The following is a 115,343-nucleotide window of genomic DNA, read 5'->3' on the forward strand; positions in this document are numbered from 1 at the left end:
GCTTCGGGCTGTTTCTGACTTTGAATATGAAATGCAGATTACCTCGATGAACCGTGTTCTCAGTGATGAACTGGAAACCTTCTTTATGATGACGAACAGCCAGTATTCCTTTCTCAGCTCCAGTATTGTGAAGGAAGTGGCGAAGTACGGAGCGGATATTTCGGAGCTGGTTCCGAAAGAAGTAGAGGCAGCGTTGACCGAAAAGCGTCTCGCCGATTTATCTTAATAAAGCCGGGGAAAAGGATTACACTTTTTTTCCCCGGCTTTTTGATTGGCGGAAAGCGAGCAGGGCGGATGCTGCGGCGAGGAAAAAAAGCGTCACCATCATGCCGTGCTCCGGGACAAGCGATAAAGAATAAGCAGGAACTCTTACAGGGACGGACAGAAGCAAAAGCATTAAAACGACCGAATAAAAGCTATGCAAAAACCGGGCGGCTAAAAACGGCCCGTAGCGTATATCTGTGCTGCTAATAATGGCCGCTACTTGAGCATGTACACTCCACCCGCTGAATCCGAGAATCGCACTGATCAGAATCAAGCTGACGGGCAAGGAAAGGGTGGAAGCAGCAGCCTGCTTGACACCGGAGGTCAGTTCAAAAAAACCGCTGAACATCGCCTGGAAAACAGGCAGACTCGTTTCCTGCACAGGGAGCATTGAAAAAATCAAGCCTGCTGCGCCATAGCTGGTCAACAAAGCGGTTAAAACAGAAAAAAAGAGAATAAAACCACCGATCAGCATCAGGGTTTGCACGGAGGATAAAACGGCATCGGCAAACATGGACCCGAAAGCCCGTCCATCTTTTTTTCTTGCTGCTTGAAAGGCATGCAGAGCACCTGCTGAGGTTTCTTTCGTTTTTCCTTTTTGTCTGCCGTAAAAGCGAAAGGAAAAGCCGACCAGTAAAGCACCCCCGTAATGAGCAGCGGCGATAAAGGAACCTGTTTCCGGACTATTTAAAAATCCGCTCGCCACCGCACTTAAAATAAACAGCGGGTTAGAGGAATGAGCCATCGCAACGAGACGTTCTGCTTCAATGCGCGTAATGGTCCCCTCGGTGCGCAGTCTGGCCGCCATGCGTGCACCGGATGGGAAGCCGGAAGCAAGAGATAAAATCCAGCTGACGCCGGCCGGACCGGGAAGCCGAAAGAAAACCTGCATCATCCGGCTGGACAGTGAGCCGAAAAAAGCGATGACGCCAAGACCCGCCATTAATTCTGTTAAAATAAAAAAAGGCAGAAGGGAAGGGAAAACGGTCTTCCACCAGATGTCCATCCCGTACCGTGCTGACTGCAAGCCGATTTCAGGCGATAAAAGCAAGGCGGCAGCAAAAAGTGAAACGATGAAGGCGGCTCCATAGTTTTTCCACATAACATGCCTCCCGGGTTCAAAATAAAGCGTCTTATTCAAAAGTTTTGTACAATAAAAGAGCCTGTACGAAAAGGATATGTCCGGTCATCTGGAATAGACTATGGAGACAGATAAAAAAACAGAGTCCGCATTCTGCATGGAAGGAAGAATAAATGTGAAGAATAAACAAACCGTGCTTACGTATGGGCTGCTGGTGCTCATTATTGCGGCGGCCTTTATCCCGCTCCCTTATTATGTAACAAAGCCGGGTGGCGCTCATGAGCTTGACCCGATTGTTCATGTGGAGGAAGGAGATGAGAATGATACGGGAACCCTTATGCTGACCACGATTCGGATGGGTCCGGCAACCATTTACTCGTATGCATGGGCGTATTTACGCGAATACGAAGAAATTTTGCCAAAGGAGCAGGTGCGGTATCCGCATGAATCGGATGATGAATATAATGTCCGTCAGTTTCATTTAATGGATACGTCACAGCAAAATGCGATTACGGTTGCGTTTGATGAGGCAGGGAAATCGTACGATTGGACATACAACGGCATTTACGTGCTCGGCATTTTCCCGGGAATGCCTGCCGAAGATGTTTTGGAGGCGGGAGACCGCATTACCGCCATTGACGGCCGCAAAATAAAAGCGTCAGCAGAATTAACAGACTATATCCAGTCAAAAAAAGCCGGGGAAAAGGTGACGATTGCTTATTCTCGCAATAAAAAACAGTTCGAGGAAAGCATTCAAGTTCAATCGTTTGCTGAATTAGATGGAAAAACTGGGCTTGGAATCAGCCTGGCGGATGACCGGACGCTGAAAAGCGACCCAAAGGTGACATTAGAAGCAGAAGAAATTGGCGGGCCGTCAGCCGGTCTTATGTTTACACTTGAAATTTATGATCAGCTGATGGAAGAGGATGTTGCCGCCGGCCTTAAGGTGGCAGGTACAGGCACGATGGCAGCGGATGGAACGGTTGGTCGAATTGGCGGCATTGCCCAAAAGGTGGTCGCAGCAGACCGGGCAGGAGCCGACTATTTCTTCGCACCGGATGACCAGGTGCAAAAGGGTGCTGTGTCCAATTATGAGGAAGCAAAGCAAGCAGCTGACGACATTGGAACAGACATGGTGATCATCCCTGTTAAAACGTTCTCGGACGCTGTCGCTTATTTACAAAACGCCGCCGCTTCAAAGTAAAAGCGGCGGACGAGAAAATTCTTGCTCGAGTAAAGAAGCAGTGTCGTGCTCTGGTATTCCAGAGGCTGCCGCATACACACGCGACGCTTTCACATCCAGCTCCAGCAAGTGGCGGCCGGAAGCAGTGCGGGAAATGAGCGGCACAGCCAGTTCCTTTTTAATGGACCGGATATAAGCACGGCCTGTTTCCGTCATACCGAGCAGCCGGATATAGGACACTTGTTCATGGCTTTGCATCGTCGCTTTATCCGTGTCGGTTAAAATGTGCGTCATCATTCGCTGCAGGCGGGTCCATGTATAGCGCTTTGTTTTCACTTGCTCCATAAAGGAGTGAAAGGAGTCATTTTGCAGGGCAGCCTGTATAAGCCTTCCTTCAATGCCTTCCTCTACTTCATAAATCGCAGCGAGCCGCTCAGTGGGCATACTGATCAGCCGGTAACGGAGCAGCGGCCAGTAATGTTCCCAGGAGTGAAGAGGACGCGATGATAAAAGGGAAGCGGCTTGATCCGGCATCAAACCGTCAATCGGGCGATTTGAAAATAAATGTGACCGAATCGCCGTGGCACTCGCGATCGAACCGGCAGCCTGCATATCATGGAAGCCCGCACCTTTGCGCAAAACAGATAAAGGCATAAGCGGCGATCCGAGAGCGGTATTTTCTTGAACGTAATGAAACCCCAGTATATTATTCGGCTTGGACAAATCAAGCGGCAGCCCGTGCTCGCCGAAAAGCTCGTGCCGTGCTTTCGTCTGTGCAGCGGGGTAGCTAATGCCTTCTTTCATGAAAGCACGTATAAGGGCACCCAGCTGTTTTTTATGGTCATGCAGCTTTTGTTCCGTTTCAAGAAACGGCTCAATACGCCCGTCTTCGCTCCCGAAGCAAAACGACTGGCAGTGCAAGTGATGGAGAATCTGGATGGCTCCTTTGGCGAACGTTTCTGCTTTTTGAGTTGAAAACACGTATGGAAGCTCAACGACCACATCCACGCCGTGATGGAGAGCCATGGCTGTTCGTGTCCATTTGTCAACGAGAGCAGGCTCGCCTCTTTGCAAAAAAGAACCGCTCATTACAGCGATCAAGGTGTCTGCATTTGACAAACGCCTTGTTTCATTTATATGGTAGAGATGCCCGTTATGAAATGGGTTGTATTCAACGACGATGCCAGCTGCGTTCATTGGAAAAAGTCCTTTCCTGATGGGATGATTCTTTTATTTTCAAAGATGGTGAAAGAAATGTCAAACAAGCATTTCACTGTAAAGAAAATATATTGACATTCATTCCGGACAGGGCTATAATTACTTTTGTTGCCTTGAGGTGATTAAATGAAATGGTCCATAATTCAACTGCAAAAGCACCGCGACCGCGGTCTTGAAATCAACGAAACAGTTGACCTATCTGAACTCACAGCACTCGATAATGACATACGCCGTATCTCGCCTGTCCGTGTAACGGGACGTGCAGATATTCGTCATGATCAAATTGTTTTCCATGTGAAAGCAGCGGGTGAGATGATTGTTCCTTGTTCACGAACACTTGTTGATGTGCCATATGCTTTTGAGATTCCGCTGACAGAACGCTTTTTATTAAAGCCGGAAGAGGGCGAGTCGTATGAAGCGGAAGATGTTCACCTTCCGGATGGGAATGTCCTTAATTTACGTCCTATTTTGGAAGAAGCGATTATCTTGGAAGTGCCGATGCAAATTTTTAGTGAAGAAGCCGATCAGCATGTTGTGCAGTCAGGAAAAGATTGGGCGTTTTTTGAAGAAGAAGAACAGCTTCCTGAAAAAGAGAAGCCGGCTGTTGATCCGAGATTGGCAGGTCTTCAAAACTTCTTTACGTCTGATGATGAGTAATTGAGAAGTACAGCTATTCTGGCTTCATATAGTTTTTAATCCGTTAAGGAGGTGTATATCACATGGCAGTACCTTTTAGAAGAACGTCTACTACTCGCAAAAACAAACGCCGTACGCACTTTAAGCTTCAAGTGCCAGGCATGGTTTCATGCCCGAGCTGCGGTGAAATGAAACTTGCGCACCGCGTATGCAAAGAGTGCGGAACATATAAAGGCAAAGAAGTCGTTAGCAAATAAGACTGATTGTATCTTTCAAAAAAAGCGGAGAGGCCATGGCTCTCCGCTTTTTTTGTCCTATTTTTCAGGAGGCGAACGAGATGAATATTCATATTATTGGCGGCGGTGCGCTCGGGCTTTTTTTTGCCGCAGAGTGGAGCGGGTTTCATCAGGTAACGCTTCAGACGAGGACAAGCGAGCAGCGTGACCGGCTTCAAGCAGAAGGAATCCGGGTGATAGAGGACGGCTGTGAATCGATTCATTTTGTGCAAACGGCGGACTCAGCCCCTACTGAAACGGCGTTAACGGTTGTAGCCGTAAAGCAGTATCAGCTCGATGCAGTGCTGCCTGTGCTCCCGGCTCACTCATCTGTTCTGTTTATTCAAAATGGACTGAGCCACTTACGTAAAGTACAAGAGATTCCCCACCCGGCGGTTTATGCCGCTTCGGTTATGCACGGCATCGCCCGGCAGGACGGACGAACGATCCAGGTAAACGGCCGTAACACCACGAAAATTGCTGGTGTGAAAGGTGGAAGCCCGGCGGTCTGGGAATCCTTATGTACACCTCAGCTCGCGTTTGAGTGGCAGGAAGGAGCGAAGGAAATGCTGCTCGAGAAAATGGCGGTGAATGCTGTCATTAATCCGCTAACCGCGCTCCTGTCTGTTCAAAACGGTGTTCTTGCCGACAACCCCCACTTCCGAAGCACGGCCATGCAGTTATGTGAAGAATTCGCCTTGACATTTCCCGGTCGGACGGCGGAGGATGTGTTTCAGTCTGTAATGGACGTTTGCCGAAAAACCGCTCAAAATGAATCCTCCATGCTCTCAGATATGAAAAAGGGACATGAAACGGAGCTGGACGCCATCGTCGGTGCGTTGATTGCGGAAGCCGCTGAAAAAGGGATACAAGTACCCGCCTTCACATTGATCTATCATTTAATCAAAGGAAAAACGCCAGCGCTTATGAAAGAATAAGTGCTGGCGTTCCTGTTTTAATGATGGAGCCTTTTTCCATCACAATCACCCGGTCGGCAATTGCGCGGGCATCTGCCTGATCATGTGTGACAAAAATCGAGGTGATGCCGGTTTTTTTTAAAATGGTGCGGAGCTCGTCCCGGATCTTCACCTGCAGATCCGCATCCAGGTTGCTGAATGGTTCATCAAACAACAGAATCGATGGATTTGGGGCCATCGCCCGTGCTAAAGCGACCCGCTGCTGCTGGCCGCCGCTCAGCTCATGGGGATAGCGCTTTTCGAATCCGGTCAGGCCGACTAGCTCAATAACGGAAGCAAGCCGTTCGTCACGCTCGGTCCGTTTCATCTTTTTTAAACCGAATTTAATATTGCCAGCGACAGTCATATGAGGGAAGAGAGCATAATCCTGAAAGACCATTCCCACTCCTCTTTTTTCGGGCTGAATAAACGTTTTTGCATCGAATATGGTCCGTTCCTCAATCACCATTTCGCCCTGCTCAGGTACTTCAAGTCCGGCAATTAACCGGAGCACAGTGCTTTTTCCGCTGCCGCTCTGGCCGAGAATTGTCACAATTTCACCTTTCTCCAGTGCCATCGAAACGCGGCGGATTGTTTGTTCTTTCGCATTTCGGTATGTAAATGTCACATCGTGAAGCTGCATCACCATTTATCGTTTCTCCTTTTCTAATACGGCATGAAACATGAAAATCGATAAGCCGCTAATAAAAATAATCAATATAGAGGCAAGCGCTGCTTCATGCACCGCTTCGTCGTTCGCATATTGAAAAGCTTTCGTCGACAGCGTGTAAAAGTTAAACGGCTGCAGAAGAAGCGTAAGGGGAAGCTCCTTCATCACCTCGATAAAAACAAGCGTGTAGCCGCCCAGAACCGCGCTGCGGATCATCGGCAAATCCACTTGAATGAACGTTCGCCATAACGGCTTTCCAAGCAGCCTGGAAGCTTCTGTAAAGCTGCGGCCGATCTTATCAAAGCCTGCATCAACCGGGTTAAAGCCAATCGCCAGGAACCGGCTTACATAGGCGAATATGAGCATAATCAAGCTTAAGCTTAAAATAATCGGTGCGTCGATATTCAGCCACTCGTATAAGACGTTTAAACGACGGTCCAGCCATAAGAAAAAGGTTAAAACGCCAATCGCAATCACAGCACCGGGAATCGAGTAGCCGAGCACAGTCACCCGTGAAATGGCTTTGCTCAAAATCCCATCCGAAAGCCGCGTGAAGTTTCCGATTACAAGCGCGACAGCCATAATGATAAACGCAGATACCATGGAAACATACACAGAATTCGCGATCAGCTGGGTGAATTCCGGGCTCATCACTTTTTCATAGGTGAGCAGCATCCATTGGAAAAGCTGCACAAACGGAATGGCAAAACCAAGCATAAAAATGACCGTTACATAAGCGAAAAGCACCGTGGTTTTTTTCCTTGAAAGGCTCACTGGCTCAAGCGGCCTGACCTTTGCATTGGAGTAACTGTACTGTTTTCTGCCGCGAAGCGCTTTTTCAAAAAACAAGATAAGAAACACAAGGGACATGAGAATACCAGCCAGTTTAATAGCCGTTCCGACATCGCCCATGCCAAACCATGCTTGAAAAATTGCTGTGGTGAATACTTGGATGCCGAAGTAAGACACGACGCCATAGTCATTCAGCACCTCGAGAATCACAAGACTGGCTCCGCCAATAATCGCGGTGCGGGAGATCGGAATAATCACGCGGAAAAACAGCTCGAGCGGACCGCTTCCAAGCAAACGGGCATTTTCGATTAATGAAGCCGACTGCTGCTCAAGGTAAGCTCGCGTAATGATGTACACGTAAGGATATAAAAAGATAGTGAAAACAAAAATCGCGCCAGGAATGTTCAATATGTCAAAAAAGACCGGATTGGCGTGAATGCCGAATTCGTTCCGGAGTGTAGATTGCACAATACCTGTGTAGTTTACTATTCCGTGGTATGTATAACCGCCTATATAAGGAGGAATCGCCAGGGGCAGAATCAATCCCCATTTGAAAAAACGGCGTAAAGGAAATGTATAAGCTGTGACCAGCCAGGCAAGGCTGACTCCGATCAAAATGGAGAAGATGCCGGTAAACAAAACAATAGTGAGCGTATTTTGAATATAGTTTTTCAATAAGAATTCCTGAATATGCGCCCAATTTTCATTTGGCTTTTCAAAAATTTGAACAAAGATGGACAGCGCAGGAGATAAAATGAGCAGCGTAAATAGGATGCTCAGAATGGACCAGCTGTTAGTACGGCGACGGATTGAACGAAAAACTGTCATAGGGATACCTCTCTTGGGCAGATTGCGGATGTCTTACTTTTAGAAGAAGCCCACTTAACCATACTATGAAAATCATTCTCAAAAAACAAGAGCTGGCTGCATATTCGGCTAGAAAACCAGACATTTCAGTACATTTTTTGAAATAATTGATTGGAACAAAAGGGTCTGGAAAGAAGAAAAAGCCGAACGATCGCATCGTTCGGCTATCTTTTATGACTTATTTCCAGCCGGCTTCGTTCATCAGCTTGACGGCATCCGCATTGTATTTGCCAAGCTCAGACAGGTTCAGGTCCTGCTCTTTGAATTCACCCCATGAAGCAAGCAGTTCAGCAGGCTCTACATTTTCATTAACCGGGTATTCAAAGTTGGCTTCTGAAAATTGACCCTGTGCGTCTTCGCTCGACAAGAATTCCAGAAGGGCAATGGCGTTTTCTTTGTTTTTCGCATGTTTTGTTACACCGGCGCCGCTTACGTTTACATGTGTTCCATTCGTTTCCTGGTTAGGGAAGAACACACCTAATTGCTCAACCACTTTCACTTCTTCCGGATCTTCCGAGTTCAGCAGCTGCCCGAAATAGTACGTGTTCATGACTGCCACATCGCCAATTCCGGCCACAACGGCTTTTGCCTGGTCACGGTCGCCTCCTTCAGGATCGCGCGCCATATTGCCTGCGATGCCCTGTGCCCATTCTTTTGCCGCATCCGCGCCGTTTAAGGAAATAAACGAGGCCACGAGGGACTGGTTGTAGACGTTATCGGAAGAACGGATCAAGACCTTTTTGTTCCATTGGTCTTCTGCCAGTGCTTCGTATGTAGACAAATCCTCCGGCTGCACACGGTCCTTTGCATACACAATGACACGCGCACGCTTCGTTAAGCCAAACCACTCATTTTCGGTATCCCGGTAATTCTCGGCGATATTTTCATTCAGCACGTCGCTTTCAACCGGCTGAAGAAGACCTTTTTCTTTTGCCCAGTGAAGCCGCCCGGCATCTGCTGTGTAATACAGGTCTGCTTCTGTCGCTTCTCCTTCACGTGACAAGCGCTCACCAAGCTCGTCTGCTTCGCCCTTTACTACGTTTACGTCAATGCCTGTTTCTTCTGTAAATTGATCGAACAAAACATCATCTGTTTCATAGTGGCGGCTCGTATATAAGTTTACGACACCGGCTTCTTTTGTTTCCTCGTCTGTTGTAGCGGGTGTTGTCGTTGCCGCATCTTCATTGCCTCCGCATGCAGCAAGCAGAAGAGACATACCGATAAGGCCGGATAATAAGCCCGTTTTCTTTTTTACCATGATAAAACGCTCCTTTAAATTGTGTAAGATCAGCGATGCTGTCTTCTAAAGTATAATGATAATCATTATCAAATCAACAATTTTTTAAAATAATGTTGGCTGAACAGGCACATTGTTTCCCCTTTCAATCCCGAGGGTGGTATACTCGAACAAGAAAATTTGTCCGACAGAAAGGAAGTACACGTATGGAACAAGAACGCATTTCTGTTCCCGCTTTAAACCCTTTTGCGAAAGAATATATAAGCGGCTCTAAACAGACAGGCGGCTTTTTTGACTATGAGCCTTTTTCTCAGCAATCATTCCAGCAGCGTGCGGAGGAAGTAAAGAAACGAGTGTTTAAGCGGGATGAGCTGGCACAAGTCATTCGTCAGTATATGGAGCCCTATTCTATTACGCCTGAAACCGAACACTCTCTGGAAAAATTAAAGGACCCTTCATCCGTTGTGGTCATCGGCGGCCAGCAGGCAGGGCTTTTAACAGGACCTTTATATTCTATACATAAAATCATCTCGATCCTGCACGTAGCAAAGGAGCAGGAGGAAAAACTGGGCATTCCGGTTGTACCGGTTTTTTGGATTGCCGGTGAGGACCATGATCTGCTCGAGATTAACCATGTTTTCGTTGAACAAAAAGGCAACGTGCAAAAAATAGGGTACCCTGAACGCTTTGTAAAAAAACAAGCGGCTTCTGAAACGATTTACAAGAAGGAGACGATGGAGAGCTGGGTTCAGTCAGTTTTTTCTGCCTTGCGTGAAACGCAGCACACAAATCAGCTGTTGAGCGACCTTCAGCAAGCCATCAGGAAAAGCGAAACGTTTACTGAGTTTTTTGCTTTTTTAACGAGTGCTTTTTTTGCGAAATATGGATTATTATTAATCGATGCAGCCGATCCTGCTCTTCGCCAGCTGGAGGTGCCGTTTTTCAAGCAGCTCATAACGGAAAACGAAGCACTGACGGAACGGCTGAAGCAATCCCAGAAAAAAATCGAGGAACAGGGATTTAAGCCAGCGATTGAAACAGGTGAACATCCGGCTCATTTGTTTATTATTGAAGATGGGGAACGCCATTTACTTGAAAAAGAAAGCGGCCTGTATGTAAGTAAAAGCGGGCGCACGTATACAGAAGCAGAATTACTGCAGCTTCTTGAATCTTCCCCGGAGTCGTTTAGCAACAATGTCGTCACACGCCCGCTCATGCAGGAGTGGCTGTTTCCGACCGTGGCTTTTATCGCGGGTCCGGGTGAAATTGCGTATTGGGCCGAATTAAAAGAAGCTTTTGCTCATTTCAACATGAAAATGCCGATTGTGGTGCCGCGGGTGAATATAACCATTATCGACCGGGATGTAGCAGGCATCCTTCAAGAGGTAAACATTTCGGCCAGCCGGGCGGTGCAGTACGGTGTTCAAGACGAGAGAAATGCTTATCTCGATTCTATTCGAGATCATCACCTGCATGACCTCGTCGCGGAAATAAAGCGGTCGCTTTTCGATGGCTATGACAGGATTGAAAAGCAGGCGTCCAGTATCCATAACGGGCTGCTGCCGCTTGTGGAAAAAAACAAGAAATTTCATACGAGGCAGCTCGATGTGTTAATTCAAAAAAGCGATGCGGTACTGGCTCAAACGCATGAAGCGGCTATCGCTCGGTTTGACCGTGTTCAATCGGCGCTGCGGCCAGACGGATTGCAGGAAAGAGTATGGAACATTTATCCTTTCCTGAACGAGTACGGTCCTGATTTGATTGACGAGCTGATGGGTCAGTCCTATGTCCATGATGGAAGCCATTATCTTTTATATATGTAAATGAAAAGTCTGCCTTTTGGGCAGGCTTTTTGTACGTAAAAAAGGGAAAAATGACGCATAATGAAATTGGTGGTGCAAAGTGGGGGGATGTGGTAAAGTTAGTGTAGAAAGTGGGGTCGGCACAATGTTCATGGGTGAATACCGTCATTCAATCGATGAAAAAGGAAGATTGATTATTCCTGCGAAGTTTCGCGGAGAATCAAATAAGACATTCATCGTGACGCGCGGTCTTGACCAATGCTTGTTTGTGTACGGCCAGGAAGAATGGGAAAAGCTTGAGGAAAAGCTTGCTGCTTTGCCGCTGACGAAAAAGGATGCGCGTGCCTTTACCCGCTTTTTTTTCTCAGGTGCTAATGACTGCAGGCTGGACCGGCAGGGGCGAATCAACATCCCTGAACCGCTCATCCGCTATGCGTCTCTTCAAAAAGAATGTGTGGTTGTAGGGGTGTCGAACCGAATGGAGATTTGGGATGCAGAAGTTTGGGACGATTATTTAGACACCTCGTCCGATTCATTCGGGGACATTGCAGAAAGCTTAACCGATTTTGATTTATAAAGCTGATTGGACTGATAAGATAATGGAATTTAATCATACGACTGTTTTACTGCGTGAAACGGTCGACGGGCTGAACATCCGCCCTGATGGCATTTATGTAGATTGTACGCTCGGTGGAGCAGGGCATAGCGAATATTTGCTTTCCCAGCTTGGCCCGGAAGGGAAATTGTATGCGTTTGATCAGGATGAAACAGCGATCGAACATGCCAAAAAACGGCTGGCTCCGTTTGCCGATCGCGTTGAATTTATAAAAAGCAACTTTGAACATGTAAAAGAAAAACTCCATGAAAAAGGCATAACGGGTGTTGATGGCATTTTGTATGATCTGGGTGTTTCATCGCCGCAGCTTGATACGCCGGAAAGAGGGTTCAGCTACCATCATGATGCACCGCTTGACATGCGTATGGACAAAAGCGCTGCTCTTTCTGCTTATGAAGTAGTGAATGAATGGCCGTTCGAACAGCTTGTCCGCATTTTTTTCAGGTACGGAGAAGAGAAATTTTCAAAGCAAATTGCCCGGAAAATCGAAGCAGCACGCGACATTCAGCCAATTGAAACAACCGCTCAATTAACAGAGTTAATTAAAGAAGGCATACCAGCGCCTGCCAGAAGAAAAGGCGGCCATCCGGCAAAACGGGTATTCCAAGCCATTCGGATTGCTGTCAATGATGAACTGGGTGTTTTCGAGCGGTCCCTTCATGATGCCATCGACTTATTAAACATCAATGGCCGAATCAGTGTCATCACCTTTCACTCGCTGGAGGACCGGATTTGTAAAAGCGTTTTTAAGGAAGCGTCCACAGGTCCAGAGCTGCCGCCGGGACTGCCCATCATACCGGAGGAATTTGAGCCGGTACTGAAGCTCATTACCCGCAAGCCGATCCTGCCGTCAGAGCAGGAGCTAGAGGAAAACAATCGCGCTCGCTCAGCAAAGCTTCGAATTGCTGAAAAAAGAAAAGAAACCGTTTAGGGGGGAATAATAATGAACAATACAGCGAAACAGCCAATTGTTGAGCAGCCGAAAAAGGCCTCCATTAAACAGAAAAAAGTAAGCAGGTCCTTTTTTACGCCCGGTGAAAAAATCCTGTTTCTCGTTTTTGTGTTGACCGTTTGCTTTATGTGCGCCAAGCTCATTTCTACACAAGCGGCTATTTACGAAACAAATAAAGAGATTCAAATCGTTGAACGCCAAATTCAAGATCAGGAACGGGTTAATAAAGATCTGGATATTCAAATCAGCGAAGAAAGCACGTACGAAAAAATTCAGGAGCGCGCCAAAGCGATGGGGCTGGATTTAACAGATAAAAATATTAAGGTTGTTGAGCCGAAATGATAGAGAATAGAAACAATCGAAAAATAGGAGCTGCGATCCTGTACACCGGGTTCGCCCTCCTCTTTTTTATCTTATTTTTCCGTGTTGTGTATATTCAGGCGACGGGTACGGCGGACGGACACGAATTAAAAAATGAAGCGCTGGCAAAATATATGCGGACGGGTGTGCTGGAAGCGAGCAGAGGTACGATTTACGATACGAACGGCGAGGTAATTGCCGAGGATACGACATCGTTTACGATCGCAGCGATTTTAGATGATTCGGTTACCACAAACCCGGAAGAGCCGAAGCATGTGGTGGATTATGAAAAAACCGCAAGCGTGCTCGCGAAATATATCGAAATGGATGAAGCAGAGATTTTAGAGCGTCTGAAAAAGGACGGCGACCCGTTTCAGGTGGAATTCGGAAGTGCAGGCCGCGGGTTATCGAACAGCGTGAAAAGCAAGCTCGAAGAAGAAAATCTGCCGGGTATCACCTTTATCAGGCAAGCAAAGCGTTTTTATCCAAATGGGACGTTTGCTTCTCATTTAATCGGCTTTGCGCAGCGGATTGAAAAAGAAGATGAAGAAGGAAATATAACGTATGAAATGCAAGGGCAGATGGGCATTGAAAAGTCGTATGAAAAGTACTTAAAAGGTGTCGATGGGAAAATCAAATACACGAGTGACCTGTGGGGCTATCTTCTTCCTGAAAAAGAAGAAATGGTGTTAGAGCCTGAAGACGGGGATCATATGTATTTAACGATTGATTCGAAAATCCAGACATTTGTTGAAGATGCGCTAAGTGAGGTTGAAGCACAGTATGAGCCTGAAAAAGCATTCGCCATTGTAGCAGAAGCGAAAACCGGCAAAATCCTGGCGATGAGCCAGCGGCCGACCTTCCATCCGGGCACGAGAGAAGGCTTGGATACAAACTGGATGAATGACCTTGTCGAATACTCGTATGAGCCAGGCTCGACAATGAAAATTTTCACACTGGCAGCCGCGATTGAAGAAGGAACGTTTAACGCGGATGCAACTTATCAGTCAGGACGATACAAAATCGGTTCTGCAAGCGTTGGCGATCATAACAGCGGTGCAGGCTGGGGAGAAATTACGTACGCGGAAGGCATTCAGCGTTCATCGAATGTCGCAATTGCGAATATGCTCCAGCAAATGACACCGGGTGTATTTCGCCAGTATCTCGAAGATTTTCATTTTGGTGAAAAAACGGGGATTGAGCTGCCGAGTGAAGCATCAGGCAGCATTGTATACAATTATCCGATTGAACAAATTACAACAGCTTTTGGACAGGGAACGACGGTGAATGCACTGCAAATTCTCCAGGCATCCACAGCCATTGCCAACGGCGGTAAAATGATGAAGCCATATATCATCGACAAAATTGTGGATGACACGACTGGTGAAACGATTGTGAATACAGAACCGGATGTGGTCGGAGAGCCGATTTCAGAAGAAACAGCAAAGGAAACACTTGACGTTCTCGAAAGTGTTGTAACAGCTGAACACGGAACAGGAAAGCCCTATCATATTGAAGGGTATGATGTGGCCGGAAAAACAGGTACTGCGCAAATTATCGGCGAGGACGGCAGCTATTTAACCGGAGCAAATAATTACTTGTTTTCGTTCATCGGCATGGCACCAAAGGACGATCCGGAGCTGATTGTGTATGTTGGTGTGTCACAGCCGAATTTAGAGAATGAATCCGGGTCGGCACCGGTGTCGAAAATTTTCAATCCAGTCATGCGGAACAGCCTGCAATATTTAAATGTCCGTCCGGATGAAAACATTACATCGGATACAGTAAAGCTGGCAGATTTTGAAGGTGAAAAAACTTACAAAGCACGTGAAGCGTATGAAAAAGCCGGTCTGGATCCGGTCATTATCGGAACAGGGAATGAAATTATAAAGCAGGTTCCGGAAGCAGATGGCAGATTGCTGCAAGGCGAAAAAGCGGTGTTGCTGACGTCGGAAAACTGGACGATGCCTGACGTAACCGGCTGGGCGATGCGTGATGTCATGAAGGTTGCCCAGGCAGCCGGATTAAAAATCAGCTACTCCGGAACTGGCTACGTCACAACACAAAACATAAAACCCGATCAGCCGATCGAAGAAGGACAAAAGCTGATCATTGAGCTTGAACAGCCCGGCAGTGCCGAAGAAGCAAACAAAAATGCTGACGCTGAGTCCGACCAGCTGAAAAGTGATGAAGAGTAGAGCTGGAAAGAGCCTGGCACAAAAGGTTCTGCATAGAAGAAAAAGCCGAATGATCACTGTATCGTTCGGCTTTCTTACGAGCATTTCATGATCAAAAATTGTTTAGTGACTGCGCTTGCGCCAGCATAGAGAGGGTGGCTTCTGCAGGACTCCGCGTTCGGAGGGGCGGGCGGTGAGCTAATTTTTGTCGCTAAGCTCCAAAAGTGGATCTCACCTGCCCCGCTGATCCCTCCCGAGTCTCCGCCCTGGGCGCAGGGAGGCCGGCGGAGACTTCCATGTGACGAGCGGACAGGCTGAAACAGCCATGCACTTTAGGCTGGTTCAGCGTTCGCCACATAGAAAAGCGGAGCCGGCAGCCCGGAGCCCCTGTGTGTGCTTTTCCAAGAAAAAAGAAGAATAAAAGCTTTAAACTGCTAGAACATTCGGATTTAGGGGGCCAATCACATTGTTATCTCCCAGCCTATTCCATGCTGTTAAAAAAAGAATGTGTCAATGAAAAGCAGGTGACATTTTCTTTTTTTCAAAGCTGTGCTTGCGCGAACATAGTTTGGGCGGCTTTTTGTCAATTTCATCCGTTATTCCGCATATGCTCAAAAGGAGAAGGGGTGTGAGCCATGCGGGTTCGGATGTTTTGGGTTCTTGTTTTTTCTTTTGTTGCTTTCTCCATTTTGACGATACGAACGGGGTATATTCAGCTGTGGAACGGTGCGGAGCTGACGAAAAAGGCGGAGGAGCTCTGGGGCCGCAGTATTCCAGCCGAGCCTGAGCGCGGGTTGATTGTAGACAGAAACGGCGAGGTGCTGGCTGGAAACAAACATGCACCAACTGTGTATGTCATTCCATCCCAGATTGACGATCCGGAGCAAACAGCCAAAACGCTTGCAGCCGTTCTGGGTGAAAAAGAATCGCTCCTGTACGAGCGGATGACGAAGCGTTCATCGATTGAAAGACTGTCCTCAAAAGGCAGGCATTTATCGACGGACAAAGCCCGTGAAGTCGCGGAGCTTCAATTAAAAGGCATCTGGCTGGGGGAGGATTCGGTTCGTAACTACGTATGGAAGGAGCGCCTCGCTCATATCATCGGATTTACGGGAGCGGACAACCAGGGCCTTGCTGGCATTGAAGCGTATTACGATCAGAAGCTGTCCGGCAAAGCAGGGTCAATCCAGATGTTTACCGATGCGAAGGGCAATGAAATGCCCGGGCTGGTGAATGATTACAATGAGCCTGTGAATGGAATGGACTTGCAGCTGACGATTGATGCCGATATTCAGGCTGTGATGGAGAGGGAGCTGGATCTGGCGCAAAAAACGTACAAGCCGGATGCTGCCATGAGCATTGCCATGGATCCGAACACGGGTGAAATTTTGGCCATGTCATCCCGTCCATCCTATGACCCATCGCGTTTTCAAGAATATGATCCGGATATTTACAATCGGAATTTACCTGTTTGGAACACGTTTGAACCGGGCTCCACCTTTAAAATTATTACACTGGCTGCGGCACTCGAAGAAAACAAAGTGGACCTGGACAAGGATCATTTTTTTGATCCGGGCTATGTAGAAGTCAATGGGACAAGGCTCCGGTGCTGGAAACGAGAAGGGCACGGCCACCAGTCCTTTTTAGAGGTTGTGCAAAATTCATGCAACCCGGGCTTTGTAGAGCTTGGGACGAGACTTGGTGAAAAAACACTGTTCAGCTACATTCGGAAATTCGGATTCGGTGAAAAAACAGGGATTGATTTGTATGGAGAAGGAACGGGTATTTTGTTTACTGAGCAATCAGCAGGACCTGTCGAGGCGGCAACTGCTGCTTTTGGCCAGGGGGTGGCGGTAACACCTATTCAGCAGGTTGCGGCGGTTTCAGCGGCTGTCAATGGCGGCATTCTCTATAAGCCGTACGTAGCGAAAAGCTGGACCAATCCCGTCTCAGGAATAAAAGAAACGATTCATAAGCCCGACCAAGTGCGGCGTGTGATTTCAGAAGAAACATCTGCACAAATAAGACGTGCCCTAGAAAGCGTCGTGGCGAAAGGAACAGGCCGAAATGCTTTTGTGGACGGATACCGGATTGGAGGAAAAACAGGAACCGCGCAGAAAGCAAAAGACGGAGGCTATTTGGAAAACAATCATATTGTGTCTTTTATCGGCATGGCGCCCGCCAATGATCCGAAGGTGGTCATATATACAGCGATCGACAACCCGAAAGGAACCGTTCAATTTGGCGGTACGGTTGCAGCGCCGATTGTCGGAAAAATGATGGAAGACATCCTGCCGCTTTTAAACGTTTCCAAGCAGTCGAATCAAATTGAAAAAGAAAAAACGTGGAGTGATCCGGAGCTTATTGTTGTCCCGGATTTGGTTGGCTTAACAAAGGATCAATTGAAAGAACAGCTGGTCAACGTGAATATTGTCGTTGAAGGAAACGGGTCTACCGTTGTTTCACAATCGCCGAAATCGGGCGTTAAGATAGAGGCAGGAAGCAAACTCCGTGTGTTATTAAAGTGAAAAAGAAGAAATGCCGCCAAATTTAGCCGAAACAGGCTGAAAAGCATTCGCATCGGCGGCTTTTTTTCGTTACAATAGAAAACGCGGGAATTGTACATACGTGCTTTACAAACAGAAAGGATTGAAAAACGTGGATTTATCAACAGTGCTCACGGCGCTTCCTTTTCACCGGAAAGACAAGGAAGGAAACCCGGCGATTACATCAATTGAAAACGATCACCGTCTCGTTCAAGACGGATCGATTTTTATTTGTATAAAAGGATTTACATTTGACGGCCATCAGGCGGCGGAGGAAGCCGTAAAAAAAGGAGCAGCTGCGATTGTAGCGGAACGTCCCGTTGACGTTTCGGTTCCGGTTATTTATGTCCCTGACACAAAACGGGCGATGGCTCAGCTGGCAGCGCATTACTATCAGTACCCGACAGAATCGTTTCATTTGATCGGCGTCACCGGTACAAACGGAAAAACGACGACGAGTCACTTAATTGAGCAAATTTTGCAGGCTGCCGGGGAAACAACAGGCATGATCGGGACCATGTATATGAAAATCGGTGAACAGACGATTGAAACAAAAAACACGACACCGGAAAGCTTAACACTGCAGAAGACGTTTGCCCGAATGAAGCAGGAGGGTGTGACGAGTGCGGTCATGGAAGTGTCCTCCCATGCGCTGCAGGAGGGGCGGACGAATGGGACAGCGTTTAATGTAGCTGTTTTTACAAATTTAACGCAGGACCATCTTGATTTTCATAAAACGATGGATGATTACCGGACCGCAAAAGGGCTTCTTTTTGCCCGGTTGGGAAATGTGGTTCACCCGGATCAGCCTGCTTTTGCTGTGTTAAATGCAGATGACGAGGCATCTGACGTCTACAAATCAATGACAGCGGCTCATGTCGTCACATACGGCATTGACCGCAAGGCGGATATTTGGGCAGAAGACATTCGGCTGACGGCAGAAGGAACAGCTTTTACCATTCACTATCCGAACGGAACAGCGACGATTCAATCGAAGCTTGCTGGAAAGTTTAACGTGTATAATATGCTTGCCGCTTTTGCTGCGGCGTTTGTTTCAGGAATTGAACCGGAGCTGATTAAACAGACGCTTCAAAAAGTAGCAGGAGTCGCCGGGCGGTTTGAGCTGGTGCCAAACAGCCGTGACATTTCCGTCATCGTCGATTATGCGCACACGCCAGACAGCTTGATTAATGTCTTGAAAACGGTTCGCCCCTTAACAAAAGGCCGTGTATGGGTCATTGCCGGCTGCGGCGGTGACCGTGATAAAACGAAGCGGCCGCTTATGGCACAGGCTGCATGCCAGTTTTCAGATGAAGCGGTTTTCACATCGGACAATCCGCGCAGCGAAGATCCGCAGCGCATCCTGGCTGATATGGAAGCAGGCGTGGAAAATCAAGACTACACCGTCATGGAAGACAGAAAAGAAGCTATTTTTCATGCCATCTCGATGGCCCGCCCGGGGGATGCCGTCGTAATTGCCGGAAAAGGCCATGAAACGTATCAAATTATTGGACACAATACGATTCATTTTGATGATAGAGAAGTAGCGAGAGAAGCGCTTTTATTAGGGGAAGGTGAAAAGGCATGAGCGAATGGCAAATCGGGCTGATTATTGCGGTTTCCTTTTTAATCACCGTTATGATTGCACCGCTGTTTATTCCATTTTTAAGAAGGCTGAAATTCGGGCAAAGCATTCGGGAGGAAGGACCGCAGTCCCATCAGCAAAAGTCGGGAACACCGACGATGGGCGGTCTTGTGTTTTTGCTTTCCATTGTCATTACGACGTTGTTTTTCGTTCAGCTGTTCGGCTCCATTGGAACAGAAACAGCACTTCTGCTGCTCGTGACAATCGGGTTTGGGCTGCTCGGCTTTTTAGATGATTTTATTAAAGTTGTTATGAAGCGGAACCTCGGCCTAACTTCTTTGCAGAAATTAATCGGACAAATTGTCATTTCAATTATTTTTTATGTAATTTATGCGCAGCAAGGCCTGTCAACAGAGCTGTCATTCGGCTTTTTTTCACTAGACCTTGGCATTTTATATGCGCTGTTTGTCCTGTTTTGGCTCGTTGGGTTTTCGAACGCAGTCAATTTAACCGACGGGCTCGACGGGCTTGTATCGGGAACAGCTTCCGTTGCGTTCGGGGCATATGCGGTTATTGCCTGGAGCCAGGGGCTGGACGAAACGGCTATCTTTGCTTTTTCAGTTGTGGGGGCCATTATCGGGTTCCTAGTGTTTAACGCATACCCGGCGCACGTATTTATGGGGGATACAGGATCACTGGCACTTGGCGGAGCAATCGCCGTGTTATCTATTTTAACGAAGTTTGAATTTTTGCTTTTGTTGATCGGCATCGTGTTTGTAGCAGAGACCCTTTCTGTTATCTTGCAGGTATGGTCGTTTAAAACAAGAGGCAAACGTATTTTTAGAATGAGCCCGCTGCACCATCACTTTGAACTGGGCGGCTGGTCTGAATGGCGCGTGGTCGTCACATTCTGGTCCGTTGGCATTGTAGCTGCAGCCATTGGGGTTTGGATAGGAGTTTGGAGATAATGAAACAAGTCAATCAATTTAAAGATAAAAAGGTGCTCGTTTTAGGGCTGGCGAAAAGTGGTCTCGCCGCCGCTAAGCTGTTGAAAAAGCTTGGTGCAGTCGTCATCGTAAACGACGGAAAGCCGCTTGAGGAAAACGAAGCGGCAAAGGAACTGAAGGCAGAAGGTATTGATGTCGTATGCGGAAGCCACCCGGTCGAGCTGCTGGATAAAGGCATTGAGCTCGTGGTGAAAAACCCCGGGATCCAGTATGCCAATCCAATCGTCTCAAAAGCGGTCCTGGATGGCATTCCGGTGATCACTGAGGTTGAACTCGCTGGTTTTATTTCGGAAGCTCCGTTTATCGGCATTACCGGTACAAATGGAAAAACAACGACGACAACATTGATTAACGAAATGCTGAAAGAAGATGGGAAAGGCACGGTGCTTGCAGGAAACATCGGAGAAGTCGCGTCTGAAGTTGTGCAGCAGGCAAAGCCTGATGACCATGTCGTGATCGAGCTTTCTTCCTTTCAGCTGATGGGTGTACAGGATTTCCGGCCGCATATCGCCATTATTACGAATATTTATGATGCGCATCTGGACTATCATAGCTCACGTGAGGAATATGTCGGCTCAAAAATGAAAATTACCCAAAACCAGACAGAGGATGATTTTTTAATTATCAATGCCGATCAAGAATCGCTGTACTCGATGGCTGGGTCCAGTCATGCGCAAGTCATTCCGTTTTCGGCAAAACAAGTAGTAGAAAATGGGGCGTATCTTGATGAAGGCACTGTTTACTTCCAGGAAGAAGCGATTATGAAGGCAGCAGATATTGTGCTTCCGGGAAGTCATAATCTAGAAAATATTTTAGCGGCGATTGCAGCTGTTAAATTAACCGGTGTGTCCAATGAAGCCATTCAATCGGTGCTCACGTCCTTCACAGGTGTCCGCCACCGCACTCAATTCGTTCGGGAGTGGAATGGCCGCAAATTTTATAACGATTCAAAAGCGACGAATACACTGGCAACAAAAAGTGCGTTAACTGCGTTTAACTCTCCGATTGTATTGCTTGCCGGCGGTCTGGACCGGGGAAATGGCTTTGACGATCTCATTCCGTATTTAGATGCAGTTAAAGCGGTTGTGGCGTTTGGGGAAACAGCAAACAAATGGAAGGATGCGGCCGAAAAAGCAGGGATCGACGTGTTTGAAAAAGCCGAATATATGACCGATGCCGTTCAGATGGCCGTTGATTTGTCAGAAAGCGGAGATGTCGTGCTGCTGTCACCAGCCTGTGCAAGCTGGGATCAATACAAGACGTTTGAAGAGCGCGGGGACATATTTATCGATTGTGTGAATACGTTATAAGAAAGAGCCGGAGCCTCTATATAGGCTCCGGTTTTTAATGTGCTTGAAGGGAGTGGCTTCGCCGTTTCTGCTCATGGGATTGATAAAGTCTTTTTGCTGCTCGTTTTGCTGCTGACAGGGACTGGATTGTTTATGGTCGCAAGTGCCGGTGAAGTATGGGGCCAATTTAATTACGGAAATTCCTTTTATTTCGTTGAAAGGCAGGCATTATTCGCGGGTGTGGGCCTGATCGCCATGTCATTTTTCGCCAAGCTGCCGTATCTATTTTGGAAGCAGTATGCATCCGTTGGGCTTGCCGCTGCGTTTCTGTTATTGATCGCTGTGTTGATTCCGGGCATTGGAATGGTGCGCAACGGTTCACAGAGCTGGATAGGGGTCGGAGCGCTTTCGTTTCAGCCGTCTGAATGGATGAAAATGGCACTCGTTTTTTATTTGGCCGCCATTCTTTCTGAACGAAAAAAAGTCATTCACTTGTTTTGGAAAGGCCTTTTCACACCGCTTGTGACCATTGGCGCCGCTTTTGGCTTTATTATGCTGCAGCCGGACCTTGGCACGGCTGCGGTTATGGGAGGCACTGCCTTTCTTCTGCTGTTTAGTGCCGGCGCGCCGATCCGTTTTTTTGCGACGATCGGCGCCCTTGCCATAAGCGGACTTGTTTTGCTGATTGCCTCTGCACCGTACCGGATAAAGCGGATTACGGCTTATTTAGATCCGTGGTCGGACCCTCTTGGAAGCGGGTTCCAGATCATTCAGTCGCTTTACGCGGTTGGACCAGGGGGATTGTTTGGCCATGGCTATGGGGAAAGCCGTCAAAAGTATTATTACTTGCCGGAACCGCAAACTGATTTTATCTTTGCTATTTGGACAGAGGAAACAGGGTTTCTCGGCGCTCTCTGGGTCATTATTCTTTTTTTCCTGCTTATTTGGCGTGGGATCTACATTGCAATGCGTCTTGATGATCCGTTCGGTACCCTGCTTGTGTTTGGGTTGACCGGCATGCTCAGCCTGCAATCGTTTATTAATCTTGGCGTAGTGACCGGGCTGATTCCGGTGACGGGCGTCACGCTCCCTTTTTTAAGCTACGGGGGGTCTTCTTTAACGATGACGCTTTTGCTGGCTGGCATTGTTTTAAGTACAAGCAGGCATATGCGGTAAATAAGGAGGAATTTTGGCGCTTTTTCAAGATAATATTTGATTCTCGTGACGCATTGATTTAAGATGAAATTGCATTGGACAGCGGATAGTAGCTGCCAATAGACGTATTGAGGTGACCTAATTGAAAATAGTAGTCAGCGGCGGGGGAACAGGCGGACATATTTATCCGGCACTCGCTCTTATTCGAATGATTAAAGAGAAACACCCGGACACTTCATTTCTATATATCGGAACAGAAAAGGGCCTTGAATCAAAGCTGGTCGTTCGCGAAGGTATTCCTTTTCAGTCAATTGATATTACGGGCTTTCGCCGGGCGGTTTCATTTGAAAATGTGAAAACGATCATGCGCTTTTTAAAGGGCGTTAATGAATGCAAAAAAATGCTGAAGGAATTTAAGCCGGATGTTGTGATCGGAACCGGGGGATATGTATGTGGACCCGTTGTTTATGCGGCTGCGAAAATGGGCATTCCATCCATCGTGCATGAACAAAACAGTGTTCCAGGCTTAACCAATAAATTTCTCAGTAAATATGTTGATAAAGTAGCGGTATGCTTTGAGGAAGCGTCAGCTTACTTTCCAGCCGGAAAAACCGTTCTTACCGGGAACCCGCGTGCCTCGGAAGTGATCAAAGCAAGCGGCGCCGGTGCGCTGGACAAGTATGGATTTGCCTCTGATAAGAAAACAGTGCTCATTTTTGGCGGCAGCCGCGGAGCACGCCCTATTAATGACGCCGTTTCGGATTCATTAAAGGAGCTGGCGGACCGTCCGTATCAAGTGCTATACGTGACAGGCGACGTTCATTATGAAAAGGTGGCCAAGCTGCTTCAGACAACCGGGAAGCCGGACAATGTCGCGGTCGAACCGTTTATCCACAACATGCCGGACGTTCTCGCATCCTGCGACCTTGTTGTCGCAAGAGCGGGAGCCACAACACTTGCTGAATTAACAGCGCTCGGCATTCCATCTATTTTAGTGCCGAGTCCGTACGTAACGAACAATCATCAGGAAAAAAATGCCCGGTCTTTGACTGATCAAGATGCGGCGGTTCTTTTGCTTGAAAAAGAACTGAATGGGTCCACCCTTATAAAGGAACTTGACGCTGTTTTAATGAATGAATTGCGATTGATCAAAATGAAGGAAAAGGCCAAAAGTCTTGGCATTCCTGATGCGGCGGACCGATTGTACGCTGTCATGCGTCAGTTAACTGAAAAAGGCGGTCGAACATCTTGATGAACGGCCGCTTACTCGCACTGAACGAATGGATGATGGTTACGGGTCTGTAACATGGACAGAGGTGTGGATATGACCAAGCAAAAAATTGTTTCGATTGAAGACCGTATTCCAAAACTGAAACAAATTCGAAAAAAGAAGGCGAACCGCCGGCTTCTTCTTTTGCTTTCTGTCTTTTTCGCTTTAATTCTCATTGTGGTGTATTTACAGTCGCCGCTCAGCAAGGTGAAGGAAGTTCATGTGCAGGGAACGAGCTTGATGACAAAGCAGGAGGTTATTGACCAAAGCGGCTTAAAAGCGGGCGTAAGTGTGTGGGCAGCAGGCAAGGCAAAAGCGGAAGAAGCGCTTCTTCAGGATGACCGCATCAAGGAAGCGACGGTAAGAGCGGGCTTTCCGAATGATATTATCGTAACCGTCGTGGAGCAAAACGAAATTGCGTATGCAGCTCGCAAAGGTGGCTTATACCCGGTGCTTCAAAACGGGAAAATTTTGAGCGAGCCCGTCAGCGGATCGCCGCTGCAGCTCCCCATTCTGTATGATTTTAAAGAGGGCAAGGCGCTGGATCTTTTTGCCGAGGCGGCTGAAACTCTTCCGGCGGGCGTTTTTAACACGATTTCCGAGGTCTATTATGATCCGAAAAAAAACGACGCCCTCCATATAAAAGCATTTATGACAGACGGCTTTGAAGTGTCGGCCACCCTTTCAACGTTTGCGGAGAAAATGGTGTATTACCCGTCCATTTCCACTCAACTGGATCCGGATGTGAAAGGGGTCATCGATATTGAAGTTGGTTCCTACTTTAAGCCTTATAACAGTGAAGAAGAGCAGGCCGGAGAGGAAGAAACAGCAGAGGAAGAAGAAACACCGTAAACTTTTCTTCCTCTAACTGAACTTAGCCTTTTCCAGCTTTCCATCTTAGTGTAGACTTGTATGAGATAGTTTACACAAATTACACAAATATAAAACTTTAAAAGGAAAACAGGTTGAATATGCCGAATTACGTTCTTACCAGCTGTTATTTACTAAATGGAAGAATCGTTGTTCGATTATTCACGCTTTTATGGTAAAGGAGGTGCCGCAGCATGAATAATAATGAAATTCTTGTCAGTCTCGACATCGGTACATCCGCAATTAAAGTGATTATTGGCGAAATGGTTAATGACTCTTTAAATATTATTGGTGTCGGCAGTGTAAAATCAAAAGGCATTCGCAAAGGGGCGGTCGTTGATATTGACGACACGGTTTACTCGATCAAAAAAGCAATCGAGCAAGCTGAACGGATGGTTGGCATAGAAATTAGCTCAGTCATCGTCGGAATTGCCGCTAACCATGCGATTCTTCACCCTTGCAACGGTGTGGTAGCTGTTTCAAGCGAAAACCGCGAAATAACGAGTGAAGATGTTATCCGGGTAAAGGATGCGGCACAAGTAATGTCCATTCCTCCAGACCGGGAAATTGTAAACGTTATTGCAAAACAATTCATTGTCGATGGATTTGACGAAATCAACGATCCTCGCGGCATGCTTGGTGTACGACTTGAAATGGAAGGGATTATCGTAACGGGTTCCAGAACGTTTTTACATAACACGCTGCGCTGTGTTGAACGTGCAGGCTTAGAGATTAATGAAATCGTTCTTCAACCGCTCGCGAGCGGCGAGATCGCGTTGTCGCAGGATGAGAAAAACCTGGGAACCGTTCTTGTCGACATCGGCGGCGGCTCGACAACCATCTCGTACTTTAAAGACGGCTATATTCAGCAGACATCCGTGCTGCCCGTTGGCGGAGAACACATCACGAAAGATTTGTCGATTGGTCTTCGTACATCAACGGATGAAGCGGAACAAATTAAAACAAAGCACGGTCACGCTTTTTATGATCTTGCTTCTGAAGAAGAAGTATTCAGTGTCCCTGTGATCGGCAGTGATCAGCATGATCAGTTTAACCAGCTGGAAATCTCGGAAATTATCGAAGCCCGTCTGGAAGAATTGTTCATGATGGTGGTGGAAGAACTTCGCCAGACAGGCATTCAAGATGTACCGGGTGGCTTTGTTCTAACGGGAGGCACCTCTGCCATGAACGGGATTCTGGATCTGGCACAGGATGTATTTCAAAACCGGGTACGTGTGGCGATACCAGACTACATCGGCGTACGGGAGCCACAATATACAACGGCAGTTGGGCTCATTAAATACGCGTATAAAAATGCCCGTTTAACAGGCCGGAGATTAAGTGAGCCGGGCGCAGCTCCTCAAAAAGAGAAGGACGTACAAAAAGAACGGCCAGCTCAAAAGCAGGAAGCGAAACCAGCGAAAAAAGAACAGCCGCAAGATGGGGAAGAAAAAGGCGTTAAAGGGAAAATGAAAAAACTTTTCGGGTACTTTTTTGAAGAATAGACCAAAAAAGACTCATTAAAATAGGAGGATTTGCCATGCTTGAGTTTGATATGAACGTAGATTCATTGGCGACCATTAAAGTCATCGGCGTCGGCGGCGGCGGAAACAATGCCGTAAACCGAATGATCGAACACGGAGTACAGGGAGTAGACTTTATTGCAGTTAACACGGATGCACAAGCTCTTAATTTATCAAAAGCTGAAGTGAAAATGCAGATCGGCAACAAGCTGACGCGCGGATTAGGCGCAGGTGCGAATCCTGAAGTCGGAAAAAAAGCAGCTGAAGAAAGCAAAGAGCAAATTGAAGAAGCATTGAAAGGCGCCGATATGGTGTTTGTAACCGCTGGTATGGGCGGAGGCACAGGAACAGGTGCCGCACCTGTTATCGCTCAAATTGCAAAGGACTTGGGCGCATTGACAGTCGGTGTTGTTACCCGTCCATTTACGTTTGAGGGACGCAAGCGGGCCACCCAGGCAGCTGGCGGAATTGAAGCGATGAAAGCGTCAGTCGACACATTGATTGTCATTCCGAATGACCGCTTGCTTGAAATCGTTGATAAAAGCACACCAATGCTTGAAGCCTTCCGTGAAGCGGATAATGTTCTTCGACAGGGTGTACAAGGTATTTCAGACTTGATCGCAACGCCCGGGTTAATTAACCTTGACTTTGCAGATGTTAAAACCATTATGTCAAATAAAGGCTCTGCCCTTATGGGAATTGGTGTCGCTTCCGGTGAAAACCGCGCTGTCGAAGCAGCGAAAAAAGCGATTTCCAGCCCGCTTCTTGAAAAAGCGATTGATGGTGCGCAAGGTGTGCTTATGAACATTACCGGCGGCACGAATTTAAGCCTTTACGAGGTGCAGGAAGCAGCCGATATTGTTTCTTCCGCCTCCGATCAAGATGTAAATATGATTTTCGGTTCTGTTATCAACGAAAATTTAAAAGAAGAAATTATCGTAACAGTGATCGCTACAGGCTTCAAAGAAGTGCCAAATGAAGGTGCACCGCCGAATGTACGTCCAGGCCTCGGTCAAGTGAAGCCGCAGCAGCCGTCTCAACCGGGACAGTCGCCTAAGCCACGCGAAACAAAGCGTGAAGAAACACAGGCACCTGAACAGCCAGGCCGTCAGCCGCAGCAGCCATCAGCTGACGACACACTGGACATCCCAACCTTCCTACGCAACCGCAACAGAAGAAGATAAACCCGAAACCGCCACTTCCTGTGGCGGTTATTTTTTTGACCTCGACACTATTCGGAAAAACTACTGTAAAAATTCACTTACATTCCGACATACATTCTGCTTCTATTCCGATAAACTATTGCTCATAGTACGGCCCGCCACAAAAAGGGAGGGATGAGTTGGCCGGTTATGCAGAAGGGATCATTCTCTTTAATTTTGCCGCAGATGCGATGCTTCTTTTTGCAACTGGATTGATCAGCAGTCGCTCTATTCAATGGACAAGACTGCTTGCCGCTTCGTTTGTTGGAACAATTCCGATATGGGTTTATCTCGTTAGTGGAACGGCGGATCTCTGGCACAAATTGTTTATGCTGCTCATACCGGTATTTATGGTCCGTATCGCGTTTCAACTAACAGGTGCGGCCAGGCTTTTTTCGATGGTGCTGACATTCTATTTTGTCGTGTTCCTGACCGGGGGCATCTTGTTTGGGTTCCGATCAATCAACATGCAATATGCTGCGGAAGGAAAGGCCTCCATTGTATTTTTTTTCATTTTATCTGTCACCATCTCTTTTTACTTTATCCAGCGCCGTTTATTTAGCTTGGGCACAGCGAAACGCATGGCGAGCCAAACCGTGACCGTCTCTTTTTCGATCTGCGGAAACAACTGGTCTGGACGCGGGCTCGTTGACACAGGAAATGCGCTTCGTGACCCCATCTCAGCAAAAGAAGTGGCGATATGCCAGATTGGCCGTACGAACGAATGGCCAGCAGAGCTGTTTGAAGATGACAGCAGCGGGTGTGTAAACTTGCCAGACTGTTGGACTGAAAAGCTTGTCTGGATTCCATCCAAAACGATTCATGAAGAAAACCGGCTGCTGGCTGCTTTTCGCACAGAAAGCTTCAGTGTGGAAGCGGATGGAGAAAAACGAACAGCGGAACGTGTACTCGTTACATTTACGACGAAAATTTTATCGAATGATCAGTCATTTGACTGCTTATTGCACCCGAATATGGTCCGGGAATCAATCGAAAGGTGAGTGGACAATTTGCGCCAGATTAAAACAAAATGGATGTATGTCATGTATAACATGATCCAAAAAGCGGGGGTCAAGTCAAAGGCCATTTATTATATCGGAGGAAGTGAAGCGCTGCCCCCGCCGCTCACGCGTGATGAAGAGGCGCATCTTTTAACAAAACTGCCTTCCGGGGACAAAGCCGTTCGGGCCATGCTGATTGAACGAAACTTGCGGCTGGTCGTTTACATTGCCCGAAAATTTGAAAACACAGGGATTCACATTGAAGACTTGATCAGCATTGGGGCGATCGGTCTTATCAAAGCAGTCAATACCTTTGATCCGGAAAAGAAAATAAAGCTGGCCACGTACGCATCGCGATGCATTGAAAATGAAATTTTAATGTACTTGCGGCGCAACAATAAAATTCGGTCGGAAATATCGTTCGACGAGCCGTTAAATATTGATTGGGATGGAAATGAGCTGCTTCTTTCGGATGTACTTGGCACAGAGGGCGACATTATTACAAAAGGCATTGAAGAAGAAGTGGACAAACATCTCGTATCGGAAGCGTTGGAGGATCTAGAAGGGCGCGAAAAGCAAATTATCGAAATGCGCTTCGGGCTTAATGGTCAAGAGGAAATGACCCAAAAAGACGTAGCCGACTTGCTTGGAATCTCACAGTCTTACATTTCCCGTTTAGAAAAAAAAATTATCGGAAGACTGAAAAAAGAACTCAATAAACTGCGCTGAATAATTTTTTTCGGGCCGGCAATACTGTTTTGAGAAGCAGACATCATGAGGAGGAACAGTGATGGCCCGAAATAAAGTTGTCTTATGCGGTGTTGATACGTCGACACTTCCTGTCCTAACAAATCCTGAAATGAAAGTGCTATTCGTTCAATATCAAAGCGGCGACAAACAGGCCCGGGAAACATTGGTGACGGGCAATTTGCGTCTGGTGCTCAGTGTGATCCAGCGGTTTAACCATCGGAATGAACAAGCCGATGACTTGTTTCAAGTAGGCTGTATTGGCTTAATGAAATCCATTGATAATTTTGATTTAAGCCATAATGTGCGGTTTTCAACGTATGCCGTGCCGATGATTATTGGTGAAATTCGGCGCTATTTACGGGATAACAACCCGATTCGGGTATCGCGCTCTCTTCGTGACATTGCGTACAAAGCCTTGCAGGCAAGAGAGAAGCTGACAGCAGAGCGTTCGGTTGAACCGGCCGCAGAAGACATCGCACGGGCAATTGATGTGCCGAAAGAAGAAATGGTGTTTGCGCTCGATGCTATTCAAGACCCTGTATCGCTGTTCGAGCCTGTGTTTCAGGATGGCGGCGACCCCATATACATGATGGATCAAATCAGTGACGGCCATGACCGGGAAAAAGAATGGGTGGACACGATGACGCTGACGGACGAGCTGTTTAAACTGTCTGACCGGGAACGGATGATTATTGAAAAGCGTTTTTTCACTGGACGGACCCAAATGGAGGTGGCAGAAGAAATCGGCATCTCTCAGGCACAGGTGTCCAGGCTTGAAAAAGGAGCCATCAAGCAAATGAAAAAGAAAATAAATGGCTGAATGAAAACAGGAGAAATATTCTTCTGTTTTTTTCTTTGTGTTGTCGCATACATTGGAAGTAAGGAGGGAATCGTATGCGAATTTCAGATTTTCAACTAAAAGACATTGTGAATGTAACCAACGGGAAAAAGCTCGGAAGAATTGCAGACATTGAATTAAATAATGCGACGGGGGCGATTTCCGCACTAGTGATTGAACAAACGGGAAAAAAGTTTGGGCTGTTCGGAAAAGAAGAGGAAGTCATTATCCCCTGGATAAAAATTGTGAAAATTGGCGGTGATGTGATTCTGGTCCGTCACGGAGAATTGGAAACAACAGAGGACGAACGGTGACGAAAAAGGGTGTCATGTGGTACACTAAAAGAAAATGAGCGGGAGTATGCGATGGCAGAACCTTTTAAAAAAAGCAAGAGTGGTTTATATTACCTGGAACGCTGGGAACAGGAAGCCCCTGGACTTGTTGCCGGCTTTACGTCAAAGGCAGATGGAATTGGGAAATACAACGGATTAAACATGGCATTTCACGTTCATGATGACGAAGCTTCTGTCAGATCAAATCGGAAAAACATCAGCAGTAAATTGGCTTTTCCGGTCGATGACTGGATCGGCTGTGAACAAACGCACGAGGTTCATATAAAAAGCGTATCGAAGCGGGACGCAGGACGCGGTGCGCTGGATTATGCATCCGCTTTTTCAGCTACAGATGGTTTATATACAGTCGATACCGGGGTGCTGTTAACGCTTTGCTATGCCGACTGTGTACCGCTTTACTTTTTTGACCGAGCAACAAAGAGAGTTGGAACCGCCCATGCCGGCTGGAAAGGTTCAGTTGGCGGGATTGGTTCGCACATGGTCAAGAAGTGGGTAAAAGAAGGAAGCCAGCTGCCCCATATTCAGGCAGCGATCGGACCTTCCATCTGCGGTTCATGCTACAAGGTGGACAAGACCGTCATAAGCGCTGCTGAAAAATGGTATGAACGAGGCGAAGCGCTGCCGTTTTGGCGGTCCGGAAAAGAATCCGATGCATATTTCATTTCGCTTCAGCAGCTAAACAAGGACATCCTTGTGAAATCGGGTGTGCTGGAAGAAAATATTATGGTGACAGCTCTTTGTTCCAGCTGTTCACCCGACTTTTTTTCGCATCGCCGCGACGATGGAAGAACAGGGCGGATGATGGGGTATATTGGCTGGAAGGAAGAGGACGATGAAGGTTAAAGACAATTTAGCAGCAATCAAGCAGAAGATCGAGCAAGCAGCAGCGCGTGCGGGCAGAAAAGCGGAGGACGTCACCATTGTGGCGGTGACAAAATACGTGTCCACAGACCGCGCAAAGGAAGCAGTCGAAGCAGGCATCGGGCACCTCGGTGAAAATCGAGTAGAGGGAATAATCGAAAAGCACGAAGTCATCGGCAGCCAGGCGAAGTGGCATTTTATCGGGTCTCTTCAAACGAGAAAAGTAAAATCGATGATTGAATACGCGGATTACATTCATTCACTGGACCGGGAATCGCTCGCGAAAGAAATTAACCAGCGTGCCACGAAGCCGGTTCAATGCTTTGTTCAGGTAAACGTTTCAGGAGAAGAGTCCAAGCATGGCTTAGAGCCAGGAGAAGTCATTCCGTTTATTGAATCGCTTCACCGTTACGAAAATGTACAAATCGGCGGCCTTATGACAATGGCACCGCTCACGGATGACCGTGATGTGCTGAGAGCCTGCTTCCGGCAGCTTGCAAGTCTAAGGGACGAGGTACAGGCGCTGAATTTGCCTTTTGCACCATGTTCGGAGCTATCAATGGGCATGAGCAATGATTATGACATTGCGATAGAAGAAGGCGCAACCATGATCCGAATTGGAACAGCGCTTGTAGGGGAATAAAATGAACGCGGAGGTGGAACGATGAGCGTGAAATCGAAGTTTAAGTCATTTTTCCTGCTGGATGAAGAAGATTATGATATGGCAGAAGAAGCGGTTTATGAAGAAGAGCGGACGGACACGGCTCCCCGCAAAAGAAACGTTGTCAGCTTAAAAAGTGCCCAAAAGCCGTCAAAAGTTGTGATGGCGGAACCGCGTGTTTATGCGGAAGCACAAGAAATTGCCGATCATTTAAAAGCCAAAAAAGCAGTGATCGTCAATTTGCAGCGGATTCAAACAGACCAGGCGCGTCGAATCGTTGATTTTCTGGGCGGGACCGTTTATGCAATCGGCGGTGAAATTCAGCAAATTGGCGAAAAAATCTTTTTCTGTGCGCCTGAAAATGTAGAAATCGCTGGCAGTATTACACAGTTTACGCAACACGATCAAGAAAAAACGGGGTGGCAATAGAAAAAATGGATACAGTTATTTACGTTTTGGTTCAGGCGATACAGTTATACTCCTGGGCACTTATTATTTACATTTTAATGTCGTGGTTTCCAGATGCAAAAAACACGTCTATCGGCCGGTTTTTAACGAGAATTTGCGAACCGTATTTAGATCCGTTTCGCCGGATTATTCCGCCGCTTGGCATGTTTGATATTTCGCCGATTGTTGCTTTCATTACGTTAAACCTCGCGACAAGAGGACTTTACCAGCTGTCATCATGGCTGTAAGCGGACCGGATTATGGCTGATATTTACCAGCATTTCCGTCCGGAGGAAAAAGAGTTTATTGATAAGGCGATAAAATGGAAAGAGCAGGCGGCCGATACGTACGCCCCGAAATTAACAGACTTTCTTGACCCGAGGCAGCGGCAGATTATACGGTCGTTAATTGGCACACAGGAGGACGTTCAGGTTCATTTTTTCGGCGGACATCCGGCGGCAGAACGTAAAAGAGCGCTTATTCACCCGTCTTACTTTGAACCGGCCGATTCTGATTATGAAGTCGAATTAGTTGAAATAAACTATCCGCACAAATTTTCATCCATCAGCCATCCGCATATATTAGGAAGCTTGATGGGGCTTGGGCTGAAGCGTGAGAAGTTCGGGGATATTTTAAACGAAAATGAACGGTTTCAAATCATTATTGCAAAAGACATCGCTTCTTATGTACAGGCAAATTTCGACCAGGTCGGCAAGGTCGCTGTCACGTTGAGCGAAAAGCCGCTCGCAGAAGCAGTATTCAAAGCAGACGAGTGGCGGGAGCAGTCCGTTACGGTAACGTCGCTCAGACTGGACGTCGTGATCGGTGCGCTGCCTTCTATGTCCAGACAGAAAGCTCAGCTGCTTGTAAAGAGCGGAGCGGCAAAAGTAAACTGGCGCTCTGTTGAATCGCCTTCGTTTGAATGTGCAGAGGGCGATATGCTGTCTGTACGAGGGATCGGCCGAATGAAAATTCTATCCATTGACGGCCAGACAAAAAAAGAAAAATGGCGGATTACGCTAGGTATTTTGAAATAAATTTGCGAAAGTGAAGGGATTTCCCCACAAAAGGGCGAAAAACCTTTATAATAAACATCAATGATTCTGTAACGCTTTGGAGGTGGCTGTATGCCCTTAACGCCATTGGACATACATAAAAAAGAATTCGGCCGTTCATTTCGCGGTTACGATGAAGATGAAGTAAACGATTTTTTAAATCAGATTATTAAAGATTACGAGCTCATTATTCGTGAAAAAAAAGAACTTGAAGCACAGCTGGCAGGCCAGACTGAACGGCTCGGCTATTTTTCTAATATTGAGGAAACACTGAACAAATCCATTATCATTGCGCAGGAAACAGCAGAAGATGTGAAACGCAATGCGTTAAAGGAATCCAAGCTGCTTGTTCGAGAAGCGGAAAAAAATGCGGACCGGATTGTCGAAGAATCGCTTTCAAAGGCGCGGAGAATTGCGGTGGAAATCGAGGAGCTGAAAAAGCAGTCCAAGGTTTTCCGCACGCGGTTTAAAATGCTTATGGAAGCGCAGCTTGATCTGTTGAATAACGATGATTGGGATAAGCTGATGGATTTTGAAGTGGATACCGATGAACTTGAGCAGTTGAGTGACGATGACAGGTAAGCTTGACGAATGACTCGTTCATTTTTATAATGAAATCATTCAATAAAAACTTTAAATGCTAGGACAGGGACAGTAAAGCAGCGCTATGTAGCGACAAGCGAATCGGGGACGGTGAAAGCCCGGTGGCTAGGCGAGCTTGAAGATCACCCTCGAGCATTTTCCGTGAAAAGCCAGTAGCGGAAAACGGTTCATCCCCGTTACGGATTTTGAGCGGGCAGTTATGTACTGTCAATCAGGGTGGTACCGCGGAAACCTTTCCGTCCCTTTCGAGGGATGCGAAAGGTTTTTTATTTTGATTTAAAGGAGACGGGAAGATGAATTATAAAGAAACCTTACTAATGCCGAAAACAGAATTTCCGATGCGCGGCAATTTGCCAAAGCGTGAGCCTGCGATGCAAACGGAATGGAAAGAGATAGATATTTATCAGCAAGTGCTGGAGCGTACGAAAAACCGCCCGATGTTTGTGCTGCATGACGGACCTCCTTATGCCAATGGCGATATCCATATCGGCCATGCGCTCAATAAAATTTTAAAAGATTTTATTGTCCGTTTTAAATCAATGAGCGGCTATTACGCGCCGTATATTCCAGGCTGGGATACCCACGGGCTGCCGATTGAACAGGCATTGACGAACTCAGGCGTGAACCGGAAGGAAATGACGGTTGCCGAGTTCCGTCAGCTTTGTGAGGAATATGCGTATAAGCAAATTGAGAATCAGCGCGAGCAGTTTAAGCGCCTCGGCGTCCGTGGTGACTGGGACAATCCGTATATTACTCTTAAGCCGGAATACGAAGCGGCCCAGATTAAAGTGTTTGGTGAAATGGCGAAAAAAGGCTTTATTTACAAAGGGCTGAAGCCTGTTTACTGGTCGCCATCCTCCGAGTCAGCACTCGCTGAAGCAGAAATCGAATACCAGGATAAACGGTCTGCATCCATTTACGTTGCGTTTGATGTGAAAAGTGGCAATGGTGTAGTAGAAGAAGGCACAAAAATCATTATCTGGACAACAACGCCATGGACGATTCCAGCCAACCTCGGCATTTCCGTTCACCCTGAATTGAATTACGCGGTTGTTGCAGCAAATGGAAGCAAGTTTGTCGTGGCAGAAGCATTGCTTGAGGAAGTCGCGGCGAAAATCGGCTGGGAAGACTACACAACTGAAAAGCTCGTAAAAGGGGAAGAGCTGGACCGTGTTGTTGCCTCGCATCCAATCTACGGACGTGACTCCCTTGTCATGCTTGGTGAACACGTGACGACCGATTCCGGTACAGGAGCGGTTCACACAGCGCCAGGACACGGGGAAGATGACTTTATCGTCGGCAAAAAATACGGTCTCGACGTTCTTTGTCCGGTGAACGACCGTGGTGTTATGACCGAGGAAGCGCCTGGTTTCGAGGGCATGTTTTATGATAAAGCAAATAAAGCGATCACAGAAAAGCTGGAGGAAACCGGTGCCCTGCTGAAAATGGACTTTATCACACATTCGTATCCGCATGACTGGCGGACGAAAAAGCCGGTTATTTACCGGGCGACGGCACAATGGTTTGCTTCTATTGACAAATTCCGCCCAGAGCTTCTAGAAGCGGTGAAAGAAACAAAGTGGGTGCCTGCGTGGGGCGAAACCCGTTTGTTTAATATGATCCGTGACCGCGGCGACTGGTGTATTTCCCGCCAGCGTGCATGGGGCGTGCCGATTCCGGTTTTTTATGCGGAAAACGGGGAAGCGATCATTACCGATGAAACGATTTCACACGTATCAGACTTGTTCCGTGAGCACGGATCAAACATCTGGTTTAAGTGGTCAGTGAAGGAGCTCCTTCCGGAAGGCTTCACACATCCGGGTAGCCCAAATGGCGAATTCACGAAAGAAAATGACATTATGGACGTCTGGTTTGATTCCGGTTCTTCCCATGAAGGGGTACTGGAGCAGCGTGAGGAGGCCCAGCGGCCGGCTGACCTTTATTTAGAAGGGTCTGACCAGTACCGCGGCTGGTTTAACTCGTCTCTCATCACCGGGGTAGCGGTGACGGGCAAAGCGCCTTATAAAGGCGTGCTCAGCCACGGCTTTGCGTTGGACGGCGAAGGGCGCAAAATGAGTAAGTCGCTTGGCAATACGGTCGTGCCAGCGAAGGTAATGGAGCAGCTCGGGGCAGATATCCTGCGTCTTTGGGTTTCATCCGTGGACTTCCAGGCAGACGTCCGGGTATCGGATGCGATCTTAAAGCAAGTAGCTGAAGTATACCGGAAGATCCGCAACACGTTCCGATTCCTTCTTGGCAATCTGGATGGATTTAAGCCGAGTGAGCACGCTGTCTCGTATGAAAACCTGCGCGAGGTTGATCAATTTATGATGGTGAAATTAAACGAATTGATCAAAACGGTTCGCGGTCATTACGAAAAGTATGAATTTGCGGCGATTTATCATGCGGTCAACAATTTCTGTACGATCGATTTAAGTTCGTTTTACCTTGATTTTACAAAAGATGTTTTGTACATTGAGTCGGAAAATCACGCAGACCGCCGCGCCATTCAAACGGTGCTGTACGAAACGCTGACGGCTTTAGCTAAGCTGATGTCGCCTATTTTGCCGCATACAGCGGATGAAGTGTGGGTAGATGTGCCGGAAGCGGCTGAGAAGCACGTTCAGCTGACGGATATGCCGGAATACAAGGAGCTTGCCGGTGCGGATGCCCTGACGAAAAAGTGGACTGCATTTATGGCAGTTCGTGATGACGTTCTTAAAGCGCTTGAAGAAGCACGCAACGATAAAGTAATCGGCAAATCGCTGACAGCCCATGTGAAGCTATATGCGGGCAAGGAAACAGCAGACTTGCTGGCCTCTGTACAGGAAGACGTAAAGCAGCTTTTCATCGTTTCTGGATTTGAAGTAGCTGGTTCTGTAGAAGAAGCACCAGAGAATGCGGTAACGCTTGAAACGGCATCGGTTGTCGTTGAGAAAGCAGCGGGCGAGACGTGTGAGCGGTGCTGGACGGTAACAGAAGAGGTCGGACAGGACGAAGAACATCCGACACTGTGCCCTCGCTGTGCAGACGTTGTAAAGAAGCATTACTCTGAAGTAAACTAAAACACGAAAAAGAGGTTAGCTTAAAACCGCTAGCCTCTTTTCATCGTTGGAGGGAAAGTATGCTGTATTACGGACTGACATTGATTGTCATTTTGCTGGATCAATGGACAAAGTGGCTGATTGTCCAATCGATGGAAATCGGCGAAAGCGTGCCTGTTATTGAAAACCTGCTGCACATTACCTCGCACCGGAACAGAGGAGCTGCATGGGGAATGCTGGAAGGACAATTCTGGCTGTTTTATATTATCACTGCGGTTGTCGTTGTCGGCATCATTTATTTTATGCAAAAAGAAGCAAAAGGAAAGCCGCTGATGAAAATCTCTTTAGCGGTGCTTTTAGGCGGTGCAATTGGCAACTTTATTGACCGGCTGTTTCGCGGAGAAGTGGTTGATTTTGTTCAAACGTTTATCTTTGGCTACCGGTTCCCGATTTTTAATATAGCGGATGCGGCATTAACGATTGGTGTTATTTTATTATTTATCGCGATGTTTATCGACGATCGAAAAGGAAAGAAGGCTTAATATGGAGCAATTACATTTTACTGTAAGCGAGGAAGAAAAAGGCAGCCGGATTGACAAGGTAGCGTCCTCAAAGGAAGAAAGCTATTCACGCTCACAAGTGCAGGAGTGGCTGAAGGAAGGCCGCGTGCTAGTGAATGGGCGTCCTGTGAAAGCCAATTATAAAGCAGCAGCCGGAGATGAAGTGACCATTGACATTCCGGACCCGGAAGAATTAAATATTGAAGCGGAAGATTTACAGCTGGACGTGTATTATGAGGATGAAGATGTCATTGTCGTGAACAAGCCGCGCGGAATGGTCGTGCATCCGGCACCCGGTCATACAACAGGAACGCTCGTTAACGGCCTTATGTACCACTGCAAAGATTTATCCGGCATTAACGGCGTCATGCGGCCGGGGATTGTGCACCGGATCGACAAGGACACCTCTGGGCTTTTGATGGTGGCAAAAAACGATCTGGCGCATGAAAAACTGGTCAATCAGCTGGTGGAAAAATCCGTCACGCGAAAATACAAAGCCGTTGTCCACGGTGTCATTCAGCACGATTTTGGAACGATTGATGCCCCAATCGGACGTGATACAAAGGATCGACAAAAAATGGGTATTGTCGATCATGGCAAGGTGGCGGTTACTCACTTTCATGTGCTGGAACGCTTCACCGATTTTACGCTGGTGGAATGTGAGCTGGAAACAGGACGTACGCATCAAATTCGGGTGCATATGAAATACATTGGCTTCCCTCTTGCGGGTGATCCAAAGTATGGGCCGCGCAAAACGCTGGACATCGATGGGCAGGCATTGCATGCCGGTGTGCTCGGCTTTATTCACCCCCGTACAAACGAGTATATGGAATTTGAAGCAGCACCGCCAGCGGAATTTACGACGCTTGTCGACGAATTGCGCAAAAAGGTTTGACTTTTTTGATCGACATCTGTACACTTAGATCAGTTGAATAAGAACCTTTAAGAACAGTCCCGTGAGGCTGGGAAGGAATCGGACAAGTGATGGCACACGTATGCCGTCTTCAAGGTACCAGTACGCCTTCTCACCTAAACCGGGTGGGGAGGCTTTTTTCATGGAAAAAGCGGTCGTATTGGATCAGCAGGCGATTCGCCGGGCGCTGACCAGAATCGCACACGAAATCATTGAACGAAATAAAGGCGTTGAAAACTGCGTGCTGATCGGGATTAAAACGCGTGGCATTTATGTGGCACAGCGGCTCGCAGAACGAATCTTTCAAATCGAAGGCCAGCGCGTGCCGGTAGGAGAGCTGGACATTACGCTTTACCGGGACGATTTAACGGTGAAAACGAAAAATCACGAGCCGGAAGTAAAAGGGTCGGAGGTTCCGGTTGATTTAAACGGGAAAACGGTCATTTTAGTAGACGATGTGCTGTACACAGGCCGTACGGTACGGGCTGCGATGGATGCGATTATGGATATCGGCCGTCCGTCTCATATTCAAATGGCGGCGCTTGTCGACAGAGGGCACCGGGAGCTTCCGATTCGAGCAGACTATATCGGGAAAAACATTCCATCGGCTAAAACCGAACGGATTGTCGTTACACTCGAAGAAGTGGATCAATTGGATCGTATAAGTATTTATGAATAAAGATAAATGTTTACAGGAAAGTCCTGAGAGACTTGATGGACATTGACAACCTTTTAAAAATGCACGAGAGGCATTTAAGGGTGAAATCGGACTGCGCCTATGTGCAGTACAGCTTCGTTATGCTGTAAAAACGAGAAAACACCCTGAAATTCAGGGTGTTTTTTTCATGAAAACGGAGGCGGAAATCGATGATGAGAAATTTAGTTTCAATTAGGGATTTGAATAAAGATGAAATTTTGTTAATATTAATGCAGGCGCAAAAATTTGCAGACGGCGAAAGTTGGGCGCCGGATGAAAAGCAATACGTGGCGAACTTGTTTTTTGAAGCAAGCACGCGGACGAAAACAAGCTTTGAAATGGCTGAACGAAAGCTCGGGCTTGATGTGATTCCGTTTGATGTCGGCAGCTCCAGCGTGTTAAAAGGAGAAACGCTGTACGACACGGTTCGTACGCTTGAAGCAATTGGTGTGAATGCTGTTGTGGTACGCCACGAGGAAGATGCTTATTACGATGAGCTGGTCGGCCACATAGACATACCGGTTATTAATGCAGGAGATGGCTGCGGACAGCATCCGACACAGTGCTTGCTTGATCTTCTGACGATTCAGCAGGAGTTCGGTACATTCGACGGCTTGAAAATCGGCATCGTCGGCGATATCCGCCACAGCCGAGTGGCACGCTCGAATGCCGAAGCATTAAGACGCCTCGGTGCGGATGTGAAATTCTCCGGTCCTCCTGAATGGTTTGAAGAAGACTTTCAGCAGTCAGGCGGATTTGTGGAAATTAATGAGCTGGTTGAGCAGGTGGATGTGCTGATGCTGCTTCGCATTCAGCATGAACGCCACCAGGTAGCTTCAGAAATGACAAAGGAAGAATATCATATCCGCTTCGGCTTAACAGAAGAGCGCGAAAGCCGCATGAAGCCGGAAAGCATTATTATGCACCCGGCACCGGTTAACCGGGATGCCGAAATCGCAGACAGCCTTGTGGAGTGCGGGCGGTCCCGTATTTTTAAGCAAATGGAAAACGGAGTGTACGTCCGGATGGCGGTTTTAAAAGAGGTACTTGAGGGGAGATTGGCAAATGAACTGGTTAATTAAAAATGGACAGCTGTTAAACGAAAACGGTGAATTATCGCAAGCAGATATACGCATTACGAATGGAGTCATTGCAGAAATCGGCCGTGAGTTAAAAGCGGATGGAGAAGAATTACTGGATGCGTCGGGCAAGTTCGTCGCTCCGGGACTTGTGGATCTGCATGTTCACTTGCGCGAGCCGGGCGGCGAACATAAAGAAACGATTGAAACCGGAACGAAAGCAGCAGCAAAAGGCGGCTTTACGACAATTGCCGCTATGCCGAATACACGGCCTGTACCCGATACGGAAGAAAATCTTCAAAAAGTAAACGGGCTGATTGAGCAGAACGCCCACATTCGTGTCCTGCCATACGCATCGATTACCATTCGCCAGGCAGGCAAGGAGCTCGTCGATTTTGACACCCTGAAAGAAAACAGCGCATTTGCGTTCACTGATGACGGCGTTGGTATACAAGAAGCCGGCATGATGCATGCGGCGATGAAAAAAGCGGCTGCCGTTGATATGGCGATTGTCGCTCATTGCGAAGACAACAGCTTGATTTATGGCGGTGCGGTTCATGATGGCGAATATGCAAAGCGTGAAGGTCTGCCAGGTATTCCAGCCATCTGTGAATCGGTGCAAATCGCACGCGATGTCCTGCTGGCAGAAAACGCCGGCTGTCATTATCACGTCTGCCATGTGAGCACGAAGGAGTCTGTACGCGTCATTCGCGATGCGAAAAAAGCCGGTATTCGTGTGACGGGGGAGGTATCTCCTCATCACCTTGTTTTAACAGATATGGATATCCCGGGTCAGGACCCGAACTTTAAAATGAACCCGCCTCTTCGCGGAGCAGAGGATAAAGCGGCCTTGATTGAAGGATTGCTTGACGGCACACTTGATTTTATTGCAACAGACCATGCACCGCATACAGCGGAAGAAAAAGCGGCCGGCATTCAAAAAGCGCCATTCGGTATTACCGGATTTGAAACAGCCTTCCCGCTTCTTTACACAGAGCTCGTTCAAAAAGGCGTGATTACGCTAAAGCAGCTTGTCGACTGGATGACAATCAAGCCTGCTGAAACCTTTAACTTGCCGTACGGACGGCTTGAAAAAGAGGCAAAAGCAGATATTACAATCATCGATCTTGAAGCAGAAAAAGAAGTGAATCCGGAGACGTTTTTGTCCAAGGGGAAAAATACGCCGTTTGCAGGGCGCACGCTTGCAGGCTGGCCAGCAGCGACATTTTTTGAAGGAAAACTTGTATGGCAGGAAGGGACGATCAACTAATGAAAAAACAGCTTATTTTAGAAGATGGAACAGTATTTATCGGAGAAGGTTTCGGGAGTGCAAAAGATGTGACAGGAGAGGTTGTGTTTACAACCGGTATGACGGGCTATCAGGAAACGCTGTCTGATCCATCCTACTGCGGCCAGATTGTGACATTCACGTATCCATTGATCGGCAACTACGGCATTAACCGGGACGACTTCGAAACAATTCAGCCGGCTGTAAAAGCGTTAGTCGTTAAAGAAGCAGCGGACTTCCCGTCCAACTTCAGAAGCGAATTTTCGATAGATGAATATTTAAAAATGAAAGACATTCCCGCTATTTCAGGTGTCGACACGCGTAAATTAACACGGATTATCCGCCAGCACGGTGCGCTAAAAGGAGCGATCGTTTCTGCGGATGCCGACGCACAGGAGGTTATTCACCGCCTGCAGGCAACCGTTCTTCCGAATGACCAGGTAGCGCAGGTGTCAACAAAATCAGCGTATCCAAGCCCTGGACGCGGCTTCCGGGTCGTCTTGATCGACTTCGGCATGAAGCACGGCATTTTGCGTGAGCTGAACAACCGCAATTGTGACGTAGTCGTCGTGCCGCATGATACACCGGCAGAAGAAATTATGCAGTTTAAACCGGACGGCATTATGCTGACAAACGGTCCGGGAAATCCGAAAGACGTCCCGCATGCCATTGAAACAATCCGGGCATTGATCGGACAGGTTCCGATTTTCGGCATCTGCCTCGGCCATCAGCTGTTCGCGCTTGCTTCAGGTGCAGATACATTTAAATTAAAATTCGGGCACCGCGGCTCGAATCATCCGGTTAAAGACCTGGAAACTGGCCGCACGGCGCTTACATCTCAAAACCATGGCTTCGCAGTGAGCGAAGAATCCATTGCCAATACCGATTTGAAAATTACCCATGTCGCTTTGAATGACGGCACAGTAGAAGGGCTTGCCCATAAAACGCATCCGGCATTTACGGTGCAGTATCACCCGGAGGCATCCCCAGGACCGGAAGACGACAACATGTTATTCGACCGCTTTATCGACTTAATGAAAACGAACGCAGCAAAGGAGACACAACATGCCTAAACGTACAGACATTAAAAGTATTCTTGTTATTGGATCAGGCCCGATCGTTATCGGTCAGGCAGCAGAATTTGACTATGCAGGCACACAGGCTTGCTTGGCGCTGAAAGAAGAAGGATATCGCGTCATCCTTGTGAATTCAAACCCGGCCACCATTATGACGGATACAGAAATCGCCGATGCCGTTTACATTGAGCCGATCACGCTTGAATTCGTGCGCCGGATTATCCAAAAGGAACGTCCGGATGCGGTCCTGCCGACACTTGGCGGACAGACAGGACTGAACATGGCAGTAGAGCTTTCCAATGCCGGCGTGTTAGATGAATACAATGTGAAAGTGTTAGGCACGAAGCTTTCTGCGATCGAGCAAGCGGAAGACCGTGATTTGTTCCGTACATTAATGAACGATTTAAATGAGCCGGTTCCAGATAGTGAAATCATCCACACGCTTCAGGAAGCAAAAGATTTCGTTGAGCAAATCGGCTATCCGGTTATCGTCCGTCCTGCTTATACACTCGGCGGCACAGGCGGCGGGATTTGCGAAAACGACGAGGAATTAATTGAAACCGTCACAAACGGCTTAAAGCAAAGCCCGGTCACACAGTGTCTTCTTGAAAAAAGCATCGCCGGCTTTAAAGAAATTGAATATGAAGTGATGCGCGATTCCAAAGACAACGCCATCGTTGTCTGCAACATGGAAAACATTGATCCGGTCGGTGTTCATACAGGCGACTCGATCGTTGTCGCACCGAGCCAGACGTTAACAGACCGTGAATACCAAATGCTGCGCAACACATCGCTGAAGATCATTCGCGCACTTGGCATCGAAGGCGGCTGTAATGTTCAGCTGGCACTTGATCCGCACAGCTTCCAATACTACATTATTGAAGTAAATCCACGTGTAAGCCGTTCATCTGCGCTTGCATCCAAAGCAACCGGCTATCCAATTGCCAAGCTTGCAGCGAAAATTGCGGTCGGCTTAACGCTGGATGAAATGATGAACCCAGTGACGGGTAAAACGTACGCGTGCTTTGAACCGGCGCTTGATTACATCGTGTCCAAAATTCCGCGCTGGCCGTTTGACAAGTTCGAGCATGCAAACCGGACGCTCGGCACGCAAATGAAGGCAACAGGCGAAGTGATGGCGATCGGCCGTACGTTTGAGGAATCCATGTTAAAAGCGGTTCGCTCACTAGAAAGCGGCGTTTACCATTTATCGCTTGATGATCTGGCTGATAAAGATGACGCCTTTCTTGAAAAGCGGATTCGCAAAGCGGGTGATGAGCGATTGTTCTACCTTGGGGAAGCACTGCGCCGCGGCATTACAATCGAAACGATTCACGAGTGGAGCCAGATCGACTTATTCTTCCTGAAAAAGTTCGAAAACATCGTGAAGTACGAAACAGAAGTGGAAAACAATCCGTTTAATACAGATGTTGTAAAAAAAGCAAAGCAGCTTGGCTTTGCCGACAAAACGATTGCCAAGGCATGGGGCAAAACGGAAAAAGAAGTATACGACTGGCGCAAGAAAAACGGCATTATCCCTGTTTTCAAAACGGTGGATACGTGTGCGGCCGAGTTCGAATCGGAAACACCTTATTACTATGGAACATATGAGGATGAAAACGAGTCGATTGTTACGGACCGGAAATCGGTTGTTGTGCTTGGCTCAGGCCCGATCCGGATCGGACAAGGGGTTGAGTTCGATTACGCAACTGTTCACTCTGTATGGGCGCTTCGTGAAGCCGGCTATGAAGCGATTATCGTTAACAACAACCCGGAGACGGTTTCCACCGACTTTAGTATCTCGGACAAATTATATTTCGAGCCGCTGACGATTGAAGATGTGATGCACATTATCGATTTAGAGCAGCCAGAAGGAGTTATTGTCCAGTTCGGCGGCCAGACAGCGATTAACCTCGCGGATCAGCTTGTCGCTCATGGAGTGAAAATTCTCGGCACGAGCCTTGAAGATGTCGACCGTGCGGAAAACCGCGACAAGTTCGAGCAGGCGCTTCAGGAATTAAAAGTACCGCAGCCGCTTGGCAGAACAGCTTTCTCCGTGGAAGCTGCAGTGGATATCGCCAACAGCATCGGCTACCCGGTTCTTGTTCGCCCTTCCTACGTGCTTGGCGGACGTGCGATGGAAATCGTTTATAAAGAAGCAGAATTGCTTCAATACATGCAAAACGCGGTGAAGGTCAACCCAGAGCACCCTGTTCTGATCGACCGTTATTTAACAGGAAAAGAAATTGAAGTCGATGCTATTTCAGACGGCACAGATGTCGTGATTCCAGGCATCATGGAGCATATCGAGCGCGCAGGTGTTCACTCCGGTGACTCCATCGCTGTGTATCCGCCGCAAAAATTAACAGAAGATCAAAAAGCGAAGATCATTGAATATACGACGAAGCTGGCAAAAGGCTTGAATATTATCGGCTTGCTTAACATTCAGTATGTTATTTCAAAAGGTGAAGTGTTCGTGATCGAAGTCAATCCGCGCTCAAGCCGGACCGTTCCATTCCTGAGCAAAATTACGAATGTGCCAATGGCCAACATCGCAACGAAAGCCATTATGGGGCAGTCGTTGCAGGAAATGGGCTACCAGTCAGGTCTTGTTCCGGAAAAAGAAGGCGTTTATGTGAAAGTACCGGTCTTCTCGTTTGCGAAGCTGCGCCGCGTAGACACAACGCTTGGCCCTGAAATGAAATCAACGGGCGAAGTGATGGGGAAAGATTCAACGGTTGAAAAAGCACTTTACAAAGGGCTTGTGGCATCCGGCATGAAAATCCCGACAAAAGGGGCCGTATTGCTCACAGTAGCTGACAAGGACAAAGACGAGGCGCTTGTGATTGCGAAGCGTTTCCATAATATCGGCTTCCAGCTGCTGGCGACTCATGGCACAGCTAACTTGATTCGCGAAACAGGCGTACCGGTTCAAACAGTAGCTAAAATCGGAGCAAAAGGTCCGGATATGCTGGACGTGATCCGCGGCGGCGAAGCCCAGTTTATTATTAACACACTGACAAAAGGCAAGCAGCCGGCACGTGACGGCTTCCGTATCCGCCGTGAATCGGTTGAAAACGGCATTCCATGTTTGACATCACTTGATACAGCCACCGCGATTCTTGAAGTGCTGGAATCTATGATCTTTAACGCAGAAGCGATGCCGAAAGCGGCACTTGAGGCGGTTCATTCATGATTCAAAAAGAACTGATGACGGTTGTTTCACAATCGGAAATCGCCAAAGATATTTTTGAAATGACGCTGAAAGGGGCGCTTGTGGAGCAAATCGATGAGCCAGGCAAGTTTGTTCATTTAAAAGCGAGCGATGAAATGATGCCCCTTCTGCGCCGTCCGATCAGCATTGCGCGGATCGAACCGGAAAAAAAGGAATTCACCATGATTTACCGTTCGGAAGGGGCAGGGACAAAAGCCCTTTCCCGCAAACGGCCAGGTGACGCTGTCGACGTATTGGGGCCGCTCGGGCACGGCTTTCCTCTCGAGGAAGCCGCTCCTGGCCAAACCGCTTTACTAATCGGCGGCGGCATCGGTGTCCCGCCGCTGTATGAATTATCCCGGCGTTTAAACGACAAAGGAGTAAAAACGATCCACGTTCTCGGCTTTCAAAACGAGAGCGTGGCGTTTTATGCAGACCAGTTTGCTGAACTCGGTGAAACGTACGTAGCAACCGTCGATGGATCGCTTGGCGAGCAAGGCTTTGTGACAGATGTCGTAAATCGGCATCATCTGAAGGCAGACGTGTTTTACTCGTGCGGCCCGACTGTGATGCTGAAGGCTGTGGAGCAGCTTCACGCAGCGCCAAAAGGCTTTATTTCGCTGGAGGAGCGGATGGGCTGCGGCATTGGGGCGTGCTTTGCCTGTGTCTGCCATCCCGCTGAAGACGAAACCGGTACAGCATATTTGAAAATTTGCAGCGACGGACCTGTATTTAAAGCCGGGGAGGTGGCACTATGAATCGTTTAGCGCTGGAGCTTCCTGGCTTATCATTAAAAAATCCGGTTATGCCGGCATCCGGCTGCTTTGGCTTCGGCCGTGAATTCAGCCAGCTGTTTGATTTAAGCACACTTGGCTCGATTATGATTAAAGCGACAACGGAAGAGCCCCGGTACGGGAATGCGACGCCGCGTGTGGCGGAAACTCCAGGCGGTATGCTGAACGCAATCGGCCTGCAAAACCCGGGTCTTGAAAAAGTGATCGCGAATGAACTGGACTGGCTGAAGCAGTTTGATGTGCCGATTATCGCCAACGTGGCAGGCTCTCAAACAGAGGACTACGTGCAGGTGGCAAAGGAAATTTCCAAGGTGGACAATGTTCATGCACTTGAGCTGAATATTTCCTGCCCGAATGTGAAAACAGGCGGCATTGCCTTTGGGACGATTCCTGAAACGGCGAAGGAACTAACAAAACAAGTGAAAAACGTGTCAGAAGTACCCGTTTATGTGAAGCTTTCTCCAAACGTAACGAACATTGTGGAAATGGCAAAAGCGGTGGAGGACGGCGGTGCGGACGGCATTACGATGATTAACACATTGATCGGCATGCGAATTGACTTGAAAACAGGCAAGCCGGTGCTGTCAAACCGCACGGGCGGCTTATCCGGCCCGGCTGTGAAGCCCGTTGCTGTACGAATGGTTTATGAAGTAAGCCAGCAGACAAATTTGCCGATTATCGGCATGGGCGGCATTTCAACCGTGGAAGATATCATTGAGTTTGCGCTTGCGGGTGCAGATGCATTCGCTGTCGGTACGGCAAACTTTGTGAATCCGTTTATATGTCCGGAGCTGATTGCGGAATTGGATGCGTATTTAGAGCAGCACAATGTGGATCATATTAGTGAATTAAAAGGACGGAGCTGGAAGTAATGGAAAAAGAACCGATTATTGCACTCGACTTTCCCACGTGGGAGGAGGCCGAGCAATTTCTTGCGCCCTTCGAAGGGGAAGAGCTGTATGTGAAGGTCGGCATGGAGCTGTACCTGCAAAATGGCCCGTTTATTATTGAGCAGCTGAAAAAAAGAAATCATCGTATTTTTCTTGATTTAAAGCTGCACGATATTCCGAACACGGTTGGCCAGGCGATGAAGGGACTTGCGGCACTCGGTGTCGACATGATTAATGTTCATGCAGCAGGCGGTGTCGACATGATGAAGCGAGCGGTTGAAGGGCTTCAGGCGGGGACAAAGGAAGGCGGAAAGCGTCCGATTTTGCTCGCCGTGACGCAGCTGACATCAACGTCTCAAGAAGCGATGCAGGCGGATCAGCTTATTCAAGTGCCATTGAAGGAATCGGTTCTCCATTATGCTCAAAAAGCAAAAGAAGCCGGCTGTGACGGCGTTGTCTGTTCCGTTTTGGAAGCAGGGGCTATTCGGGACGCATGCGGAGAGGACTTTTATAAAGTCACACCGGGCATCCGCTTAAAAGACGGTCAGGCAGATGATCAAAAACGGGTAGCAGATCCTGCTGAAGCAAGAGAAATCGGCTCCACCATGATTGTGGTCGGCCGGCCGATTACAAAAGCAGCCGATCCAGTCGCTGCCTATCACCACGTTAAAGCACTCTGGGGAGGACAAGCAGAATGAAAAAACAAATTGCGGAAGAACTATTAAACATTAAGGCGGTGTACCTGCAGCCGAACGACCCATTCACGTGGTCATCCGGTATGAAGTCGCCAATTTACTGCGACAACCGTCTGACGCTTTCTTATCCAGACACGCGCAAAAAAATCGCGGCAGGGCTGGCCGAGTTAATTAAGGAAAACTATCCGGATGCAGAGATTATTGCCGGAACAGCCACAGCCGGGATTCCGCATGCAGCATGGGTGGCAGACGTATTGAACCTGCCAATGTGCTACGTGCGCTCAAAAGCGAAGGAGCATGGCAAAGGCAATCAAATCGAGGGAAAAGCAGAGCCAGGATCAAAGGTCGTTGTCATTGAAGACTTGATTTCCACTGGCGGCAGTGCGATTACAGCAGCAGATGCTTTGCGTGCGGCCGGCTGTGACGTACTCGGTGTCGCGGCCATCTTTACATATGGCTTGCCAAAAGGAGACACCCGTCTTGCAGAAGCAGAACTTAAAGCAGTGGCCTTAAGTGACTACGATGCGCTGATTGAAGTGGCAGCCGAGAAAAACTATGTTCAGTCAGACGATATTGAAACATTAAAGAACTGGAAGCAAAATCCCGAAGCATGGGGATCGAACTAAAAACGAGATTGAGAAAAAATCTTAAAATAGAAGAAAAGCCGAACGATTTCCAAAATCGTTTGGCTTTTTTGATCCGTATGACGATTACGTCCCAGCCTGTCACTTTGTTGAAAAAGCGATCGTCGATAAAGTGAGAATACCGCTGATATGTACCTCTCGATCGCCGATAAAATTAATTTACCGCTGATATTCACCTGTCGATCGCTGATATCCTTAGCATGTCGGCGATCCAGCCTTTATATCAGCGATAAAGAATAGATATCGGCGATACGCTATTACGCCCCATCCACTTTCTGGTATAATTATGAAAATTAGGCAAAGGAAAGGGTGAGGAACTTGCTTCAGCTCGTATCGCCTTCGTTCCATCTAAAAGAGGAGTACCTATCATTCTATACAGAGTGGGAAAAAAGCGGTGAAAAGATGATTCCCTGGGTGATTGAACAAAATCCGCATCCATTTGAGCAGATGCTTCAATTTTTGCAGGACCATGCAGAAGGAAAGAACTTGCCGGAAAACTGGGTTGCGGATTCCACCTACTGGCTGATTGACGAAACGAACAGAGTCCTGGGTGTGGTAAATATCCGTCACTCGTTATCCGAATTCCTGCTTAACAGTGGCGGTCATATCGGCTACGGCATTCGCCCGTCGGAAAGAAGAAAAGGCTATGCCACCAAGCTGCTGGCACTGTCACTTCAAAAAGCGAAGGAGCTGGGCATTGATCGAGCACTGGTCGTTTGTGATGAGGATAATGCGGGGTCCTTTCAAACGATTGTGAAAAATGGTGGAATAGCGGACAATGACTTTGTTGAAGAAGATGGAGTAGTCGTTAAGCGGTTTTGGATTCAGATATGAACAGGGATCGGGACAGAAAGTTTTAACCAAAAAATGATGAAGCATTTAGCGACTGCGCTTGCGCGAACACAGTCCGGGCGGCTTCTGCAGAACTGCGCGTTCCTGGGGGCGGGCGGTGAGCTAACTTTTGCCGCTGCCGCGTCAAAAGTGGATCTCACCTGACCCGCTTGCTCTCCAAGGAGTCTCCGTCCTGCGCCAGCCGCCCTTAATGGGGAGGAAAAGCCGCTGATAAAACCAAAAAAAGAGCAAGATGGTTGAGAAATAATAAACCATTCTACCCTTCATATGAAAAGTGAAGCTATTATTCATACACCCGCTCGTTAGTTATTGAAAACTAGCCATTTTTAAGCATTTTATTCTCCTTGCTTTATTAGAACCACAACGGGCGCAGGGAGGCCGGCGAAGACTCCCGCTGGACGAGCGGACAGGCTGAAACAGCCACGGTTTTTGGGCTGGTTCAGCGTTCGCCCAGCAGGAAAGCGGAGCCGGCAGCCCGGAGCCCCTGATTGTGCTTTTTCAAGAAAAAAGAAGAATCGAGGCTTTCAGAGACTAGATCTTTCGGATTCAATAGCTGTCCTCATTGTTATGCCCCAGTCTGTATTAAATGATTTCATCCCAAAAGGCAAGACGTCTTATTTCTTCATCCCCATCACTTTCCCGGCATCGGGTGTCACAAATACGGTATGCTGGTTGTCATATATGACGAATCCGGGCTTGGCGCCGGACGGTTTTTTCACGTGTCGTACCTTTGTGTAGTCTACCGGAACGGATGAAGAGTCTTTTGCTTTGCTGTAATAGGCAGCGATCATCGCCGCTTCAAGAATCGTTTGCTCCGCTGGGTCATCCGACCGAATGACTACGTGCGAACCCGGGATATCCTTTGTGTGAAGCCAAATGTCATCGCGCCGTGCCAGCTTGTTTGTTACATAATCGTTTTGCCGGTTGTTTTTGCCGGCGTAAATCGGCGTCCCGTCCGATGAAACATATTCTTCGATCACCGGCAGGAGCGGTTTCTTTTTCTTTTTAATATGGCGGGCTTTCAAGTAGCCTTCCTCCGCCAGCTCTTCCCGGATTTCCTCAATGTCCCGGGGGGATGCCGACTCCAGCTGCTGCAGCAGCGCCTCGAAGTAGCGAACTTCTTCTTTTGTTTTTTCGATCTGCTCCTGTACGACGATGATCGCGTGCTTGGCTTTTTGGTAGCGCGAAAAATACTTCTGGGCGTTATCCGACGGCGATTTCTGTGGATCAAGGGCAATAAGGGCCATCGCGCCGTTTTCATCGTAATAATCGACGACTTCTACTTCAGTCATCCCTTTTTTAACGGCGTATAAATTGGCCGTCAGCAGCTCGCCGAGACGCTGATACTGGCCAGCGTTTTCCGCTTCGGCCAGCGTTTGTTTCAGCTTTTCAATTTTGGAGCGGTTTTTTTGCAGCTCATTGCCGATCAGCCGCTCCACGTCATTTGCCTGCTGTCTTACCCGGTCGCGCTCGGCCTTCCCAAAGTAAAAACGGTCCAAAAGCAAGGAAAGCGTGTGAAACGCCGTTCGATCCCCGGGGACGGACGGCAAGTCCACCATGTAAAAAGTCGTTTTGTCTCCACTGTCGATCAGCACCGGTTCGTAGCGGCCTTCCTTTATCGGCTCCATCACATCCAGGAAAACAGGCGCTACGGTTTCCCGGTTGGCAAGTCCGGCTCTTTTCACGATATCACTGCTAAGGAGCGGCGATACTCCTTCAAAGGCAGCCACGATCTGCTTGCTTATTTTCCCTGCATTAAAATCAATGGAACGAGTCACGGTTTCAGCATCAGCCTCGAGCGGATTCAGTTTATGCTGAGCAGGGGGCGCTACATATTCCGCTCCCGGTAAAATCGTCCGGTAGCTGTTCAGCGAAGAAGGGATGTGCTTAATGCTGTCGATAATGGTTCCTTTTGCATTATCGACTAAAATCATGTTGCTATGGCGTCCCATAATTTCAACGTATAAATCCTTGTACGAAATGTCGCCAATTTCATTTTTTCCTTTGAACTGGAAGCAGATGGTTCGGTCCAGGCCAAACTGGCGGATATTTTCTAAAATCGCGCCATCTAAATGCTTTCTCATCATCACGCAAAAAAGCGGCGGCTCCGGCGGATTTTCCACTGCGGCTTCCGTCAGCTGCACCCGTGCGTATGATGGATGTGCCGACAGGAGAAGCTTATTGTTCTTCCCGCGTGCACGGATCACCATAATCGTTTCATTTTTATAAGGCTGATGAATTTTGTTCACACGGCCGCCCGTCAGTGCCTCACTTAATTCTTCAACCATTGCTTTTGTAAATAATCCGTCAAATGCCATTATCCATACTCCCTTTTTAAACGAACATATTGTTTCATCTTACCATGGGCCAGCAGTTTCCGTAAAATGAAGGACGTGCCTTTTTTCAAAAGGGAATGTGCTGTATACTTAATTTGACAAACTAATAGAAGAAAAGAGGAACGAGATGACGGACTTAGTTTCGGTTATAATGATCTTTTCCATCCCGCTTGTAGCAATTGTCACGTCTCATAGGAGAAGCCAGTCAAAAATCCAGCACAAAATTGTAAAAGAACAGATCGAATTGGAAAAGCTAAAGCAAGAAAACTATTTGCTTGAAACAGAAAAAATGAAAATGGAGCTGGGATATACAAGGCCACTTGAAGAAAAAGAAGAGGTTCTCACTTTTCTTAAGCAGGAAAAGCAAGAGATATGATATAATAGCAAGAGTGTGCAAAAATGGACGAATGGTGACAAAGGGGATCAGGCGATGCAGTTAATCAATATCGGATTTGGCAGTGTTGTCTCGGCAGAACGCATTGTGGCGGTTGTCAGCCCGGAGTCGGCGCCAATTAAACGGCTCGTTCAGGAGTCGCGCGAAAAAGGAAATCTTGTGGATGCGACGTTTGGCCGCCGTACGCGTGCAGTGATTGTGACGGACAGCCACCACATTATTTTATCGGCCATCCAGCCGGAGACGGTTGCGGGGCGCGCATCACTGAAAGATGAGGAAGCAGAGGAAGGATTGTGACGTAAGTGAAAGAAAAAGGCTTGCTGATTGTTTTATCCGGACCATCTGGTGTCGGAAAAGGAACAGTGCGAAAAGCAATTTTTTCAAGAGAAGATGTGAAGTTCGATTATTCGATTTCCATGACAACCCGGAAGCCGCGTGAAGGCGAAGTGGACGGCGTTGATTATTTTTTCAAATCCCGGACGGAATTTGAACAGCTGATCAAAGAAGGCAAGCTCCTTGAATGGGCGGAATTTGTCGGGAACTATTACGGGACACCGGTTGATTATGTGCGTGAAACACTGGACGCCGGAACGGATATTTTTCTTGAAATTGAAGTGGAGGGTGCACGTCAGGTTCGCGAAAAGTTTCCGGAAGGCCTGTTTATTTTCCTTGCCCCGCCAAGCCTGTCAGAGCTGCACAGCCGGATTATCGGCCGCGGCACTGAAACCGATGACGTCATTCGCGGACGGATGGATCAGGCGCGCAAAGAAATCGACATGATGAATTTATACGATTATGTCGTTGAAAATGACGAAGTGGACTTGGCTTGCTCCCGCATCCAGTCGATCGTTGAAGCGGAGCATTGCCGCCGTGAACGCGTGCAGCACCGATACCAAATTATGCTGGAAGGGGAACAATAATGCTATATCCATCAATTGATAACTTACTTACTAAAATCGACTCTAAATACTCATTAGTCAGCGTAGCGGCAAAACGCGCACGCTTTATGCAGGAAAACAAAGGAAAAGGTGCGCTGGATACGTATCAGTCGCACAAATTTGTCGGCAAGGCGCTTGAAGAAATTTATGCGGATGAGCTTGTGATGCAAAAGAAAGATGCCAACAAAACGTACTCAGATGAAGTGTAAATAAGAACAAAAGGGGAAGGGCGGCGAACACCGTCCTTTTCTTTTTTATGTGCTATCATAATGACAGAATTGATTTGACCGGAACGGAGGAAAAACAGATGAATGGGAAAAATATTTTGCTTTGTGTCAGCGGCGGCATTGCGGTTTACAAAGTTGCCGCTTTAACGAGCAAGCTAAAGCAAGCGGGTGCAAGGGTAAAGGTTGTGATGACAGAATCTGCTCAAGCGTTTGTCTCCCCTGTGACGTTTCAAGCACTGTCAGGTGAGCCTGTGTATACCGACACATTTGAAGAGCCGGAAGCCGGAAAGATTGCGCACATCGACATCGCGGATTGGGCGGACCTTGTGATTGTGGCTCCGGCGACGGCGAATATGATCGCCAAAATGGCACATGGCATTGCAGATGATATGGTATCAACGGTCCTTTTAGCTGGAACGGCACCTAGATGGGTAGCACCCGCTATGAATGTCAATATGTATCATCATCCCGCTGTCCAAAAAAACATGGACACCTTAAAGGCATACGGCTGCCGCTTTATTGAACCAGGAGAAGGCTATTTGGCCTGCGGCTATACAGGGAAAGGGCGGCTGGAGGAACCGGAAGTCATCGCCGCGCTTGTGGCTGACTTTTTTCAAGAGCAGCAGGCAGATCAACCGCTGGACGGAAAGCGTATTGTAGTCACGGCAGGGCCGACAAGAGAAGCCGTTGACCCGGTTCGCTTTTTCACGAATCATTCTTCAGGAAAAATGGGCTATGCGATTGCTGAGGCTGCATATGAGATGGGCGCCGATGTGACGCTTATCTCAGGGCCTGTTGTCATTCAAGCGCCAGCAGGCGTAAGTGTGCAAAGAGTAGAAACCGCAGAAGAAATGTATGAGGCTGTGATGAAGGAGTATGAGGGCGCGGACGTTGTCGTGAAAACAGCGGCTGTTGCAGATTACCGTCCGAAGCAGGTACATGCGCATAAAATGAAAAAACAGGATGGCTCGTTAACGATTGAGCTCGAACGAACAAAGGACATTTTAAAAGAGCTTGGTGAAAAGAAAACACACCAATTTTTAATCGGGTTTGCGGCGGAAACGAATGATGTGGAGCAGTATGCAAAACAAAAGCTGACGTCTAAAAATGCCGATATGATTGTGGCGAACAATGTAAGCCAGGAAGGCGCCGGATTTGGCGGCGACACGAACATTATTACGCTCTATCACCGTGACGGATCCCAGCAGCATTTTGACAAAATGACAAAAAAACAAGCGGCTCAAGCGCTTTTAAAAGAAGCGGCCGCACAGATTGGTGAAGGAAAATGAACATTGCATCTGTGATCGTCGATGTCGCCGTCAGACAAACAGATCGTCCGTTTGACTACTCGATACCAGACATGTGGCGAGAGGTCATTCAGCCGGGCATGCGTGTGATCGTGCCGTTTGGACCGAGACACGTTCAAGGCTTTGTGCTGAGCGTAAAGGAGGAACCGGAAAGCCGGAAGCTGAAACCGATCGTGGAGCCGATGGATATCGTGCCGGTTTTGAATGAAGAGCTGCTGATGCTGGCAGACTGGCTGACAAAAGAATCATTATGCTTTAAAATCTCTGCATTGCAGGTGATGCTACCCGCTGCGATGAAAGCAAAGTATTCCAAGCATATTCGGACAACAGGTGAGGCACCGCTTTCTCCCCAAATGCAGACGTTTTTAAACGGACGGGAAGAAGCTCCGTGGGAAGAAGCGTCAGAAGCAGGATTGCTTCCAGATGTACGAAAAGGGGTGAAGGACGGTTCCCTTGATGTTATCTATGCTGTGCGGAGCAAGGGCCGAAAAAAAACCGTCAGAATGGTGAAATGTGTGCTGCCCGAGGCAAAGCTGCAGGAAGTCATTCAATCGATGCCGAAAAATGCGATCAAGCAGAAGGAAGCGCTCCAGACATTTTGCGGGAAAGAAGGCGAGTGGCTGCCGCTGCATGAAACCGGCATTTCTTCCGCTGTCGCCAGAGCGATCATTCAAAAAGAATATGTCACTGAAAAGCAGGAAGAAGTATACAGGGATCCATTGGCGGGAAGGACCTTTACACCCGATCAGCCGCTGCTGCTGACGGATATCCAGCAGAAAGCGATCAACCCGATTTTAGAAAAGATTCATGAAGCAGCGGCACAGCCCTTTTTGCTGCACGGTGTGACCGGCAGCGGCAAAACGGAAATCTACCTGCAGTCCATCAGCGAGGTGCTGGCGAAGGGAAAAGAAGCGATCGTTCTCGTTCCGGAGATTTCCTTGACACCGCAAATGACTGACCGTTTTAAAAAGCGGTTCGGCAGCGAGGTAGCCGTTCTCCACAGTGGTCTGTCCACCGGTGAAAAATATGATGAGTGGCGGAAAATCAGCCGCAAGGAAGTAAAAGTAGTGGTGGGAGCCCGGTCGGCGGTGTTTGCGCCTTTTGAAAACATCGGCCTCATTATTATTGACGAGGAGCATGAAACGAGCTATAAGCAGGAGGAAAATCCGCGGTATCATGCGAGAGATGTCGCGATCCGCCGTGCCCAATTTTACAGCTGCCCTGTTATTCTTGGAAGTGCCACGCCTTCCCTTGAGTCTTATGCAAGAGCGCAAAAGGGCGTATACACCTTGTTAACATTGGATCAGCGGGTAAATGACCGCCCGCTGCCGACAGTCGATATTATTGATATGCGGGAAGAACTGCGGGAAGGCAACCGTTCAATGTTTTCACGAGATTTATTTGAAAAAATAAAAGACCGCATTGAAAAAGGAGAACAAGCCGTGCTGTTTTTAAACAAGCGTGGTTATTCGTCTTTTATCATGTGCCGTGACTGCGGATTTGTTCCGGAATGCCCGAACTGCGATGTGTCCATGACGTATCACCGGCACCGGCATCAGCTGAAGTGCCATTATTGCGGGCATGAAGATACAGCTCCTGACAAGTGCCCGGAATGCCAAAGCGAGCATATCCGCCATTTCGGCACCGGCACTCAAAAAGTAGAGGAAGAGCTTTTGAAGCTGCTGCCGGAAGCGCGAATTATTCGAATGGACGTTGATACGACCGGTACAAAAGGGGCCCATGAACGTCTGCTGAAGCAATTTGGCAATAAGGAAGCGGATATATTGCTGGGCACGCAAATGATTGCTAAAGGGCTTGATTTTCCGGATATTACGCTTGTCGGCGTGCTGAGCGCGGATACAATGCTGCACCTGCCGGATTTTCGTGCGTCAGAGAAAACCTTTCAGCTGCTTACCCAGGTCAGCGGCAGAGCCGGACGCCACCAGCTGCCGGGTGAGGTCGTGATTCAAACATATACGCCTGAGCACTACAGCATCCAGCTGGCAGCAGATCAGCATTATGGAGCTTTTTACGAACAGGAAATGATGACAAGAAAAATGGGCGGCTACCCGCCGTTTTATTATTTAGCTCTTATTACCGTCAGTCACGAGGAAGCGATTGTCGCTTCGGCTGAAGCGGCAAAAATTGTGGCGAATATAAAGCCAGAGCTATCGCCTGCTGCGGTCATTCTCGGACCGGTCGCTTCACCGATTTCAAGGATCAACAATAGATATCGCTGGCAATGTCTGATAAAATACAAACGGGAACCAAAGCTTGGTGAGACGTTAAAACATGTACTCGAGCACTATGCTAAACAAGGAAAATCAAACGGATTGATGGTATCGGTTGATATTCATCCGTATGTATTAATGTAGAAAGAAGGAACAACATGTCGATTTTATCCATTGTGAAACATCCGGCGGCCATCTTAGAAACAAAATGCCAGCCAGTCACGGTGTTTGACAGTAAATTAAAGCGTCTCGTACGCGATATGAACGAAACGATGATCGAAGCAGACGGCGTCGGGCTTGCAGCGCCGCAGGTTGGAGTGGATCAGCGAGTGGCGGTTGTCGATATTGAAGACGACCATGGGCTTATTGTCTTAATCAATCCTGAACTGATCACATCAGAAGGCACACAAACGGATGTGGAGGGCTGCTTGAGCTTTCCAGAGCTGTACGGAGAGGTCACACGGCCGAACCGAATTCACATAAAAGCGCAAAATGTCAAAGGACAATTCTATACGCTTCAGGCAGAAGGATTTTTAGCCCGGGCGATTTTACATGAAATGGACCATCTGGACGGCGTCCTGTTTACAACAAAAGTGGAAAAATACTATTCTGCGGAAGAATTGGAAAGGATGAGTGCGGAATGACAAGGATTGTTTTCATGGGAACACCGGATTTTTCTGTACCTGTTCTTGAAACGCTTTTAAACGACGGATATGATGTGCTGGCCGTTGTGACGCAGCCGGATCGTCCGGTTGGCCGTAAAAAAGTGCTGACACCGCCGCCTGTAAAAGCAGCAGCCGTAAAGCACGGCATCCCGGTGTACCAGCCGGAAAAGCTGTCGAAATCGGACGAGCTGGCGCAAATTATCGCGCTTGCGCCGGATTTACTTGTGACAGCAGCATACGGGCAGCTGCTGCCGAATGACCTGCTTGAAGCACCGAAGTTTGGCTGCATTAACGTGCACGCTTCTCTTTTGCCGGAGCTTCGTGGCGGCGCACCGATCCATTACTCGATCCTGCAAGGTAAAAAAGAAACAGGCATAACGATTATGTATATGGCGGAGAAATTAGATGCTGGAGATATTATTTCACAGGCGGCTGTGACCATTGAAGAAGAAGACAATACCGGGACGCTTCATGACAAATTAAGCATGACCGGGGCAACGCTTTTGTCTGAAACCATTCCCGCCCTTTTAAACGGGTCGGCTTCACGCACGCCGCAGGACGAAGCAAAGGCTACGTTCGCGCCGAACATCCGGCGTTCAGATGAGCAGATCATCTGGAACCGTCCGGGTGAGGAGCTGTACAATCAAGTTCGGGGACTTTGCCCGTGGCCCGTCGCGTATACGACACTGGCTGGATCGGTCGTAAAGGTATGGAAATGTGAAAAAGTGAACGGTAAAACGGGCGTACCAGGCACGATTCTTTCTATACAAGAAGATGGAATGATCGTTGCGACGGGGACGGACACCGCTTTAAAAATAACGGAACTGCAGCCTGCGGGCAAAAAGCGGATGACAGCGCGCGATTATTTACGCGGCTCGGGTGCATCGCTTCAAGCCGGGGCGGTATTTGGAGACAAAAATGAAAACAGTTAATGTACGCGAAGCAGCACTGGAATTGATTGATGCCGTCGAAAAAAGCGGGTCGTACAGCAATCTGATGCTGAATAATGCAATTGAAAAAAACAACATCACAGGACGGGATGCAGGACTTCTCACGGAAATCACGTATGGGACCATTCAGCGGAAGCTGACACTTGATTATTACCTGGCCCCCTTTTTGAAAAAAAAGCCGGAGCGGTGGGTGCATAATTTACTTCGACTATCCTTGTATCAAATGGTGTATTTGGATAAAGTGCCGGAGCGTGCGGTTATTCATGAAGCAGTGAATATTGCTAAAAAGCGCGGCCATAAAGGAATTGCCGGCATGGTCAATGGCGTATTAAGATCCATTCAGCGGGAAGGGGTGCCCGATACAAAAGCCATAAAGAATGAAGTGGAGCGAATTTCAGTCGAAACGAGCCATCCACACTGGCTTGTTGAGCGCTGGACCAAGGCCTATGGCATTGAGAGAACGGAAGCGATGTGCCGGCACAATTTAACGGCACCGGAGCAGACTGTTCGTGTGAATACGCTGAAAATCGATCGTGAAGCGGCGGTAGCGGCCCTTTCAGAAGAAGGATTTGAAGCGGAAATCGCCAATACATCGAAAGCGGCCATTCGGCTGTTAAAAGGAAATGCGGCACGATCGGACCTGTATAAACATGGCTTCATTTCGATTCAGGATGAAAGCTCCATGCTGGTTGCACCGGTTGTTGGAGCGCTTCCTGGCCAGCGGGTGCTTGATATGTGTTCAGCACCTGGGGGCAAAACCGCTCATCTTGCTGAGCAGATGAACGGAGAAGGGCGTATTGATGCACTAGATATTCATGAGCATAAATTAAAGCTCGTTGCGCAAAATGCCGAACGGCTGGGCCTTCGTAATATTCATGTTCAAAAGCAGGATGCTCGCAAAGCAGGTGAGGTTTTTGAAAAGGAAACATTTGATGCGATTTTAGTGGATGCCCCTTGCTCAGGTCTTGGCGTCATTCGCCGAAAGCCGGATTTGAAATATGCAAAAACAGAGCAGGATCTTCAAAATCTTCAGCGGATTCAGCTGTCGATTTTAGATGCGGCAGCCCCTCTTTTAAAGGAAAACGGCGTGCTTGTATACAGTACGTGTACAGTGGACAAAGAAGAAAACGAAGGCACGGTACATGCTTTTTTAACTGCACATCCGGAGTTTGAACCGGTGCCGCTTGAACATATTGCCATCATGCCAGAGAAATCAATGATTCAGGTGTTCCCGGATGATTTTGGCGGGGACGGATTTTTTATTAGTAAATTTAGAAAGAAGGAAATAAATTAAATGACAACAGCACGTAAGAAGCAAACGGAGCCACAGAAGCCATCGATTTATTCACTGGAGCTAGAAGAACTAAAACAGTGGCTTTCAGACAATGGAGAAAAGCCGTTCCGGGCCGATCAAATTTTTGACTGGCTTTATGTGAAACGGGCCAAAACGGTCGATGACATGACGAATTTATCAAAAGAACTGCGGACGAAGCTGGATGAAGCGTTTATCTTCACCGTTTTGAAAACAGCGATTCAGCAGGAGTCAACAGATGGAACGATTAAGTTTTTATTTGAACTGCACGATGGGTATTCCATTGAAACGGTGCTTATGCGCCATGAATACGGAAATTCGATTTGTGTCACAACACAGGTCGGCTGCCGGATCGGCTGTACGTTTTGTGCCTCCACACTCGGCGGCTTAAAACGGAATCTTGAAGCAGGTGAAATTGTTGCGCAGGTTGTGAAGGTGCAGCAGGCGCTTGATGAAGTGAACGAGCGGGTCAGCTCTGTCGTCATCATGGGCATTGGCGAGCCGTTCGACAATTACGAGGAAATGATGTCGTTCCTTCATATTATTAATCATGAAAAAGGGCTCAACATCGGCGCCCGTCACATTACCGTTTCTACGAGCGGAATTGTGCCGAAAATTTACAAGTTTGCAGATGAAAAAACACAAATTAATTTTGCTGTTTCTTTGCATGCACCGAACGATGAACTGCGGACGAAGCTTATGCCGATCAATCGTGCTTACAAATTGAAGGATTTAATGGAATCCATTCGTTATTACACTGAAAAAACAGGCCGGCGCATTACGTTTGAATATGGCTTGTTCGGCGGTGAAAATGATTCCACCGCGCATGCGGAAGAGCTGGCTGCGCTTATTAAAGGAATCAAATGCCATGTGAACTTAATCCCGGTGAACTATGTGCCGGAGCGTGATTACGTCAGAACGCCGCGTAATAAAATTTTTGAATTTGAAAAAACATTAAAGAAAAATGGTGTAAATGCGACCATTCGTCGCGAGCAGGGAACAGATATTGACGCGGCATGTGGACAGCTTCGTGCGAAAGAGCGTGCCGGCGAGACGAGGTGACCACATGAACGCAGTGTTTCGAACGGACCGGGGCCGGATCCGGTCGCATAATGAAGACAGTGGCGGCGTATTTCATCACGAAGGGCGTTTGTGCCTGGCTGTTGTGGCCGACGGAATGGGCGGACATAATGCCGGGGATATTGCCAGCAGGATGACGATTGAAACGTTTGAGAAGGAGTGGGCAGAAACAGCCGCACACATTCAATCGCCAGATGAAGCAGTCAACTGGCTTAGATCGGTTATTCCGATGATTAACGCCACCATTCTTCAGCATGCCGTTGAACATCCGGAATGCAGCGGCATGGGCACGACGCTTGTCGCAGCCTTATGTACAGAAAAATTTTGCACCATTGCAAGCATCGGCGACAGCCGGTGCTATTTGCAAAGCGAAGACGGTTTTACGCAAGTAACGGACGATCATTCTCTTGTGAATGAACTGGTGAAATCAGGTGAAATTACAAAAGAAGCAGCTGAAGTTCATCCGAGAAAAAATGTGCTGACTCGTGCTCTCGGAACAGATGAGCAGGTGACGGTTGATTATCGAACCGTAATGTTTGAACCGGGTGACGTTCTGCTTCTTTGCTCGGACGGTCTGTCCAATAAAGTAACCCCTGCTGATATGAGCCATATTTTGCACTCGGCAGAACCTCTTGAAGAAAAAGCGGATACACTCATTCGTATGGCCAATCAGAATGGCGGCGAAGATAATATTACGGTCGTCATTCTCGGACACGGGGCCGAAAGCGGAAGCGGGTGAATGCATGTTAATCGGCAAAAGCTTAAGCGGCCGTTATAAAATCGTTCGAACGATTGGCGGCGGCGGCATGGCACATGTGTATTTAGCTAGAGACATGATTTTAGACCGCGATGTCGCCATTAAAGTACTCCGGTTTGATTTCGCAGGCGAAGACGAATTTTTACGCCGTTTTCAGCGAGAGGCACAGGCTGCTTCAAGTCTGGCGCACCCGAATATTGTCAGCATTTACGACGTTGGGGAAGAGGACAATATTCATTTTATCGTCATGGAATATGTGGACGGTATGACACTGAAAGAGTACATTCAGCAATTTTCACCGGTTCCTTTTGAAAAAGTAATCGACATTATGAGGCAAATGACCAATGCCGTTGCATTTGCGCATCAGCATTCCATTATCCACCGGGATGTAAAGCCGCATAATATGCTGATCGACCGGGATGGAACCGTGAAAATGACCGACTTCGGGATCGCGATGGCGATGAGTGCCACGTCGATTACCCAGACCAATGCCGTTCTCGGCTCGGTTCATTACATTTCACCCGAGCAGGCGAGAGGCGGCATGGCGACTAAAAAGTCCGATATATATGCGCTCGGCATTGTCATGTACGAGCTGCTGACCGGAAGCCTTCCGTTTTCGGGAGAGTCAGCTGTGTCCATTGCATTAAAGCATTTGCAGACCGATACACCATCGGTCAGGCAGCTTTATCCCGGGATTCCGCAAAGCATCGAAAATATCGTTCTTCATGCAACAGCGAAAGACCCGTTTCATCGGTATATGAGTGCGGAAGAAATGGAAGACGATCTTTCCACGGCGCTTGCCCCTCACCGTCAGCACGAAGAAAAGTTTGCGATACCGGACGATGACGACGAAATGACCAAAGCGATACCCGTTATTCCGGCAAAGCCGCCAGAACGATTGGAGCCGGTTTCTCCAGTGAAAAAGAATCCAGAACCGGAACCAAAAAAGAAAAAAAGAAAATGGCCATGGATTTTGCTGCTGCTTATCGCTTTGAGCGTTGCGGGAGCCATGATCTGGACAGCTGCGACAACCCCGAAGGATGTAGAAGTTCCAGAAACAAATGGCGCAAGCCCGGAAGCAGCTGCCACCTCACTCATTAATGCGGGGCTGATTGTAGGAGACTCGGATGAAGAAACGAGTGCAGATGTAGAAGAGGGAAAGGTCATCCGTACAGCGCCTGAAGCAGGGGCTACGGTGAAGGAAGGCACGGAAATTGACTTGTTTGTATCAGCTGGAAAAGAACGCAAGCCGATGGCTGACTATACAGGGAAGACGCTTGAGGAAACGAGGGAGCTGCTCGAGGAAGCCGGTTTCCGTGATGTGGAAGTGGAAATGATCCATGATGTTAGCGAAGCAGGCACGGTGCTCGAACAAAGCCCGAATCCGGATGAGCAGGTCATTCCGGAAGAAACAGGCGTGGAATTAACGGTCAGTGCCGGTCTCGCCAATATCGATTTAAAAGATCTTTCAGGCTATACCGAAAAAAGCCTCGAGGATTATGCGGATTCAAACGGCATCATTGTCAACATTTCAAGCGAGGAATATTCAGATTCAGTGCCTGCCGGACAAGTAATGGGCCAGACGCCCGGTGCCGGGACTGAAGTTGAACCAGGCAGCACGATTGACGTAACCCTTTCAAAAGGCCCGGAAGAAATTCCGACTGCAGAAGTGACAGTGGAAATCGTCATTCCGTACGATCCAGAAGTGGAAGGGGAGCCGCAGGAGGTTCAAATCTACCTCGAAGATGCTGCGCACAGTATGACCGAACCGTATGAAAAGTTTTTGATTACCGAGGAAACAGAAAGAACGATTGATATGACGATTGAAAAAGACACAAAAGCAGGATACAAGGTAATGCGCGACCAGGTCGTCATTATGGATGAAATCGTGCAGTACCCGGAAGAAACAAATTCGGAATCTGAATAAGGTGGTGCTTCATGCCAGAAGGCAAAATTATAAAGGCGTTAAGCGGGTTTTATTACGTACTGGACGGCGAAGACTTGATCCAGTGCCGGGGCAGAGGGGTTTTCCGCAAGCGGAACATCACCCCTCTTGTCGGCGACTATGTGGAATATGAAGCGGAAAATGACAAGGAAGGCTATATTCTGTCGATTGGCGACCGTAAAAACGAACTGGTCAGACCGCCTATTTCGAATATCGATCAGGCTGTCCTTGTTTTTTCCGCCCTGGAGCCAACGTTCAGCACGATGCTGCTTGACCGTTTTCTAGTGCTGATTGAATCGAAAAACGTTGAGCCGGTCATTTGTGTGACCAAAATGGATTTAGTAGAGGATTCTAAAGGGCTGCAAGCGTTTATGGAGGATTACCGGACGATCGGCTACACCGTCGTGGAAACCTCTTCTGAAAAAATGGAAGGCTTAGTTGCGCTTGAGGATTATTTGGCTGGCAAAACATCGGTGTTTGCTGGGCAGTCCGGCGTAGGGAAATCATCGCTTTTAAATGCCATTCGACCTGAGCTGGAGTTGAAAACAGATGAAATTTCTTCTTCGCTCGGACGAGGAAAGCACACGACCCGCCATGTCGAGCTCATTCCCCTGTCAGGCGGACTTGTAGCCGATACACCGGGCTTCAGCTCTCTTGATTTTGACGGGATAGAAGTAGAAGACTTGTCAGACTGCTTTCCAGAAATGGCCGAACGCAGTGCTGCCTGCAAGTTTCGCGGCTGCATTCATTTAAATGAACCAAAGTGTGCCGTTAAGCAGGCAGTTGAAAAGGACGAAATTCCTTCTTACCGGTACGACCATTATCTTCAGTTTATCGAGGAAATTAAAGAAAGAAAGCCGAGGTATTAATGAATGATTAAAATTGCTCCTTCTATTTTATCCGCTGATTTTGCACGTCTTGGTGAGGAAATAAAAGATGTGGAAATGGGCGGAGCGGATTATATACATGTGGATGTGATGGACGGTCATTTCGTGCCGAACATTACGATTGGTCCGCTTATTGTGGAAGCAGTCCGTCCGGTGACGGATCTTCCGCTCGACGTTCATTTAATGATCAGCAATCCGGATGCATACATTGAAGCTTTTGCCAAAGCGGGGGCAGATATTATTACCGTGCACGCGGAAGCGTGTCCGCACCTGCACCGGACGATTCAGCTGATCCGTTCATACGGCATCAAAGCGGGAGTCGTGTTGAACCCTTCTACACCAGCAGACGTGCTGGAATACGTCATCCAGGACATTGATATGGTTTTGCTTATGACCGTGAATCCAGGTTTCGGCGGACAGTCCTTTATCGAGGCCGTTGTGCCGAAAATTCGGCGTGTGCGGGAAATGGTAACAACAGCAGGAGTGGATGTGGATATTGAAGTGGACGGGGGCGTGAACCCGGAAATTGCCAGAATCTGTGCTCAGGCGGGTGCGAACGTACTGGTCGCAGGATCAGCCATTTACAACGAAAAGGACCGGGCATCAGCCATTGCAGCTATTCGTGCTGCTGCTGAAGAAGCGTGATCAGTCATATTGTGGCTGGCGGACCCGAAAACGAAATCCCTGACCTTGTGACACACGCCTCGAACGAGGAGCAATGGATCGGAGTAGACCGCGGTGCCTTGTATTTACTGAACCGGGGTATTACGCCGACTGCTGCGGTTGGTGATTTTGATTCGGTGTCCAGGGAGGAATGGCTTCGAATTTCGGAAGCTGTGCCGGATCATGTTCAATTTCCTTCTGAAAAGAATGAAACAGACCTGGAAATCGCCTTAAGCAAAGCAGTGGTTCATCAGCCGGAGGCTATATACATATACGGGGCAACGGGTGGTCGGCTGGACCATTTTTTCGGGGCGGTCACGTTATTGCTTAAAGCAGAGCTTCCCTGCCCCGTTTATATTGTGGATAAGCAAAATGAAATTTCTGTTCATTTTCCGGGCACTACAGAAATTGTTCAAGATGAAGCGTTGCCGTTTGTTTCTTTTTTTGCAGCAGGTGAAAAAGTAGAAGGGCTTACGCTGGAAGGATTTAAATATCCACTGGCTGATTACACCGTCCAACAAGGCTCCTCCCGGTGTGTCAGCAACGAACTCCTCGAAAAAAAGGGGGTCTTTTCGTTTCGTTCCGGCATATTAATGATGATAAGAAGCCGTGACGGGAGGAGAAGCCGTTGAAATTTTATACGCTAAAGCTGCCGAAGTTTGTGGGAGGCATGATCCGGGTTGTGCTGTCCGCCGGAAAAAAAAGAAAATAAAAAAGCACCGGTGCCGGCTGGCACGGGTGCTTTTTTATGAACGGAAAAATTAAACGCGTTCAACTTTTCCAGATTTAAGTGCGCGGGCAGAAACCCAAACACGTTTTGGTTTACCGTCAACGAGGATACGAACCTTTTGAAGGTTAGCGCCCCATGTACGTTTACTTGAATTCATCGCGTGAGAGCGGTTGTTCCCAGTACGTGCTTTACGGCCAGAGATAACACATTTTTTTGGCATTGTATTCACTCCTTACTATTGAGGATCATCATTGTCTACGTTTTTATGTGCAAGACACTTAAATAATTTATCACACTCAACAAATGAATGCAACAGCTTTGAAGAAGTCTTTCAAGAAAAATCACTTGACAGTGAAAAGAAAGGCCATTCTGCTTGTGCAGTTGTGAAGTTATATAGAAATATAGTAAAATGAGTGTAGTTTGAATGGCGAGGAGGATTTTTTGTGACGATTGAATTAACGACAGAGCTCGGTCAAATTGATATTTCAAATGAAGTGATCGCCATGATTGCGGGCGGTGCGGCAGTGGACTGCTATGGTATTGTCGGCATGGCCTCGAAAAAACAGCTGAAAGACGGTATTGCTGAAATCTTGGGCCGTGAAAATTTCACGCGTGGTGTGATCGTTCGTCAGGAAGATGATCGCATTTTTATTGATATGTACATCATTGTCAGCTACGGGACAAAGATTTCTGAAGTGGCAAGCAACGTGCAGTCAAAAGTAAAATATACGCTTAATCAAACGGTCGGATTATCGGTCGATTCCGTTAATATTTTTGTACAGGGCGTACGGGTTACAAACCCGTAGTATGAGGAGGAAATTTTTGTGGGTATGACTTCATTGGACGGGCTGCGCTTCGCCAGGATGGTTCAGGCGGGTGCGCAGCATTTATCAGCAAATGCAGACATGGTCGATGCGCTGAATGTGTTTCCTGTTCCGGACGGGGACACGGGCACGAATATGAATTTATCGATGACATCAGGAGCAAAGGAAACAGAAGCATCAAAGCAGACACACTTCGGCAAAACAGCGGAAGCGCTGTCGAAGGGGCTGTTAATGGGCGCGCGCGGAAATTCAGGCGTCATTTTATCGCAGCTGTTCCGCGGTTTTTCAAAAGCCATTGCCCAAAAGCAGGAAGTATCCGCATTTGAGCTGGCTGCTGCTTTTGAAGCCGGTGTGCAAACCGCCTATAAAGCGGTGATGAAGCCGGTGGAAGGAACCATTTTAACAGTCGCAAAAGATGCTGCGAAAAAAGCAGTCGCCGTTTCTCAAAAAGAAACCGATGTGATTGCTGTGATGGAAGCTTTTGTGAAAGAAGGACAGGCTTCATTAAACCGGACGCCTGATCTTTTGCCTGTTTTAAAAGAAGTCGGCGTGGTGGACAGCGGCGGACAGGGCCTTTTGCTTGTATATGAAGGTTTTCTGGCAGAGCTAAAGGGAGAAGAACTTCCGGCAGCGCTCTCAACCCGCCAGGATATGACGGATCTTGTCAGTGCAGAGCATCATAAATCAATTCAAAGCTTTATGAATACGGAAGATATTGAATTTGGCTACTGTACGGAATTTATGGTGAAATTCGAAGAGGATAAACTGTCGCAGCACCCATTTTCTGAGGATCAGTTCCGCCATGAATTAAGCACATTCGGGGATTCCCTGCTGGTCATTTCGGATGACGAGATCGCCAAGGTGCATATTCATGCTGAGCATCCCGGTGATGTGTTAACAGTTGGCCAGAAATACGGCAGCTTAATTAATATGAAAATTGAAAACATGCGCGAGCAGCACAGCGCGATTACAGGATCTTCTTCGCAGCCTGCAGTATCACGACGGAAGCCTGCTGAAAAAGCAAAATATGGTGTGGTAGCCGTTGCCATGGGCTCAGGCGTAGCAGAGTTGTTTACAAGTATTGGCGCAACCGCAGTGATCGAGGGCGGTCAAACGATGAATCCATCAACAGAAGATATTGTAAAGGCCATTGATGACTGTCACGCTGAGCACGTATTTGTCCTGCCTAATAATAAAAACATTATCATGGCCGCAGAGCAGGCAGCTGAAGTGACAGGATCAAGCGTTTCCGTCATTGCAACAAAAACCGTGCCGCAGGGGCTTGCGGCGTTAATCGCCTTTAATCCGGATGGAACAGAGGATGCAAACCGTTCGGCTATGGCCTCTGCTTCTGCCCAGGTGAAAACAGGCCAGGTGACGCACGCTGTCCGTGACACAACGATCGATGGCATTGATATTAAAAAGAATGACTTTATGGGTCTAGCAGAAGGCAAAATCGTCGTTACCCACACCGAGAAAGTCGAAGCAGCTAAAGAACTTCTTCAATCATTGCTGGATGAGGAGTCAGAGATTGTGACGGTCATTTACGGAGAAGAAGCATCCGAAGAATCGGTCGAGCAGGTAACCGCCTTTATCGAAGCGGAATATCCGGACGCAGAAGTCGAAATTCACGACGGCAAGCAGCCGCTTTATCCATTTATTTTTTCGATTGAGTAAAAAAGAGAGAGGACCTTTTCTCTCTCTTTTTTCTTATTTTATTTAAAAGAAAGGGGGAATCATCATGATGGAGCTTGATCAGCCGGTTAGCGTGTTAAAGGGTGCGGGCAAGGAGACGGTTGAGTCGCTTGCTGCGATTGGAGTGATGACCGTTGGCGACCTGATGGAATTTGTTCCGGCCCGCTATGATGACATGCGGCTGAAGAGCCCGGAAGAAGCAGCGCACGATGAAAAAGTGACGATCGAAGGGACCGTCCAAACAGAACCATCGGTCATGTACTATGGAAAGAAAAAGTCACGGCTTACGTTTAAAATGCTGTCGGGTCCTCATTTGATCAACGTCACCTTTTTCAACCAGCCGTATTTAAAGAAAAAAGCGGCGATTGGCGAAACGGTAACGGTAACCGGAAAATGGGACCGCCACCGCCTTGCTGTATCTGGTCAGCTGCTTGAAGCAGGTGCTTATTCACGGGGCAGTGATTTTGAAGCCGTCTATTTGCTCCGCAACGCCATCCCTCTAAAACCGTTTCGAAAGCTCGTAAAACAGGCCATTGAGCTGTACGGCCAGTTTATCGAAGAAACGCTGCCCACCCGCCTCATCCAACAATACCGGTTAATGGAACGAAAAGAAGCAATCCGGGCGCTGCATTTTCCCCATTCCCATGATGAAATGAAGCAGGCGAGACGCCGGTTTGTCTATGAAGAATTTTTTTATTTTCAGCTGAAAATGCAAGCGTTGCGTAAAACAATTAGAGAGCAGTCAGGCGGCATTGTGCAAAAGTATGACCTTGCCAAATTAAAGAGCCTTATTGACTCGCTGCCATTTGAATTAACCGGTGCGCAAAAAAAAGCAGTGAATGACATTTGCGCAGACATGAAATCCCCGTACCGGATGAACCGGCTGCTGCAAGGGGACGTTGGCAGCGGAAAAACAGCTGTTGCGACGCTGGCGCTTTATGCGTCCGTCACCGCCGGCTATCAGGGGGCTTTAATGGTACCGACCGAGATTTTGGCTGAGCAGCACGCGCAGTCTTTGCATGACATGCTGGCTCCTTTTGGCTTAACGACCGCGCTGCTGACCGGAACCGTGAAAGGCAAAAAGCGAAAAGCGCTGCTTGAAGCGCTTGAAGCGGGTGAGATTGATATTTTAATCGGCACGCATGCGCTCATTCAGGATGACGTTGTTTTTCAAAAGCTCGGTCTTGTGATCACCGATGAACAGCACCGGTTTGGTGTGAATCAGCGTCGTGTTCTTCGCTCAAAGGGTGAAAACCCGGATGTTTTGTTTATGACAGCGACCCCGATTCCGCGAACGCTTGCCATCACTGTTTTTGGCGAAATGGACGTATCGATTATTAATGAGATGCCTGCCGGGCGCAAAGCGATCGAAACATATTGGGCAAAAAAAGAAATGCTCGGGCGGGTGCTGGATTTCACGGAAAAAGAACTTCAAAAAGGACGCCAGGCGTATGTGATTTGCCCGCTCATCGAAGAATCGGAAAAGCTCGATTTTCAAAATGCGCTGGATGTTCATGCACAGCTTACCAATCATTTCCATGGGTCCTTTTCTGTCGGGCTTATGCACGGACGCTTGAACAGCGAGGAAAAGGATCAGGTGATGAAAGCCTTCAGCTCGAACGAATTGAATGTCCTGGTGTCCACGACCGTTGTGGAAGTCGGTGTAAATGTGCCGAATGCAACGGTAATGATCATTTATGATGCCGAGCGGTTTGGCCTGTCACAGCTGCATCAGCTGCGCGGGCGTGTGGGACGCGGGACAGAGCAGTCGTACTGCATGCTGATTGCCGATCCGAAGTCGGAAGCCGGAAAAGAGCGGATGACGGCGATGACAGAAACGAACGATGGATTTGTGTTAAGTGAAAAGGATTTGGAGCTGCGCGGTCCCGGTGATTTCTTCGGCCGGAAGCAAAGCGGGCTGCCTGAATTTAAAATGGCCGATATGGTGCACGACTACCGGGCGCTTGAAACGGCACGCGAGGATGCGAAGGAGCTGATCAATGATCCGGCCTTTTGGACAGACAGTGAGTACGTTCATCTCCGGTCGATGCTCACCAACTCCGGCGTTCTGGCTGGCGAAAAGCTCGACTAAGAATGCAAGTTAACTCTTGCATTCTTTTTTTGTTCACTTTATACTGATTTTTAGTACCTAGTCCTAATATCGGATGGTGGGATGAAAGATGAGGAAATCAAAAAAAGAGCGGCAGGAACGGCTGCAGCTGACAATACAGGAAAACCCGTTTGTTACGGATGAAGAGCTGGCGCAGGAATTTAACGTAAGCGTTCAAACGATTCGGCTTGACCGAATGGAGCTGTCGATTCCAGAGCTCCGTGAGCGCATTAAATATGTAGCGGAAAAAAACATGCAGGATGAAGTGCGGTCTTTGCCCATTGAAGAAGTGATCGGTGATATTATTGACATTGAGCTGGACAGCAGCGCCATTTCTCTTTTTGATGTGAAAAAAGAGCATGTGTTTACACGCAACGGAATTGCACGGGGCCATCATTTATTTGCTCAGGCCAATTCACTCGCGGTCGCTGTGATCAATGATGAAATGGCGTTAACGGGAAAAGCGGAAATTAAGTTCACACAGCCCGTGAAAGAAGGCAGCCGTGTGATCGCAAAAGCGAAAGTAACAGGATCTGAAAAAGGATGGACCACTGTCGTTGTGTCAAGCTTTGTCGGCAGCGACCTCGTGTTCCGTGGTGAGTTCACGATGTTCCGTGCACCTTCTTCAGAAAAGGGGGAAAAACATGAAGCTCGCAATTGATGCAATGGGCGGCGACCACGCACCGGAGCAAATCATCGCCGGTGTGAACCGTGCCTTAAAAGATATGCCGGATTTAGAGCTGCTCATTTTTGGCGATCAGGCCAAAATTGCACCGCTGCTCGAAGAAAGCGCCCGGGCAGAAATAGTGCACGCGCCGGATGTGATTCTCGGCACAGACGAGCCGGTTCGTGCCGTCCGCCGAAAAAAGGACTCTTCTTTAGTGATGATGGCACAGGCGGTTGCAGACCAACAAGCCGCCGCCTGTGTGTCAGCAGGAAATACAGGGGCTTTAATGGCAGCCGGGTTATTCGTTGTCGGCCGGATTGAAGGCGTTGAGCGGCCCGCTTTAGCGCCGACGTTTCCGACAGTGGACGGAGCTGGCTTTGTCATGCTGGACGCTGGAGCGAATTCGGATGCAAAGCCAGAGCATTTGCTCCAGTATGCGGTGATGGGTTCGGTTTACGCAGAAAAGGTTCGGGGAATCGAAAAGCCGCGAGTCGGACTTTTAAACATTGGAACCGAAGAGAAAAAGGGCAATGATTTAACAAAAGCGGCATACAAACTGTTAAGCGATGCACCGGATCTTCACTTCATTGGAAATGTTGAATCAAGAGAGCTCCTGAATGGCGTGGCGGATGTTGTCGTCACGGATGGATTTACCGGGAATATGGTGCTGAAAACGATCGAAGGCAGCGCGCTGTCCATTTTTTCGATGCTGAAAACCGCCCTGACGGCATCCGCAAAATCAAAAATAGGCGCGTTGCTTTTAAAAGACGAGCTGCGCGGCTTAAAAAACAAGATGGATTACGCTGAATATGGCGGTGCCGGTCTTTTCGGCTTAAGGGCGCCTGTTATTAAAGCGCACGGCTCGTCTGATGCCAATGCGTTTTATCATGCGATTGAGCAGGCTCATAAAATGGCACAGGCGAATGTGCCAGCCATCATTCAATCACAAATTGCCAGTGGAAAGGAATGACGAAAGTAATGGGGAAAATCGCGTTTGTTTTTCCGGGACAGGGTTCCCAGACAGTCGGCATGGGAAAGTCGCTTGCTGATCAGCACCTGTCCATTCAAGAAATGCTGCAAAAAGCAGATGAAAAACTGGGGTACTCGTTAACCGATCTGATGTTTAACGGCCCTGAAGATAAACTAACGTTAACATCAAATGCGCAGCCGGCACTGCTTGCGGCAAGCATGGCCGTGCTTAAACGGTTTGAAGAAGAAGGCATTAAGCCGGATTACACAGCGGGACACAGTCTCGGTGAATACTCAGCCCTTACAGCAGCTGGAGCGATTACATATGAGGAAGCCGTCTGGGCAGTTCACCAGCGCGGCAATTTAATGGAAGAAGCTGTCCCTGCAGGTCAGGGTGCCATGGCGGCTGTTCTCGGCATGGACCGAGCTGCGCTGGAAGAAATCGTCTCACGCATTTCGGATGAAGGGGATGTTGTCGCGGCAGCGAATTTTAACTGCCCTGGCCAAATCGTCATTTCCGGTTCGAAAGAAGGAGTGGAGCGGGCATCTGAACAGCTTAAGGAAAAAGGGGCTAAACGGGTGATTCCGTTAAATGTCAGCGGTCCGTTTCACTCGCCGTTAATGAAGCCGGCAGCTGAAAAATTGCGCTCTGTGCTTCAGGAAGCGAATGTGCAGTCAAGCCATGTGCCGGTGATCGCCAATGTGGACGCCAAGCCGGTGCAGGATGCCGAGTCGATCAAAGAAAACCTGGTGAAGCAGCTTTATTCCCCTGTTCTTTGGGAAGACAGCATTCAAACGCTGCTTGATGCGGGTGTTGATACGTTTGTTGAAATTGGACCCGGCACGGTGCTGTCCGGTTTGATTAAAAAAGTAAACCGCCGCGTTCGCACATTTGCCATCAGTGATGAAGAATCGATTGTGAAAGCAGCGGCTGCGATCAAGGAGGATGGACAATGAATTTAACAGGAAAAACAGCGCTTGTGACGGGCGCCTCACGCGGAATCGGCAAAGCAATTGCTCTTGAGCTTGCGCGCCTTGGCGCCGATGTTGCCGTGAACTTTGCCGGCAGCGAGCAAAAAGCAAAGGAAGTGGCAGACGAAATTCAATCGATGGGCCGCCGCTCCTTTATCGTTCAATGTGACATATCAGACAGCGATGCTGTGTCAGCGATGGTGAAAGAAACGGTCGAGCAGTTCGGGCGCCTTGATATTCTAGTGAACAATGCGGGCATCACGCGTGACAACTTGCTGATGCGCATGAAGGAACAGGAATGGGATGACGTGATTGACACGAATTTAAAAGGTGTGTTCCTTTGCACAAAAGCGGTCACACGCCAGATGATGAAGCAAAGAAGCGGCCGGATCATTAACATTTCTTCGGTTGTCGGCCGGATCGGAAATGCAGGCCAGGCAAACTATACAGCCGCTAAAGCGGGCGTGATCGGCTTAACAAAAGCGTCCGCACGTGAGCTTGCACCGCGCGGCATTACAGTCAATGCCATTGCACCCGGCTTTATTGCGACGGACATGACAGATGAACTGCCGGCAGAAGCAAAAGAACAGCTTCTTACGCAAATTCCACTCGGCGCATTAGGTGAAACAGCGGATATCGCGGCTTCAGCGGCCTTTTTGGCAAGTGACGGTGCGAAATACATTACCGGACAAGTGCTCGGGGTAGACGGCGGCATGGCGATGTAAGAAAAAGCGTGTTTTGGCACGGTGTTTCGTCTATAATACTTGAGGGGAGGTGAATCATAGTGGCAGATGTATTAGAACGTGTAACAAAAATTATCGTGGATCGTCTTGGCGTGGAAGAATCACAAATCAACCTTGATGCAAAATTCAAGGAAGATCTTGGTGCGGATTCTTTGGACGTTGTTGAGCTTGTTATGGAGCTTGAGGATGAATTCGATATGGAAATTTCCGATGATGACGCGGAAAATATTACGACGGTAGGCGACGCTGTAACGTACATAAACAGCAAAAACTAATCGTCCTTTTGGGGCAGATCCGTTTAATCGGATCTGCTTTTTCAATTTTATGAACAAGCGCAGAACCACTGCGCTTTTAATTGTTTTGCGCTATGCCTTTTTTTGGGCTAAACTATTTTTGTGTGCATTTTATCATTGCGGAGGAACGAGGATGAAAAAAACAAACCGGGAGCAGCGCTATTCTGAACGGAAAAACAATGAATTTAAAGAGTTTCAGGAGAAGATGGGCGTTCGCTTTCAAAATGAATCATTGTTAAAACAAGCATTTACCCATTCGTCATATGTAAACGAACATCGCAGAAAGCCATATGAGGACAATGAGCGTCTTGAGTTTTTAGGCGACGCTGTATTAGAGCTGACGGTGTCACAGTTTTTATACAAAACCTATCCGGTTATGTCGGAAGGAGAACTGACAAAGCTCCGGGCTGCGGTTGTTTGTGAGCCATCGCTTGTGACATTTGCAAATGAGCTTCAATTCGGCAAGCTTATTTTACTCGGAAAAGGCGAAGAAATGACTGGCGGAAGGTTGCGTCCGGCCCTGCTGGCAGACGTATTTGAAGCATACATCGGCGCGCTTTATTTGGATCAGGGAATGGAAGCAGTTCTTCCATTTTTGGAGAACGCCGTTTTTCCGAAAATCAGCGCGGGTGCTTTTTCGCACGTCATGGACTTTAAAAGCCAGCTGCAGGAGTATGTTCAGCGTGAATTAAAAGGCGCACCGTCTTACCGGATTTTAGAAGAAAAAGGTCCGGCGCATAACAAAGAGTTTATTACAGAAGTATCACTGAACGGGGCGGTCCTTGGAACAGGAAGCGGCCGTTCGAAAAAGGAAGCCGAGCAATTTGCAGCCCGAATGGCTCTGGAGCACGTTAAAGAATCGAAGTAGAAGACAGGTGGAAAAGAATGATCCTGAAAAAGCTTGATATAGCGGGATTCAAATCGTTTGCAGGAAAAGTAACCATTGATTTTATGCCCGGTGTGACCGCAGTAGTCGGACCGAATGGTTCAGGAAAAAGCAATATTACCGAGGCCATCCGCTGGGTGCTTGGCGAGCAGTCGGCCAAAAACCTGCGAGGCGGAAAAATGGAGGATGTCATTTTCTCCGGAAGTGATTCGAGAAGGCGGCTGAATGAAGCGGACGTGACCATCACTCTCGACAATCGGGACGGGGCGCTTCCGCTTGATTACAGTGAGGTAAGCATCACTCGCCGCGTAAACCGGAACGGAGACAGCGGCTTCTTTATAAACAAGCAAAGCTGCCGGCTAAAAGACATTATTGAATTGTTTATGGACTCGGGACTCGGACGTGGGGCATTTTCGATTATCGGCCAGGGGCGGGTAGATGAAATTTTAAACAGCCGTCCGGAAGAGCGCCGGTCCATTTTTGAAGAAGCAGCGGGCGTTCTTAAGTACAAAACGCGTAAAAAGCAGGCAGAGCTTAAGCTTGCTGAGACAGAGGAAAACGTCAGCCGCGTTCAGGATATTCTGTATGAGCTGGAGCAGCGGGTAGAGCCGCTGGCGATTCAAGCTGCCGCCGCGAAAGACTTTCTTGATAAAAAGAAAGAGCTGAAAGAGATAGAAGCAGCGGTTTGGGCGCATGATATTGCCGAGTCGCACGCTCAATGGGAAGAACGTAAAAAAGACCGGGAGCATCAAGAACGGCAGGCGTCAAGGTTTAGTGAAGAAGCAGAACGTGCAGAAGCGCGAATCCGGACGCTCGAGCAGGAAATAAAAGAGCTGTCAGCAGGAGAAGAGGACGCACAGCAATCGTTTATAACGGTCATTGAAACGCTGGAAAAAATCGAAGGACGACGCCAGCTGATGGATGAACGGCAAAAAAATGCAGCGTTTAACGAAGAAAAGCTGCTTAAATCCATAAAAGAAGCGGAAGAAAAAGAGCGCGATGTACAAAAGGCTTTAACAGAGGCCAATGCCCTTGCGCAAACGAAGAAAAGCGAGCTTGAGCAGCTGAAAGCAGCAGCGGAAGAAAAAGAAGCGCTGCTTCAGTCGGTCTCAAAAGCAGACGGTGAATCATTAGAATCACTGAAAGCAGACTACATTGACTGTTTAAGTCAGGAAGCCGCTCTGAAAAATGAACGGCTTGAAATTGACCGTCAAATCGAACGGCTGACCGCCCGCTTTGAACGGATGGGTGGCCATAATGATCACTTCTTGACTGAGAGAGCTGCGCTGGAAAAAGAGCATAAGCAGATCGAAGAAGCCCGCCTGGCAGCAGAGCGGCAATTAAACGAGCATACAACCGCTTATCGAGAAGCAAAGCGCGAGCGGGATCAGCTGAAAGAAACGCTTGATAAAAAGCGCAATGCTTTGTACAAAGCCTATCAGATTTTGCAGGAAGCCGTATCGAGACGTGACATGCTGGCATCTATGGAAGAAGATTATTCTGGCTTTTTTTCCGGCGTGAAAGAAGTGCTGAAAGAAAAAAACGGCCGTCTTTCCGGTGTCGTTGGCGCTGCCGCTGAGCTGATCCGCGTGCCGTCAAAATTTGAAATGGCGATTGAAACAGCACTTGGCGGAGCTCTCCAGCACATTGTTGTGCAGGATGAGGCTTCTGCCAGACAAGCGATCGCCTACTTAAAGCAGCATAAATTTGGCCGTGCCACATTTCTCCCTTTATCTGCTGTGAAAGAAAAAACCATTCCTGACCATTTGTTGGCGTCTATTCGAACTATCGATGGCTTTCTTGGCACAGCATTGGAGCTGGTGCAGTTTGACAGCCAGTACGTTCGTGCGGCAGGCCATTTGCTTGGCAATGTGGTGATCGCCACCTCGCTGGAAGAAGCAAATGGAATTGCCCGCCGGCTGAACCATCGTTACCGCGTTGTGACACTGGACGGGGATGTGGTGAACGCCGGGGGCTCCATGACAGGTGGTTCAACAAAAAAAACAGGCGCTTCTTTGCTTGGCAGGAAAAACGAACTGGATACATTAAGCAGCCAGATTGAACACATGCAGCAAAAAACAGCCGAGGCGGAAAAAGAAGTGAAATCTCTTCAAGACCGCTCTGCTGAAAGTGACCGGCTTGTTGCGCAGCTTGAAGAAACCGGAGAGTTGTACCGGCAAGGGCTTCAGGAAGCGAAAAACCAGCAGCTGGAATGGTCCTTTAATGAACAGTCCGTGAATGACCGGCTTGCTCTTTACGATGCGGAAAAACGGGAATTTCAAGAAGAAAAAGACCGGCTTGAACAGCGGAAGAAAACCGTTCATGCCTCGCTTGATAAGGTCGGACAGACGATGCGTGACCTTGATGAGCAAATGGCTTTCAAAGAAAAAGAGCAAAAAACGGCTTTTTCAGAGAAAGATCGGCTAACCGAATTCATGAATGAGATTCGTCCGAAAATAGCTGTACTAGATGAGCAGCTTGCTGCAGCGGGCCAGCAGGCATCACGGCTGCAGGAGGACTGGAGAGCGGTTCAAAAGCAGCTTGTAAACTTGCGCGAGGAGCAGGCCTTTATTCAAAATGAACAGTCTGACAGTGGATCAACAGGGCTGACGCTGGCTCAGCAGTCCGAGGAACAGGCGGCCGAAAAGGACCGCCTGTCAAAGCGGCTTGCGACGTTAAAATCAGCGCGGGCGGGCAAGTCCGCTCAGCTTGAGTCAGAATCAGCTTCTATGCAGGAATCAATGCGTCTATTAAAAGGGCTGACGGAATCGGTCCGGGCTCATGATGTGGCGATTGCCCGGCTGGATGTGGAAATCGATACGCTTCTTCAAAAGTTAAATGAGCAGTATAGCTTAACATTTGAGGAAGCGAGAGAAAGGCACCCTTTAACGCGCCCGGTTGAAGAAGCAAGAAGAGCGGTCAGGCTGATTAAAAAGGCCATTGACGAGCTTGGAGATGTGAATATCGGGGCGATTGAAGAATATGAAACGACCTTTGAACGGGTCACGTTTTTACGCGGTCAAAAAGACGATTTAGAAGAAGCAAAGTCAACGCTTCGGGATGTCATGAGCGAAATGGATACCGAAATGTCGCGCCGGTTTTCTGAAACATTTGAAGCGATAAAAGCAGAATTTCAGCCGGCGTTTACGAAGCTGTTCGGCGGCGGCCGCGCAGAGCTCAGGCTGACGGACCCAAAAGACATATTAAACGCAGGCGTCGATATCTCAGCGATGCCGCCGGGCAAAAAATTGCAGCATTTAAGCTTGCTTTCCGGTGGAGAAAGGGCATTAACGGCGATCGCTCTCTTGTTTGCCATTTTGCGCGTCCGGCCCGTTCCTTTTTGTATTTTGGATGAAGTGGAGGCGGCACTGGATGAAGCGAATGTTCACCGGTTCAGCCGCTACTTAAAAGAATTCAGTGCAGATACACAGTTTATCGTCATCACCCACCGGAAACAAACGATGGAGGAGGCCGATGCTCTTTATGGCGTCGCTATGCAGGAATCCGGCGTCACAAGCTTAGTATCGGTAAGACTCGAAGAAGCCGCAACATGATAGAAGAAAGGAAGGAAATCGATGAGCTTTTTTAAAAAATTAAAAGACAAATTTTCCGGTTCACAGGAACAGGAGCAAACAACGGAAAAGTATACAGAAGGATTGAAAAAATCCCGGTCCGGCTTTTCCGAAAAAATGAACAATTTGTTTGCCCGCTATCGAAAGATTGATGAAGATTTCTTTGAAGAGCTTGAAGAAATTTTAATTGGAGCGGATGTCGGCTTTGACACTGTGATGGAATTAATTGATGAACTGAAGATGGAAGTGAAACGAAAAAACACAAGCGAGCCCGAAGCCATCCGTGACATCATGACGGAAAAGTTTGTCGAGATTTACGCTGGAGAAGAAAAAGAAGAAATGTCTTCTGAGCTGAATATACAGGAGGACTTGACCGTTATCCTGTTTGTCGGCGTTAATGGAGTCGGCAAAACAACCACAATCGGCAAGCTTGCCCATCAATTTAAGTCAGAAGGCAAAAAAGTCATGATGGCCGCCGGTGATACATTCCGTGCGGGTGCGATTGATCAGCTTGAGGAGTGGGGCCGGCGTACCGGTGTGGACGTGATCAAGCAAGCGGAAGGCTCCGATCCGGCAGCTGTCATGTACGATGCTGTGCGTGCGGCAAAATCCCGCGGGGCTGACATTCTGCTGTGCGATACAGCCGGACGGCTTCAAAACAAAGTCAATTTAATGAACGAGCTTCAAAAAGTAAAGCGTGTGATCGAGCGGGAAATTCCAGCTGCTCCTCACGAGGTGCTGCTCGTTGTTGATGCGACAACCGGTCAAAATGCACTGATTCAGGCGAAGACGTTTAAAGAAGCGACCGATGTGTCCGGGCTTGTTTTGACAAAGCTTGACGGAACAGCAAAAGGCGGGATTGTTCTAGCGATTCGCAAAGAGCTTGGCGTACCGGTGAAATTTGTCGGTCTGGGTGAAAAAATGGACGACCTTCAGCCATTCGATGCTGAGAAATACGCCTATGGACTTTTTGCACAGGCGTTTGAAGAAAAAGAAAAGCCTGACAATCAACCGGCGGACGACGAATAACCCATCCTTTTCTGATTCTTGACAGGATAAAGGTTAGCGGGTACACTGTTTTAGTGTAAAGGTTTTTCACTTAACAAAGGAGGGGCAGCCGTGCTTGAAAAAACGATGCGGATGAATTATCTGTATGATTTTTATCAGATGCTTCTGACCGACAAACAGCGCAGCTATATGTCCCTGTACTACCTGGATGATTATTCGCTTGGTGAAATTGCCGATGAATATGAAGTGAGCCGCCAGGCGGTCTATGATAATATAAAACGCACAGAAGCCATGCTTGAAGAATATGAAGCAAAGCTTGGGTTGCTGAAAAAATTCCAACAGCGCCAAATGCTCATCGATCAGCTGAAGCAACAAGCAGATGCAGATGCGATGGCAATGCTTGAAGCGCTCGAGGAACTTGAATAGGGGGACTGCATGATGGCGTTTGAAGGATTAGCCGAACGACTGCAGGGAACGATGCAGAAGATTCGCGGCAAAGGGAAAGTATCCGAATCCGACGTTAAAGAAATGATGCGGGAAGTGCGTCTGGCTCTTTTAGAAGCGGATGTTAACTTTAAAGTCGTCAAACAATTTGTTAAAAAAGTAAGCGAACGGTCTGTCGGCCAGGAAGTCATGAAAAGCTTAACGCCAGGCCAGCAGGTTATAAAAGTTGTAAAAGAAGAGCTGACCGAGTTAATGGGCGGCGAAGAAAGCCGAATTGGCACAGCAAAGCGCCCGCCGACGGTTATCATGATGGTCGGACTTCAAGGAGCCGGGAAAACGACAACGACGGGGAAGCTGGCGAACCTGCTTCGTAAAAAGTATAACCGTAAGCCGCTTCTCGTTGCTGCGGATATTTACCGCCCGGCAGCGATTAAGCAGCTTGAAACGCTCGGCAAGCAGCTGGATATGCCTGTGTTTTCTCTCGGTGACCAGGTAAGCCCGGTGGAAATTGCGAAACAAGCGATCCAAAAAGCAAAAGACGACCATTTGGATTACGTCTTAATTGATACTGCCGGCCGTCTCCACATCGACGAAGGGCTGATGGACGAGCTTAAGCAAATTAAAGAGCTGTCCTCACCGGAAGAGATTTTTCTCGTTGTGGATTCCATGACTGGGCAGGATGCTGTAAATGTGGCGGAAAGCTTTAATGAGCAGCTGGGCATTACCGGTGTCGTTCTTACAAAACTCGATGGAGATACGCGCGGGGGGGCTGCTCTGTCCATCCGTGCGGTAACCGGCAAGCCGATCAAATTTGTCGGTATGGGGGAAAAGCTGGACGCACTGGAGTCATTTCATCCTGAACGGATGGCCTCTCGTATTCTCGGAATGGGCGATGTGCTGTCGCTCATTGAAAAAGCGCAGACAAACGTGGATGAAACAAAGGCAAAAGAGCTGGAGCAAAAAATGCGGACGATGTCGTTTACATTTGACGACTTTTTAGATCAGCTCGGCCAGGTTCGTTCCATGGGACCGCTGGATGAGATTTTAAAGATGCTGCCGGGTGCAAACAAAATGAAGGGCTTAAACAATGTGCAGGTCGATGAAAAACAAATCGGCCGTGTGGAAGCTATCATCCGGTCGATGACAAAAGATGAAAAACAGCAGCCGGAGATCATTAATTCCGGACGGCGCAAACGGATCGCCCGTGGTTCAGGCACGTCTATTCAGGAAGTAAACCGACTGCTCAAGCAGTTTGAGGACATGAAAAAAATGATGAAGCAAATGTCCTCTATGCAGCAAAAAGGCAAGAAAAAAGGCGGCATGCCAAAGCTTCCTTTTATGTGATAAAAGGGAATTTTAATCTGTAAAGAAAAAACACTTTACAACACGTTCACTATTTGATAAGATTCTATCTTGTGTGAAACTATTTCGGAGGTGCTTAATAGCATGGCAGTAAAAATTCGTTTAAAACGTATGGGTGCAAAAAAATCCCCATTCTATCGTATCGTAGTAGCTGACGCCCGCGCGCCGCGTGATGGCCGTTCAATTGAAACAATCGGAACATACAATCCGGTTTCTCAGCCAGCTGAAGTGAAAATCAATGAAGAGCTTGCGCTTAAATGGCTTCAAGATGGAGCGAAACCATCTGATACTGTTCGCAACCTTTTCTCAAAAGAAGGCCTTATGGAAAAATTCCATAACGCTAAATACAGCAAGTAAGCTATTGCGAAACAACAATTCCCCAAAAGAATCCTCTTTTGGGGAATTGCCATTTTTGTTCCATATAAAGGAGCGGTGTGAATGCAGATTTTACAAACCGTATCGGTTGTTCAAGTGGTGACGGACACACTAAAACAGAATCGCATGAGTGCCTACGAGCAGCAAAAGCGCCGCCTCGAGCGGGAAACAGCCCAGCTTCTGTTTGAAAAGAAAAAAGCGGAGCGAGGCGGCTCAAAGCAAGCGGAAGCGGCAGCACGTTTTCAAATTGAAATCGATCAGCGTCATGAGAAGCTATCCGTTGTGGAATTTCAAATAAGCCAGTTGGATCAGCTTCCGCTCGGTACGGAGCTGAAGGAGCGGGACATCCAGTCGGTTGTTGAAGTAAAAGCAGGTGACCGGTTTAACGGAAAAAATGGGGGAACAATAGTTGTGAAAGATGGCGTCATCATTGAAATTCGCACCGAGGGGTGAAGAAAATGAACGAATGGTTTAACGTTGGGAAAATTGTCAACACGCATGGTCTCCGTGGAGAAGTCCGTGTGCTGTCACAAACAGATTTTCCGGAAAAACGATTTAAAAAAGGCAGTGAGCTGGCTGTGTTTAAGCAGGGAGACCGGGAAGGCACACCTGTTGTCGTTGCAGCCCACCGCACACATAAAACATTTGACCTGCTGACCTTTGAAGGGTATCCCTCTATACAGGAAGTGGAGCCGTTTAAAGGAGCCGTTTTAAAAGTGCATGAAAAGCATCTGGGGGATTTGGATGAAGGCGAATTTTATTTTTATGAAATCGTCGGCTGTACTGTGAAAACGACAGCAGGAGAATCTATTGGCACAGTAACGGAAGTGCTGACGCCGGGAGCCAATGATGTATGGGTTGTAAAAGGAAACGGCAAAGAATTTTACATTCCATATATTGAAGACGTTGTGAAATCCATTGATAAAACAGCGAAAGAGATTGTGATTGAACCGATGGAAGGGCTTTTGGAATGAAGATTGATGTCTTAACGCTTTTTCCGGAAATGTTCGAAGGCGTTTTTTCTTCCTCCATTATGAAAAAAGCGACGGAAAAAGGAAAAGCAGCCTTCCGGGCAGTGAACTTCCGGGACTATGCAGAAGGAAAGCATAAAGTGGTCGATGATTATCCGTACGGCGGCGGGGCTGGCATGGTGTTAAAACCGCAGCCGCTTTTTGATGCCGTTGCTGACCTGAAACGGTCGGCTGAGCAGCCCCGAATCATTTTAATGTGTCCGCAGGGCGAACGGTTCACACAGACCAAAGCGGAAGAGCTCGCAGGAGAGGACCATTTGATCTTTTTATGCGGTCATTATGAAGGCTACGATGAACGGGTCCGGGAGCATCTCGTTACAGATGAAATATCGATTGGCGACTATGTGCTGACAGGCGGAGAGCTTGGCGCAATGGTCGTTGCCGATAGTGTGGTCCGGCTGCTGCCGGGTGTTCTCGGAAATGAAGATTCAGCTGTGAAGGACTCATTTTCATCTGGCATGCTAGAACATCCGCACTATACACGTCCAGCTGATTTCCGGGGGATGAAGGTGCCGGATGTTTTAGTTTCGGGCAATCATAAGCATATCGATGAATGGCGCCGGACGGAGTCTTTGCGCCGTACGTGGGAGCGCCGTCCGGACTTGCTGAATACGGCTGATTTGACAGAGAAAGAACGTGAAAAAATCAACCAGTGGAATCACGAAAAAAAGTTGATTTAATACGAGTAGTATGATAGAATTTGCTAGTCAGTGTGTCAAAGACATACTGCATTAAAACGGTGTTCCGCTGCCGTGTTTGCGCGGGTATGAGCATTTGTTAGAAGGAGAGGAAACCACAATGAACAAATTGATTCAAGAGTTAACACAAGAGCAGCTTCGTTCTGATCTTCCATCGTTCCGCCCTGGAGACACTGTACGTGTACACGTTAAAATTGTCGAGGGTACGCGTGAGCGGGTTCAGGTATTTGAAGGCGTTGTAATCAAGCGTCGCGGCGGCGGCGTAAGCGAAACTTTCACTGTACGTAAGATTTCTTACGGCGTGGGCGTTGAGCGTGCATTCCCGCTTCATACACCAAAGATCGAGAAAATCGAAGTAATGCGCCGTGGTAAAGTTCGTCGTGCGAAATTGTACTACTTGCGTAACCTACGCGGTAAAGCAGCGCGCATTAAAGAAATCAGATACTAAGATGTCAAAAGGAGTCTGCCTGCAGGCTCCTTTTTCTTTCCGGTTTTATTCGCGTCATGATATGATGGAGTTACTTAGAATGAAGGTGGTGCCAGCATGACTGAAGGAAAAAATGAATTTTGGGAATGGACAAAAGCGCTGTTAATCGCGGTCGGGCTTGCCGCTCTTATCCGTTATTTTATTTTTGCACCGATTGTGGTTGATGGGCTTTCCATGATGCCAACGCTTGAAAGCGGCGACCGGATGATTGTTAATAAGATGAGTGAACCGGATCGCTTTGACATCGTCGTTTTTCACGCGCCGGAAAATAAAGATTACATAAAACGGGTGATTGGCCTTCCGGGAGAAACGGTTGAATATAAAGACGATGTTTTATATGTAGACGGAAAAGCAATAGACGAACCGTATTTAAATGAGTATAAAAGCGAAGTGGCAGATGGACCGCTGACACCGGATTTTACACTGGCTGAAATTACAGGCCAGGAAACCGTGCCAGAGGGGGAAATCTTCGTACTCGGAGACAATCGCCGCTTTAGCAAGGACGGCCGTCACATCGGCACGATCAAAATAGATGAAATTGTCGGCGAAACAAAATTTGTCTACTGGCCGTTTGATCAAATTCATCTTGTAGACTAAACGGACAGAAAGGACTGGACTCGGTTGACGATACAATGGTTTCCCGGCCATATGGCCAAAGCAAGACGGCAGGTAACGGAAAAATTAAAGCTCGTTGATATTATTTTTGAATTGGTGGATGCGCGGCTTCCTTTGTCTTCCCGCAACCCGATGATTGATGACATTATCAATCAAAAGCCACGGCTTGTCATTTTAAACAAAGAAGATATGGCGGATCCGGCAGCAACAAAAGAGTGGATCGCTTACTTTAAAGAGCGGGGCATCGAATCGGTCTCCGTCAATTCCCAGGCCGGAAACGGTCTTGATAAAATTGTGAAGGCGGCAGAAATGATTTTAAAAGAAAAGTGGGACCGCATGCGCGCGCGTGGCATGAAGCCGAGGGCGATGAGAGCGATGATCGTCGGCATTCCGAACGTAGGGAAATCGACGCTCATCAATCGGATTGCCAAAAAAAATATCGCCAAAACAGGCAACATGCCCGGCATCACAAAAGCTCAGCAATGGATTAAAACAGCCAAAAATCTGGAGCTCCTTGATACGCCGGGTATTTTATGGCCGAAGTTTGAAGATCCTGAAATTGGCTACAAGCTGGCGTTAACCGGAGCAATTAAAGACTCCATTTTAAATTTGCAGGATGTGGCCATTTGGGGGCTTCGCTTTATGGAAGACCGCTATCCGTCCAGGCTTGAAGAACGGTACGGCTTTAAACAGCTGCCGGACGATATGGCGGCTGTTTTTGAGCAAATTGGCGAGCGTCGCGGCTGCTTGTCTTCAGGTGGCGGCATTGACTATGACAAAGTCACAGACATTATTATCCGTGACGTGCGTTCGATGCAGTTTGGCCGTCTTACACTTGACATTCCACCAAAAAAAGCGTGAAGGCTCTCCTTCGCGCTTTTTTGTATGAAAAAAGATAGAATAAAGCCGATAATAACAACAAGGAGCTAAACAATGAAAAAAGAAACGATTGCGATGATAAAGAAGCACCTGGCAACGGTGCATGACGTAAAGGATGAACGGCTGGCTTACTGGAGCGAAGACGGACGCGCCGGCGTCCAGGCAGCGGTACAATCATGCCGGCGCCGTATTGCCAAAGCAGAGGAAGAGCAGCAGCGGTTGTTTCATATCATGTCGTATGAGCGGGAGGCTGTACGAAATGGCAGAAAGTTCATTGCCGGAATAGATGAAGCGGGAAGAGGACCGCTGGCGGGGCCGGTCGTCGCTGCGGCCTGCATATTACCGGAGGGATTTTTGCCGGAAGGAATGAATGATTCGAAAAAAATAAACGAATCGGTTCGTAATGAATTATTCGCCCTTATTTCAGAAAAAGCATATGTGGGCGTCGGCATCATCAGTGCGGAAGAAATTGATCAGATTAATATATATGAAGCAGCTAAAAAAGCAATGGTGCAGGCTGTGCAGGCACTTCCGCAGCAGCCGGATCACCTGCTTGTCGATGCGATGACATTGCCACTGCCAATCAGTCAGCAATCCATTATAAAGGGCGATGCGAAAAGCGCTTCGATTGCAGCCGCCTCCATTATTGCAAAAGTAACGCGAGACCGGCTGATGAAGCAATATGCAATCGACTTCCCAGGATACGGATTTGAAAAAAATATGGGCTACGGAACAAAAGACCATTTACAAGGGCTTGCGGCTTTAGGGGTCACACCGCAGCATAGAAGAACGTTTGCACCGGTTAGGCAGACCATAACCCGATAAAGCAGAGGTGAACAAATGTGGAGATTAGCCAGCAGTCCGTCAAAAGCACAGCAAGGCTTGCACAGGGTGGAAACAAGATGGATACACTTCAGGAAGGGCAGGTATTCTCGGGAAAAGCAGTGAAGGTACTATCAGGCCAGATGGCGGAGATCGCCGCGCTCGGCCAAAGGCTGACCGCTCAGCTGCAATCGCCTTTACAAGCAGGAGAACGCTATATTTTTCAAGTTGCGTCCGTTGAAAAAGGCATCCAGCTTAATGTACTGACTGATTATGCGCCGGTTCGCCGCCCGTCTGATCAAGCGGCGCTGCTGCTCGACAAGCTGCAGCTCCCGCACACAAAAGAACATACAGCCTTTACAGCACTCGCCATTGAAAGCGGCAAAGCATTGTCAAAGGACATGATTCAAACGGTGTCTGCATGGCTCGGAAAAGCTGGACTCAACGATGGAATAGATGCACTTCGGTTTATGATAAGCCGAAACCTGCCGTTAACAGAGCCTGTTTTCCAGGCCCTTGTGTCCGCTCGTTCTGCCGATACGATGACGAGTAAAATGACCGCGCTTCAGCAAATGCTTCCTCAGGCGCCTGGAGAGGGCAGCGCCGCATCTGCACTGCAAAAAATATTCACCGTGCAGCCTGGCAGCCAGGCGGACAATCCGAATGCAAAAGCACAGCGTCTTGCTTTAGCCCTTCAAAGCACGGACCCATCTACGAGGATTGCGGCCATGAAGGAAATACAGCCGCTGCTTTCAGCCAGTCCCGGTACTATTACAAGCCTGGATCAAGTGGATGAAGCGTTAGCAGCCGCTACAAGAAAAACGTCGCCGCCTCCAGCGGGGATGCCGCAGGCTTTAAGCGTTGTTCACACGTTAAAGCAATCGCTGGTTCAGCTAACGAACCAGCCTGTCACGCCAGAAGCGATTCAATCCTTTAAAGAAGCAGTGTCAGCCACTATTCCACTGCAGCACCCGGATCGACAAAAGATGCTGATGCAGCTGGATGAGCAGGCAGCAAGCTTGAAACTCGGTCAGCCCGTTGATGCGAAAACCGGAGCGGCTCTTTTGCAAACGGCTTTGGCCGCCACTCTTCAGTCAGAAGATCAGGCGGCTGCGAGGCTAGCTGTGCTGATGGGAGGAGAGCCGCGCCCTTCAGCTGACCCATCTGCGAATTTTTTGCGGGATGTTTTCCGGTTTGTCGGAGTTGACCATGAAGCCATGCTGGCATCAAAAGGTCAAGCTGACTCTAGCCAAACGATGAAGCAGGAGCTGCTGAAGCTGATGGGAGAGACGATGCCTGCGCCAATTCGTGAAGCAGCGGAGCAGATTGTCGGCCGCTTAAATGCCCAGCACATTTTGTCAACGGAAAATGGGCCGCTGCAGCAGCTTGTGCTGCAGGCGCCGCTGCAGTTTGGTGAATTTAAAGGAGACGTCACCATAAAATGGCAGGGGAAGAAAAAAAGCGATGGGAAAATTGACGCTGATTTCTGCCGTGTGTTATTTTACGTCGACATGCCGAATCTGCAAAATACAGTTATTGATATGCAGGTCCAAAATCGGATTGTGCACATTCATCTGGCAGCGGATGCACCGGTTCCGCTGATGAAAAAAGCGAGCGACGGTGCAGTGGAAACATTAAAAACGGCACTTGCTGAAAGCGGCTACCGGCTTTCAGGTGTTCATTTCAAAGAACCGCAGGAAGCAGCAGAAAAAGCGAAACCGCCTCTTGCCCGTATTATGGATGAGGAGGGGTACATGGGGGTGGATATCCGGATATGAATCAAAACCAGCGAAAACAGGCCGCTGCTCTTTCGTACAATCCCGACGGGGCAGCCGCACCTATTATAAAAGCAAAAGGAAAAGGCATCATGGCTGATCAAATTATTGAAGCAGCGAAACAAAGCAACATTCCGATTCAAGAGGACCCGGGACTTGTTGAGCTCCTTGGCCAGCTCGAGATAAATGAAGCGATTCCAGAAGATTTATATCAGGCGGTTGCCGAAGTGTTTGCGTTTGTGTACCGATTAGACAAGCGCCTTGATCCATAAACGTTGTAAGCGTTTTGCAGAAAATGTCCGCTCTTGAAAAAAAGAGCGGAGTTTTTATGTTCAAAAACTGGACATAAATTCTTTTTTTCTCTACAATGAAGTCGCAGTCTGTTTTGTAATGAGACTTGTTTTTGAGATCGATAGGAGGCTGGAAGATGAATATTCATGAGTATCAAGGGAAAGAGGTTCTCAGAAGCTACGGCGTTTCCGTACCGAATGGGAAGGTTGCTTTTTCCGTGGAAGAAGCGGTTGAAGCAGCGAAAGAACTTGGAACAGCAGTAAACGTTGTCAAAGCACAGATTCATGCGGGCGGCCGCGGAAAAGCAGGCGGCGTTAAAGTCGCAAAAAATCTCGATGAAGTACGTACATATGCAGAAGAAATTCTAGGCAAAGTGCTGGTAACACACCAGACTGGTCCAGAGGGCAAGGAAGTTAAGCGCCTTCTTATTGAAGAAGGGTGCGATATTAAAAAAGAATATTACATCGGTTTAGTACTAGACCGCGCCACGTCCCAGGTGGTCTTGATGGCATCTGAAGAAGGCGGAACGGAAATTGAAGAAGTGGCAGAAGCAACGCCTGAAAAAATCTTTAAAGAGTATATTGATCCAGTAACAGGTCTTAGCCCATACCAGGCGCGTCGTGTTGCGTTCAATATTAATATTCCGAAAGAGCTTGTCGGACAAGCTGTTAAATTCATGATGAGCTTGTATACCGCATTTGTGGAAAAAGACTGCTCGATTGCAGAAATCAATCCGCTTGTTGTGACAGGTGACGGCAAAGTAATGGCGCTGGATGCAAAATTGAACTTTGATTCAAATGCGCTTTACCGCCATAAAGACATTTTGGAGTATCGCGATCTAGAAGAAGAAGACGAAAAAGAAATTGAAGCGTCTAAATATGATCTTAGCTACATTTCGCTTGGCGGCAACATCGGCTGTATGGTAAACGGAGCCGGCCTTGCCATGGCGACAATGGATATTATTAAGCATTATGGCGGCGATCCCGCAAACTTCCTTGACGTTGGGGGCGGCGCAACAGCTGAAAAAGTAACAGAAGCCTTTAAAATCATCCTGTCTGATGAAAATGTAAAAGGGATTTTTGTTAACATTTTCGGCGGAATTATGAAATGTGACGTTATTGCAACGGGTGTTGTGGAAGCGGCGAAGCAAGTCAGCTTATCCGTACCTCTTGTTGTGCGTTTAGAAGGAACAAATGTAGATGCCGGCAAAGCCATCTTGAACGAGTCAGGTCTTGACATCGTTTCAGCGGATTCAATGGCAGATGGTGCGCAAAAGATCGTAAGTCTCGTAAAATAATCAGGATGTGGACAATAGGGAGGCAGGTACAGGCATGAGTGTATTTATTAATAAAGATACAAAGGTAATTGTTCAAGGCATTACGGGCTCTACTGCCCTTTTTCATACAAAGCAAATGCTTGAATACGGCACAAAAATCGTCGGCGGTGTCACACCCGGAAAAGGCGGTACGGAAGTAGAAGGAGTGCCGGTATTCAATACGCTTCAAGAAGCAGTAAAAGAAACGGGCGCGAATGCTTCTGTTATTTACGTTCCGGCACCATTTGCAGCGGATGCGATTTTGGAAGCGGTTGACGCGGATCTCGATCTTGCTATTTGTATTACAGAGCATATTCCAGTCTTGGATATGGTCAAAGTAAAACGGTACATGCAAGGCAAGAAAACACGTCTTGTCGGTCCAAACTGCCCGGGTGTTATTACGCCGGATGAGTGCAAAATCGGCATTATGCCGGGCTACATTCATACAAAAGGCCACGTTGGCGTCGTGTCACGTTCTGGTACGCTGACGTATGAAGCGGTTCACCAATTAACGCAGGCAGGCATTGGCCAGTCTACAGCGGTTGGAATCGGTGGGGACCCTGTGAATGGAACGGACTTCATTGATGTGTTAAAAGCATTTAACGAAGATCCGGAAACAAAAGCAGTCATCATGATTGGTGAAATTGGCGGAACGGCTGAAGAAGAAGCGGCAGAATGGGTGAAAGCCAATATGACAAAGCCTGTTGTTGGCTTTATCGGCGGACGCACGGCACCTCCTGGCAAGCGCATGGGCCATGCCGGTGCCATCATTTCCGGCGGCAAAGGAACGGCGGATGAAAAAATCCGTGTTATGAATGAGTGCGGCATTCAAGTAGCAGAGACACCATCTGTTATGGGTGAAACGCTTATTAAAGTTCTTGAAGAAAAAGGGCTTTTAGACGAATGTAAAACGCATTAATATGAAGCAGGCGCCTGAGGGATTCAGGCGTCTCCTTTTGATTGTACTGATAAGGAGGAAACCATATGGATGAAACAGCAAAGAAGCTTTTAATTCTGCAATATTGCCCATCAGTCACCTGGAAAGATCAGTACCTGCTTTTAAAACACGACCCCCATTTAAGAAAAATGACTCATTTAACAGCCGCAGAAATAGCCCGCATAACCGGACGATCCATTAAGCAAGCACAAATCATTCTTCATGAATTTAACTCCGTATCCTACAACCACCTGTATTCTTCTTTAACAAAGTCTCAGACGACGTTTGTTCCCATCTTTGATCAACGATATCCTGAACCGTTAAAAAGGCTGCCACAGCCGCCATGGGTCTTATTTGCGATTGGTGACGTACGACTGATGAAGCATGATCGTATTCTCGCGGTAGTTGGGGCGAGGAACGGCGATGAGTACGGAAGGAAAGCACTTCAAACGATCATACCGGGCCTCGTTGAAAAACATATTTCCATCATCAGCGGACTGGCTAAAGGAATTGATGCGTTCTCTCATGAGGAAGCACTGAACGCGGGCGGAAAAACGATTGCCGTCATCGCTGGAGGGTTTCAGCATTTTTACCCGAAGGAAAACATCGCGCTTGCCCGGCAAATTGCCAGGGACGGCCTCATCTTATCGGAATACGCGCCTCACATAAAACCGGAAAGATGGCAATTTCCTGCCCGGAACCGGATCGTCAGCGGCTTATCGGGCGGTGTTTTAATCGTACAGGCTGCGAAAAAAAGCGGCTCATTAATTACCGCAAACTTTGCCATGGAGCAGGGGGTCGACGTATTTGCCGTCCCGGGACCGATCACACATCCTCTTTCAGAAGGGGTGCATTCCTTGATCGCTGACGGCGCCAAAATCGTCCATTGCGCCGACGATATTTTAGCGGAATTGGGTATGTGAAAAAAATCTTTTTTTCGAAAATAGTTGCAATTCCTGTCAATATCATATAAATTTTGCAACATGAATGAATTTGCAAAACATGTTCTGTTTTGTAACATACAGAGAATAAAAATGAATAAGGAAAAAAAGAATCGTTTGACAAACAAGCGGTATCCGCATAATAATATGTCTAATTATTCATTTTACCTCTCGGGGGAGGCTTTATTTTATGTCAGATTATTTAGTAATAGTAGAATCCCCGGCGAAAGCGAAGACCATTGAGCGCTATCTCGGGAAGAAATACAAAGTACGGGCATCGATGGGGCATGTTCGTGATTTACCTAAAAGCCAGATGGGTGTAGATACGGATAACAGCTACGACCCTAAATATATTACCATTCGGGGCAAAGGGCCTGTTTTAAAAGAACTGAAAACCGCAGCGAAAAAAGCGAAAAAAATCTATCTCGCGGCTGACCCGGATCGTGAAGGGGAAGCGATTGCCTGGCATTTGGCTCACTCATTAAACATTGATACATCTTCCGACTGCCGGGTGGTGTTCAACGAAATTACAAAGGATGCCATTAAGGAATCGTTTAAGCATCCGAGACCGATTAATATGGATTTAGTGGACGCCCAGCAAGCCCGACGTATTTTGGACCGGCTCGTCGGGTACAATATCAGCCCGTTATTATGGAAGAAAGTAAAAAAAGGATTGAGTGCCGGACGTGTGCAATCCGTTGCACTCCGCCTGGTCATTGACCGTGAAAAGGAAATAAAAGCGTTTATTCCGGAAGAATACTGGACAATTGAAGCTGAATTCACAAAAGGAAAAGATACCTTCAGCGCATCCTTTTACGGATTAAATGGCAAAAAACAAAAGCTGACGTCAGAAGAAGACGTTAAAAAAGTGCTGCAGGCGATCGATGGAAATGAATTTACGATTGACTCCGTGACGAAAAAAGAGCGGCGTCGAAATCCAGCAGCTCCGTTCACGACATCATCCCTTCAGCAGGAAGCAGCCCGCAAGCTGAATTTCCGGGCGAAAAAGACGATGATGCTCGCACAGCAGTTGTATGAAGGAATCGATCTCGGCAAAGAAGGCACAGTTGGTTTAATTACGTATATGAGAACGGATTCAACCCGCGTGTCGGAAGTGGCGCAGTCAGAAAGCCTGGATTACATCGTTTCTCATTATGGAAAAGAATATGCAAAAGAACAGGGACAGAAAAAAGAAACAAAAAAAGCAAACGCGCAGGATGCTCACGAAGCGATTCGCCCAACGAGCACGTTAAGAGAGCCGTCTGCTATGAAGGATGTACTGTCCCGCGACCAGCTTCGGCTTTACAAGCTCATTTGGGAACGCTTTGTCGCAAGCCAGATGGCTGCCGCCGTTATGGATACGGTGAGTGCAGACGTGATCAATGGGGACGTAACGTTCCGCGCAACAGGGTCGAAAGTGAAATTCCAGGGCTTTATGAAGGTATATGTTGAAGGAACCGACGATGCCAAAGAAGAAAAAGACAACTTTTTGCCAAACCTTGAAAACGGTGATGCGGTTCAATCGGGTGAGCTTGATCCGAAACAGCATTTCACACAGCCGCCGCCGCGTTATACAGAAGCTCGCCTTGTAAAAACGCTCGAGGAGCTTGGAATTGGACGCCCGTCCACGTATGCGCCGACACTCGATACCATTCAAAAGCGGGGATATGTAGCGCTTGACAATAAACGGTTCGTGCCGACTGAGCTTGGTTCCATCGTTCATGAGCTGATGGTTGAATTTTTCTCAGACATTATTGATGTGGAGTTTACCGTGAAAATGGAACGGGATCTTGATAATGTAGAAGAAGGCATGAAGGAATGGGTCGCCGTTATTGATGAATTTTACAAAGGGTTTGAAGGCCACCTCGAAAAAGCAGAAAAAGAGATGGAGCAGGTGGAAATCAAAGATGAGCCTGCAGGAGAAGATTGTGAAAAGTGCGGTCATGAAATGGTGTTTAAAATGGGCCGCTACGGCAAATTTATGGCGTGCAGCAATTTTCCGGAATGCCGGAACACAAAAGCCATCGTAAAAGAAATCGGCGTCAAATGTCCGAAATGTACGGAAGGCAATATAATAGAAAGAAAAAGTAAAAAACGGCGCATTTTTTACGGCTGCGACCGATTCCCGGAATGTGATTTCCTTTCCTGGGATAAGCCGATTGAACGTCCATGTCCGAAATGCGCCAAAATGCTCGTTGAGAAAAAGCTGAAAAAAGGCGTGCAAATTCAATGTACAGAATGTGATTACAAAGAACAGCCACAAGCCTGACAGAAAGAGCTTGGGACAAAAGGTTCTGAATAGAAGAAAAAGCCGAACGATTATCGAATCGTTCGGCTTTCTTTCGAGCTCTTCATAATGGTAAATCGTTTGATGACTGCGCTTGCGCTAACAAAGTTTGGGTGGCATCGAACAGGACTGCGCGTTCGGAGGGGCAGGCGGTGAGCTGCTCCCTTTCGAGTCTTCGTCCTGCGTCAGCCGCCCTGGTGGGGAGGACGAGCAGCTGTTAAAACCTAAAAAGAAGCATTCTGAATGCGTAACCATAAACCACTCTCTATTATTCGTGTGAAAAAGAAAGGACGCTTCTCATACAATCATTCGTTAGTTGTTGAAAACAAGGCGTTTTAAAGCTTTTAATCCTTACCGTTTCATTAGAACCACAACGGGCGCAGGGAGGCCGGCGGAGACTTCCGTGTGACGAGCGGACAGACTGAAACAGCCGCGCATTTTGGGCTGGTTCAGCGTTCGCCACATAGAAAAGCGGAGCCGGCAGCCCGGAGCCCCTGTGTGTGCTTTTCCAAGAAAAAAATTAAAGCTTTCATCTGCTAGATTATTAGGATTCACGAGCCAATCCCATTGCTATGTCCCGGCCTTTTCTTGCTGCCTGTACACGAGCGGATTCACTGCACAAAAAAACTTTTTTCTTTTTTTATAGACAAGCGTAGTGTACAATGCTAAATGGACATATATAGGTACGTACCTTTAAAGCAGGAGGAACAACGATGACACAAACAATTAATGTAATTGGAGCGGGACTTGCGGGAAGTGAGGCAGCTTTTCAAATTGCCGAACGCGGCTTGCAGGTGCGCTTATACGAAATGCGTCCGGTTAAACAAACGCCGGCGCATCATACCGATCAATTTGCGGAGCTGGTTTGCAGCAACTCGCTGCGTGCAAATGGGCTGACAAACGCAGTAGGGGTATTAAAAGAAGAAATGCGCCAATTGAATTCTGTGATTATCAGCTCGGCCGATGCGTGTGCTGTACCGGCAGGCGGGGCTCTTGCAGTGGATCGTCATGAATTCGCTGCCCACGTAACCGAGCGTGTGAAAAACCATCCGAATGTGACAGTGATCAATGAAGAAGTAACGGACATTCCAGAAGGGATTACCGTAATTGCCACAGGTCCGCTCACAACAAGTGGTCTTGCAGAAAAAATTCAGGCACTGACAGGTGAAGAGTACCTTTACTTTTATGATGCGGCTGCACCCATTGTGGAAAAAGACAGCATCAACATGGATGTGGCGTACTTAAAATCCCGCTACGACAAGGGAGAGGCCGCTTATTTAAACTGTCCAATGAATGAAGAGGAATTTGACCGCTTTTATGAAGCGCTGATTGCAGCGGAAACCGTCCCTTTAAAGGAATTTGAAAAAGAGATTTTCTTTGAAGGCTGTATGCCGATTGAGGTAATGGGCAGCCGCGGCAAGAAAACGATGCTGTTTGGCCCTCTTAAGCCGGTTGGACTTGAAGATCCGCGCACGGGCAAGCGGCCATATGCAGTCGTGCAGCTTCGTCAGGATAATGCTGCCGGTACCCTTTATAACATTGTTGGTTTTCAGACACATTTAAAATGGGGGCCTCAAAAAGAAGTGCTGCGCCTGATCCCGGGTCTTGAAAATGTCGAAATTGTCCGCTACGGTGTTATGCATCGGAATACGTTTATTAATTCACCGAAAGCTCTGCTTTCCACGTACCAGCTGAAGGATCGTCCAACTCTTCTTTTTGCCGGCCAGATGACGGGTGTGGAAGGATACGTTGAATCAGCTGCCAGTGGACTAATGGCCGGAATCAATGCAGCCAAGCTGGCATTGGGTGAAGAACCGGTGACGGCTCCGCAGGAAACGGCTATTGGCGGAATGGCGCATTATATTACCAATGCTTCTCCGGACAATTTCCAGCCGATGAATGCCAATTTTGGTCTTTTCCCGGCACTGCCAACTAAAATTAAAGGAAAAAAAGAACGGTACGAAGCTTTGGCTGAACGAGCTTTGGAAACAATTCAAACTTTTTCGAAAAGTTTGTAAATTTCTTGCGAGGGGCTGCTAACATGTGTTATCATTTAGTAGCCCTTTTATGAGGTGGGAAAATGTCTAAACTTTTCAATAATTATACACATTCTTATATGACGTATTTGCAAATCGAGAAAAACAGCTCTGTCCATACGGTAAATAATTACCGTGATGACCTGGAGCACTTTTTTATGTTTATGAATGAGCAGCAGGTGCAGGAATTAGCTGATGTCACACATCAAACGGCCCGACTGTATTTAACAACTCTTCATGAAAAGAAAATGGCACGCGCCACCGCTTCCCGCAGGATCTCCGCTCTTCGCGGGTTTTACCGTTTTTTAATGAGGGAACAGATTGTGGGGGAAAATCCTTTTTTGCTTGTCCACAGACCAAAAGGAACGAAGAAGCTTCCGTCTTTTTTTTATGAGGAAGAAATGAAGGAACTATTTGAAGCGGCGGATGGAGATGATGATCTTTCTGTGCGAAACCGGGCACTGCTTGAGCTTTTGTATGGGACGGGCATACGGGTCAGCGAATGTGCCGCGCTCTCTATAGCGGATCTTGATCTTCACCTGGGCGTGGTGCTCGTGCACGGCAAAGGCGGCAAAGAACGGTACGTACCCTTTGGCAGCTTTGCTTCAGAAGCGGTGGAAGCGTATCTTCAAAAAAGCAGGCCGGTGTTAATGCATAACGGAGAGCACCAAAAGCTGTTTGTGAACTTTAGGGGAGCACCTATTACAACGGGCGGCATTCGATATATTTTAAATGGATTGATTAAAAAAGCGTCGTTATCAGGAAGTATTCACCCGCATATGCTAAGGCATAGTTTTGCGACTCACTTACTGAACAACGGTGCTGATATGCGGACTGTTCAAGAGCTTTTAGGACATGCAAGCCTTTCCTCTACACAAATGTATACGCATGTAACAAAGGAGCATTTGCAAAAGACGTATCGGAATCATCATCCACGTGCATAAAGGAGAGAATAGATTGGGACAATTTCATGCGACAACGATTTTTGCCGTTCAACACAATGGAGCAGCTGCCATGGCGGGAGACGGTCAGGTGACATTTGGAAATGCGGTTGTGATGAAGCACACCGCTAAAAAAGTACGGCGATTGTTTAACGGCAGGGTAATTGCGGGGTTTGCTGGTTCTGTAGCCGATGCCTTTACCTTATTTGAACTGTTTGAGAAAAAGCTAAACGAATACAGCGGCAATTTGCAGCGTGCAGCAGTAGAGCTTGCAAAAGAATGGCGCACGGATAAAATGCTGCGCCGGCTAGAGGCCATGCTGATTGTGATGGATAAAGACAATCTGCTGCTTGTATCCGGAACGGGTGAAGTGATTGAGCCTGATGACGGCATTCTCGCTATTGGCTCAGGCGGAAACTATGCGTTGTCTGCCGGACGTGCATTAAAAGAATATGCGGGCCAGTTGTCGGCAGCAGAAATCGCAGAAGCAGCATTGAAAACAGCTGCGGATATATGTGTTTATACAAACCATCAAATTATTGTCGAAGAACTGCAGTGAGGAGTGGTGAAATGAAGTCGAATGCAATCAATATGACGCCCCGTCAAATTGTCGAGCGTCTTGATCAATATATTGTTGGCCAAAAGGAAGCGAAAAAAGCCGTAGCCGTAGCGCTTCGCAACCGGTATCGACGGAGCTTGCTCGACGATAGCATCCGGGATGAAGTGATACCGAAAAACATGCTGATGATCGGTCCCACCGGTGTCGGCAAAACGGAAATAGCCCGTCGAATGGCAAAGCTTGCCGGTGCTCCGTTCATTAAAGTGGAAGCGACAAAATTTACCGAAGTCGGCTACGTTGGCCGCGACGTTGAATCCATGGTGCGTGACCTGGCAGAAACAGCCGTTCGTCTTGTGAAAGAAGAGAAAATAGAGGAGGTGCGGGAGCCTGCAAAAGCAGCAGCCAATCGCCGCCTCGTTGATCTTCTTGTTCCATCTCGCAAAAAAAAGGACGCGGTAAAAAATCCGTTTGAAATGCTTTTTGGCGGAAATGGCCAGCAGGAAGAAGCAGAAGAACCTGCTGAAGACACCTCTCTTTTTGAAAAACGACGTGCGGTTGAGCAAAAGCTTGCAGCCGGTGAACTTGAACATGAAGTGATTACGGTTGAAGTAGAAGAACAGCCTCCTTCTATGTTTGATTTATTTCAAGGGTCTGGTATGGAACAAATGGGCATGAATATGCAGGATGCACTCGGAGGCCTCATGCCGAAAAAGAAAAAGAAGAGAAAGCTTGCTGTAAAAGATGCCCGTCCCGTTTTAGAGCAGGAGGAAGCGCAAAAGCTGATCGACATGGACGAGGTGACTCAGGAAGCGATTCGCCGTGCTGAACAGACCGGTATCATCTTTATCGATGAAGTGGATAAAATTGCGGTGAAGGGCGGAGCGCAATCGGGCGCAAACGTGTCTCGCGAAGGCGTGCAGCGTGATATTCTGCCAATTGTTGAAGGCTCAACAGTCGTCACGAAATACGGGGCGATAAAAACAGACTATATTTTGTTTATTGCCGCGGGTGCTTTTCATATGTCGAAGCCGTCTGACCTCATTCCGGAGCTTCAGGGCCGCTTCCCAATCCGTGTTGAACTGGAAAAATTGACGACGGATGATTTTGTCCGTATTTTAGTAGAGCCGGACAATGCGCTTTTAAAGCAATATAAAGCGCTGCTCGAAACAGAAGGCATTCATATTGAATTTACAGATGAAGCGGTCGGGCGCCTGGCTGAAATTGCTTTTCACGTAAACAGTGAAACGGATAACATTGGGGCAAGACGCCTGCAGACAATCATGGAAAAGCTTCTCGAGGACTTGTCCTTTGAAGCGCCGGATATCACGATGGAAACGATCACCATCACACCACAATACGTAGATGAAAAATTATCTGCTATTTCACAAAACAAAGACTTGAGCGAATTTATTTTATAATCAATCGGAGGAACCACAACATGAATCTTTTAGCGAAAACAAGAAAAATAAACAAAATGCTTCAAAATGCAGCGGGGAAAACCGTCAACTTTAAAGAAATGGCTGAATCTCTTTCGGAAGTAATCGAAGCGAATATCTTTGTTGTCAGCCGCCGAGGCAAGCTGCTCGGCTTTGGCGTCAATCAGCAAATTGAAAATGAACGAATGAAGCAAATGCTTGTGGAGCGTCAATTTCCTGAGCAGTACACAAAAAACTTATTTAACGTAACCGAAACGTCATCTAATCTAGATGTGAACAGCGAATACACAGCATTTCCAGTAGAAAATAAAGAATTGTTTCAAAATGGATTAACGACCATTGTACCGATCGTAGGAGCGGGTGAGCGCCTTGGAACACTCGTCCTAGCGCGGCTGGAAGAGCAATTTCACGATGATGACCTTATTCTCGCTGAATACGGAGCGACCGTTGTCGGCATGGAGATTTTGCGTGAAAAGGCGGAAGAAATGCAAGAAGAAGCGAGAAGCAAAGCAGTGGTTCAAATGGCCATCAGCTCTCTTTCTTATAGTGAGCTTGAAGCGATTGAACACATCTTTGAAGAGCTGGACGGAAAGGAAGGCTTGCTCGTTGCCTCTAAGATAGCGGATCGAGTTGGCATTACCCGCTCGGTGATTGTCAATGCACTTCGTAAGCTTGAAAGTGCAGGTGTCATCGAATCACGTTCTCTCGGAATGAAAGGAACGTATATTAAAGTCTTGAATAATAAGTTCTTGATGGAATTGGAAAAATTGAAGTCGAATTGACCTTTGCACTTGCGGTTTAAAACCGCAAGTGTTTTTTTTATAAATAGTTAATGTACAAAAGTTGGCATCAATGTATAATAATTATAGGTTTATGACAATATTTTATACGCCTGTTCAAAATATGAAACTTTTTTGTTATTTTTGTTAAGAACGTGTCGAAAAATGACTTTTATGTTATATTTCTTTGAGTGTAGAAAATATGGAAGATAAGAACAAACGAAAGCGAAGTGGTAAGATTGAATCTTTTTTCAAATTCAATAAGCTCATTGGAACGTGGACTGGACTACGCCTCTCTGCGTCAAAAAACCATTGCAAATAACATCGCCAACGTGGATACACCTAACTATAAGTCTAAAGAAGTGAATTTTAAGAAAATAATGGAAGATACTCAACGGGAAACTGGAAATTTTCGGACAGATTCGCGTCATTTTACTTTTTCTTCAAGTTCAAGCAGCATGATCACGACTGCGCGAAATATGTCGTATAACGAAAGCGGCAATAGCGTCGATCTCGATGCTGAAATGTCTAAAATGGCTGAAAACCAACTTTACTATAATGCACTAACAGATCGATTGAGCTCCAAATATTCTTCTTTAACCAATATTATTAGAGGAGGCAGGTAAACATGTTTAACGGAATGAGTATAACGGCTTCTGCCTTAACCGCCCAGCGGCTGCGGATGGACGTCGTTTCTTCTAATATGGCCAATGCTGAATCCACACGCGCCAAACTCGTCGATGGAGAATGGCAGCCGTACCAGCGCAAGTCCGTCGTGCTGCAGCCGAAAGGAAACTCTTTTTCAAGCTTTTTGCAAATGGCGCAAAACAGCCCTGAAGCAGGAAACGGAGTGAAAGTAACAAAAATTGTAGAAGACACCGAAACACCCAATAAATTAATTTACGATCCCGAGCATCCAGATGCGAACGCAGAAGGCTACGTCAGCATGCCGAATGTGGACCCGTTGCGTGAAATGGTTGATTTAATGAGCGCTACCAGATCCTATGAAGCGAATGTGACGGTCTTCAATGCATCGAAAGCCATGATGACCAAAGCCCTTGAAATTGGAAAATAAGGAGAGAAACTAAATGGCGATTGAATCCTTAAATGCTATTTCTTCCCCAACAGCGGGTATAGATATGAGTAAGAAAGCAGCCACACCATATGAATCACAGCAGAAATTTGCGGACTTTTTAAAAGATTCATTGAATGACGTGATGAAGACAGAGGCAGAATCCAACACGCTGACAACAAAAATGATTAATGGGGAAAATGTCGATATTCACCAGGTCATGACAGCAGCGCAAAGGTCGGGTATTACGATGCAGCTGACACTCGAAGTTCGAAACAAAGCAGTAGAGGCTTATCAGGAAATTATGAGAATGCAAATGTAACAGGGAATGGATTGAAGTGACCGGGGGATTGTAATGAACGAAAATATAAAACAACAGCTTGCAAGAATAAAAGAATATTGGAGCACTCGTTCAAGAAAACAAAAAGTAGTCGGCATCTCAGCTTTGGCTTTTTTCGCCCTGGCTCTGTCACTGCTTGTTTTTTTCGCGGGCCGCACAACGATGGCGCCTCTCTACAGTGAGCTGTCTCCATCTGAAATTGGAGCGGTGAAAGAGAATTTGGACGGCCGCGGCATTGCGTATGAAATTACAGAAGGCGGCACGGGCATTCTTGTACCTGAGGAAGCTGTCGATAACCTGAAAGTGGATTTAGCGGCAGAAGGACTCCCACAATCGGGCACCATTGATTACAGCTTTTTCAGCCAAAATGCCGGTTTTGGGATGACGGATAATGAGTTTAATGTGTTAAAGCTGGATGCGATGCAAACGGAGCTTGGTGGACTCATTACGGGCATTGATGGAGTAAAAGACGCAAATGTCATGATCAATCTGCCGCAGGAGGCGATTTTTGCGACAGATGAAGCGGAACAAGCCTCGGCATCTGTTGTACTAAATACCGAAGTGGGCTATCAATTTGACGAAAAGCAAATTAAGTCGCTTTATCATCTCGTTTCAAAAAGTGTGCCGAACCTTCCTGTAGAGAATATCGTCATCATGAATCAAAACTTTGAGTATTTTGAAATGAATAATTCCGGGACGGGCTCAGGCGATTCATTTGAACAGCAAATGGCCGTTAAAAAGCAGATCGAGCGAGATGTGCAAAGACAGGTGCAAAGTATGCTTGGTACGTTAATGGGTGCCGATAAGGTCGTGGCGACTGTCACAGCCGATATAGACTTTACCCAGGAAAACCGGGAAGAAAACCTCGTTGAGCCTGTAGATGAAGAAAATATGGAAGGCATTCAAATCAGCGCCCAGCGTATCACTGAAACGTATACAGGGGATGCTGCCGGAGCAGGCGGCATTCCTCAGGCAGAAGATGCCGGGGACACGGCCACAACGTACTTAGAGGGAGCTTCAGGAACAGGCGATTACGAACGGACGGAAGAAACGCTCAACAACGAAGTGAACCGCATTCGTCGTGAAATCACTGAAAGTCCGTACAAAATTCGCGATCTTGGTATACAGGTAATGGTCGAGCCGCCAACTCCGGATGATCCGAATACAATGCCGGATCAAAGTGTGGAGGATATCCAGCAGCTGTTAGGCAATATTGTGAGAACATCGATTGATGAAAGCTACAATGCCGAGCTGACAGATCAGGCGCTTGAAGAAAAAATCACAGTCTCGGTCCAGGAATTGAATGGAAAAGTAACGTTTGAGGAAGAGCAGACGTCTTCGATTCCATGGTGGGTTTATTTAATCGGAGGCATTCTCCTCGTCGTCATTGGCGTACTAATCTTTATGATGGTAAGAAAACGCCGTGAGGAAGAAGACGATGAAGACGAGTTTATTGAAGAAGAGGAAGAAGAGGTTTTCGTAGAAACAGAAGTGAATGCGCGCCGCAAGCAGCTGGAGAATATGGCGAAAGAAAAGCCGGAGGAATTTGCCAAGCTGCTTCGCACATGGCTGTCTGAGGAATAGGGGGGATCATTTTGGCTGCACGTGAAAAGAAGTTAACAGGAAAACAAAAGGCAGCGATTCTGCTTATTTCTCTCGGACCGGATTCGTCTGCTTCTGTTTATAAACATTTATCGGAGGAAGAGATCGAACGGCTGACACTGGAAATTTCCGGTGTGAAAAAAGTGGATGCGGATGTAAAAGAAGAAGTATTTGAGGAATTTCACAACATTGCGCTGGCGCAGGATTACATCTCCCAGGGAGGGATTGGCTACGCCAAAACCGTGCTGGAAAAAGCGCTTGGACAAGACCAGGCACAGAACATCATTAACCGGCTGACATCGTCACTGCAGGTGCGTCCGTTTGACTTTGCACGCCGTGCCGATGCCGGGCAAATCCTTAATTTTATTCAAAATGAGCATCCGCAGACGATTGCGCTTATTTTATCGTATTTGGACCCTCAGCAGGCCGGACAGATTTTGTCCGAGCTTCCACAGGAGGTCCAGGCTGACATTGCCAAACGGATCGCAATTATGGACAGCACGTCGCCGGAGATTATCAATGAGGTAGAAGCGATTTTAGAACGAAAGCTTAGCTCGACCGTTACACAGGATTATACACAAACAGGCGGAGTAGAAGCGGTTGTAGAAGTGCTGAACGGAGTGGACCGCTCTACAGAAAAGACCATTCTCGATGCGCTTGAAATTCAAGATCCGGAGCTGGCAGAAGAAATCAAGAAGCGTATGTTTGTCTTTGAGGATATCGTAACACTCGACAACCGCTCAATTCAGCGCGTCATCCGTGACTGTGAAAATGAAGATCTGCTTCTTTCGTTGAAGGTATCAAGCGAAGAAGTAAAAGAGGTCGTATTCCGAAACATGTCACAGCGGATGGTTGAAACATTCAAGGAAGAAATTGATTACATGGGGCCTGTCCGGCTTCGTGATGTAGAAGAAGCACAGTCTCGTATTGTGGCGACAATCCGTCGTCTGGAAGAAACAGGCGAAATTATTATTGCGCGCGGTGGAGGAGATGATATCATTGTCTAATTTTATTGGCAGTGGATTGTCGTCAAATCAGGAAAAGCCGAAACGGATTATCGGCATTAAACCATTGTTTACGCCATCACTGCCTGAAGCGGAGGTGCCGCCTGATTTTTCCGAGGAACGGTCCGTTATTATCAGCGAAGCGAATGACCAGGCAAAGCGTATTATTGAGCAGGCAGAAGCCAGCAAGCAGAAAACGATGAATGAAGCGTCAGAATGGCAAAAAAGCTGGGAGCAGGAAAAAGCGAATTTGCAAAGAGAAGCGTACGAGCAAGCTTTCACAAAAGGGACCGAAGAAGGCCGCGAAACGGGCTATCGCGAAACGAGCGCGTTAATTGATGAAGCAAGATCCATCGTGGATTCCTCTAAAATTGAATATGAAAAAAATGTCGAGCGATCTGAAAGAACCATTGTGGAGCTGGCAATCGCATGTGCGGAAAAAATTGTTCGAAGTGAGCTTCACGCAAATGAAGACTCCTTTATGGGCATCGTCCGCTCGGCTTTAAAAGAAGTGAGAAATCAAAAAGAAGTGCAAATTCATGTACACCCCGGGCGATATGAACTCATTATCTCTCAAAAGGACGAAATTGAAGCGCTGTTTCCGAGTGAAATCAATTGTTATATATACCCGAACGAAGAAGCGGACGAAGATGCTTGTTTTATTGAAACCGCCAATGGCCGAATTGATACAGCAATCGACACACAGCTGCAGCAGCTGCGTAAAACATTGCTGCAGCTTTTGGAGAGTGAGTAATCGATGAAAGCGCGGGAACTGAAAAATATCATACCGACACTTGATTCATTCAAAAGGTATGGGCGTGTTAAGCGAGTCGTTGGCTTAATGATCGAATCACAAGGTCCGGAAAGCTCGATTGGCGACATTTGCTTGATCCGCTCAAAGGATGGCAAGCGGACGATTATGGCGGAAGTGACGGGGTTTCGGGATGAAATGATTATTTTGATGCCGTACCGGAACATTAACGAAATTTCGCCCGGCAGTCTAGTGGAGTCGTTAGGCCACCAGCTAAAGGTGAAAGCAGGTCCTGCACTCATCGGCAAAATTATCGATCCGCTTGGAGAACCGTTCGACGATTCGGTCCTGCCCAGGACGTTAACGCCAATCGAAACAGAAGCAGAGCCTCCAAATCCAATGACCAGACCGCCGATCCGCGAAAAGCTTGAAGTGGGCGTGCGGGCGATTGACGGCATGCTGACCATCGGAAAAGGACAGCGTGTGGGCATCTTTGCAGGGAGCGGCGTCGGCAAAAGCACATTGCTCGGCATGATTGCGCGCAATACAAAAGCGGATTTAAATGTTATTGCGCTCATTGGAGAGCGGGGCCGGGAAGTACGTGAGTTTATCGAGCGCGACCTTGGGCCTGAAGGCATGAAAAAGTCCATAGTTGTGGCAGCCACGTCCGATCAGCCAGCTTTAATGCGGATTAAAGGAGCGTTCACAGCAACGGCTATTGCCGAATATTTTCGTGATAAAGGCTTGAACGTCATGTTGATGATGGATTCCGTTACACGGGTTGCCATGGCGCAGCGTGAAATCGGACTGGCTGTCGGAGAGCCTCCTGCCACAAAAGGGTACACGCCTTCTGTGTTTGCCATTATGCCGAAGCTGCTTGAGCGGACCGGTACGAATGAACACGGCACGATCACCGCTTTTTACACTGTTCTGGTAGATGGGGACGACATGAATGAACCGATTGCGGATGCCGTACGGGGAATTCTCGACGGTCATATTGTTCTCGACCGTGATTTGGCGAACAAAGGGCAATACCCTGCAATTAACGTGCTGAAAAGCGTCAGCCGCTTGATGCCTCACATCGTCAGCAGGGACCATTACGATGCGGCGGTAGCGGTCAGAGATTCACTGAATACGTATTTAAACTCGGAAGACTTAATTAACATCGGTGCTTATAAAAAAGGATCCTCTCCGGACATTGACCGGGCGATTCAAAATTACCAGCCGATCCTTTCTTTTCTAAAACAGCGGACCGATGAACAAGTGACGTTGGATGAATCAGCTTTTGGACTAGGTCGTTTAGCAAATGGAAGGAATGAGTAAAGCGTGGCATTTGATTATAAATTCGAGAAAATTATGCAGCTTCGTGAACAAGAAAAAGAAGAGTCAGAGACAGTTTTCAGAGAATCCCAGCAAGCATTTGAAAAAGAAGCCAATAAGCTATATGAGCTGTTAAAGAAAAAAGAAGATCTCCTGTTTGCGCAGGAGCAAAAAATGAAAACAGGATTTTCTGTTTTGGACATTCAGCATTATCAGCAGTTTGTGTCCAATTTAGAAAAGCTGATAGAGAAGCAGCAGCAGCTGGTCATTACGTCCCGCGGCCGAATGCAGTGGTGCGAGCAGCAATTAAAAGAGAAAAATATTGAAGTGAAAAAATACAGCAAAATACGTGCAAATGACTTGACGCGCTATCATAAGCAGATGGCAGCTGAAGAAGCAAAGCAAATGGACGAACTTTCCTCGATCCAGTTTATGAACCGAAAGATTAGGTGATAAGCAAATGGCAAGAAAAAGAAAAAAGATCGCTCCCGCTGATCAAGAAGAAAAGCAGGGCTACAGCCGAATTCAATGGTTTCTGTTTGTCGTCATCATTCCGCTGTTGTTTGCTTTGACAGTGGCGTTAATTGTCATGACGATTGCGGGTGTCAATGTGTTTGATAAAACGAAAGAAGTGACCGCCAATATTCCATACGTGTCTGAATGGATCAATTCTGCCGAGCAGGACGGCAAGTCGGACAGTGAGCAAGTGGCAGAGCTGCAGGCTGAAATCAAAAACAAGGAAGCCGAAATCGGGCAACTATCAAATGACCTTGAAGGTGCGGAGGCAGAAATAGAAGAATTGCTCACGGAGCAGGACCGGTTAAACGCTGAACTAAAGCAGCTGCAGCAGGAGCGGGAGGAAACGGCGGACTCTGAAGAAGAACAGCCTGTCAACAATGTTGTTGAAACGTATGAATCAATGGATGAAGAAAGCATTGCGGGTATTATCATTAATTTAACAGACAACGAAGCAGCGGCTATTTTAAAACAATTAAGTGTAGAAAAGCAAGGCGCTGTATTAGAAGAGCTTGAAGCAGAAAAAGCCGCTGAATATACAAAAATTTTGTCGAATGAATAAAGAAATACAGTGGAAAATGTGAGATAATATGCAAGAAAAAGGAGGTGGAAACATGCAGGTTATAGTAGGGTCAAAAAGCACGGCATTTCTCGGCACAGCAATTCCGAATAAATCGAATGCCTTGACGCAGGGAACCACATCAGCAAGCGTGAACAACCAGGTGCTTGGTGCTTCACAAACATTTTTAAACACTTCGTTCCAAGGCAGCATGCAAGGGATGAGATCATTTGGTCAAATGCTTCAAAATGCACAGCAGCCCATCAGCGAGACGGCGGAGGTTCTAGAAAATGACACGCCGATTGATGCAGCATCCTTACTGTTAAATTCTACAGGCGAATTGGAGCTGCAATCGATTTTGGACAACGAGGACGAAGGAGCAGCCATTGCGTCAGACCTTTTATCAAACGGTGACTTGCCGAACATTCAAGATTTAGCCGTTATGCTGGGACTGGATGCGGAAACATTGATTCAGTCTATGGAAAAGGTTGCTCAAATGGGAAATGAAAATAGCTCAATTGAAGACATGCGCTCGTTCATGATAGAAAATGAACTGTCTATTGAGAAATTGATCCATTTGACCGTCATGGCAACTGAACAGGGAATGCATGCTGTGAAAGAAGGAGATCTTCAAGCCATTCGGACTGTTCTAAAAGCGTCACAAATCGTTCAAGCTTTTGGCCAGCAGGCGACAGCATTGCCCGACAGTAAAAAAGAAGCGATGCTGCATTTAAAAGCAGTACTGGCGCAAGCGGCTGTAGCTCAGCAAAGCCCATCACAAGCAAGTGCTGCACCGAAGCAAACCATCTTGCAAGCGGCCTTTGCCCAATATGCTGCCGACCAGCCAGTGGTTCAAGAAAATAAAAGTGTAAAGCCTGTTGCAACAACAGTAGAATCAATCAATCCTTTTACGATCCAGATGTCGAAAACGGAGCAGTTCGTGATGAGTGTGAAAACGAATCCGGGTCCCATGAATATGGAGCAGTTTATCGAAAAGTTTACGCAGCTGCTGGGGAATTCTAATTTAATGAAAACGCCAAACGGTACAAGAATGCTCATTAAGCTTTATCCGGAGCAGCTTGGCTCGTTGCGGATTGAGCTCTTGCAGCAAAACGGCGTCATGACAGCAAAGATTTTATCCTCCACGCAAGCGGTAAAAGAGCTCTTGGAGCAAAATGCTCATCAGCTGAAGAATGCGTTCAGCCAGCAAAACGTGACGGTGGACAAGCTGGATATTGCCAGTCCGGATACGAGACAGCAGCTATTTGACCGAGGTGCCCAGCAGCAGCGTCAGCAGGAGCAGAAGCAGCCGCATGATGAATCAAAGCAGAATGATCAGGAACCGAATGCATCCTTTGAAGAATTATTACTACATGCAGAATGGGAGGGATAATCCATGTCTAAAATTGATCCTTCGCTTTATTTAGCCAACAATCCGGCTCAGTCAAAACAAACGGGCAACAGTGCGCTCGGCAAAGATGAGTTTTTAAAAATTTTGATGGCGCAGCTTCAAAACCAGGACCCGCTCAGCCCGATGGAGGACAAAGATTTTATCGCACAGATGGCTCAGTTCACATCGCTCGAGCAAATGGTCAACATGACATCCATGATTGAGCAAATGGTGCAGGCACAAACAGCGTCACAAATGATCAACTACCAGTCATTTGTTGGGAAAAATGTCGTCTGGCACAAGCTGACGGAAGAAACAGATGCCGATGGAAAGCCCGTTGTGGAAACAGGCAGTGGAACGGTTGCATCAATCAAGTTTGCAGGAGAAAGCGTCCAGTTTACATTGACGGACGGAACGGTGCTCGAGCCGGGCAACATCTCTGAGTTAAAGAGCGGGGCAGGAGAAAGCACGTCGGGTGGAGTCGTCAGTTCCAATCCGCTGGTCGAAGCCAGTTATTTAATCGGCCGGTCGGTTACATGGGGAGCAGAAGGTTCTGAGCAAACAGCAGCTGTACAATCTGTTTCCATGAAAGACGGACAGGTTTGGCTGCAAATCGCAGGTGGAGAGAAAATTGCGGCTTCTAGCTTAACGAAAATAGAATAGGCAGGTGAGAGGATGACATCCATTAATCCAATCGTTCATGGCGTTCGTCAGCCGATCCTGCCGCCTGCTAAAACAGAATCAAAGCAAAAGACGTCGATGACTTTTCAAGAGACGCTAAAGACGATTTCATCAGCGCCTGAAGCACTGACAATCTCAAAGCACGCGGAGCAGCGTTTGAATGAACGAGGCATTCACATTCATGAGAATGAGTGGAATTTAATTGGTCAAAAGCTGACCGAAGCCAAATCAAAAGGAGTTACAGATTCATTGGTTGTGTTAAAAGATGCTGCGCTTATTGCCAGCGCCAAAAACAATACAATCATTACAGCGATGAACCGCGAAGAAGCGAGCACACGCATTTTCACCAATATCAACGGCACAATTCTTATGGACTATTAATGAATCTAACTTTGGCTGGACCTACATGGAGGCCAACCGTCTGCCGACCGAATGACGCAGACGAATTCGAAAGGGGAAAACGAACTTATGTTACGTTCAATGTACTCAGGAATCAGCGGCATGAAAAACTTTCAAACAAAGCTTGATGTGATCGGCAACAATATTTCTAATGTCAATACGTATGGCTTTAAAAAAGGGCGGGTTGTTTTTAAAGATTTAGTCTCTCAAAGTATTGCAGGTGCAAACGGTCCGGCAAACGGCAGAGGAGGAGTCAACCCGAAGCAGGTGGGTCTTGGTTCACAAATAGCAGCTATTGATACAATTCAGACAGAAGGTTCCACACAAACAACGGGGAGAACACTCGATTTGGCCGTCTCAGGCGACGGGTTTTTCCAGGTAACGGATGGCGTGAACACATATTACACTAGAGCAGGGAACTTCTACATGGATGATGAAGGATCAATCGTAAATTCAGATGGACTTTATTTAGTTGGAGAGGGCGCCAACATCACTGTACCAACGACTGCGACCAGCTTAAGCATAGGGGCAGGGGGAGTCATCAGTTTTATCGACGGAGGCCAATTAGATGCAACACAAGTTGTTCAATTAGCGAAATTTCCGAACAGCGGCGGCGTAATTAAAGTTGGTGAAAATTTGTATCAGCAATCTGATAACTCAGGTGACCCTGTTACCTCTGTTCCTGGAGATCAGGATGCAGGAATGGGCAGAATTGTTGCTGGCGCACTAGAAATGTCAAACGTTGATTTATCGGAAGAATTCACTGAAATGATCGTGGCACAGCGCGGATTCCAGGCGAATACACGAATCATTACAACGTCGGATGAAATTCTGCAGGAATTGATGAGCATGAAGCGTTAATCGATCCGTTTATTTTTTAGCTAAGGGGGGACGGGGCTGACTTCAGCCCCGGCATATATGATTACTGTGACAAGATTAAATGGAAAAGCATTTTCATTGAACGCTATTTACATAGAAACGGTTGAAAGCTTCCCTGATACAACCATTACGTTAACAAACGGAAAAAAATATGTAGTCAGAGAATCACATGATCAGGTTGCTTCGGATATTGAAGCGTTTTACAGTCGCATTTCACTTCTTGGACGTGTGAAAGCGGAGGAGGATCAAGATGGAGAATGAGCAAAAAGCGCCAAAAAATAAATTGATGACGATCATGCTGGTTTTGCTGGCTGTTATTTTGCTGGCTGGGACGATTGCAGTCGTGATTATTTTGCGCTCAACAGGAGGAGACGCAGCCAAGGAAGAGCCATCGATCGATGAAGTCCTTGAATCCTCAGTGGATATACCTGAAATGACAACAAATCTTGCATCTGACGATTTTATTCGCATTTCATTTAAAATTCAAACAAACGACCCGGATGCAATGGAAGAATTAACGAAAAGGGATTTCCAGGCGAAGGACCTGATCATTCAAAAGCTGTCAGAGATGACGGCTGATGAATTAAAAGGGGAAGCAGGAAAGCAAAAGCTGACGGAGACGTTAAAAACGAATTTAAATAGCATTATGCAGGATGGAACTGTGGAGGCTGTTTATATCACCTCATACATCATTCAGTAAAAGGCGGAAACAGAACGGAGGTGAGGCCAAGTGTCAGGAGAAATATTGTCTCAAAACGAAATAGACGCACTTTTATCCGCTCTGTCAACGGGTGAAATGAATGCGGAGGAATTAAAAAAAGAAGAAGAAGAAAAAAAGGTCAAGGTGTATGATTTCAAGCGTGCGCTTCGGTTTTCAAAGGATCAAATCCGAAGCCTGACAAGAATGCACGATAACTTTGCCCGTATATTAACCACTTTTTTCGCTGCACAGCTTCGGACATACGTGCAGCTGGAAGTCGTGTCAGCTGATCAAATTCCATACGAGGAATTTATTCGTTCTATTCCGAACCGGACGATTTTAAATGTATTTGAAGTGCCGCCGCTTGAAGGGCGGATTTTGATGGAAGTAAACCCGAATATCGCCTATGCGATGCTCGACCGGCTGTTGGGCGGACGGGGAGAAAGTGTTAATAAAGTGGAAAATCTGACCGAGATCGAGACGCGCATTATGTCTAACATGTTTGACCATGCCTTTGAAAATTATCGCGAAGCATGGGAGAATGTAGTAGAAATCGATCCGATTGCAACCGATTTTGAAGTAAATCCGCAATTTTTGCAAATGGTTTCCCCAAATGAAACCGTTGTTGTTATATCATTAAATACAACCATTGGTGAAACAACCGGCATGATGAACATTTGCATTCCGCATGTGGTGCTGGAGCCGATCATTCCAAAGCTTTCCGTGCATTACTGGATGCAAAATCCAGATAAAAAAGAACGGAGTCCAGGGGAACTGGAAAATCTAAACAAGCGGATTAAAAAAGCCTCGCTTCCGGTGATCGCCGAACTTGGACAAACCGTCATTACGATTGAAGACTTTCTCATGATGTCGGAGGGGGATGTCCTAGGGTTAAACAAGTCTGTTGGTGATTCGTTGACGGTTAAGGTAGGCAATGTGCCGAAATTCACCGCACAGCCGGGACGGGTAAACAAAAAACTGGCCGTGCAAGTATTGGATTATGTGAAAGGAGGGGAAGACAATGATGAGTGATGATATGTTATCTCAAGAAGAAATTGACGCGTTGCTAAAAGGAACGGGCAATGATGAAGAAACGGCTGCCTTTGATAGCGTGGGCAGTGTTGAAGAATACTTGGATGCGTTTGAACAGGATACGCTCGGCGAAATTGGGAATATCTCATTTGGCAGCTCCGCCACAGCGCTTTCAAGCTTATTAAATCAAAAAGTGGAAATTACCACACCCACTGTAACCGTTGTGGAAAAATCAAAATTAAAGGATGAATTCCCCCATCCATATGCCGCGATTGAAGTAGAATACACCGAAGGATTTTCCGGGGCCAACCTGCTGGTCATTCATCAAAACGATGCCGCCATTATTGCGGACTTAATGCTCGGTGGCAGCGGACTTGATGCCGCTCCTGATCTAGGAGAGCTTCAGCTGAGTGCCGTTCAGGAAGCGATGAACCAAATGATGGGTTCAGCAGCGACATCGATGTCAACGATTTTCAATAAAAAGGTGGATATTTCTCCGCCCTCCATCTCTTTGTTAAACCTTCATGAGGGAGAAGGAGAAGAGTCCATCCCTGAACAGGAACTCTTAATCAAAATTTCATTCCGATTAACTGTAGGCGACTTAATCGATTCTAACATTATGCAGCTGATCCCGCTTCAATTCGGAAAGCAGCTTGTAGCAGAATTAATGAATCCCCCACAACCGGAAGAAAAACCGGCTCAGCAGCCGATTCAGCAAGCCCCAGCTCCGCAAATGAGTGAAGGGCAGCATTCCCCGCCTCAGCCGGCGAATCAACCGCCTGTTCAGCAGCCGGTGTATGCAGAAAGCAGTATGAGCATGCCTGCCCGTCCTACAAGCGATCCAATGCATATTGGTGGACACTCGGCTGCACAGGCTAACGTCGAAACGGCGGTTTTCTCTTCTTTTCAATCACCTCAGCTTGGTGAACAGGAAGCGAGAAATTTAAATATGCTTTTTGATATTCCGCTTCAGGTTACCGTTGAACTCGGGCGTACCAATCGGAATGTAAAAGATATACTGGAATTAACAGCAGGATCGATTATTGAACTGGACAAGCTGGCAGGAGAGCCAGTGGATGTGTTAGTGAACAACCGCCTCGTGGCTAAAGGAGAGGTTGTTGTCATTGAAGAAAACTTCGGTGTCAGGATTACGAATATCGCGAGTCCGGCTGACCGTTTGAAAAATTTAAATTAATTATTTTTAGGGGGACAGAATGATGGCAAACAGAATTTTAGTAGTAGACGATGCGGCATTTATGCGAATGATGATCAAGGATATTTTATCAAAAAATGGATTTGAAGTAGTAGGTGAAGCAGAAAACGGAGCGCAGGCTGTTGAGAAATATGCTGAGCTCAAGCCGGATTTAGTCACAATGGATATTACAATGCCTGAAAAAGATGGAATCGCCGCATTAAAAGAAATTAAAGCGGCAGATGCAGGTGCTAAAGTCATTATGTGCTCGGCAATGGGGCAGCAGGCAATGGTCATTGACGCTATTCAAGCGGGCGCCAAAGATTTTATCGTCAAACCATTTCAGGCAGACCGTGTTATTGAAGCCATTTCAAAAGTGCTTTCTTCATAAGGTGTGAACAGCTGATGAAATTCTTGTATACATGCATCCTGTCATTTCTGGTGATGCTGAGTGTGCTATCCGGCAATGCGACGATTGCCGGAGCAGCCCTTTCACAGAACAGCAGTGTGAGTGATTGTGTTCAACAGCCTGACCTATGCAGTCAGGAGGAAGTGCAGACAGAGAGCGAGGGTGCAGATTCAGGTTCAGCGGACGAACGAGATTCTGTCGGAATCGGGTTTTTAGATATTGTCCGTATGATCGCAGCGCTTGCTTTTGTAGTGGCGCTTCTTTATTTTTTACTTCGTTTTGTCAATAAAAAAAGCCGGTCTTTTCAAGACACAAATGTAGTTCGCCATTTGGGAGGCACGGCTCTCGGCGGCAGCCGCTCGGTGCAAATTGTGAAAGTCGGGGACAGCGTGTTTGTCCTCGGCGTGGGTGAGGACATTTCGTTAATCAAGGAAATTGAAGACCCGGCTGAGCGACAAGCGCTTCTTTCCCGATATGACGAGCAAGCGGAAGCTTTTTTTCAGCCGGCTGACGTCGTGGGGAAAATAGTCAGCCGCTTTGGCAAAAAAGACGAACCGGCTGAGCCGGCTGTTTTCAAGCAAGAATTTGAGCGAAAAATAAATGAACTGAAAAAAAGCCGTGAAAAAGCGTTAAAGGATGCCACAGACAGGGAGCGAAATGAGCATGAATGAATTTATGGAATTTTTCAATTCAAGCGCTCCCGAAAATGTGTCAACCTCGGTGAAACTATTGCTCATGCTGACCGTTCTTTCACTGGCGCCGAGCATTTTGATTTTGATGACCTGCTTTACGAGGATCATTATTGTGCTTTCGTTTGTCAGAACGGCCCTTGCGACACAGCAAATGCCGCCGACGCAAGTTTTGCTTGGACTGGCTCTTTTTCTGACCTTTTTCATTATGTCGCCTGTCCTGCAGGAAGTAAACGATGAGGCATTAACGCCGCTTTTTAATGAAGAAATTAACCTGGAAGAAGCCTATACACTGGCAAGCGGGCCCTTTAAGGATTTTATGAGTGAACATACGCGTCAAAAGGACTTGCAGCTGTTTTTAGATTACACAGAAGCCGAGCAGCCGGAAAGCATTGAGGACATTCCGTTGACAACGATGGTGCCTGCTTTTGCCTTGAGTGAAATTAAAACCGCCTTTCAAATCGGTTTTATGATTTTTATTCCGTTTTTAGTCATTGACATGATTGTCGCAAGCGTCCTTATGTCAATGGGGATGATGATGCTGCCGCCCGTTATGATTTCACTGCCGTTTAAAATCCTTTTGTTTGTGTTAATCGATGGATGGTATCTGGTTATTGAATCATTGCTTCAAAGCTTTTAGGAAGGTGATGGAATGAATACAGAGATGGTCATCTCGCTTGCTGAAAAAGGGGTTTATACGACGATTATCGTGTGTGCGCCGCTTTTGCTGCTCGCGCTTGGCATCGGGCTTGCGGTCAGTATTTTTCAAGCTACGACCCAGATACAGGA

The 115,343-nt window shown here is 47.5% G+C and carries 118 protein-coding genes and 1 other annotated feature (2 of these 119 cut by a window edge); of the genes, 111 read left to right on the top strand and 7 right to left on the bottom strand.

The window, feature by feature from the left end; all coding sequences use genetic code 11:
* On the top strand, positions 1–226 hold the 3' portion of the coding sequence (coaD, locus tag BW952_RS07615) for a pantetheine-phosphate adenylyltransferase (protein ID WP_045851464.1). Its footprint begins 266 nt before the window's first position; 226 of the gene's 492 nt are visible here — the last part of the coding sequence; its start codon lies beyond the left edge, outside the window; it ends in the stop codon at positions 224–226.
* An 18-nt stretch (positions 227–244) separates the two neighbouring features.
* Here the strand turns inward: coaD and BW952_RS07620 are convergent, their stop codons facing one another.
* Positions 245–1,366 carry a nucleoside recognition domain-containing protein gene (locus BW952_RS07620; protein ID WP_045851463.1) on the bottom strand — a complete coding sequence of 374 codons (1,122 nt, stop codon included), beginning with the start codon at positions 1,364–1,366 and terminating at the stop codon, positions 245–247.
* 154 nt (positions 1,367–1,520) lie between these two features.
* On the opposite strand from BW952_RS07620, the gene BW952_RS07625 reads away from it, so the two are divergent.
* Positions 1,521–2,549 carry a SepM family pheromone-processing serine protease gene (locus BW952_RS07625; RefSeq protein WP_331428868.1) on the top strand — a complete coding sequence of 343 codons (1,029 nt, stop codon included), beginning with the start codon at positions 1,521–1,523 and terminating at the stop codon, positions 2,547–2,549.
* Here BW952_RS07625 and BW952_RS07630 read toward each other — a convergent pair.
* Positions 2,541–3,725 (bottom strand): nucleotidyltransferase, encoded by a 1,185-nt coding sequence (locus tag BW952_RS07630; RefSeq protein WP_045851462.1) that lies wholly within the window; start codon positions 3,723–3,725, stop codon positions 2,541–2,543. The two genes, BW952_RS07625 and BW952_RS07630, sit on opposite strands and share 9 nt — an antisense overlap.
* Positions 3,726–3,872: 147 nt before the next feature.
* Here BW952_RS07630 and BW952_RS07635 point away from each other — a divergent pair, with 147 nt between their 5' ends.
* From BW952_RS07635 to BW952_RS07645, 3 genes are all read left to right on the top strand, one after another.
* Positions 3,873–4,403 carry a YceD family protein gene (locus tag BW952_RS07635; protein ID WP_045851461.1) on the top strand — a complete coding sequence of 177 codons (531 nt, stop codon included), beginning with the start codon at positions 3,873–3,875 and terminating at the stop codon, positions 4,401–4,403.
* Positions 4,404–4,465: 62 nt separating this feature from the next.
* Entirely contained in the window at positions 4,466–4,639 is a 174-nt protein-coding gene (rpmF, locus tag BW952_RS07640) for a 50S ribosomal protein L32 (RefSeq protein WP_076496248.1), read from the top strand.
* An 80-nt stretch (positions 4,640–4,719) separates the two neighbouring features.
* Entirely contained in the window at positions 4,720–5,595 is an 876-nt protein-coding gene (locus BW952_RS07645) for a ketopantoate reductase family protein (RefSeq protein ID WP_045851460.1), read from the top strand.
* On the opposite strand, the gene BW952_RS07650 is transcribed toward BW952_RS07645, so the two are convergent.
* From BW952_RS07650 to BW952_RS07660, 3 genes are all read right to left on the bottom strand, one after another.
* Entirely contained in the window at positions 5,582–6,262 is a 681-nt protein-coding gene (locus BW952_RS07650; protein ID WP_045851459.1) for an ABC transporter ATP-binding protein, read from the bottom strand. The genes BW952_RS07645 and BW952_RS07650 overlap by 14 nt on opposite strands.
* Entirely contained in the window at positions 6,263–7,903 is a 1,641-nt protein-coding gene (locus BW952_RS07655) for an ABC transporter permease (RefSeq protein ID WP_045851458.1), read from the bottom strand. It abuts the gene before it with no gap.
* Between the two features lie 217 nt (positions 7,904–8,120).
* Positions 8,121–9,200, bottom strand: coding sequence for a Fe(3+) ABC transporter substrate-binding protein (locus BW952_RS07660; RefSeq protein ID WP_045851457.1), 1,080 nt, complete (start codon positions 9,198–9,200; stop codon positions 8,121–8,123).
* A 185-nt stretch (positions 9,201–9,385) separates the two neighbouring features.
* On the opposite strand from BW952_RS07660, the gene bshC reads away from it, so the two are divergent.
* From bshC to BW952_RS07845, 37 genes are all read left to right on the top strand, one after another.
* Positions 9,386–11,002 (top strand): bacillithiol biosynthesis cysteine-adding enzyme BshC, encoded by a 1,617-nt coding sequence (gene bshC / locus BW952_RS07665; protein WP_045851456.1) that lies wholly within the window; start codon positions 9,386–9,388, stop codon positions 11,000–11,002.
* 124 nt (positions 11,003–11,126) lie between these two features.
* Positions 11,127–11,558 carry a division/cell wall cluster transcriptional repressor MraZ gene (mraZ, locus tag BW952_RS07670; protein WP_045851455.1) on the top strand — a complete coding sequence of 144 codons (432 nt, stop codon included), beginning with the start codon at positions 11,127–11,129 and terminating at the stop codon, positions 11,556–11,558.
* A gap of 22 nt (positions 11,559–11,580) precedes the next feature.
* Positions 11,581–12,528, top strand: a complete 948-nt coding sequence (gene rsmH / locus BW952_RS07675; protein ID WP_045851541.1) for a 16S rRNA (cytosine(1402)-N(4))-methyltransferase RsmH — start codon at positions 11,581–11,583, stop codon at positions 12,526–12,528.
* A 12-nt stretch (positions 12,529–12,540) separates the two neighbouring features.
* Entirely contained in the window at positions 12,541–12,891 is a 351-nt protein-coding gene (ftsL, locus tag BW952_RS07680) for a cell division protein FtsL (protein WP_045851454.1), read from the top strand.
* Positions 12,888–15,107 carry a penicillin-binding protein gene (locus BW952_RS07685; RefSeq protein ID WP_045851453.1) on the top strand — a complete coding sequence of 740 codons (2,220 nt, stop codon included), beginning with the start codon at positions 12,888–12,890 and terminating at the stop codon, positions 15,105–15,107. Before ftsL ends, BW952_RS07685 begins: the two co-directional genes overlap by 4 nt.
* 614 nt (positions 15,108–15,721) lie before the next feature.
* Positions 15,722–17,614 (top strand): stage V sporulation protein D, encoded by a 1,893-nt coding sequence (locus BW952_RS07690; RefSeq protein ID WP_045850175.1) that lies wholly within the window; start codon positions 15,722–15,724, stop codon positions 17,612–17,614.
* A 121-nt stretch (positions 17,615–17,735) separates the two neighbouring features.
* Positions 17,736–19,220 carry a UDP-N-acetylmuramoyl-L-alanyl-D-glutamate--2,6-diaminopimelate ligase gene (locus BW952_RS07695; protein WP_414735789.1) on the top strand — a complete coding sequence of 495 codons (1,485 nt, stop codon included), beginning with the start codon at positions 17,736–17,738 and terminating at the stop codon, positions 19,218–19,220.
* Entirely contained in the window at positions 19,217–20,185 is a 969-nt protein-coding gene (gene mraY / locus BW952_RS07700; RefSeq protein WP_045850174.1) for a phospho-N-acetylmuramoyl-pentapeptide-transferase, read from the top strand. Before BW952_RS07695 ends, mraY begins: the two co-directional genes overlap by 4 nt.
* Complete coding sequence (murD, locus tag BW952_RS07705) at positions 20,185–21,534, top strand: UDP-N-acetylmuramoyl-L-alanine--D-glutamate ligase (RefSeq protein ID WP_045850173.1); 1,350 nt, start codon at positions 20,185–20,187, stop codon at positions 21,532–21,534. The genes mraY and murD overlap by 1 nt, the downstream gene beginning before the upstream one ends.
* 78 nt (positions 21,535–21,612) lie before the next feature.
* On the top strand, positions 21,613–22,689 hold the full coding sequence (gene ftsW / locus BW952_RS07710; RefSeq protein WP_045850179.1) for a putative lipid II flippase FtsW: 1,077 nt from the start codon (positions 21,613–21,615) through the stop codon (positions 22,687–22,689).
* Positions 22,690–22,810: 121 nt separating this feature from the next.
* Positions 22,811–23,920 carry an undecaprenyldiphospho-muramoylpentapeptide beta-N-acetylglucosaminyltransferase gene (murG, locus tag BW952_RS07715; RefSeq protein ID WP_045850172.1) on the top strand — a complete coding sequence of 370 codons (1,110 nt, stop codon included), beginning with the start codon at positions 22,811–22,813 and terminating at the stop codon, positions 23,918–23,920.
* Positions 23,921–23,992: 72 nt separating this feature from the next.
* The gene (locus tag BW952_RS07720) at positions 23,993–24,790 is read left to right on the top strand and encodes a cell division protein FtsQ/DivIB (protein WP_045850171.1); all 798 of its coding nucleotides are present in this window, start codon (positions 23,993–23,995) and stop codon (positions 24,788–24,790) included.
* Positions 24,791–25,002: 212 nt separating this feature from the next.
* Complete coding sequence (gene ftsA, locus BW952_RS07725; protein ID WP_045850170.1) at positions 25,003–26,313, top strand: cell division protein FtsA; 1,311 nt, start codon at positions 25,003–25,005, stop codon at positions 26,311–26,313.
* Positions 26,314–26,348: 35 nt separating this feature from the next.
* Positions 26,349–27,515 (top strand): cell division protein FtsZ, encoded by a 1,167-nt coding sequence (ftsZ, locus tag BW952_RS07730; protein ID WP_045850169.1) that lies wholly within the window; start codon positions 26,349–26,351, stop codon positions 27,513–27,515.
* Between the two features lie 158 nt (positions 27,516–27,673).
* Positions 27,674–28,534 (top strand): sigma-E processing peptidase SpoIIGA, encoded by an 861-nt coding sequence (locus BW952_RS07735; RefSeq protein WP_045850168.1) that lies wholly within the window; start codon positions 27,674–27,676, stop codon positions 28,532–28,534.
* 9 nt (positions 28,535–28,543) lie between these two features.
* Positions 28,544–29,263, top strand: coding sequence for an RNA polymerase sporulation sigma factor SigE (gene sigE, locus BW952_RS07740; RefSeq protein WP_045850167.1), 720 nt, complete (start codon positions 28,544–28,546; stop codon positions 29,261–29,263).
* Positions 29,264–29,324: 61 nt separating this feature from the next.
* Positions 29,325–30,104, top strand: a complete 780-nt coding sequence (sigG, locus tag BW952_RS07745) for an RNA polymerase sporulation sigma factor SigG (RefSeq protein ID WP_045850166.1) — start codon at positions 29,325–29,327, stop codon at positions 30,102–30,104.
* A gap of 74 nt (positions 30,105–30,178) precedes the next feature.
* Positions 30,179–30,436, top strand: a complete 258-nt coding sequence (locus tag BW952_RS07750; RefSeq protein ID WP_045850165.1) for a YlmC/YmxH family sporulation protein — start codon at positions 30,179–30,181, stop codon at positions 30,434–30,436.
* Positions 30,437–30,487: 51 nt separating this feature from the next.
* Positions 30,488–31,318, top strand: coding sequence for a peptidoglycan editing factor PgeF (pgeF, locus tag BW952_RS07755; protein ID WP_045850164.1), 831 nt, complete (start codon positions 30,488–30,490; stop codon positions 31,316–31,318).
* Positions 31,308–31,979: a YggS family pyridoxal phosphate-dependent enzyme gene (locus BW952_RS07760; protein WP_045850163.1), complete on the top strand. Its 672-nt coding sequence runs from the start codon at positions 31,308–31,310 to the stop codon at positions 31,977–31,979. The genes pgeF and BW952_RS07760 overlap by 11 nt, the downstream gene beginning before the upstream one ends.
* A 21-nt stretch (positions 31,980–32,000) precedes the next feature.
* Positions 32,001–32,426: a cell division protein SepF gene (locus BW952_RS07765; protein WP_045850162.1), complete on the top strand. Its 426-nt coding sequence runs from the start codon at positions 32,001–32,003 to the stop codon at positions 32,424–32,426.
* Positions 32,427–32,431: 5 nt separating this feature from the next.
* Positions 32,432–32,692 (top strand): YggT family protein, encoded by a 261-nt coding sequence (locus tag BW952_RS07770; protein ID WP_045850161.1) that lies wholly within the window; start codon positions 32,432–32,434, stop codon positions 32,690–32,692.
* Positions 32,693–32,704: 12 nt separating this feature from the next.
* A complete protein-coding gene (locus BW952_RS07775) occupies positions 32,705–33,481 on the top strand; it encodes a YlmH family RNA-binding protein (protein ID WP_045850160.1) in 777 nt (258 codons plus the stop codon).
* 90 nt (positions 33,482–33,571) lie between these two features.
* On the top strand, positions 33,572–34,081 hold the full coding sequence (locus tag BW952_RS07780) for a DivIVA domain-containing protein (RefSeq protein ID WP_045850159.1): 510 nt from the start codon (positions 33,572–33,574) through the stop codon (positions 34,079–34,081).
* A 51-nt stretch (positions 34,082–34,132) separates the two neighbouring features.
* Positions 34,133–34,349 (top strand) — a binding site (T-box leader).
* A 46-nt stretch (positions 34,350–34,395) separates the two neighbouring features.
* Complete coding sequence (gene ileS, locus BW952_RS07785; RefSeq protein WP_045850158.1) at positions 34,396–37,167, top strand: isoleucine--tRNA ligase; 2,772 nt, start codon at positions 34,396–34,398, stop codon at positions 37,165–37,167.
* A 59-nt stretch (positions 37,168–37,226) separates the two neighbouring features.
* On the top strand, positions 37,227–37,688 hold the full coding sequence (gene lspA, locus BW952_RS07790; RefSeq protein WP_045850157.1) for a signal peptidase II: 462 nt from the start codon (positions 37,227–37,229) through the stop codon (positions 37,686–37,688).
* Between the two features lies 1 nt (position 37,689).
* A complete protein-coding gene (locus tag BW952_RS07795) occupies positions 37,690–38,601 on the top strand; it encodes an RluA family pseudouridine synthase (protein ID WP_045850156.1) in 912 nt (303 codons plus the stop codon).
* Between the two features lie 160 nt (positions 38,602–38,761).
* Positions 38,762–39,298 carry a bifunctional pyr operon transcriptional regulator/uracil phosphoribosyltransferase PyrR gene (gene pyrR / locus BW952_RS07800; RefSeq protein ID WP_045850155.1) on the top strand — a complete coding sequence of 179 codons (537 nt, stop codon included), beginning with the start codon at positions 38,762–38,764 and terminating at the stop codon, positions 39,296–39,298.
* A 191-nt stretch (positions 39,299–39,489) separates the two neighbouring features.
* Positions 39,490–40,398 (top strand): aspartate carbamoyltransferase catalytic subunit, encoded by a 909-nt coding sequence (locus BW952_RS07805; RefSeq protein ID WP_045850178.1) that lies wholly within the window; start codon positions 39,490–39,492, stop codon positions 40,396–40,398.
* Positions 40,382–41,665, top strand: coding sequence for a dihydroorotase (locus tag BW952_RS07810; RefSeq protein ID WP_045850154.1), 1,284 nt, complete (start codon positions 40,382–40,384; stop codon positions 41,663–41,665). Before BW952_RS07805 ends, BW952_RS07810 begins: the two co-directional genes overlap by 17 nt.
* Complete coding sequence (locus tag BW952_RS07815; RefSeq protein WP_045850153.1) at positions 41,665–42,756, top strand: carbamoyl phosphate synthase small subunit; 1,092 nt, start codon at positions 41,665–41,667, stop codon at positions 42,754–42,756. The genes BW952_RS07810 and BW952_RS07815 overlap by 1 nt, the downstream gene beginning before the upstream one ends.
* Positions 42,749–45,955 (top strand): carbamoyl-phosphate synthase large subunit, encoded by a 3,207-nt coding sequence (gene carB, locus BW952_RS07820; protein WP_045850152.1) that lies wholly within the window; start codon positions 42,749–42,751, stop codon positions 45,953–45,955. Before BW952_RS07815 ends, carB begins: the two co-directional genes overlap by 8 nt.
* Positions 45,952–46,731, top strand: coding sequence for a dihydroorotate dehydrogenase electron transfer subunit (locus BW952_RS07825; RefSeq protein WP_045850151.1), 780 nt, complete (start codon positions 45,952–45,954; stop codon positions 46,729–46,731). The genes carB and BW952_RS07825 overlap by 4 nt, the downstream gene beginning before the upstream one ends.
* Positions 46,728–47,639, top strand: coding sequence for a dihydroorotate dehydrogenase (locus BW952_RS07830; protein ID WP_045850150.1), 912 nt, complete (start codon positions 46,728–46,730; stop codon positions 47,637–47,639). Before BW952_RS07825 ends, BW952_RS07830 begins: the two co-directional genes overlap by 4 nt.
* Positions 47,639–48,355, top strand: a complete 717-nt coding sequence (gene pyrF / locus BW952_RS07835; RefSeq protein WP_045850149.1) for an orotidine-5'-phosphate decarboxylase — start codon at positions 47,639–47,641, stop codon at positions 48,353–48,355. The genes BW952_RS07830 and pyrF overlap by 1 nt, the downstream gene beginning before the upstream one ends.
* The gene (gene pyrE / locus BW952_RS07840; RefSeq protein WP_045850148.1) at positions 48,352–48,978 is read left to right on the top strand and encodes an orotate phosphoribosyltransferase; all 627 of its coding nucleotides are present in this window, start codon (positions 48,352–48,354) and stop codon (positions 48,976–48,978) included. Before pyrF ends, pyrE begins: the two co-directional genes overlap by 4 nt.
* 336 nt (positions 48,979–49,314) lie before the next feature.
* The gene (locus BW952_RS07845) at positions 49,315–49,830 is read left to right on the top strand and encodes a GNAT family N-acetyltransferase (protein WP_045850147.1); all 516 of its coding nucleotides are present in this window, start codon (positions 49,315–49,317) and stop codon (positions 49,828–49,830) included.
* Between the two features lie 632 nt (positions 49,831–50,462).
* Here BW952_RS07845 and BW952_RS07850 read toward each other — a convergent pair.
* A complete protein-coding gene (locus BW952_RS07850) occupies positions 50,463–52,166 on the bottom strand; it encodes an Rqc2 family fibronectin-binding protein (RefSeq protein WP_045850146.1) in 1,704 nt (567 codons plus the stop codon).
* A gap of 145 nt (positions 52,167–52,311) precedes the next feature.
* Between BW952_RS07850 and BW952_RS07855 the strand changes: the two genes are divergently transcribed.
* The 16 genes from BW952_RS07855 (at position 52,312) to spoVM (ending at position 66,252) form a co-directional block, all read left to right on the top strand.
* Positions 52,312–52,560 carry a hypothetical protein gene (locus BW952_RS07855; RefSeq protein WP_045850145.1) on the top strand — a complete coding sequence of 83 codons (249 nt, stop codon included), beginning with the start codon at positions 52,312–52,314 and terminating at the stop codon, positions 52,558–52,560.
* Between the two features lie 54 nt (positions 52,561–52,614).
* Positions 52,615–52,875, top strand: a complete 261-nt coding sequence (gene remA, locus BW952_RS07860) for an extracellular matrix/biofilm regulator RemA (RefSeq protein ID WP_045850144.1) — start codon at positions 52,615–52,617, stop codon at positions 52,873–52,875.
* 5 nt (positions 52,876–52,880) lie between these two features.
* On the top strand, positions 52,881–53,498 hold the full coding sequence (gene gmk, locus BW952_RS07865) for a guanylate kinase (RefSeq protein WP_045850143.1): 618 nt from the start codon (positions 52,881–52,883) through the stop codon (positions 53,496–53,498).
* A complete protein-coding gene (gene rpoZ, locus BW952_RS07870) occupies positions 53,498–53,725 on the top strand; it encodes a DNA-directed RNA polymerase subunit omega (RefSeq protein ID WP_045850142.1) in 228 nt (75 codons plus the stop codon). The genes gmk and rpoZ overlap by 1 nt, the downstream gene beginning before the upstream one ends.
* 98 nt (positions 53,726–53,823) lie before the next feature.
* The gene (gene coaBC / locus BW952_RS07875) at positions 53,824–55,032 is read left to right on the top strand and encodes a bifunctional phosphopantothenoylcysteine decarboxylase/phosphopantothenate--cysteine ligase CoaBC (RefSeq protein WP_045850177.1); all 1,209 of its coding nucleotides are present in this window, start codon (positions 53,824–53,826) and stop codon (positions 55,030–55,032) included.
* Entirely contained in the window at positions 55,029–57,425 is a 2,397-nt protein-coding gene (gene priA / locus BW952_RS07880; RefSeq protein WP_045850141.1) for a primosomal protein N', read from the top strand. Before coaBC ends, priA begins: the two co-directional genes overlap by 4 nt.
* A gap of 14 nt (positions 57,426–57,439) precedes the next feature.
* Positions 57,440–57,925 (top strand): peptide deformylase, encoded by a 486-nt coding sequence (def, locus tag BW952_RS07885; RefSeq protein WP_045850140.1) that lies wholly within the window; start codon positions 57,440–57,442, stop codon positions 57,923–57,925.
* Entirely contained in the window at positions 57,922–58,878 is a 957-nt protein-coding gene (fmt, locus tag BW952_RS07890; protein ID WP_045850139.1) for a methionyl-tRNA formyltransferase, read from the top strand. Before def ends, fmt begins: the two co-directional genes overlap by 4 nt.
* Positions 58,865–60,190, top strand: a complete 1,326-nt coding sequence (rsmB, locus tag BW952_RS07895) for a 16S rRNA (cytosine(967)-C(5))-methyltransferase RsmB (protein WP_045850138.1) — start codon at positions 58,865–58,867, stop codon at positions 60,188–60,190. Before fmt ends, rsmB begins: the two co-directional genes overlap by 14 nt.
* Positions 60,191–61,270, top strand: coding sequence for a dual-specificity RNA methyltransferase RlmN (rlmN, locus tag BW952_RS07900; protein WP_045850137.1), 1,080 nt, complete (start codon positions 60,191–60,193; stop codon positions 61,268–61,270).
* Positions 61,271–61,274: 4 nt separating this feature from the next.
* Positions 61,275–62,027, top strand: a complete 753-nt coding sequence (locus BW952_RS07905) for a Stp1/IreP family PP2C-type Ser/Thr phosphatase (protein ID WP_045850136.1) — start codon at positions 61,275–61,277, stop codon at positions 62,025–62,027.
* A gap of 4 nt (positions 62,028–62,031) precedes the next feature.
* On the top strand, positions 62,032–63,972 hold the full coding sequence (gene pknB, locus BW952_RS07910; protein WP_045850135.1) for a Stk1 family PASTA domain-containing Ser/Thr kinase: 1,941 nt from the start codon (positions 62,032–62,034) through the stop codon (positions 63,970–63,972).
* A gap of 11 nt (positions 63,973–63,983) precedes the next feature.
* Entirely contained in the window at positions 63,984–64,859 is an 876-nt protein-coding gene (gene rsgA / locus BW952_RS07915; RefSeq protein WP_045850134.1) for a ribosome small subunit-dependent GTPase A, read from the top strand.
* Between the two features lie 3 nt (positions 64,860–64,862).
* Positions 64,863–65,522 carry a ribulose-phosphate 3-epimerase gene (rpe, locus tag BW952_RS07920; protein WP_045850133.1) on the top strand — a complete coding sequence of 220 codons (660 nt, stop codon included), beginning with the start codon at positions 64,863–64,865 and terminating at the stop codon, positions 65,520–65,522.
* Entirely contained in the window at positions 65,519–66,172 is a 654-nt protein-coding gene (locus BW952_RS07925) for a thiamine diphosphokinase (protein ID WP_045850132.1), read from the top strand. Before rpe ends, BW952_RS07925 begins: the two co-directional genes overlap by 4 nt.
* Positions 66,169–66,252, top strand: a complete 84-nt coding sequence (gene spoVM / locus BW952_RS19870) for a stage V sporulation protein SpoVM (RefSeq protein WP_045850131.1) — start codon at positions 66,169–66,171, stop codon at positions 66,250–66,252. The genes BW952_RS07925 and spoVM overlap by 4 nt, the downstream gene beginning before the upstream one ends.
* A gap of 49 nt (positions 66,253–66,301) precedes the next feature.
* On the opposite strand, the gene rpmB is transcribed toward spoVM, so the two are convergent.
* Positions 66,302–66,490: a 50S ribosomal protein L28 gene (rpmB, locus tag BW952_RS07935; protein ID WP_045850130.1), complete on the bottom strand. Its 189-nt coding sequence runs from the start codon at positions 66,488–66,490 to the stop codon at positions 66,302–66,304.
* 223 nt (positions 66,491–66,713) lie between these two features.
* On the opposite strand from rpmB, the gene BW952_RS07940 reads away from it, so the two are divergent.
* The 53 genes from BW952_RS07940 to fliQ form a co-directional block, all read left to right on the top strand.
* Positions 66,714–67,076 (top strand): Asp23/Gls24 family envelope stress response protein, encoded by a 363-nt coding sequence (locus BW952_RS07940; protein ID WP_045850129.1) that lies wholly within the window; start codon positions 66,714–66,716, stop codon positions 67,074–67,076.
* Between the two features lie 18 nt (positions 67,077–67,094).
* Positions 67,095–68,771: a DAK2 domain-containing protein gene (locus tag BW952_RS07945; protein WP_045850128.1), complete on the top strand. Its 1,677-nt coding sequence runs from the start codon at positions 67,095–67,097 to the stop codon at positions 68,769–68,771.
* A gap of 64 nt (positions 68,772–68,835) precedes the next feature.
* The gene (gene recG, locus BW952_RS07950) at positions 68,836–70,881 is read left to right on the top strand and encodes an ATP-dependent DNA helicase RecG (protein WP_045850127.1); all 2,046 of its coding nucleotides are present in this window, start codon (positions 68,836–68,838) and stop codon (positions 70,879–70,881) included.
* A gap of 88 nt (positions 70,882–70,969) precedes the next feature.
* Positions 70,970–71,560 (top strand): transcription factor FapR, encoded by a 591-nt coding sequence (fapR, locus tag BW952_RS07955; protein WP_045850126.1) that lies wholly within the window; start codon positions 70,970–70,972, stop codon positions 71,558–71,560.
* Positions 71,544–72,536 carry a phosphate acyltransferase PlsX gene (gene plsX, locus BW952_RS07960; protein WP_045850125.1) on the top strand — a complete coding sequence of 331 codons (993 nt, stop codon included), beginning with the start codon at positions 71,544–71,546 and terminating at the stop codon, positions 72,534–72,536. Before fapR ends, plsX begins: the two co-directional genes overlap by 17 nt.
* 8 nt (positions 72,537–72,544) lie before the next feature.
* A complete protein-coding gene (gene fabD / locus BW952_RS07965) occupies positions 72,545–73,492 on the top strand; it encodes an ACP S-malonyltransferase (protein WP_045850176.1) in 948 nt (315 codons plus the stop codon).
* On the top strand, positions 73,489–74,232 hold the full coding sequence (fabG, locus tag BW952_RS07970; protein WP_045850124.1) for a 3-oxoacyl-[acyl-carrier-protein] reductase: 744 nt from the start codon (positions 73,489–73,491) through the stop codon (positions 74,230–74,232). Before fabD ends, fabG begins: the two co-directional genes overlap by 4 nt.
* Positions 74,233–74,291: 59 nt before the next feature.
* A complete protein-coding gene (gene acpP, locus BW952_RS07975; protein WP_045850123.1) occupies positions 74,292–74,525 on the top strand; it encodes an acyl carrier protein in 234 nt (77 codons plus the stop codon).
* A 151-nt stretch (positions 74,526–74,676) separates the two neighbouring features.
* Positions 74,677–75,411: a ribonuclease III gene (gene rnc / locus BW952_RS07980; protein WP_045850122.1), complete on the top strand. Its 735-nt coding sequence runs from the start codon at positions 74,677–74,679 to the stop codon at positions 75,409–75,411.
* Between the two features lie 17 nt (positions 75,412–75,428).
* Positions 75,429–78,983, top strand: coding sequence for a chromosome segregation protein SMC (gene smc, locus BW952_RS07985; protein WP_045850121.1), 3,555 nt, complete (start codon positions 75,429–75,431; stop codon positions 78,981–78,983).
* 21 nt (positions 78,984–79,004) lie between these two features.
* A complete protein-coding gene (gene ftsY / locus BW952_RS07990) occupies positions 79,005–80,030 on the top strand; it encodes a signal recognition particle-docking protein FtsY (protein WP_045850120.1) in 1,026 nt (341 codons plus the stop codon).
* Between the two features lie 90 nt (positions 80,031–80,120).
* Positions 80,121–80,435 (top strand): putative DNA-binding protein, encoded by a 315-nt coding sequence (locus tag BW952_RS07995; RefSeq protein WP_045850119.1) that lies wholly within the window; start codon positions 80,121–80,123, stop codon positions 80,433–80,435.
* A 12-nt stretch (positions 80,436–80,447) separates the two neighbouring features.
* On the top strand, positions 80,448–81,797 hold the full coding sequence (gene ffh / locus BW952_RS08000; RefSeq protein ID WP_045850118.1) for a signal recognition particle protein: 1,350 nt from the start codon (positions 80,448–80,450) through the stop codon (positions 81,795–81,797).
* 102 nt (positions 81,798–81,899) lie between these two features.
* Positions 81,900–82,172, top strand: a complete 273-nt coding sequence (gene rpsP / locus BW952_RS08005; protein WP_045850117.1) for a 30S ribosomal protein S16 — start codon at positions 81,900–81,902, stop codon at positions 82,170–82,172.
* Between the two features lie 81 nt (positions 82,173–82,253).
* Positions 82,254–82,643 (top strand): YlqD family protein, encoded by a 390-nt coding sequence (locus BW952_RS08010; RefSeq protein WP_045850116.1) that lies wholly within the window; start codon positions 82,254–82,256, stop codon positions 82,641–82,643.
* Positions 82,644–82,648: 5 nt separating this feature from the next.
* Positions 82,649–83,164: a ribosome maturation factor RimM gene (gene rimM, locus BW952_RS08015; protein WP_045850115.1), complete on the top strand. Its 516-nt coding sequence runs from the start codon at positions 82,649–82,651 to the stop codon at positions 83,162–83,164.
* Positions 83,161–83,901 carry a tRNA (guanosine(37)-N1)-methyltransferase TrmD gene (gene trmD / locus BW952_RS08020; protein WP_045850114.1) on the top strand — a complete coding sequence of 247 codons (741 nt, stop codon included), beginning with the start codon at positions 83,161–83,163 and terminating at the stop codon, positions 83,899–83,901. The genes rimM and trmD overlap by 4 nt, the downstream gene beginning before the upstream one ends.
* Before the next feature lie 118 nt (positions 83,902–84,019).
* The gene (gene rplS / locus BW952_RS08025; protein ID WP_045850113.1) at positions 84,020–84,367 is read left to right on the top strand and encodes a 50S ribosomal protein L19; all 348 of its coding nucleotides are present in this window, start codon (positions 84,020–84,022) and stop codon (positions 84,365–84,367) included.
* A gap of 96 nt (positions 84,368–84,463) precedes the next feature.
* A complete protein-coding gene (gene lepB / locus BW952_RS08030) occupies positions 84,464–85,003 on the top strand; it encodes a signal peptidase I (protein ID WP_045850112.1) in 540 nt (179 codons plus the stop codon).
* Positions 85,004–85,027: 24 nt separating this feature from the next.
* Positions 85,028–85,882, top strand: a complete 855-nt coding sequence (ylqF, locus tag BW952_RS08035; protein WP_045850111.1) for a ribosome biogenesis GTPase YlqF — start codon at positions 85,028–85,030, stop codon at positions 85,880–85,882.
* A 72-nt stretch (positions 85,883–85,954) separates the two neighbouring features.
* Complete coding sequence (locus tag BW952_RS08040; RefSeq protein WP_045850110.1) at positions 85,955–86,725, top strand: ribonuclease HII; 771 nt, start codon at positions 85,955–85,957, stop codon at positions 86,723–86,725.
* Positions 86,726–86,802: 77 nt separating this feature from the next.
* Complete coding sequence (locus tag BW952_RS08045) at positions 86,803–88,500, top strand: hypothetical protein (protein WP_045850109.1); 1,698 nt, start codon at positions 86,803–86,805, stop codon at positions 88,498–88,500.
* Positions 88,497–88,769, top strand: a complete 273-nt coding sequence (locus BW952_RS08050; RefSeq protein WP_045850108.1) for an EscU/YscU/HrcU family type III secretion system export apparatus switch protein — start codon at positions 88,497–88,499, stop codon at positions 88,767–88,769. Before BW952_RS08045 ends, BW952_RS08050 begins: the two co-directional genes overlap by 4 nt.
* Positions 88,770–88,924: 155 nt before the next feature.
* On the top strand, positions 88,925–90,085 hold the full coding sequence (gene sucC / locus BW952_RS08055; RefSeq protein WP_045850107.1) for an ADP-forming succinate--CoA ligase subunit beta: 1,161 nt from the start codon (positions 88,925–88,927) through the stop codon (positions 90,083–90,085).
* Between the two features lie 34 nt (positions 90,086–90,119).
* Positions 90,120–91,022, top strand: a complete 903-nt coding sequence (gene sucD / locus BW952_RS08060) for a succinate--CoA ligase subunit alpha (RefSeq protein WP_045850106.1) — start codon at positions 90,120–90,122, stop codon at positions 91,020–91,022.
* 65 nt (positions 91,023–91,087) lie between these two features.
* Entirely contained in the window at positions 91,088–91,963 is an 876-nt protein-coding gene (gene dprA / locus BW952_RS08065) for a DNA-processing protein DprA (protein WP_045850105.1), read from the top strand.
* Positions 91,964–92,171: 208 nt separating this feature from the next.
* Positions 92,172–94,250 (top strand): type I DNA topoisomerase, encoded by a 2,079-nt coding sequence (gene topA / locus BW952_RS08070; protein ID WP_045850104.1) that lies wholly within the window; start codon positions 92,172–92,174, stop codon positions 94,248–94,250.
* Positions 94,251–94,981: 731 nt separating this feature from the next.
* Positions 94,982–96,286, top strand: coding sequence for an FADH(2)-oxidizing methylenetetrahydrofolate--tRNA-(uracil(54)-C(5))-methyltransferase TrmFO (gene trmFO / locus BW952_RS08075; RefSeq protein ID WP_045850046.1), 1,305 nt, complete (start codon positions 94,982–94,984; stop codon positions 96,284–96,286).
* 62 nt (positions 96,287–96,348) lie between these two features.
* Positions 96,349–97,248 (top strand): tyrosine recombinase XerC, encoded by a 900-nt coding sequence (xerC, locus tag BW952_RS08080; protein ID WP_045850045.1) that lies wholly within the window; start codon positions 96,349–96,351, stop codon positions 97,246–97,248.
* Positions 97,249–97,261: 13 nt separating this feature from the next.
* A complete protein-coding gene (hslV, locus tag BW952_RS08085) occupies positions 97,262–97,804 on the top strand; it encodes an ATP-dependent protease subunit HslV (protein WP_045850044.1) in 543 nt (180 codons plus the stop codon).
* 32 nt (positions 97,805–97,836) lie between these two features.
* Entirely contained in the window at positions 97,837–99,222 is a 1,386-nt protein-coding gene (hslU, locus tag BW952_RS08090) for an ATP-dependent protease ATPase subunit HslU (protein ID WP_414735787.1), read from the top strand.
* A gap of 20 nt (positions 99,223–99,242) precedes the next feature.
* Positions 99,243–100,022: a GTP-sensing pleiotropic transcriptional regulator CodY gene (gene codY / locus BW952_RS08095; protein WP_045850042.1), complete on the top strand. Its 780-nt coding sequence runs from the start codon at positions 99,243–99,245 to the stop codon at positions 100,020–100,022.
* 227 nt (positions 100,023–100,249) lie between these two features.
* Positions 100,250–100,645, top strand: coding sequence for a flagellar basal body rod protein FlgB (gene flgB, locus BW952_RS08100; RefSeq protein ID WP_331428800.1), 396 nt, complete (start codon positions 100,250–100,252; stop codon positions 100,643–100,645).
* Positions 100,646–100,647: 2 nt separating this feature from the next.
* On the top strand, positions 100,648–101,094 hold the full coding sequence (gene flgC / locus BW952_RS08105) for a flagellar basal body rod protein FlgC (protein WP_045850040.1): 447 nt from the start codon (positions 100,648–100,650) through the stop codon (positions 101,092–101,094).
* Positions 101,095–101,107: 13 nt separating this feature from the next.
* The gene (gene fliE / locus BW952_RS08110; RefSeq protein ID WP_045850039.1) at positions 101,108–101,413 is read left to right on the top strand and encodes a flagellar hook-basal body complex protein FliE; all 306 of its coding nucleotides are present in this window, start codon (positions 101,108–101,110) and stop codon (positions 101,411–101,413) included.
* Between the two features lie 33 nt (positions 101,414–101,446).
* Positions 101,447–103,015 (top strand): flagellar basal-body MS-ring/collar protein FliF, encoded by a 1,569-nt coding sequence (gene fliF, locus BW952_RS08115; protein WP_045850038.1) that lies wholly within the window; start codon positions 101,447–101,449, stop codon positions 103,013–103,015.
* A gap of 11 nt (positions 103,016–103,026) precedes the next feature.
* Positions 103,027–104,040: a flagellar motor switch protein FliG gene (gene fliG / locus BW952_RS08120; protein ID WP_045850037.1), complete on the top strand. Its 1,014-nt coding sequence runs from the start codon at positions 103,027–103,029 to the stop codon at positions 104,038–104,040.
* Positions 104,033–104,791 (top strand): flagellar assembly protein FliH, encoded by a 759-nt coding sequence (gene fliH, locus BW952_RS08125; protein ID WP_052698388.1) that lies wholly within the window; start codon positions 104,033–104,035, stop codon positions 104,789–104,791. The genes fliG and fliH overlap by 8 nt, the downstream gene beginning before the upstream one ends.
* 3 nt (positions 104,792–104,794) lie before the next feature.
* Positions 104,795–106,111: a flagellar protein export ATPase FliI gene (gene fliI / locus BW952_RS08130; protein ID WP_045850036.1), complete on the top strand. Its 1,317-nt coding sequence runs from the start codon at positions 104,795–104,797 to the stop codon at positions 106,109–106,111.
* A gap of 3 nt (positions 106,112–106,114) precedes the next feature.
* Positions 106,115–106,561, top strand: a complete 447-nt coding sequence (gene fliJ / locus BW952_RS08135; RefSeq protein ID WP_045850035.1) for a flagellar export protein FliJ — start codon at positions 106,115–106,117, stop codon at positions 106,559–106,561.
* A 7-nt stretch (positions 106,562–106,568) separates the two neighbouring features.
* Positions 106,569–107,186: a magnesium transporter MgtE N-terminal domain-containing protein gene (locus tag BW952_RS08140; protein ID WP_045850034.1), complete on the top strand. Its 618-nt coding sequence runs from the start codon at positions 106,569–106,571 to the stop codon at positions 107,184–107,186.
* A gap of 52 nt (positions 107,187–107,238) precedes the next feature.
* A complete protein-coding gene (locus tag BW952_RS08145; RefSeq protein WP_045850033.1) occupies positions 107,239–108,576 on the top strand; it encodes a flagellar hook-length control protein FliK in 1,338 nt (445 codons plus the stop codon).
* Positions 108,577–108,579: 3 nt separating this feature from the next.
* Positions 108,580–109,236: a flagellar hook assembly protein FlgD gene (flgD, locus tag BW952_RS08150; RefSeq protein WP_045850032.1), complete on the top strand. Its 657-nt coding sequence runs from the start codon at positions 108,580–108,582 to the stop codon at positions 109,234–109,236.
* Between the two features lie 12 nt (positions 109,237–109,248).
* Positions 109,249–109,635 (top strand): TIGR02530 family flagellar biosynthesis protein, encoded by a 387-nt coding sequence (locus tag BW952_RS08155; protein WP_094031958.1) that lies wholly within the window; start codon positions 109,249–109,251, stop codon positions 109,633–109,635.
* Between the two features lie 87 nt (positions 109,636–109,722).
* The gene (gene flgG, locus BW952_RS08160) at positions 109,723–110,514 is read left to right on the top strand and encodes a flagellar basal body rod protein FlgG (RefSeq protein WP_045850074.1); all 792 of its coding nucleotides are present in this window, start codon (positions 109,723–109,725) and stop codon (positions 110,512–110,514) included.
* A gap of 57 nt (positions 110,515–110,571) precedes the next feature.
* Complete coding sequence (locus BW952_RS08165) at positions 110,572–110,793, top strand: flagellar FlbD family protein (protein ID WP_045850031.1); 222 nt, start codon at positions 110,572–110,574, stop codon at positions 110,791–110,793.
* On the top strand, positions 110,783–111,232 hold the full coding sequence (gene fliL, locus BW952_RS08170) for a flagellar basal body-associated protein FliL (protein ID WP_045850030.1): 450 nt from the start codon (positions 110,783–110,785) through the stop codon (positions 111,230–111,232). Before BW952_RS08165 ends, fliL begins: the two co-directional genes overlap by 11 nt.
* Before the next feature lie 30 nt (positions 111,233–111,262).
* Positions 111,263–112,264, top strand: coding sequence for a flagellar motor switch protein FliM (gene fliM, locus BW952_RS08175; protein WP_045850029.1), 1,002 nt, complete (start codon positions 111,263–111,265; stop codon positions 112,262–112,264).
* Positions 112,254–113,459 carry a flagellar motor switch phosphatase FliY gene (fliY, locus tag BW952_RS08180; protein WP_076496251.1) on the top strand — a complete coding sequence of 402 codons (1,206 nt, stop codon included), beginning with the start codon at positions 112,254–112,256 and terminating at the stop codon, positions 113,457–113,459. Before fliM ends, fliY begins: the two co-directional genes overlap by 11 nt.
* Positions 113,460–113,481: 22 nt before the next feature.
* Positions 113,482–113,847, top strand: coding sequence for a response regulator (locus BW952_RS08185; protein ID WP_045850028.1), 366 nt, complete (start codon positions 113,482–113,484; stop codon positions 113,845–113,847).
* A gap of 14 nt (positions 113,848–113,861) precedes the next feature.
* A complete protein-coding gene (locus BW952_RS08190; protein WP_052698387.1) occupies positions 113,862–114,536 on the top strand; it encodes a flagellar biosynthetic protein FliO in 675 nt (224 codons plus the stop codon).
* Positions 114,529–115,194, top strand: coding sequence for a flagellar type III secretion system pore protein FliP (fliP, locus tag BW952_RS08195; RefSeq protein ID WP_045850027.1), 666 nt, complete (start codon positions 114,529–114,531; stop codon positions 115,192–115,194). The genes BW952_RS08190 and fliP overlap by 8 nt, the downstream gene beginning before the upstream one ends.
* Positions 115,195–115,206: 12 nt before the next feature.
* A protein-coding gene (fliQ, locus tag BW952_RS08200) for a flagellar biosynthesis protein FliQ (protein ID WP_045850026.1) crosses the window boundary here: on the top strand, positions 115,207–115,343 show its 5' portion. The gene runs 133 nt beyond the window's last position; only the first 137 of its 270 coding nucleotides appear in the window; the start codon lies at positions 115,207–115,209; the stop codon falls past the right edge of the window.

It is taken from the genome of Domibacillus enclensis (assembly GCF_900156125.1).
In the GTDB taxonomy this organism is placed as follows: domain Bacteria; phylum Bacillota; class Bacilli; order Bacillales; family Domibacillaceae; genus Domibacillus; species Domibacillus enclensis.

What these genes read in the sequence shown, in the direction of transcription:
- BW952_RS07620 (WP_045851463.1), bottom strand. Translation starts at nt 1,366, where the DNA reads ATGTGGAAAAACTATGGAGCCGCCTTCATCGTTTCACTTTTTGCTGCC.
- BW952_RS07630 (WP_045851462.1), bottom strand. Translation starts at nt 3,725, where the DNA reads ATGAACGCAGCTGGCATCGTCGTTGAATACAACCCATTTCATAACGGG.
- BW952_RS07635 (WP_045851461.1), top strand. Translation starts at nt 3,873, where the DNA reads ATGAAATGGTCCATAATTCAACTGCAAAAGCACCGCGACCGCGGTCTT.
- rpmF (WP_076496248.1), top strand. Translation starts at nt 4,466, where the DNA reads ATGGCAGTACCTTTTAGAAGAACGTCTACTACTCGCAAAAACAAACGC.
- BW952_RS07645 (WP_045851460.1), top strand. Translation starts at nt 4,720, where the DNA reads ATGAATATTCATATTATTGGCGGCGGTGCGCTCGGGCTTTTTTTTGCC.
- BW952_RS07650 (WP_045851459.1), bottom strand. Translation starts at nt 6,262, where the DNA reads ATGGTGATGCAGCTTCACGATGTGACATTTACATACCGAAATGCGAAA.
- BW952_RS07655 (WP_045851458.1), bottom strand. Translation starts at nt 7,903, where the DNA reads ATGACAGTTTTTCGTTCAATCCGTCGCCGTACTAACAGCTGGTCCATT.
- BW952_RS07660 (WP_045851457.1), bottom strand. Translation starts at nt 9,200, where the DNA reads ATGGTAAAAAAGAAAACGGGCTTATTATCCGGCCTTATCGGTATGTCT.
- bshC (WP_045851456.1), top strand. Translation starts at nt 9,386, where the DNA reads ATGGAACAAGAACGCATTTCTGTTCCCGCTTTAAACCCTTTTGCGAAA.
- mraZ (WP_045851455.1), top strand. Translation starts at nt 11,127, where the DNA reads ATGTTCATGGGTGAATACCGTCATTCAATCGATGAAAAAGGAAGATTG.
- rsmH (WP_045851541.1), top strand. Translation starts at nt 11,581, where the DNA reads ATGGAATTTAATCATACGACTGTTTTACTGCGTGAAACGGTCGACGGG.
- ftsL (WP_045851454.1), top strand. Translation starts at nt 12,541, where the DNA reads ATGAACAATACAGCGAAACAGCCAATTGTTGAGCAGCCGAAAAAGGCC.
- BW952_RS07685 (WP_045851453.1), top strand. Translation starts at nt 12,888, where the DNA reads ATGATAGAGAATAGAAACAATCGAAAAATAGGAGCTGCGATCCTGTAC.
- BW952_RS07690 (WP_045850175.1), top strand. Translation starts at nt 15,722, where the DNA reads ATGCGGGTTCGGATGTTTTGGGTTCTTGTTTTTTCTTTTGTTGCTTTC.
- mraY (WP_045850174.1), top strand. Translation starts at nt 19,217, where the DNA reads ATGAGCGAATGGCAAATCGGGCTGATTATTGCGGTTTCCTTTTTAATC.
- murD (WP_045850173.1), top strand. Translation starts at nt 20,185, where the DNA reads ATGAAACAAGTCAATCAATTTAAAGATAAAAAGGTGCTCGTTTTAGGG.
- BW952_RS07720 (WP_045850171.1), top strand. Translation starts at nt 23,993, where the DNA reads ATGACCAAGCAAAAAATTGTTTCGATTGAAGACCGTATTCCAAAACTG.
- ftsA (WP_045850170.1), top strand. Translation starts at nt 25,003, where the DNA reads ATGAATAATAATGAAATTCTTGTCAGTCTCGACATCGGTACATCCGCA.
- ftsZ (WP_045850169.1), top strand. Translation starts at nt 26,349, where the DNA reads ATGCTTGAGTTTGATATGAACGTAGATTCATTGGCGACCATTAAAGTC.
- sigG (WP_045850166.1), top strand. Translation starts at nt 29,325, where the DNA reads ATGGCCCGAAATAAAGTTGTCTTATGCGGTGTTGATACGTCGACACTT.
- BW952_RS07750 (WP_045850165.1), top strand. Translation starts at nt 30,179, where the DNA reads ATGCGAATTTCAGATTTTCAACTAAAAGACATTGTGAATGTAACCAAC.
- pgeF (WP_045850164.1), top strand. Translation starts at nt 30,488, where the DNA reads ATGGCAGAACCTTTTAAAAAAAGCAAGAGTGGTTTATATTACCTGGAA.
- BW952_RS07760 (WP_045850163.1), top strand. Translation starts at nt 31,308, where the DNA reads ATGAAGGTTAAAGACAATTTAGCAGCAATCAAGCAGAAGATCGAGCAA.
- BW952_RS07765 (WP_045850162.1), top strand. Translation starts at nt 32,001, where the DNA reads ATGAGCGTGAAATCGAAGTTTAAGTCATTTTTCCTGCTGGATGAAGAA.
- BW952_RS07770 (WP_045850161.1), top strand. Translation starts at nt 32,432, where the DNA reads ATGGATACAGTTATTTACGTTTTGGTTCAGGCGATACAGTTATACTCC.
- BW952_RS07775 (WP_045850160.1), top strand. Translation starts at nt 32,705, where the DNA reads ATGGCTGATATTTACCAGCATTTCCGTCCGGAGGAAAAAGAGTTTATT.
- BW952_RS07780 (WP_045850159.1), top strand. Translation starts at nt 33,572, where the DNA reads ATGCCCTTAACGCCATTGGACATACATAAAAAAGAATTCGGCCGTTCA.
- ileS (WP_045850158.1), top strand. Translation starts at nt 34,396, where the DNA reads ATGAATTATAAAGAAACCTTACTAATGCCGAAAACAGAATTTCCGATG.
- lspA (WP_045850157.1), top strand. Translation starts at nt 37,227, where the DNA reads ATGCTGTATTACGGACTGACATTGATTGTCATTTTGCTGGATCAATGG.
- BW952_RS07795 (WP_045850156.1), top strand. Translation starts at nt 37,690, where the DNA reads ATGGAGCAATTACATTTTACTGTAAGCGAGGAAGAAAAAGGCAGCCGG.
- pyrR (WP_045850155.1), top strand. Translation starts at nt 38,762, where the DNA reads ATGGAAAAAGCGGTCGTATTGGATCAGCAGGCGATTCGCCGGGCGCTG.
- BW952_RS07805 (WP_045850178.1), top strand. Translation starts at nt 39,490, where the DNA reads ATGAGAAATTTAGTTTCAATTAGGGATTTGAATAAAGATGAAATTTTG.
- BW952_RS07810 (WP_045850154.1), top strand. Translation starts at nt 40,382, where the DNA reads ATGAACTGGTTAATTAAAAATGGACAGCTGTTAAACGAAAACGGTGAA.
- BW952_RS07815 (WP_045850153.1), top strand. Translation starts at nt 41,665, where the DNA reads ATGAAAAAACAGCTTATTTTAGAAGATGGAACAGTATTTATCGGAGAA.
- carB (WP_045850152.1), top strand. Translation starts at nt 42,749, where the DNA reads ATGCCTAAACGTACAGACATTAAAAGTATTCTTGTTATTGGATCAGGC.
- BW952_RS07825 (WP_045850151.1), top strand. Translation starts at nt 45,952, where the DNA reads ATGATTCAAAAAGAACTGATGACGGTTGTTTCACAATCGGAAATCGCC.
- BW952_RS07830 (WP_045850150.1), top strand. Translation starts at nt 46,728, where the DNA reads ATGAATCGTTTAGCGCTGGAGCTTCCTGGCTTATCATTAAAAAATCCG.
- pyrF (WP_045850149.1), top strand. Translation starts at nt 47,639, where the DNA reads ATGGAAAAAGAACCGATTATTGCACTCGACTTTCCCACGTGGGAGGAG.
- pyrE (WP_045850148.1), top strand. Translation starts at nt 48,352, where the DNA reads ATGAAAAAACAAATTGCGGAAGAACTATTAAACATTAAGGCGGTGTAC.
- BW952_RS07850 (WP_045850146.1), bottom strand. Translation starts at nt 52,166, where the DNA reads ATGGCATTTGACGGATTATTTACAAAAGCAATGGTTGAAGAATTAAGT.
- BW952_RS07855 (WP_045850145.1), top strand. Translation starts at nt 52,312, where the DNA reads ATGACGGACTTAGTTTCGGTTATAATGATCTTTTCCATCCCGCTTGTA.
- remA (WP_045850144.1), top strand. Translation starts at nt 52,615, where the DNA reads ATGCAGTTAATCAATATCGGATTTGGCAGTGTTGTCTCGGCAGAACGC.
- rpoZ (WP_045850142.1), top strand. Translation starts at nt 53,498, where the DNA reads ATGCTATATCCATCAATTGATAACTTACTTACTAAAATCGACTCTAAA.
- coaBC (WP_045850177.1), top strand. Translation starts at nt 53,824, where the DNA reads ATGAATGGGAAAAATATTTTGCTTTGTGTCAGCGGCGGCATTGCGGTT.
- priA (WP_045850141.1), top strand. Translation starts at nt 55,029, where the DNA reads ATGAACATTGCATCTGTGATCGTCGATGTCGCCGTCAGACAAACAGAT.
- def (WP_045850140.1), top strand. Translation starts at nt 57,440, where the DNA reads ATGTCGATTTTATCCATTGTGAAACATCCGGCGGCCATCTTAGAAACA.
- fmt (WP_045850139.1), top strand. Translation starts at nt 57,922, where the DNA reads ATGACAAGGATTGTTTTCATGGGAACACCGGATTTTTCTGTACCTGTT.
- rsmB (WP_045850138.1), top strand. Translation starts at nt 58,865, where the DNA reads ATGAAAACAGTTAATGTACGCGAAGCAGCACTGGAATTGATTGATGCC.
- rlmN (WP_045850137.1), top strand. Translation starts at nt 60,191, where the DNA reads ATGACAACAGCACGTAAGAAGCAAACGGAGCCACAGAAGCCATCGATT.
- BW952_RS07905 (WP_045850136.1), top strand. Translation starts at nt 61,275, where the DNA reads ATGAACGCAGTGTTTCGAACGGACCGGGGCCGGATCCGGTCGCATAAT.
- pknB (WP_045850135.1), top strand. Translation starts at nt 62,032, where the DNA reads ATGTTAATCGGCAAAAGCTTAAGCGGCCGTTATAAAATCGTTCGAACG.
- rsgA (WP_045850134.1), top strand. Translation starts at nt 63,984, where the DNA reads ATGCCAGAAGGCAAAATTATAAAGGCGTTAAGCGGGTTTTATTACGTA.
- rpe (WP_045850133.1), top strand. Translation starts at nt 64,863, where the DNA reads ATGATTAAAATTGCTCCTTCTATTTTATCCGCTGATTTTGCACGTCTT.
- rpmB (WP_045850130.1), bottom strand. Translation starts at nt 66,490, where the DNA reads ATGCCAAAAAAATGTGTTATCTCTGGCCGTAAAGCACGTACTGGGAAC.
- recG (WP_045850127.1), top strand. Translation starts at nt 68,836, where the DNA reads ATGATGGAGCTTGATCAGCCGGTTAGCGTGTTAAAGGGTGCGGGCAAG.
- fapR (WP_045850126.1), top strand. Translation starts at nt 70,970, where the DNA reads ATGAGGAAATCAAAAAAAGAGCGGCAGGAACGGCTGCAGCTGACAATA.
- plsX (WP_045850125.1), top strand. Translation starts at nt 71,544, where the DNA reads ATGAAGCTCGCAATTGATGCAATGGGCGGCGACCACGCACCGGAGCAA.
- fabD (WP_045850176.1), top strand. Translation starts at nt 72,545, where the DNA reads ATGGGGAAAATCGCGTTTGTTTTTCCGGGACAGGGTTCCCAGACAGTC.
- fabG (WP_045850124.1), top strand. Translation starts at nt 73,489, where the DNA reads ATGAATTTAACAGGAAAAACAGCGCTTGTGACGGGCGCCTCACGCGGA.
- rnc (WP_045850122.1), top strand. Translation starts at nt 74,677, where the DNA reads ATGAAAAAAACAAACCGGGAGCAGCGCTATTCTGAACGGAAAAACAAT.
- smc (WP_045850121.1), top strand. Translation starts at nt 75,429, where the DNA reads ATGATCCTGAAAAAGCTTGATATAGCGGGATTCAAATCGTTTGCAGGA.
- ftsY (WP_045850120.1), top strand. Translation starts at nt 79,005, where the DNA reads ATGAGCTTTTTTAAAAAATTAAAAGACAAATTTTCCGGTTCACAGGAA.
- ffh (WP_045850118.1), top strand. Translation starts at nt 80,448, where the DNA reads ATGGCGTTTGAAGGATTAGCCGAACGACTGCAGGGAACGATGCAGAAG.
- rpsP (WP_045850117.1), top strand. Translation starts at nt 81,900, where the DNA reads ATGGCAGTAAAAATTCGTTTAAAACGTATGGGTGCAAAAAAATCCCCA.
- BW952_RS08010 (WP_045850116.1), top strand. Translation starts at nt 82,254, where the DNA reads ATGCAGATTTTACAAACCGTATCGGTTGTTCAAGTGGTGACGGACACA.
- rimM (WP_045850115.1), top strand. Translation starts at nt 82,649, where the DNA reads ATGAACGAATGGTTTAACGTTGGGAAAATTGTCAACACGCATGGTCTC.
- trmD (WP_045850114.1), top strand. Translation starts at nt 83,161, where the DNA reads ATGAAGATTGATGTCTTAACGCTTTTTCCGGAAATGTTCGAAGGCGTT.
- rplS (WP_045850113.1), top strand. Translation starts at nt 84,020, where the DNA reads ATGAACAAATTGATTCAAGAGTTAACACAAGAGCAGCTTCGTTCTGAT.
- lepB (WP_045850112.1), top strand. Translation starts at nt 84,464, where the DNA reads ATGACTGAAGGAAAAAATGAATTTTGGGAATGGACAAAAGCGCTGTTA.
- BW952_RS08040 (WP_045850110.1), top strand. Translation starts at nt 85,955, where the DNA reads ATGAAAAAAGAAACGATTGCGATGATAAAGAAGCACCTGGCAACGGTG.
- BW952_RS08045 (WP_045850109.1), top strand. Translation starts at nt 86,803, where the DNA reads ATGGATACACTTCAGGAAGGGCAGGTATTCTCGGGAAAAGCAGTGAAG.
- BW952_RS08050 (WP_045850108.1), top strand. Translation starts at nt 88,497, where the DNA reads ATGAATCAAAACCAGCGAAAACAGGCCGCTGCTCTTTCGTACAATCCC.
- sucC (WP_045850107.1), top strand. Translation starts at nt 88,925, where the DNA reads ATGAATATTCATGAGTATCAAGGGAAAGAGGTTCTCAGAAGCTACGGC.
- sucD (WP_045850106.1), top strand. Translation starts at nt 90,120, where the DNA reads ATGAGTGTATTTATTAATAAAGATACAAAGGTAATTGTTCAAGGCATT.
- dprA (WP_045850105.1), top strand. Translation starts at nt 91,088, where the DNA reads ATGGATGAAACAGCAAAGAAGCTTTTAATTCTGCAATATTGCCCATCA.
- topA (WP_045850104.1), top strand. Translation starts at nt 92,172, where the DNA reads ATGTCAGATTATTTAGTAATAGTAGAATCCCCGGCGAAAGCGAAGACC.
- trmFO (WP_045850046.1), top strand. Translation starts at nt 94,982, where the DNA reads ATGACACAAACAATTAATGTAATTGGAGCGGGACTTGCGGGAAGTGAG.
- xerC (WP_045850045.1), top strand. Translation starts at nt 96,349, where the DNA reads ATGTCTAAACTTTTCAATAATTATACACATTCTTATATGACGTATTTG.
- hslU (WP_414735787.1), top strand. Translation starts at nt 97,837, where the DNA reads ATGACGCCCCGTCAAATTGTCGAGCGTCTTGATCAATATATTGTTGGC.
- codY (WP_045850042.1), top strand. Translation starts at nt 99,243, where the DNA reads ATGAATCTTTTAGCGAAAACAAGAAAAATAAACAAAATGCTTCAAAAT.
- flgC (WP_045850040.1), top strand. Translation starts at nt 100,648, where the DNA reads ATGTTTAACGGAATGAGTATAACGGCTTCTGCCTTAACCGCCCAGCGG.
- fliE (WP_045850039.1), top strand. Translation starts at nt 101,108, where the DNA reads ATGGCGATTGAATCCTTAAATGCTATTTCTTCCCCAACAGCGGGTATA.
- fliF (WP_045850038.1), top strand. Translation starts at nt 101,447, where the DNA reads ATGAACGAAAATATAAAACAACAGCTTGCAAGAATAAAAGAATATTGG.
- fliI (WP_045850036.1), top strand. Translation starts at nt 104,795, where the DNA reads ATGAAAGCGCGGGAACTGAAAAATATCATACCGACACTTGATTCATTC.
- BW952_RS08140 (WP_045850034.1), top strand. Translation starts at nt 106,569, where the DNA reads ATGGCAAGAAAAAGAAAAAAGATCGCTCCCGCTGATCAAGAAGAAAAG.
- BW952_RS08145 (WP_045850033.1), top strand. Translation starts at nt 107,239, where the DNA reads ATGCAGGTTATAGTAGGGTCAAAAAGCACGGCATTTCTCGGCACAGCA.
- flgD (WP_045850032.1), top strand. Translation starts at nt 108,580, where the DNA reads ATGTCTAAAATTGATCCTTCGCTTTATTTAGCCAACAATCCGGCTCAG.
- BW952_RS08155 (WP_094031958.1), top strand. Translation starts at nt 109,249, where the DNA reads ATGACATCCATTAATCCAATCGTTCATGGCGTTCGTCAGCCGATCCTG.
- flgG (WP_045850074.1), top strand. Translation starts at nt 109,723, where the DNA reads ATGTTACGTTCAATGTACTCAGGAATCAGCGGCATGAAAAACTTTCAA.
- BW952_RS08165 (WP_045850031.1), top strand. Translation starts at nt 110,572, where the DNA reads ATGATTACTGTGACAAGATTAAATGGAAAAGCATTTTCATTGAACGCT.
- fliL (WP_045850030.1), top strand. Translation starts at nt 110,783, where the DNA reads ATGGAGAATGAGCAAAAAGCGCCAAAAAATAAATTGATGACGATCATG.
- fliY (WP_076496251.1), top strand. Translation starts at nt 112,254, where the DNA reads ATGATGAGTGATGATATGTTATCTCAAGAAGAAATTGACGCGTTGCTA.
- BW952_RS08185 (WP_045850028.1), top strand. Translation starts at nt 113,482, where the DNA reads ATGGCAAACAGAATTTTAGTAGTAGACGATGCGGCATTTATGCGAATG.
- BW952_RS08190 (WP_052698387.1), top strand. Translation starts at nt 113,862, where the DNA reads ATGAAATTCTTGTATACATGCATCCTGTCATTTCTGGTGATGCTGAGT.
- fliP (WP_045850027.1), top strand. Translation starts at nt 114,529, where the DNA reads ATGAATGAATTTATGGAATTTTTCAATTCAAGCGCTCCCGAAAATGTG.